Source organism: Yokenella regensburgei (assembly GCF_051486985.1).
In the GTDB taxonomy this organism is placed as follows: Bacteria; Pseudomonadota; Gammaproteobacteria; order Enterobacterales; family Enterobacteriaceae; genus CBFFRJ01.
Genome location: NZ_JAHVDV010000007.1, coordinates 1 through 115343, shown reverse-complemented (window position 1 = coordinate 115343; position 115343 = coordinate 1). Strand labels below are relative to the sequence as shown.

The window sequence follows — 115343 nt, the reverse complement described above, 5'->3', positions numbered from 1 at the left end:
GGTCAAGGAATTCGGCCAGCGATTCGGTGATCATCCAGTCGGTACGGCGCTGCTCTTCGACCGTCGTTGTGCAGACGTCAACTATACGCACATCAACAAAACCGCACTTTTCCAGCCAGTTCTTCAACGCGGCGGCGGAGGGAATGAAATAGACGTTGCGCATTTGCGCATAGCGATCGCCTGGTACCAGAACGGTATTCTCGTCACCCTCGACCACCAGCGTCTCCAGCACCAGCTCGCCGTCCTGCACCAGTTGATCTTTAAGCTGCCAGAGATGCTCCAGCGGAGATCGACGATGGTAGAGCACGCCCATTGAGAAGACGGTATCGAAAGCATTCAGGGCAGGAAGCTGCTCAATGCCCAGCGGCAACAGATGGGCGCGGCGATCGTCACCTAACAGCTTACGCACCGCTTCGAACTGATGCAGGAACAGCGGTGTCGGGTCGATACCCACGGCGAATTTTGCCCCGGCCCCGATCATGCGCCACAGGTGATAACCGCTCCCGCACCCCACATCGAGGATTGTGCGGCCACGCAGATCGGAAAGATGAGGTAAAACGCGATCCCATTTCCAGTCAGAGCGCCACTCAGTGTTGATCTGCAGCCCGTAAAGAGAGAAAGGGCCTTTACGCCACGGCATCAGATTGCGCAGATGAGTTTCAATGCGGGTCAGTTCACCGGCACTTAATGGCGCTTCACTTGATGCAATGACACCATTAAGCAGATCGAGGTGGTGCGGTTTTCGCTCAGGCAGATAGTTTATCGCGCTGGTCCACTGCTTGACTTGCCCGTGCACCGATTCACGCTGCCAGCTGGCAATTTGTGCCGGCAGGGTTTCCAGCCAGTGTGATAGCGGGCTGACGGCAATTTGCTGATAAAAACGCTCAAAGGTAATCATGCGCCATTCCCTGCTTTAACAGCCACCAGTGAACCGAAGTTAAAACACTGGAACCAGACTTCGCTGTGCTCAAACCCGGCGCTGCGCAGGCGTGATTTGTGGGTGGTGACGGAGTCCGTCAGCATCACATTTTCCAGCATGCTGCGTTTCTGGCTGATCTCCAGCTCGCTGTAGCCGTTGGCGCGCTTAAAGTCGTGATGCATGTTAAATAACAACTCACCGACGGTTTCATCTTCAAAGCTGAATTTCTCGGACAGGACCAGCGCACCACCTGGGTTCAGCCCCTGATAAATCTTGTCGAGCAGTGCCTGACGCTCTGCTGGCTCAAGGAATTGCAGGGTGAAGTTCAGCACCACCAGCGAGGCGTTTTCGATGGTCACATCACGGATATCACCCTCAACAACCTGGACGGGTGTTGGCGCTTTATAGGCGTCGATATGACGACGGCAGCGCTCCACCATTGCAGGGGAGTTGTCCACGGCGATAATTTTGCAACCGTCATGATGAATGTTGCGGCGTACCGACAGCGTGGCCGCACCCAGTGAACAACCCAGATCGTAAATCTGCGTCTGCGGCTGCACGAAGCGTTCGGCAAGCATGCCGATCATCGAAATAATGTTGGAGTAACCCGGAACGGAACGCTGGATCATATCGGGGAAGACTTCAGCTACCCGTTCATCGAAAGTCCAGTCGCCCAGGCTGGCGATAGGCGCGGAAAAAAGCGTGTCGCGGTTAGACATAATGTAAATACCTGGGAAAACAAAGTGGCGTATTGTGCGCTAACGCAGGGAGAAAACCAACTCCCACGGCATATACCACAGGTTGGCAAGCGCCATCAGCAGCAGGGCACACCAGGTGGCGCTCATGCCTGAACGCCGCCAGCGAAACAGGCGATGATGAAAACCATAGTAGTGCATCAGTCGCCCGACAATCAGCAGAATGCCGCACACATGAACCATCCAGGTTTCGGCGCCATTCATTTCCATAAACAGCAACAGGATCAACGCAACGGGGATGTACTCCACCGCGTTTCCGTGAATGCGGATTGCACTTTGCAGCTCGCTGAACCCACCGTCGCCATAGCTGACGCGGTATTGCATCCGCAGACGAACAACATCAAAAGAAAACTTAATGAGCAGTAACGCACCCAGCACGGCATACAGCGCGCTAACCATACAAACTCCCTTTAATACCTGATGGCTTTACAATGATAGGTAATCCATTCAGAAAAGAGAAGATTGCGAAGGGATGGACGGAGGAGTGCCAACAGAAGGCACGGCCTGCTGCAAATCGTGCCATAAGGTATCCACAAGCTCAGGAGCCTGGGCAATATCCGGCGTATGCAGAAAGAGATAAGGCGTGGTGGTCTTTTCCCATAAGGGCAGTTTTTCCAGCCAGACCGCAAATAATTCGCGGTTCTGTAGCATGTTATCGCTACCGATAAAGCGCACCATTGGGTTATGTGCGGTGACCAGCGCGTGCACCGGGACTTTCGGTTTTTTCCGTTGCGCCTCTCTCACCGCTTCACTATGCGGTATGGCGCAATGAACCGGGCGGCTGTCGAGGATCACGCGGTTGACGTTACGCTGATGCAGCCCACGGTTGAGAAAGCGTTCATCATCGCCTTTGGCAAAAAACGACGGGTGGCGCACTTCCACGCCATAGGTAAATTCCGCCGGTAAGCTATCCAGAAAAGCCCAAAGCGCAGGCATGTCGCGCGGACCAAACGTAGCCGGAAGCTGTAACCAGTACTGGCCGATGCGATCGGCCAGAGGCGTCATGCGGGTAAAAAATTCCAGCGTCAAATCGCCACACTGGCGCAGCGAGGCGGTATGGGAAATGGTGGCCGGGAATTTAAAGCAAAAACGGAAATTATCTTGTGTCTGTTCCCGCCAGCGCTGAACGATTTCTGCTTTCGGCAGGGCGTAAAGCGTCGTGTTACCCTCCACGCAGTTAAAGTGTCGGGCGTACTCTTCAAGCCCGGTGATACCCATGCGCACCCATTTGGGGTGCGACCACTGTGGAAGGCCAAGATAGATCATAGCGCGGCGAGGATCTCGTCTGTTGTGCGAACGCGGCCAATGCGCGGGAAGATGTTTGTCATGCTCCCCTGGTGTTGTTCAGCGGTTGCGGCGGCACAGGCATCTTCGACAACCACCAGACTGAAGCCCAGTTCCCATGCGTTACGGGCAGTTGACTCGACGCCAATGTTGGTTGAGATACCGCACAGCACGATGGTTTCAATGCCACGGCGGCGCAGTTGCAGCTCAAGATCGGTGCCGTAAAAAGCCCCCCACTGGCGTTTGGTCACTTCAATATCGCTCTCCTGTTTACCCAAAGCCGCGGGGTAGTCCCACCAGTTTTCAGGCAGGGCATGTCCGCCTGCTGCAGCATCCACCGGCTGTTTTAATGCTTCAGCAAAATCCGCCGACCAGCCCACGCGCACCAGCATAACGGGCGCACCTGCGGCACGGAATTTATCCGCCAGTTTAGCGGAGCGGGAGACCACCTGGGCTGCGCTATAGGGTCCGCCGGCGAAAGGCAGAATACCTTCCTGTAAATCGATAACGACCAGCGCGGTTTTTGTGGCATCAAGTTGCAGCATAATTACTCCTGGAATATGAACGGCATCACATTACCTTACCCGGTACGCACTCCTGCACGGTTTACAATTTTTGTTAATTTTTGTGAGAATAGCCGCTAAGCGTGCAGCAAACGCGCGTACAGGCAGTATCGGGCTTATCGTCAGCCATTATTTCCAGTATAATAGCCGCCTTTTTTCATCCAGTTGTGACATTCAGCTAAAGCTGCGATAACGTCGCCTGCAGGGCAGGCAACAAACAGCCTGCGGCTAAGTTAAGGGATATCTCATGCGTACAGAATATTGCGGGCAACTGCGTAAGACCCACGTCGGGCAGCAGGTGACTTTGTGTGGTTGGGTCAACCGTCGTCGTGATCTCGGCAGCCTTATTTTCATCGATATGCGTGACCGCGAAGGCATCGTTCAGGTGTTCTTCGATCCGGATGCAGAAGCCTTTAAGCTGGCCTCTGAACTGCGTAATGAGTTCTGCATCGTCGTCACCGGCACGGTGCGTGCGCGCGACGAGAAAAACGTCAACAGCGACATGGCAACGGGTGAAGTCGAGGTCTTTGCCACAGAACTCACCATTATCAACCGTTCCGAGCCGTTGCCGCTGGACTCCAATCAGGTCAACACCGAAGAAGCGCGTCTGAAATACCGCTATCTCGATCTGCGTCGCCCGGAAATGGCGCAGCGTCTGAAAACCCGAGCGAAAATCACCAGCTTTGTGCGTCGCTTTATGGATGACCACGGCTTCCTGGACATCGAAACGCCGATGCTGACCAAAGCGACGCCGGAAGGCGCTCGTGACTACCTGGTGCCAAGCCGCGTGCATAAAGGTAAGTTTTACGCACTGCCGCAGTCACCTCAGCTGTTCAAACAGCTGTTGATGATGTCCGGTTTTGACCGTTACTACCAGATTGTTAAATGCTTCCGTGACGAAGACCTGCGTGCTGACCGCCAGCCGGAGTTCACCCAGATCGACGTCGAAACCTCTTTCATGACCGCACCGCAGGTACGCGAAGTGATGGAAGATTTGATTCGCAAGCTGTGGCTGGATATTAAAGGCGTGGATCTGGGGCAGTTCCCGATCATGACCTTTGCTGAAGCCGAGCGCCGTTACGGCTCCGATAAGCCGGATCTGCGTAACCCGATGGAGCTGGTGGACGTAGCGGATCTGCTGAAATCCGTTGAGTTTGCTGTCTTTGCAGGCCCGGCCAACGATCCTAAAGGACGCGTGGCGGCTCTGCGTGTGCCCGGTGGCGCGGCCCTGACCCGTAAGCTTATCGATGAGTACGGCAATTTCGTGAAGATTTATGGCGCGAAAGGACTGGCGTACATCAAGGTTAATGAACGCGCTAAAGGGCTGGAAGGCATTAACAGCCCGGTAGCCAAGTTCCTGAATTCAGAGATTGTGGAAGCCATTCTGGAACGCACCGGTGCGCAGGATGGCGACATGATCTTCTTCGGCGCTGACAACAAAAAAGTGGTTGCCGATGCGCTGGGCGCGCTGCGTCTGAAACTGGGTAAAGATCTCAGCCTGACCGATGAAAACAAATGGGCACCGTTGTGGGTTATCGACTTCCCGATGTTTGAAGACGATGGCGAAGGTGGCCTGACGGCGATGCACCACCCCTTCACCTCACCTAAAGACATGACCGCAGCCGAGCTGAAAGCAGCACCGGAAGAAGCGGTGGCTAACGCCTACGATATGGTCATCAACGGTTATGAAGTGGGTGGCGGTTCCGTACGTATTTACAGCGGTGAGATGCAGCAGACCGTGTTCGGCATCCTGGGCATCAACGAGCAGGAACAGCGTGAGAAATTTGGCTTCCTGCTTGATGCGCTGAAATATGGTACCCCGCCGCATGCGGGCCTGGCCTTCGGTCTTGACCGTCTGACCATGCTGCTGACCGGAACCGACAACATTCGTGATGTGATTGCCTTCCCGAAAACCACCGCCGCTGCTTGTCTGATGACAGAAGCACCGAGCTTTGCTAACCCGGCATCTTTAACCGAGCTGGGTATCGAAGTGGTGAAAAAGGAAGAGAAAAACTGATATGGCTTATCTACACGAAATCCTTCGCCCTGCATCGCGGCGGCAACTGAGTGAATTCTCATGAGCATAGATGACTATGTAAATGGGATGAACGAGGGCAGCCAACAACGAGGCAGTGTGAAGGATAAAGTGTACAAGCGCCCTGTTTCTGTGCTGGTTGTTATCTATGCTCAGGACACGAAGCGGGTGCTGATGCTACAGCGACGTGACGATCCTGATTTCTGGCAGTCGGTTACCGGAAGTCTGGAAGAGGGGGAGCTCCCGTCGCAGGCCGCCGTGCGCGAAGTAGAGGAAGAGGTCACGATTAACGTTGCGAAAGAGCAACTGACCTTGATGGACTGTCAACGCACGGTGGAGTTTGAAATTTTTAGTCATTTACGTCATCGATACGCCCCGGGTATTGAGCGCAATACAGAATCCTGGTTCTGTCTTGCGCTTCCCCATGAGCGCGCCATCGTGTTTACAGAACACCTGGCTTACCGCTGGGTTGATGCGCCAGAAGCGGCTGCATTAACCAAATCATGGAGTAACCGGCAGGCAATTGAAGAATTTGTAATTAACGTTAATTAATTTCCAGACCATCCGGTTTCCAGGAAGGCGGCAAGACCGCGAATCGCCAGGAGCTTACAGTGGTAAGTGACAGGTATGAGCGGTCGTAGCCAACGCATCTGGTAGCTGAAAGGCGCAGGATAATTTTGAGGAAATAGTTATGGCAGGTCATAGTAAATGGGCCAACACCAAGCACCGCAAAGCGGCACAGGATGCCAAGCGCGGTAAAATCTTCACTAAAATCATTCGTGAACTGGTCACCGCGGCCCGTCTCGGCGGCGGGGATGCGGGCTCTAACCCACGCCTGCGTGCGGCGATTGATAAGGCGCTGTCCAACAACATGACGCGTGACACCCTGAACCGCGCCATTGCGCGTGGCGTTGGCGGTGATGAAGATGCAAACATGGAAACCATCATTTATGAAGGTTACGGTCCTGGCGGCACAGCGGTGATGGTGGAGTGCCTTTCCGATAACCGTAACCGTACCGTTGCCGAAGTGCGTCACGCTTTCAGCAAAACGGGTGGTAACCTGGGCACTGACGGCTCAGTCGCATATCTGTTCAGTAAAAAAGGCGTTATCTCCTTCGAGAAAGGCGACGAAGACGTCATCATGGAAGCGGCGCTGGAAGCGGGTGCCGAAGACGTGGTGACCTATGATGACGGCGCAATCGACGTTTATACGGCCTGGGAAGAGATGGGTACAGTGCGTGATGCGCTGGAAGCGGCGGGCCTGAAAGCGGACGCGGCTGAAGTGTCAATGATCCCCTCAACCAAAGCGGACATGGATGCAGAAACGGCACCAAAACTGCTGCGTCTGATTGATATGCTTGAAGACTGCGACGATGTTCAGGAAGTTTACCATAACGGTGAGATCTCTGATGAGGTTGCAGCAACGCTGTAATGAGACGCTCTGAACCGTTAAAAGGAGATGCGTGATGTCTATTATTCTCGGTATCGATCCGGGGTCGCGCGTCACCGGTTACGGTGTGATCCGCCAGGTAGGCAGGCAACTGTCCTACCTGGGCTCCGGATGCATCCGTACCAAAGTCGATGATTTACCCTCGCGCCTGAAGCTGATTTACGCAGGGGTGACGGAAATCATCACCCAGTTCCAGCCCGATTATTTTGCTATCGAACAAGTCTTTATGGCCAAAAATGCTGATTCAGCCCTGAAGCTTGGCCAGGCGCGCGGCGTGGCCATCGTTGCCGCCGTCAATCAGGACCTGCCCGTTTTTGAGTATGCCGCTCGCCAGGTCAAGCAGACGGTGGTCGGGAACGGTGGTGCAGAAAAAACGCAGGTTCAGCACATGGTGCGTACCCTACTGAAGCTGCCGGCGAACCCGCAGGCGGATGCTGCCGATGCCCTTGCCATTGCGATTACGCATTGCCATGTCAGTCAGAATGCGATGCAGATGAGCGACTCCCGGCTGAATCTGGCGCGGGGACGGCTGCGCTAAACCCTGTTGTGACGAGGTCAGCGATGTCGCGGGTAATAAAAGCGCTTTTTATTCTTTTCCTCGTTCTGAACGGGTATGTGTTCTGGTCCGAGTATCCCTGGTATCGAACCAGTACGGTTTCCATGGCCAGGGTGTCCGGGCTGCAAGTAACCAGCAGTGCCGAGCGGCAATGGTATGACACCTGCACTTATTTTCGCGGCAGAAAAGATTGCTCGGCGCAATATGCGTACGATGTCAGCTGGCGGGCTGGGGCGAAAACCTGGCACTGGCACGTTGATAAAGCGCGCCTGCCGCCGGATGCGCTACTCTGCATGCACGTCGTGCAAAACCGTCCCGCTATTGCCAAACCCTGCGACGACCTTTTCTTTATTCCAAGCCGGATCCCGGCGCTCATCATGGCATGGGCAATCCTGGCTTTCGTCAGTTTTACCTGGCTGATACATCGCTTTGCGAGGCGCAGGAGGGCGCAGAGGCTGATTTTCCGGGTTTGTACCCCCAAACGTCAGCTCCTGCTGGAGACGGAAGATGGCGATGAAGCGCAGCGATTCATTGGTGACAGGTATCGCGTATGCGCAACATTCCGCACCTGTGAACGCGTCAGGTCTGGGCGCAAAATGTGCAGGGTGGACTGTATTACCTATCATGTGCGCCAGAAAAAGGGCCCCTGATGGGCCAGCACCGCGACGTTATCGCATCAGGGTAGGGTAGAAACGGCGGGTTAATTCACGCTCGCGCCATGATTCGCTGTTTTTCATCTGGATATCTATCCAGCCTTTTTTTATGATACCCCATATTTTCTTCGGCCCTTACGCAGGAGCGTCATGTGATAGGCAGACTCAGAGGCATTATTCTTGAAAAGCAGCCCCCTCTGGTATTGATGGAAGTCGGAGGCGTGGGTTACGAAGTGCATATGCCAATGACCTGCTTCTACGAACTACCTGAAGCCGGTAAAGAGGCGGTGGTCTTCACCCATTTTGTGGTGCGTGAAGACGCGCATCTGCTGTTTGGTTTTAACAATAAGCAGGAGCGCACGCTGTTTCGTGAGTTAATCAAAACCAACGGCGTCGGGCCAAAGCTCGCACTGGCAATTCTCTCCGGTATGAACGCACAGCAGTTTGTTAATGCGGTGGAGCGTGAAGATCCTGCGGCGCTGATAAAATTGCCGGGTATCGGCAAAAAAACCGCTGAGCGTCTGATTGTTGAAATGAAAGACCGCTTTAAAGGTCTGCATGGCGATCTCTTTACGCCGGCAGCTGATCTGGTACTGACTTCGCCATCAGGTCCGACGGCGGATGATGCGGAACAGGAAGCCGTTGCGGCATTGGTGGCGCTGGGCTATAAACCTCAGGAAGCCAGCCGGATGGTAAGCAAAATCGCTAAATCCGATGCCAGCAGTGAATCGCTAATCCGCGAAGCATTACGCGCCGCGTTGTGAGGTAAAGGATGATAGAAGCAGACCGTCTGATTTCCCCTGGCAGTATGACTGCGGAAGAGGTTGCGGACAGAGCTATTCGCCCGAAGATGTTGGCTGAGTATGTCGGTCAGCCACAGGTGCGATCGCAGATGGAAATATTCATTCAGGCGGCGAAACAGCGCGGTGATGCGCTGGATCACCTGTTGATCTTCGGCCCACCGGGTCTGGGGAAAACCACGCTTGCAAACATCGTGGCTAATGAGATGGGCGTCAATCTGCGTACCACGTCCGGACCGGTGCTGGAGAAGGCGGGCGATCTCGCCGCAATGCTGACTAACCTTGAGCCGCATGATGTTCTGTTTATCGATGAAATTCATCGGCTCTCGCCGGTCGTCGAAGAAGTGCTCTACCCCGCAATGGAAGACTACCAGCTCGATATTATGATTGGTGAGGGGCCGGCGGCGCGGTCAATCAAAATCGATTTACCCCCCTTTACGCTGATTGGTGCGACCACACGGGCAGGCTCCTTAACCTCGCCGCTGCGCGATCGTTTCGGAATTGTTCAGCGCCTTGAGTTTTATCAGGTGGCCGATCTGCAGCATATCGTCGGGCGAAGCGCACGTTTTATGGGCCTTGATATGAGCGACGATGGCGCGCTGGAAGTGGCCAGACGCGCACGCGGGACCCCACGTATCGCCAACCGTCTGTTACGCCGCGTGCGGGATTTTGCTGAAGTGAAACATGATGGTGCCATATCGGTGGATGTGGCGGCGCAGGCGCTGGATATGCTGAATGTGGATGCTGAAGGCTTTGATTATATGGACCGTAAACTGCTTCTGGCGGTGATTGATAAGTTCTTCGGCGGACCGGTAGGGCTGGATAACCTCGCCGCCGCCATTGGCGAAGAGCGCGAAACCATTGAAGACGTGCTTGAGCCTTATCTTATCCAGCAGGGTTTTTTGCAGCGCACGCCGCGCGGGCGTATGGCCACGGTACGTGCCTGGAACCACTTCGGTATTACCCCGCCCGCACTCCCCTGAAACGCCCTTCAGGCGGTCAATAGTCATTTTCTATATCCTGCATGGCTGATCGGGAAACCACGACCGCCAGCAGGATAATTAACAAAAGGATGCCTGTTCCGATGAGTAGCATATGCACCTCCCGTCTGGCTGGCCTCTCCTTACCCTTTGAAGTAACTCCCTGATTAAACTTTAGAAGGGCTTAGGTGCGCGCACCGTCAGAGAAGTCCCGAAGTGAGAAAAAGATCACAGGGTGCAAATTTAAAACCACAAGGGGAGGAGGATGAGATATCCTTCGGCGCGCGACAGGCAGGCTCCCCGCGTGGGCGGGGAGGTTCTGCTAAAGGGAGTTGAAATTCAGTTGGCTGCCTTTTTCACCATCGTAAGCACAAACATCAGCGCCGCACACAGCACCACGGAAGGGCCTGCGGGCGTATCGTAAAAGGCCGAGAAGGTTAATCCACCGGTAACAGAAATCATCCCTATGACTACCGCCACACCGGCCATTTGTTCAGGCGTCTTCGCGAAACGACGGGCTGTAGCGGCGGGGATGATTAACAGTGAGGTGATAATCAGTGCGCCGACAAATTTCATTGCCACACCGATGGTCAGGGCCGTCACCAGCATCAGTAATAATTTCACACGCTGAATTTTAACCCCGTCAACAAAGGCCAGTTCCGGACTGATAGTCATGGAAAGCAGACTGCGCCATTGCCAGAGAAGAATAGCGATAACCACCGAGACCCCAAGCGCAATGGCAATGAGATCCTGCGGGGTAACGGCAAGAAGATCTCCAAAAAGATAAGCCATCAGGTCAACACGAATGTTCGACATCAGGCTCACTACCACCATACCAAGCGAGAGTGCGCTGTGAGCCATGATACCAAGCAGCGTATCCACCGCCAGATGCGGTCGCTTTTCCAGCCAGACGAGGCCCGCTGCCAGCAGTAACGTTACCGCGATAACGGCATAAAAAGGGTTCACATCCAGAAGCAGGCCAAAGGCCACTCCCAGCAACGATGCATGTGCGAGGGTATCGCCAAAATAAGACATCCGACGCCAGACGACAAAAGAACCCAGGGGACCCGCAGCGCAGGCAAGCAGAATCCCGGCAAACCAGCCGGGCAACAGTAATTCAATCATTCGCGTCCATTTCCCTGACGTAAAATAATGCGCCCTTGTAAATCATGGCGATGGTTATGTTGGTGACGATAGATACCCAGTTGCTCAGCGCCGCGCGGGCCAAACATAGAGATGAATTCGGGATGCATCGAGACGACCTCTGGCGCACCCGAACAGCAGATATGATGATTCAGGCACAGCACTTCATCGGTCTTTGCCATTACCAGATGCAAATCATGGGAAACCATTAACACAGCGCAATGGAGCTCGCGACGTAGCTTATCGATAAGATCGTAGAGAGCGACCTGGCCATTAACATCCACACCCTGCGTGGGTTCATCTAATACCAACAGCTCCGGTTTATTAAGCAAAGCGCGCGCCAGCAGAACGCGCTGGGTTTCGCCGCCGGAGAGTTTCTGCATTGGCGCATCAATGAGATGTGCTGCCTGAACGCGCTTGAGCGCCGGCAGAAGATCGGCTTTCCGCGTACCCGGACGCAACCGCATAAATCGCCCGACGGTCAGGGGGAGGGTGGCATCCAGATATAATTTTTGCGGCACATAGCCGATTTGTAGTCGAGGGCCGCGCTTGATAGTGCCGGAATCCGGTGCTACCAGTCCCAGCACGACACGTACAAGCGTCGATTTCCCCGCCCCATTTGGACCCAGCAAGGTCAATATTTTACCCGGTTCCAGATTGAGCGAAATATCAGACAGGACGCGTCTTTGACCAAAACTGACCGAGACATTTTCAAGCGTTATCAAATTAGTCATAGCGTTTAAGGGGTTGCACAAGTGATAGAATGTTATAATATCACATACCACCCATTCATTACGATAATTAGTCGCACTATGTTACATAAAAATACGCTTCTTTGCGCAACACTCTCCACCGCTCTGTTAGGGGCAGTTTCAGGCACCGCAAACGCCGCCGTTGTCGCCTCGTTGAAACCGCTTGGCTTCATCGCTTCCGCTATCGCTGATGGGGTTACTACGACCGAAGTTTTACTTCCGGATGGCGCCTCAGAACATGATTATGCTCTGCGCCCATCCGATGTAAAACGCTTAAATAACGCGGAGTTAGTCTTTTGGGTCGGCCCGGACATGGAAGCTTTCATGGACAAATCTGCCCAACAGATACCCGCCGCTAAACAAGTGGTCATGGCGACACTGCCGGAGGTGAAACCTCTGCTCATGAAAGGGAGCGATCACGACGAGCATGATCATGCCGGACACGATCATGGCGATGAAAATAGTGACGAGCATCATCATCATGGTGATTACAACATGCACCTGTGGCTTTCACCGGAGATTGCGCGGATGTCGGCGGTTGCAATCCACGATAAATTAGTGGAACTTATGCCGCAAAGCCGAGCCCGGCTGGATGCCAATCTGAAAGCGTTTGAGGCAAACTTAGCTCAGACCGACAAGCAGGTTGGTAGCGAGCTGGCACCGTTGAAGGGTAAGGGTTATTTCGTTTTTCACGACGCATACGGCTACTTTGAAAAACATTACGGGCTGACCCCGCTGGGTCACTTTACCGTCAACCCTGAAATTCAACCCGGTGCGCAGCGTTTACATCAAATCAGAACACAGTTGGTTGAGCAAAAAGCAACCTGCGTTTTTGCTGAGCCACAGTTCAGGCCAGCCGTCGTTGAAGCGGTTGCCAGAGGGACCTCTGTCCGAATGGGCACCCTGGATCCCCTGGGAACCCCTGTCCAGCTTGGTAAAGAGAGCTATTCAAAGTTCCTGACCCTGCTGTCGAGCCAGTATGCGAGCTGCCTGAAAGGAGATTAACGAGGAAGTGGATACGTGCAACAGATAGCCCGCTCTGTCGCCCTGGCATTTAATAATCTGCCCCGACCCCACCGCGTAATGCTGGGGTCACTTACAGTTCTCACCCTTACGGTCGCCGTCTGGCGTCCGTATGTTTACCACCCTGAACACACCGAACCTGCCCCTATCGTCAAAGCCATTACGCTTGAAAAGAATGAAATCCGATCGCTGCTGCCTGAGGCGAGCGAACCAATAGACCAGTCTATGCCGGATGAAGTTGAAGACATTCCTCAGGACGAGCTTGATGATAAAACCGCGAACGAAGCGGGCGTGCACGAATATGTTGTTTCTACCGGTGATACCCTCAGCAGCATTCTGAATCAGTACGGTATTGAGATGGGTGATATCAGCCAGCTTGCTGCCGCTGATAAAGACCTGCGAAATATGAAAATCGGTCAACAACTCTCCTGGACCCTGACGGCCGAAGGCGATCTTCAGCGACTGACCTGGGAGATGTCCCGCCGCGAAACCCGCACGTATGACCGCGTTGATGGCGGTTTTAAAATGACCAGCGAACTTCAGAAAGGAGACTGGGTTAATTCAGTGCTGAAAGGGACTGTCGGGGGAAGTTTTGTCAGCAGCGCCCGTGATGCGGGCCTGAGCAGTGGCGAAATCAGTTCGGTTATTAAAGCCATGCAGTGGCAAATGGACTTCCGTAAGCTGAAAAAAGGCGATGAATTTTCGGTACTGATGTCCCGCGAAATGCTTCAGGGCAAGCAGGAACAAAGCCAGCTGGTGGGTGTTCGTCTGCGCTCAGATGGCAAAGATTACTACGCGATTCGCGCTGAAGATGGCAAATTCTACGATCGTAACGGCACGGGCCTGGCGAAGGGCTTTTTGCGTTTCCCGACGTCGAAACAATTCCGCGTCTCCTCTAACTTCAATCCACGTCGACTCAACCCCGTAACCGGGCGGGTTGCACCGCATAAAGGCGTTGATTTCGCCATGCCGCAAGGCACGCCGGTGCTCTCTGTCGGTGACGGTGAGGTGGTAGTGGCGAAACGCAGCGGCGCGGCAGGATACTACGTTGCCGTGCGTCATGGCCGCACCTATACCACGCGGTACATGCACCTGCGAAAACTGCTGGTCAAAGAAGGGCAAAAAGTGAAGCGTGGCGATCGCATTGCGCTTTCTGGTAATACCGGACGTTCTACCGGACCACATTTGCACTATGAAGTGTGGATTAACCAGCAGGCCGTCAACCCGTTAACCGCGAAGCTGCCAAGAACGGAGGGTCTGACAGGGTCAGATCGTCGCGATTACCTGGCGCAGGTTAAAGAAGTGCTCCCACAGCTCCGCTTTGATTAAGGGTTGCATCCCGGAGAGCCGGCCGCATGCGCGCCGGCTTTTTCTTTTGTAGGATCCGGCGCGCCTCGCTACACTGTGCCTACTTTTTATTTTGATACCTGTCTGCCTGCGGAATATGCATGGAAACCAAGAAAAATAATTCTGAATACATACCCGAGTTTGAAAAGGGATTTCGCCATCCGCGTTACTGGGGCGCATGGCTGGGCGTGCTGGCCTTTGCAGGTATTGCTATGGTCCCCCCTTCGCTGCGCGATCCGCTGTTGGGTAAGCTTGGACGTCTTGCCGGTAAGCTTGGCAAAAGTGCGCGCCGTCGCGCGCAAATTAACCTGCTGTACTGTTTTCCTGAGCAAAGCGATGCGCAACGTGAGGCGTTGATCGACGACATGTTCGCCACCGCACCTCAGGCGATGGTGTTGATGGCGGAGCTGGCACTGCGCGGACCGGAAAAAGTGCTGCCGCGTGTGAAATGGCAGGGGCAGGCCATTATCGATGAACTGCGGGAAAACAACGAGAATGTCATTTTTCTTGTGCCACACGGCTGGGGCGTCGATATCCCGGCGATGCTAATGGCGTCGCAGGGGCGCAATATAGCCGCGATGTTTCATAATCAGGGAAACCCGGTATTTGACTATGTCTGGAATAGCGTGCGTCGCCGTTTTGGTGGACGTCTGCATGCCAGAAATGACGGCATCAAACCCTTCATTCACTCCATACGTCAGGGGTACTGGGGCTATTATCTGCCCGACCAGGATCATGGGCCGGAGCACAGTGAGTTCGTGGATTTCTTTGCCACTTACAAAGCCACGCTTCCGGCGATTGGTCGCCTGATGAAAGTATGCCGCGCCCGTATTGTGCCGCTGTTCCCCGTTTATGACGCAAAATCACACCGTCTCACTATTCATGTTCGCCCGCCAATGGACGATCTGAATAGCGCGGATGACAACACCATTGCCCGTCGTATGAACGAAGAGGTGGAATTACTGGTAGGGCCGAACCCCGAACAGTACACCTGGATTTTAAAGTTGCTTAAAACGCGAAAACCCGGAGATAAAGAGCCTTATAAACGTAAAGAGCTCTTTCCGAAGAAGTAGAAGAGATAAAAAAGCCCCGCAGCGTGCGGGGCTTTTTTCACTGCCCTTATTCTACGGTCAGAATACGGGTGGTGTTGGTTGTACCTACGGTGCTCATTACGTCACCCTGGGTGACGATGACAAGATCGCCGGAAATCAGATAGCCTTTATCACGCAGCAGATTGACCGCATCGTTAGCGGCGGCAACGCCTTCATTCACGCTGTCGAAGTAGACCGGCGTAACGCCACGGTAAAGCGCCGTGAGGTTCAGCGTACGTTCGTGGCGGGAGAGGGCGAAAATCGGCAGACCGGAGCTGATTCGCGATGTCATCAGCGCCGTGCGGCCTGATTCTGTCATCGAGATAATCGCCGTCACCCCTTTCAGATGGTTAGCAGCGTACATTGCAGACATCGCAATCGCTTCTTCTACGTTGTCGAACTGAATGTCCAGGCGGTGCTTGGAGACGTTGATGCTCGGAATTTTTTCCGCGCCAAGGCATACACGCGCCATGGCGGCAACGGTTTCAGCCGGATACTGGCCAGCTGCGGTTTCTGCAGACAGCATCACGGCATCAGTACCATCCAGCACGGCGTTAGCCACGTCCATAACCTCTGCACGGGTTGGCATCGGGTTAGTGATCATCGATTCCATCATCTGGGTTGCCGTGATGACGGAGCGGTTAAGCTGACGGGCACGACGAATCAATGCTTTTTGAATACCGACCAGTTCCGGGTCGCCGATCTCCACCCCCAGATCGCCACGCGCGACCATCACAACGTCGGAGGCGAGGATCACGTCATCCATCGCATCCTGGCTACAAACGGCTTCCGCACGTTCAACCTTGGCGACGATTTTGGCATCACATCCTGCATCCCGCGCCAGGCGACGCGCATAGTTCAGGTCTTCCCCACAGCGCGGGAAAGAGACCGCGAGGTAATCAACCCCGATCATCGCCGCTGTCACGATGTCTGCTTTATCTTTTTCCGTCAGTGCTTCAGCAGAAAGACCGCCGCCCAGTTTGTTGATGCCTTTATTATTGGAAAGTGGCCCGCCTACGGTCACTTCCGTGAAAACTTTCATGCCCTGAACTTCCAGCACTTTAAGCTGCACCCGGCCATCATCAAGCAGCAGGATATCGCCAGGGACAACATCAGCGGGCAGGCCTTTATAGTCAATGCCGACTTTTTCTTTATCGCCTTCGCCCTTGCCAAGGTTGGCATCCAGCAGGAATTTGTCGCCAATATTGAGGAAGACTTTCCCTTCCTTAAAGGTCGACACACGGATTTTTGGCCCTTGCAGATCGCCAAGGATAGCGACATGGCGTCCCAGTTTTGCCGCAATTTCACGTACTTTGTCTGCACGTAATTTATGATCTTCTGCGGTGCCGTGAGAAAAATTCATTCGCACCACGTTGGCACCCGCAGCGATAACTTTTTCAAGATTATTGTCGCGGTCAGTAGCCGGGCCAAGTGTGGTAACGATTTTGGTTCTGCGAAGCCTTCTGGACATGTAATACTCCGTTGTCTGAACAACCAGGTGTTGCGTGAACATGAATTCGGTTTCGTGCTACGCCAGAGCGGCGAACAATGAATTTAACCGAATAGCTAAAGATGTTACAACTTTGTTATTACTATTAATGTTTATCGCCTGTGATAAAACGCTCCTTATCAAAGCGCGATTCTTTGAGCGCTTCTTTGACACGCTTCAAGTTATCCCTGAATTTTGCGCCCCGTCGCAATGTGAAACCCGTCGCAAGTACATCAATCACCGTCAGTTGCGCCAGGCGCGATACCATCGGCATATAGATATCCGTGTCTTCAGGCACATCCAGAGTGATGGCAAGGGTAGCTTCGCGGGCGAGCGGCGTGTCGGCGGAGGTCAGCGCAATCACCATGGCATCGTTTTCACGTGCCAGTTGCGCCAGCTCAACAAGGTTTTTAGTACGACCCGTATGGGAGATCAGCACAACCACATCATCATCACTGCAATTCATACAGCTCATGCGTTGCAGGACGATGTCGTCGGAGTAGACGACAGGAACGTTAAAGCGAAAAAATTTGTTCATCGCATCATGTGCGACAGCCGCTGAGGAACCGAGGCCAAAGAAAGCGATTTTTTTAGCCTGAGTGAGAAGGTCAACAGCCCGGTTTACCGAAGCCATATCCAGCGACTGGCGAACATGATCCAGGCTTGCCATTGCGGATTCAAATATTTTCCCCGTGTATGCTTCTACGCTGTCATCTTCATCGACATTGCGATTAACATAGGGGGTGCCGTTGGCAAGGCTTTGTGCCAGATGCAATTTAAAGTCGGGAAATCCACGGGTATCAAGACTGCGGCAAAAACGATTGACCGTCGGTTCACTGACACCCGCTTCCTGAGCGAGGGCGGCGATACTGGAGTGAATGGCTTTGTCCGGAAGGGCAAGAATCACTTCCGCCACTTTACGCTCGGATTTGCTAAGGTGTTCCAGTTGGGACTGGATTTTTTCCAGCATGTTCATTTAGCAGCGTGCTCATCAGTAAAACGGTTCCACTGGAGTGTAAAACCGTAAAGCGTTTTAGCAAGAATATACCTCCCCGCGTAGTGGAAAGGTAAGTAACAACGTGAAATGTTGTTGTTTTTTTTCATAACATGATCACAGTCGGATTTTCCCATCACGGCATCTGGCAAACATCCAGCGTTTTCCGGGCGAAAACCCAGATCTCAGCCGGGTGATTAAAGAACGCACGGCATGATAAGCGTTAGCGGTTTCGTGATTTACGTAAAAGCAGTACAGTGCAGTGTAATAAAATTACAACTAAGGCCTGGCATAAGCACCAGGAAAGCCAACTGAGGAGAATGACATGGCGGTAACGCAAACAGCCCAGGCATGTGACCTGGTCATTTTCGGCGCGAAAGGCGATCTCGCACGCCGAAAATTGCTGCCTTCCCTGTACCAGCTTGAAAAAGCAGGGCAGATTCATCCTGATACACGCATCCTGGGTGTGGGACGCGCGGACTGGGATAAAGAAGCCTACACCAAAGTCGTGCGTGAAGCGCTCGAAACCTTCATGAAAGAGAAAATTGATGAAGGTTTATGGGACACGCTGAGCGGGCGCCTGGACTTTTGCAACCTGGATGTAAACGACGTTAAAGCCTTTACCCGCTTGGGTAAAATGCTTAATCAGAAAGAACGTACCACCATTAACTATTTCGCCATGCCGCCCAGCACCTTTGGCGCCATCTGCAAAGGTCTTGGTGAAGCAAAACTGAATGCCAAACCTGCGCGCGTGGTGATGGAAAAACCGTTAGGCACTTCGCTTGCCACCTCACGTGAAATTAACGATCAGGTGGGTGAATATTTTGAAGAGTGCCAGGTCTATCGTATTGACCACTATCTTGGCAAAGAGACCGTCCTGAACCTGCTTGCTCTGCGTTTTGCGAATGCTCTGTTTGTGAATAACTGGGATAACCGCACCATCGATCATGTCGAAATCACTGTCGCCGAAGAGGTGGGCATTGAAGGGCGCTGGGGCTATTTTGACCAGGCCGGCCAGATGCGCGATATGATCCAGAACCACCTCCTGCAGATTCTGTGCATGATTGCCATGTCTCCGCCGTCCGACCTTACCGCCGACGCTATTCGTGATGAAAAAGTGAAAGTGCTGAAATCACTGCGTCGTATCGATCGCACCAACGTGCGTGAAAAAACCGTACGTGGTCAGTACTCAGCGGGCTTTGCGCAGGGCAAAAAAGTGCCGGGCTACCTTGAGGAAGAGGGGGCGAACAAGTCCAGTAACACTGAAACCTTTGTGGCTATTCGCGTCGATATCGATAACTGGCGCTGGGCGGGCGTGCCTTTCTACCTGCGTACCGGTAAGCGTCTGCCCACCAAATGTTCTGAAGTTGTCGTCTACTTTAAAACGCCGGAACTGAATCTTTTCAAAGAGTCATGGCAGGATCTGCCGCAAAACAAACTGACCATTCGCCTGCAACCGGATGAAGGTGTAGATATTCAGGTACTTAATAAAGTGCCGGGCCTTGATCACAAGCATAATCTGCAGATAACCAAGCTGGATCTGAGTTATTCCGAAACCTTTAATGAAACGCATCTTGCGGATGCTTACGAGCGTCTGCTGCTGGAAACCATGCGTGGGATTCAGGCTCTGTTTGTTCGTCGTGATGAGGTGGAAGAGGCCTGGAAATGGGTGGATTCCATTACGGAAGCCTGGGCGATGGATAATGACTCTCCGAAACCGTATCAGGCGGGAACCTGGGGACCCGTTGCGTCCGTCGCGATGATTACCCGTGATGGCCGTTCTTGGAACGAGTTTGAGTAACGGCTGAACAGGTGTGTTACGTTATTTTACCGGTAACATGATCTAACACAGAATTCCGGATAATTTTTCATCTTTCAAGCCCCGCCTGGATTCACCAGCGGGGCTTTTTTTATTACACTGGCTGAAGCGATTTTGCCTTTGGGGCGCGCGGATGCAGTAATCCCGGTGATCTTATCCACCCTGGTAATGCCTGCAACGCGTAGCGCCGGACAGATAAATTTTCAGGAGCTTTTATGAACTCAGTATTGTTACGCGTAACAAATCGTATTGCAGAGCGTTCCCGCGAAAGCCGGTCAGCCTACCTAAAACGCATTGAACAGGCGAAGAGCGAAACAGTGCACCGCTCGTCGCTGGCGTGCGGCAATCTCGCGCATGGCTTCGCGGCCTGCCAGCCCGAAGATAAAGCGGGCCTGAAAAGCATGCTGCGTAACAATATTGCCATCATCACCTCCTATAACGACATGCTCTCCGCACACCAGCCTTATGAGACCTACCCGGACATTATTCGCAAGGCGCTGCATTCAGTGAATGCGATTGGTCAGGTTGCGGGCGGTGTACCTGCAATGTGTGACGGTGTCACGCAGGGGCAGGACGGGATGGAGCTCTCTTTGCTGAGTCGTGAAGTGATTGCCATGTCAGCAGCGGTGGGTCTGTCGCATAACATGTTCGACGGTGCACTCTTCCTTGGCGTGTGCGATAAAATCGTACCGGGTCTGGCAATGGCTGCCCTCTCATTTGGCCACCTACCGGCGGTGTTTGTCCCATCAGGCCCGATGGCCAGCGGGTTGCCCAATAAAGAGAAAGTGCGTATTCGCCAGCTCTATGCGGAAGGGAAGGTCGATCGTATGGCGCTGCTGGAGTCCGAAGCGGCTTCTTACCATGCACCGGGCACCTGTACCTTCTACGGCACCGCCAACACCAACCAGATGGTTATCGAGTTTATGGGGATGCAGCTACCGGGTTCCTCCTTTGTTCACCCGGATGCGCCGCTTCGCGAAGCACTGACCAGCGCTGCCGCGCGTCAGGTGACCCGACTGACCGGTAACGGCAGTGAATGGATGCCGATTGGTAAAATGATTGATGAAAAAGCCGTGGTGAACGGCATTGTCTCACTGCTGGCAACCGGCGGTTCGACAAACCACACCATGCATCTCGTTGCGATGGCCCGCGCGGCAGGCATCATTATCAACTGGGATGACTTCTCAGAGCTCTCTGAGGTCGTGCCATTAATGGCGAAACTCTACCCGAACGGCCCGGCCGACATTAACCATTTCCAGGCGGCGGGCGGCGTACCGGTACTGATGCGTGAGCTGCTCAAAGGCGGCTTGCTGCATGAAGATGTCAATACCGTCGCTGGGTTTGGTCTCTCCCGTTACACCCTGGAGCCGTGGCTTAATAACGGCGAACTGGCCTGGCGCGACGGCGCTATGGCCCCTCTCGATTCACAGGTCATTGCTACGGTCGATGCCCCATTCTCCCGCCACGGCGGTACTAAAGTGCTTAGTGGTAACCTGGGCCGTGCGGTAATGAAAACCTCCGCCGTGCCGGTTGAATATCAGGTTATCGAAGCGCCGGCTGTGGTTTTTGAAAGCCAGCATGACGTGTTACCTGCTTTTGAGGCAGGGCTGCTGGACAAGGATTGCGTGGTGGTTGTGCGCCATCAGGGACCAAAAGCGAACGGCATGCCAGAATTACATAAACTTATGCCGCCACTTGGTGTATTATTGGACCGCTGTTTCAAAATAGCGTTAGTTACCGATGGACGCCTCTCCGGCGCATCAGGTAAAGTGCCTTCCGCCATCCATGTCACGCCTGAGGCGTATGACGGCGGGCTGCTGGCAAAAGTGCGTGATGGCGACATGATTCGCGTAAACGGCCAAACTGGCGAACTTACGTTGCTGGTCGATGAGGCCGAACTGACCGCACGTCAGCCACATATTCCTGACCTGAGCGCAATGCGCGTAGGCACGGGGCGCGAAATGTTCGGCGCGTTACGGGAAAAATTGTCCGGCGCGGAACAGGGCGCAACCTGTATCGATTTTTAAAACGACAAGATTATTCGTTCTGGCGAGAGAAAAACTCTGATGAAAAATTGGAAAACGAGTGCAGAAGCAATCCTGAAAACGGGTCCGGTTGTGCCGGTTATTGTTGTCAACAAACTGGAACACGCCGTCCCGATGGCGAAAGCGCTGGTAGCTGGCGGAGTACGCGTGCTGGAAGTGACGCTGCGTACCGCATGCGCTATGGATGCTATCCGCGCGATTGCTAAAGAAGTGCCGGATGCCATTATTGGTGCCGGGACCGTGCTGAACCCGCAGCAACTTAAAGAAGTGACCGAAGCAGGCGCACAGTTTGCCATAAGCCCGGGCCTGACTGAGCCGCTGCTCAAAGCCGCGACGGAAGGTACCATCCCGTTGATTCCGGGTATCAGCACCGTTTCGGAACTGATGCTGGGCATGGACTACGGTCTGAAAGAGTTCAAATTCTTCCCGGCTGAAGCGAACGGCGGCACCAAAGCGCTGCAGGCTATCGCAGGTCCTTTCTCGCAGGTGCGCTTCTGCCCGACCGGCGGTATCTCGCCGGCTAACTACCGTGACTATCTGGCGCTGAAAAGCGTGCTGTGTATCGGTGGTTCCTGGCTGGTTCCGGCCGATGCGCTTGAAGCTGGCGATTATGACCGTATTACTAAACTGGCTCGCGAAGCGGTAGAAGGCGCGAAATAAGTTTATTTAACCCGGGTTGTGTTCCTGGTTAAAAATAAAAGCCGGTGCATATCATTGCACCGGCTTTTTTACAGGCAACAGAACCTGCTGCGCCCGGAGTAAGGCTGGCGATACCCTGTACGGCGCTGACCGCGTTTCACTGGCTGATTTCAGCGTCTCATGGCGGAATACTATCCCGTAGCGGCACCGGGGTTGGCAGAAAGGTACCGCGGGAGTCGCGGCACCGGGGAATGATCCCAGGGTACGCGTTAACTAAAAACTTTTACCGCTGTAGCCGCCGCCTTCGCACGTTCCACCGCTTCTTCAACGGAATTCGCTGTCGCCAGCGCTACGCCCAGACGCCGCGTCCCGTCAATTTCCGGCTTGCCAAACAGACGCACCTGCAGGCCTGCGCCAACGGCATTCTGCAGGTTATCAAAGGTGACATTCTTACTTTTCAGCTGAGGCAGAATCACCGCAGAGGCTGATGGCCCGTACTGGCGAATCTGACCTACCGGCAAGTCCAGGAAGGCGCGCACGTGAAGTGCGAACTCTGAAACGTCCTGCGAAATCAATGTTACCATCCCGGTATCATGGGGACGTGGAGAGACTTCGCTGAAGACCACCTCATCGCCGCACACGAAGAGTTCTACGCCGAACAGGCCATGCCCGCCAAGCGCCAGCACCACTTTGCGCGCCACTTCCTGAGCGCGCTTGAGCGCCACGTCGCTCATCTGCTGCGGCTGCCAGGATTCGCGGTAATCGCCGTCCTCCTGACGATGACCCACCGGGGCGCAGAAATGAACGCCATCCACGGCGCTGACGGTCAATAAGGTAATTTCAAAATCAAAATTGACGACGCCTTCCACAATGACACGGCCGGCACCAGCACGACCACCTTGCTGCGCATACTCCCAGGCTTTTTCCAGCTGTCCGGCGGTGCGAATGAGGCTCTGACCCTTGCCTGATGAACTCATCACCGGCTTAACAATACAGGGTAAACCTATTTCACTGACGGCTTCACGGAAGGCCTCTTCGCTATCAGCAAAACGGTAGCTCGAGGTTGGCAGTGCCAGCTCTTCAGCAGCAAGACGGCGTATACCCTCACGGTTCATGGTCAGTTTTGCCGCACGGGCGCACGGCACGACATGCTGGCCCTGAGACTCCAGCTCAATCAGCATATCGGTGGCAATCGCTTCAATTTCCGGCACGATATAGTGCGGTTTTTCCTGCGCCACGACGGCCTTCAGCGCGTCGCCGTCAAGCATGTTAATCACGTGACTACGATGCGCAATCTGCATGGCGGGCGCATCGGCATAGCGATCTACGGCAATGACTTCAATCCCAAGCCGCTGGCACTCGATGGCCACTTCCTTCCCGAGCTCTCCTGAACCCAGTAACATCACACGTGTTGCTGCCGGACGCAGCGCAGTACCTAAACAAGTCATCGTCATTTCACCCTCAAAAAAACCTGGCCGCAGTATATACGAAAACGTTTGCGCATGTCTTTTGCGACTTGCATCCAGGGCAGTGGTGCGGTAATATACTGTATATATAAACAGGTAAGGGGCTGTATCATGGCGGTTGAAGTCAAATATGTTGTGATTCGTAACGGTGAGGAAAAAATGTCTTTTGCCAGCAAAAAGGAAGCGGATGCCTACGACAAAATGCTTGATCTTGCTGAGGTACTTGAGACCTGGCTTGGCGAAGCACCTGTTGCATTTGAGGATGTGCAGCGCGATCAAATGGCCATGTGGCTTGCAGAGCAAAAAGATGTTCTGAGCCACATCTTCCGATCGGGTAAGCTCCCCTCGGCTGAAGCAGAGGACACCCCGTCGGCTGCTGTTTCCGCTGAAGCGGATAACGAAAGCCAGGCTGTAGATATCAAACGCGCAGCGAAGCGCTCTGCTGCCTGATTCACCTTGCACTGCCAGTAATTTGTACCATGCTTTGTATGGGCTATATGCACAGGAGAAAAGCATGAAATTAGCAGGAGTGTTAATGGGTACGGTGTTACTGGCAGGGAGTTTCGTGGTTTCAGCGGCAGACGATAAGACGGTCACCATTGATAACCAAAAATCAGTAACCTTTCCAGGTTGTGAGGGAATGAACGCTGAGGGCATTGCTGCCAGCGTCAAGCGTGACTATCTGCAAAACCGCATTGTTCGCTGGGCTGATGATCAGCAAAAACTTGGGCAGGCCGATCCGGTCGCCTGGATTAGCCCAAAAGCCGTGCAGGGTAAAGAAGATAAATGGCGCGTGCCCCTGACCGTGCGCGGTAAGAATACGGATATTCACTATCTCGTCCAGGTAGACTGTAAAGCGGGAAAAGCAGAATATCAGCACCAGTAAGCGTACAGAATTTTCTTTTCTTTTGCAGACTTAGACATTTCCTGACACACCCTCGCTTACGCTGAACCTTTCTGGCATCGCTTAAGCGGGGGACATCATGTCAAACTGGTTAAATCAACTCCAGTCATTGCTCGGCCAAAAAAGTGCGTCGGGCTCACCATCTACCGATCAGGGGCTCGGAAAACTGCTTGTACCCGGCGCACTCGGCGGGCTCGCCGGTTTACTGGTCTCGAGTAAATCATCACGTAAGCTACTCACAAAATATGGCACCAGTGCGCTTCTGGCAGGAGGCGGTGCGGTCGCCGGTACTGTTTTATGGAACAAATACAAAGATAAAGTGAGGGCAGCGCATAAAGATGAACCCCAGTTCGGGCAGACGAGCTCTCCGCTGGATGTCCGAACGGAACGATTGATCCTTGCGCTGGTGTTCGCCGCAAAAAGTGACGGGCACATTGATGATAAAGAACGTGCCGCTATTGAACAGCAGCTGCGCGAAGCCGGCGTGGAACAACAGGGCAGGTTACTGGTGGCGCAGGCTATAGAACAACCGTTGGACCCTCAGCGCCTGGCCCGGGATATCAAAAATGAAGAAGAGGCGTTGGAGGTGTACTTCCTGAGCTGCGCTGCCATTGATATCGACCATTTTATGGAGCGTAGCTATCTCGCCGCATTAGGCGATGCGCTGAAGATCCCTCAGGAGGTTCGCGAGGGCATTGAAGCCGATCTTCAGGAGCAGAAGCGCGCACTGCCACAGTAACCTTGTTGTCACGTTTCGCTTGCATCGGCGGCAGCTTTTGCCAACCTTATAGAGTGTCGAATAAATAAGTAAAATGTTATGCCGCCGAAAGCTAAACAACTTCCTCACACCATGACACTGCATGGTGACACGCGCCTGGACAACTACTACTGGCTACGGGACGATACCCGAACGCAGCCAGAAGTGCTGGACTACCTCCGGGATGAAAATGATTATGGTCGCCGTGTGATGGCGTCCCAGCAGGCGTTGCAGGATAAACTGCTCGCGGAAATCATTGCCCGTATCCCTCCGCGTGAGGTGTCAGCTCCTTATGTGAAAAATGGATATCGTTACAGACACGTCTATGAACCTGGCTGTGAATATGCCATCTACCAGCGTCAGTCTGTCTTGTCTGCTGAGTGGGATGAGTGGCAGGTTCTGCTCGATGGTAATAAACGTGCAGCCCATAGTGATTTTTATACGCTGGGGGGCTTTGCTATTACCCCGGACAACAAAATAATGGCCCTGGCAGAGGATTATCTGTCGAGACGGCAGTATGGCTTACGGTTTCGTAATCTGGAAACGGGGAACTGGTACCCGGAAATGCTCGACAATGTCGCGCCTGAGTTTGTCTGGGTGAATGACTCAGAAACAATCTATTACGTGCGAAAGCATGCTGTAACCCTGCTGCCTTATCAGGTATGGCGGCATACGGTAGGCACCCCTTCCAGCGCCGATGAGCTTATTTACGAAGAAAAAGACGATACGTTTTATGTAGGCTTAGGTAAAACCACCTCACAGCACTACATCATTATTCATCTGTCGAGTGCAACGACCAGTGAGGTATTACTCCTGGATGCGGAGCTGCCCGATGCGCAACCACTCTGTTTTCTTCCACGCCGCAAAGACCATGAGTACAGCCTCGATCATTTCCAGCATACCTTTTATCTGCGTTCTAACCGCGACGGTAAAAATTTCGGCCTCTACCGGACGAAAGTCCGTGACGAAAGGCGCTGGGAAGTGCTTATCCCGGCGCGCGAAAATATTATGCTGGAAGGGTTTACCCTTTTTACCGACTGGTTAGTGGTTGAAGAGCGTCAGCGTGGGCTGACCAGCCTTCGTCAAATCAACCGTAAAACGCGGGAGGTAACGGGAATTGCCTTCGATGATCCCGCGTATGTTACCTGGGTTGCCTATAATCCCGAGCCGGAAACCTCGCGCCTGCGTTACGGTTACTCTTCCATGACGACGCCGGACACGCTGTTCGAACTGGATATGGATACGGGTGAACGTCGTGTCATTAAGCAGTCGGAAGTGGCCGGTTTTGATGCGTCGAATTATCGCAGTGAACATGTGTGGGTACGCGCGCGTGATGGCGTCGAAGTCCCCGTATCGCTTGTCTACAACCACAAGTATTTCCGAAAAGGGGAGAACCCACTCCTGGTTTATGGATATGGATCCTATGGTGCGAGCATGGATGCAGATTTCAGTAGTAGCCGGCTGAGCTTACTGGATCGCGGCTTTGTTTTTGCCATTGCCCATATTCGTGGAGGAGGGGAGTTAGGTCAGCAGTGGTATGAAGACGGCAAATTCCTTAAGAAGAAAAATACCTTCCATGATTACATAGACGTCACCGATTCCCTGCTCGCGCAGGGGTATGGCTCCCCTTTATACTGCTACGGTATGGGCGGGAGCGCGGGTGGACTGCTTCTGGGTGCCGTTATCAATGAACGTCCTTCGCTGTTTCATGGTGTGGTGGCGCAGGTGCCTTTTGTCGACACCCTGACCACGATGCTGGATGAATCTATCCCGCTGACAACAGGTGAATTCGAAGAGTGGGGCAATCCTCAGGATGAAACTTTTTACCATTATATGAAGAGTTACAGTCCTTACGATAACGTTGGCGCGCATCCATACCCCCACCTGCTGGTGACCACGGGTCTGCACGATTCTCAGGTACAGTACTGGGAACCGGCGAAATGGGTGGCAAAATTACGCGAGCTCAAAACCGATGACAATATTCTGCTGCTCTGTACCGATATGGACTCCGGGCATGGCGGAAAATCGGGGAGGTTTAAGTCCTGGGAAGGTGTCGCGATGGAATATGCATTTCTTATCGGGCTGGCGCAGGGAACCCTGAAAGCTTCACGCCAGGATTAATGCTCACCGAGATAGTGTTTTAGCGTGAGACGCAGTTCAGGACTCATCTTATCAAGGTTATTAAACAACCAGCGCAAATAACCGGGGTCGCGTTCAGCGACTTCGGAAACCGCTTTACCGCGATACTTCCCGAAGGTAAAGGTGGTCATCAATGCAGGGCGACCCGTTACCGTCACCATATGTTCTGGCGTCCAGCCCGACGTATTCATAATATCAATCAGTAAAGCCGCCGTAATGTAGCAGTCATATAATGCCCGATGGTGATGCAACCCTGCGGGCGTCTGTACGCTCAGCTTGCGGGATTTATAGAGCGCCATATTGCTGTACTTAATGCCGGGCCATAACCGGCGGGCCAGCTTCATGGTGCATATCCATTCTCCGGGCATCTCGGGAAGTACGCGTCTGTCAAAACTGGCATTATGGGCGACATACCATTCACTACCGTAATAGTGAGGGATCACCTCTTCAATCCACGGCTGATGCGCAACCATCGCTTCCGTGATGCGATGGATAGCCATCGCCTGCTGGCTGATGGGTCTGTCCGGGCGCACCAGATGGCTCTGCGGGTTAATAATTTGCCCGTCCACCACATCCACTGAGGCAATTTCAACAATACCGCCCTGCAAATCACAGGTTTCGGTATCGATAACCCTTAACACGCTACTCGTAGTCATTTCGATTTCGGCTCATAAGGCAGGCGGGAAAGGTTCACAGATGTCAGACGGTGGGCGATGAGTCGTTCGCGAAACCAGGTGCGCAGGTGTTCGGGCTGCTCCCGCTCGACCACTTCAGCAATAACCGGCATATTATAGCGCTCTTTAAACGCCACACCCGCCGCTGCCAGATCGACATTCACTTTGTCCATTTCCTCTTGCGAGAGATGGGCCAGATTCGTATTCATTCTTTTCTCCTGAGTTCACGCCGAAAAAGGTACTAAGCCCGTCGCAGAAAGACAAGAGCACAGATGATCATACTCGACGCACACATTATACAGCGTTATCCTCGACCCTAAATACATAACGTAAAGGAATGACTAATATGGTCTTCACTGCCGCAGGCACCCGTCATGTTCTGCTTCTTGTCAGTATGCTGTTGACTACACCATTGGCCTTTGCTCATGCGCATTTAAAAACGCAGATCCCGGCCGCCAGTTCGCAAGCGACCACGAATGTAAAGGCGCTGACCCTCAACTTTTCTGAAGGGATTGAACCTGCATTCAGTGGCTTAACGCTTACGGATAGCAAGAAGCAGACCATCAGAACCGGCAAAGCCACCCATGATAAAGATAACGACACACAGCTTGTTGTCCCTCTGGAGCAAAGCCTGCAACCAGGGGTGTATAACGTTGACTGGCATGTCGTTTCGGTTGATGGTCACAAAACGCGTGGAACTTACTCCTTTACCGTGAAGTAACCCATGCTCAGTTCAGGTTATGTGGTGTTGCGTTTCATCCATTTCAGCGCTCTGATGCTGAGTTTCGGCGTAGCGTTTTATATCAATCGTCTGGCCCCTGCTGCTTTACAGAGCGTCATGGCCAGGGATTTCAGGACGCTGCAACGCATCTGCCTGGTATTAACCGCGCTGAGTGCGCTTCTGATGTACCCTCTGCAGGCTGGTATCATGGGGGACGGCTGGCAGGATGTCTGGCAGCCAGCAACGTGGTTCGCCTTAGCGGGCACCCGGTTCGGCGGTGTGTGGCTCTGGCAAATAGTCATTGCTGTTTTCACCCTGATCGTTGCAATGATGCGCCCTTGGCTGCAGCGAAACCTCATGCTGCTATGCGCCGCTCAGTTAGTGTTAATGGCAGGCGTCGGGCATGCCGCGATGCTGGATGGCCTGCCAGGCCTGCTGCAGCGCGCTAATCATGCGGTTCATTTACTCTGCGCCTCCATGTGGTTTGGAGGTCTGTTGCCAGTCATTTATTGTATGAGCCTTACGCAACGACGCTGGCAACATGAGTCGGTTTCAGCGCTGATGGGATTCTCCCGGTACGGCCATCTGGCGGTAGCAGGTGTATTGATAACGGGGGTAGTGAACACGATCTTTATTCAGGGCATCTCATGGCCCTGGAGCACTGACTGGGGGCGTATGCTGTTGATCAAAAGTGCGCTGGCCCTGCTAATGGTGGCAATTGCGTTAGTGAACAGGTATGTTCTGGTGCCGCGTCTGAGCCGGAAACCTTCGTCTGCGCAACAAACACTCATTTTTATGACATGGACTGAGGTAGTACTGGGCGCGCTGGTACTGGGCGCGGTAAGTCTGTTTGCTACCTGGGAACCCTTCTGAGACGGGGAAACGATGAAAAAGAATCTATTGATATTATTAATGGCCTTTTCTGCAGCAGCCTCTGCGGCACCATCAGTTATTACGGTGAGCCGTTTTGAGATGGGGAAAGACAACTGGGCATTTAACCGCGAAGAGGTGATGCTTACCTGTCGTCCGGGCAAGGCGTTGTATGTGATTAACCCGAGCACGCTGGTGCAATATCCGCTGAATGATATAGCCGAAGAACAGGTGAAAAGCGGTAAGACGACAGCACAACCAATCGCTGTCATTCAGGTCGATAATCCGGCCCGTGCGGGTGAAAAAATGAGCCTGGCGCCTTTTATTGCCCGAGCAGAGACGCTTTGTTAAAAAAACAATTCAACTTTTTGATTTACAATAAAAAACCGCAAGGCTTAATCAAGAAGTCTTGCGGTTTTAACATTTTTAAGCGTGACGATAACCTAATTTTTCAGCGTGCTTTTGCGGCAAACTGGAAAACCTGACGTCGTCATCTATTCTTAAAGTGCAAGGCGACTTAGCCTGCATTAATGCCAACTTTTAGCGCACGGCTCTCTCCCAAGAGCCATTTCCCTGGACCGAATACAGGAATCGTATTCGGTCTTTTTTTATATGTATGTTTTCTAACGTGTTTTTATCGCTTCCCTCGAAATTCCACGAAAATTACTCGAAAACTACATACTAGGGCTAAACCATAACATACTCCGCACCGCGAGCGTCCAGGTATTTTTTTGTCATAGCAATGTTTTTATATCCGAGTAATCGCTGCGCGAATTCTTCTCCACGCTCCTTTTAATACACTCTGGTGGCCAGACTCCTGATCTCATGATAAGGCGGCGGGTGTGGTCCGAACTGCTTTCCTTTACAGATAACGTGTTTTGCGGGGCAGGGATTATTCTTACATTAATAATGTGATCCTGTTTTTCCCCCATTTTATGTTTGGTTACCCGTTGTCATGGACGCCGTATATTGCTCAGGCAGTAATAATAATTGGAGTTACATATTTCATCTATTCAAAGTGGAGCCTATTTAAAAAGAAAGTTTTAATATTTTTGGCATCTTTATGTCTATTTTCATTCCTTTCGGTAGGTCTTTTGGCAATGAATCCTTCACTGTGGAATGCATTTCATTTTTTCATTGCTCCTCCAGGGTTATAAAACACTATAACCCGGCCTCTCAGGAAAGTGATCACTGATAAAATTTGTCAAGCATTACAGCAGGCATTCAATGAGTGCCTGTGATAATGCAAAAAAATTTTTGATATAACTGCTTTGGTGGGAGAATGGGATTCCACAAACAGGAGGTCTTATGCTTAAGGGTCTTGATGCGTTAAACGAATGGCTTAATCGTCCAACCTGGCATACGGGGCAAACCGATGATCTGGCAACATTTTTTCTGGCCATAAAAGAGATAATCAACCAGAACCCTTATATCTTGCTGCATGAATGTGTAATAGCTGCTTATATCAAAAACTCACAGTCTGGAAAGATGGATGCCAATGAACTTGAGCGGCTGGCAACAGAGTATTCGCAAAAGGCACTATTGATTTCTGAGTATGTAATGCTTACTACTGACTAAGTAATCATTTGGGTTGTACCAAGCCACTGGCATCCGCTGGTGGCTTTTATTGCCATCAAATACAGAAGTGCCTCACTGAGGGGCTTTAATAGTGAGCAGCGATAAAGAAGCCAAAAACTGATTGCCAGGGAGACTCTCTTAACAATCGCGGTGATTGATGGTGCCAGTTCGATGGCAAGGGACAGGGATAACTGAGTCTTCATAGAACCTGCTATTGATTGAGAAGAAGGACGATTCCTTGCTTCTGTAGTGAGCGCTTATTCCCGAATGTTGATTTTGAAGAGACCTGAATACAGTCTGCGGTTAACCCCACAACCGGAGTGACAGACACCGCAACCGGGTACGCGATTGTGGAAACGCAACCGACCAGAATCGAGCAGGGGGATACTCTGCTTATTGGAGGGAGCATTAGATTTCAGTTAGTACGACTGCATGGACAGGCGTTCGTCACGCCTGATGGTGACGTTTACGAGGGCGAGGGTATGGAGGGAACTCAGGTGATCGGTCTGGTCACGTTTTTTGTAGACCGGGCGGATGAGGACGGTTGCCCGGTTATTTGATGATTTATGTTATCGGTTCGATTAAGTTCGCCCCCTGATTCTTCACATTCCCGACCGCACGCGTGACGGCGTGCCAGATAAATTTGTCAGCCGTCACTGCGCCGTCGGCTGCTATCTCTTCCGCTGCCTTTCCGCCAATATCCTGCCGCATCCATGCCCGGGCTGCGTCCGGTGACAATACCAACGGTCTTCTGTCATGAATATCGACCAGCCCTTTATCAGCGGCTGCGGTCACAATCAAAAAACCCTCAGCTTCATCGCCTCGCTCAAACGGCGTACTGCCAATTGCAGCCATAAAAATTGGCTCACCGTCGGCACGATGGATGAAGTAGGGCTGTTTTTTATCACCTTCCTTCTTCCACTCGAACCAGCCATCTGCGAAACAGATCGCCCGGCCGTGCTGCCATAGTGGCTTAAACATTCTGCTGGTAGCCGCAGTTTCGACACGTGCATTTATTAATGCGGGCTTATCCCACCAGCCAGGCGCATATCCCCAGTGGACCGGGTCCAAATGCAGTAGTTCGTCGCGTTCACTCAGCAGCAATACTTTTGTGCCAGGGGCTGCGTTGTAACGATCAATGGGTTCGGGGTCATAGGCAATATCGCGATCGTTATCATCTGCCAGGTAGGCCAGGTATTCTTCACGCGTCTGCGCTTGAGCAAAACGTCCGCACATAGAACCTCCAGTTTATTTCTGCAAGTGTAGCTAGTGCTGCTGATCTGACGATCTAAATCAGATCACGAGATTACTCCGAGGGAGACTCAAAAAATAGCACAAGTGTTTGATCCTGAATGGATGCAATGATAAGCATTGGAGAGTGTTTTCAAGAGGTGTAGCGGTTTAACTTAATGATATTGAAAGAGATTTATAGGAAGCAACCTTGATAGGAATCGTAGCCGGTCTTTTTTATACGTCTGAACTGCAAGGTTTTCTATTTTCAACCCGGCAATGGTGCCAAACCTGCACACTAGACATACCACAATCTGGCCTGAAAACCTCCAGCGTTTTTTATTTTGTCCAACGGGTGGGGCTGGCGAACTGGCGAAGCACAATTTAACAAGAGACGGTGGTCGAAAAGGTGTGCTACTGTCGTATGCAATTTAAACAAAACTGAGGATAACGACATGAGCAAAGATGTTGTGGTAATACTCCCCGGTGGCAAGGTCGAACATCTTTCTGTTGATGATGACCTGAAGAAAGTCAGCTATCGAAACGATCAGCGATCCTTCCTGGATCTCCCGATTGAAACCTACGTGCTTGATGGGGAAGAATTCCTCATTGCAAAGTTTTCTGACCTGGTCAGCGCCCGTGAGACGGAACAGGCAATCAGGCAATTTTACTAATCCTTCCTGCTGCATCCGTTCCGGGTGCGGCTTTTAATGCTGCTTCAGTGTGGTGCCTGTGTGCGGGGCTATCCTCACTTTCAACAAACCGGTTTCACCCACCGACGTCTTTTTGGCAGACAGGCTTTTAACGTTACCCTCGCGCCGCAGACTGAACATAGTGCGCCATGTAAATGAGTTTTTTCAGGGCAAAACTGTGTAAAGAAAAAATGATTGCCGCCGCAAACCGGGCAAATGAATTTTAAATTTGAAATAGCCCCTCCGGGCCGTGGAATGGAATGAATACCCTAACATTAAATAGCGCCGCGTAACGATATATCCTGGAAGGCGAAGGCGGCCCAGAAATAAATGATGGTGGCAAGGCACCGTAACGTGCCTTATCAGTATTGCTTAGAAAAAATTATGCAGTGAGGACTGTATTTCATCGAGTAATTCAAAGCGTCGGCGATATTCTGCTCTTTTTTTACTGGCGATATCCTCCAGTGGCTTACGCGCCATCTGCATGGGTAAACGCCAGCGATATTTATCACTTTTGATACCCTCAATGGAGGCCCAGAATTCATCGTAACTGGCATGGAAATCCCGGCCTTTACTGAAACGGTATCGCCACGCACGAAAGACATGACCGTTATCACTCACGCCATACATTGCTTTAATATCGGTGCTGGCACACATCTGCCATAACGCTTCAAGAAGTAAACGCTTGGGGAATATACCGTGGCAGGCTTTGGTCGCAATTTTAATGGCCTCATGAGAAACATTTTTGCGTGGTCCCTGCAGCCCGCCAATCATTAACGTGCGAATACCTTTTTCAACCGTCACGCTGAACGTCACGCTTGCCAGCAGCGCATCGTTACCGTCATAAAGCCACAGCGTGCTTTCACCTTCACGCTCTGCTTTGTGCGCCCCTGAGGCACATACGTAAAAATGGGCTTCATTGCGCCCCGTAAACTGCAGGATTTGCTGTGGCGCTGTTGCCGTCAGCGCGTCTGCAGCCCGGGCAGAGAGTTGCGAATCAAGCCATGCATAATGGCTCACAATCGCATCGGCGCGGCGCGAAGCATTCAGACCCAGAGTCAGATACTGACGGTGAGATTTACTCGGAAGGGTAACCTGCGCATGAAGCATCTCTTCAAAATTGGGGCGCTGTGCCAGTGCGCTGAGCATCCTGACGGTCGAGGGCCAGAACAGCAGTGAGCGCAATAAAAACTTAAAACGATACTCTCGCTTACGCCAGATAGGCCCAGGAATTAAACGACCGGTAACCAGTTCACTGATAATTTGTCTGCGGGTTGATGGCAGCGTTTTTGTTTGCAGACTGATATTTGACACGATAAGCACCTCTCAATGTTTCAAATACCATTCTAAAGAGTGAAGAATTATAAACTGAAGCGGTGCTGACTTTTATTTCCGGTTCGTTTAGGGGAGATTGAGGTTAATCGCATGTTTTTTAATAAACAGGCACAGTCAAGACCTCTCTCTATACTAAATATCAGGGGGAGAGAAATATGTATCTGCGTATCGACGGTAAAAGATGGCGTTATATCTGGATTGTGGGTGATGTGCACGGATGCCTGAGGCAACTGACTGAGCAATTACGCGAGCAGCACTTCGATCCCTGGCAGGATTTGTTAATTGCTGTGGGCGATCTCATCGACCGTGGTCCGGAGAGCCTCGCATGTCTGGAATTAATAAAAAAACCCTGGTTCAGAACCGTGCGCGGCAACCATGAACAGATGGCGATGGAGGCACTTCAGAAAGGTGATGAAACCTTATGGCTTTTGAATGGTGGCAGTTGGTTTACAACGTTAAGTTCCGGGCATAAACAGCAGGCTGAGGCGCTCCTGCTCGACAGCGCATCGTGGCCGCTTATTATTGAACTGCATAGCCAGAGCGGCACTCATATTATTGCCCATGCTGACTACCCGGCACCACGTTATAAATGGCAACAGACAATCAACGAAGCGGCGGTATTGTGGAACCGGGAGCGGCTAACCCGGCATCTCGCCGGCAAGGGGGAGTTTATCTATGGTGCCGAACACTTCTGGTTCGGCCATACGCCGCTGAAACAGCGGCTTGATGTGGAAAACCAGCACTATATCGACACCGGAGCCGTATTTGGCGGCGCGCTGACGCTGGTGCGCGTGCAGTAGTTAAAAATCACTGTATTCCTGTGCGGGTTGCCAGAAACCATCAATGAAATCTTCAACCGGAAAGCATCCACCATAGCGCAGACGTTGAACGTCCATTGCCACCATGCACTGCTTCTCAGTGTTGAACACATCAACGACGATTTCGTCGCATCCACCATCCAGATAGCAAACAAAAAGAACCAGCGCGAACATTACATCCTCAGACCATGACAACCTGGACTAAGTGTAGGGGATGAACGGTGACAGGGGAAATGAAGCGGGTAAATAACCCGTCTTACGGACGGGTTCCCGATGAATCAGGCAAGGCGCATGATCCAGGTGTCAGATTGTTGATCGTAATGCTCGCGGTACAGTACAAAATGTTCGCCGTCAAGGATCGCCGGAATGCTGGTATCCGCGTCCCAGGCATCAAGTTGCATACAAAGATCCGGGTCGGATGAGCAGGGGATGCGCAAAGTACGTTCACCCTGAGTTTCGCCCTGCAACTCGGCATCATCGATTTCAAATGCGCCAATACGCACGCTGGTCTTCGTCATAATGCTCTCCGTTGATGGAAAAATGTGGTACGACCAGTAAAGCCGTCCACTTTTTAGCCTGGTACAACAAATGACAAGATGCCAGTCGAATCGTGCGTTTTTTCTACGACTCATCCGGGGCGGCAAACAAACGACCATCGCGTACCAGTTCACGCGGATAGCTGTTTTTAAGCCGGGAACCGATTTTTTTCGCCAGCCCCAAAGGCTGATGCTGATAGGTTACGAGCACGTCATCCTGCGCCAAAGCCGCGTGTGGATAGAGATCGCGCCCACGGTACCACTCCTGCGCTTCCGTGAGCGATAGCTCAAAGGCTGAAGGATGAGTGACATCGGCCAGCGCAACAATGGCCTCGTGCTGCCAGCGAAAACCTTTATTATGGGTTTCGGCAAGTTTCAGGCCGATACGTGAAAAACGGACTTTTCCGAGCAGAGCATCGATGGCTTTCGGGAATAACCAAATCTCTTTATCGCGTTGCCAGAGCTGTAATTCGTCCTCCCAGCGAAGGCCAACAGCGGCAGCGGCGGCTATCATCTGGCTGGATTCACGCGGTTTTACGCGAGTAAACGGAAAGTTACCCACTTTGTACTGCGGCGTGGGAAGCGGGGTGACAGCGGCGCGTTTACGTAGCTGGGCAACAAAAAAACCTTCGCAGTCATAGGTTTGAGGAAAGACATGCAGAAAGCCTTCAGCGGTTAATGCTTTCCCGGCTCCGCAAAACAGGTCCCCCAGCGGCACAAACTCGACTGCGTCAGGATACTGCTGCAAAAGCCAGTGGCAGACAGCTTCGTTCTCGTCCCGGTTCAGAGTGCAGGTTGAGTAGACTAAGGTTCCACCAGGGCGTAGCGCGTGAAAAGCACTGTCGATAAGTTCCCGTTGCGTGGCAGCAATCTCAAGATTACTGGCATGAGACCAGTTTTTCAGGGCATCCGGATCTTTGCGCACTACACCTTCGCCGGAGCAGGGAGCATCGAGCAGAATGGCGTCAAAAGCCTCGGGCAACGCCGGGCCAAAGACGCGGCCATCAAAATGGGTCAGGGCAACGTTAGTAATCCCACAGCGGCTGATGTTAGCGTGCAATACCTTCACACGACTGGCAGAGTATTCATTGGCCAGAATCACGCCGCTATTACCCATGCGCGCTGCAATCTGGGTGGTTTTTGATCCTGGTGCTGCGGCAACGTCCATGACCCGCTCCGGCAGTTCGCCATCGGCGAATAGCGCGCTTACCGGCAGCATGGAACTGGCTTCCTGAATGTAGAACAGCCCGCTGAGATGTTCTGCGGTACTGCCTAAGGGCAGGGCGTCCTCATCTTCCCGCTCGATCCAGAAGCCCTCGTCGCACCAGGGAACCGGCGTAAGGTGCCACTGGTAAGGGGCAACAAGCGCCAGAAAGCGCTCAACAGAAATTTTGAGAGTATTGACACGAATACTCCGACGCAACGGGCGCTGGCAGGCAGCGATAAAGTCGTCAAAGGAGAGGCTGGCAGGCATGGCGTCACGCATTTGAGCCAGGAAGTCATCAGGGAGATATACAGCGTTTTGAGCCACGAGGAATACCACAGGAATCGAAGAGGCGCGCAGTGTAACACACTCGCTCCGGCGCAGGCACGCCGGAGCAAAGCGTTAATTAGCGGGGCAGTGCGGTCCCCCACTGCCGCCACTCTTTCGGTTCGCTTTCCTGCAACAGGAAGTGTTTGTCCGGTTGCGCTTTTGGCGCAAGCGGCACGCCAGGCGGAGTAGCAAAGGCCACGCCACCGCGAATGAACTGGTTGAAGGTGCCGGTTTTAACCACGCCGCCTGTCAGACCAAAGTCCAGGGAATAACCTGACGCCAGCCAGAAGACGGAGTTGTTTCTCACCAGATGCTGATACCGCTTGCTGATGCGTAAACCGACCATCACTCTGTCAGACATGGAACCAAGCATTAACCCCGTCACGGTGCCAACCTCAATACCTCTGAAAAGCACCGGCGTGCCGATGTTCAGTGAACCAGCTTCAGGTGCCTCAACCACGATATTCAGGCCATCGAGATAACGTGAGTCAGTGATTGTCGCCTCCTGAATCTCAAACTCTCTGCGCGTCTCGCCATGACCGGGTTCGACATTGATATAGGGTTGCAAAATCGTATCAAGATTTTCGACGCCCGCAGCGGAGATTTGCGGTGTGACCACCGAGAAACGGGTGCCGTTACGGGCAAATTTCTGCACATACTCCGGATACAGCACGGCGGTTGCCTCTATTTCGCTCCGGTCGGTAATGAGCTGCAGATTAGAGATCTGCCCGATATCAATACCCAGATAACGAATCGGCATCCCGGCTGCGAGCTTGCCGGCATCGAAGGCATGCAGGGTTATCTGGCTACCTACCGCACGCGCCGTGGTTTCGGAGGCATAAAGAATACGCTTGTCGCCTTTGCGCGCACTGGCGCCGGCACCGCTAAGGTTATCGAAGCTGATGGCGCCTTTGATGGCGCGCGACAGCGGCGATGCCTGCACGGTCAGACCGCTACCGTTGAGCTGTACTTTCGCTCCCCCTTCAGCCCAGAACACACTGTTGTTGGTCAACAGTGAGCGATACTCGGGTTTGATATGAACTTCAATATCGAAGGCATTTGCGCGAGGGCGAACGGTAATGATTTCGCCGACCTGAAACTTACGATAAAGCACAACAGAACCGGCCTGAACATCAGGCAGCGTATCGGCGGTCAGCGTGAGGGTCGTGGTCGGCAGATCGCTGAGGCTGTTTTCCAGAGCCTTATCGAGATTAGCGAAGAGCGGGTAGTCAGGCTTCATATCGCCTTTGGTGCCAGGCAATATACGAATACCCCCGCTGAGCCACTCATTCGCGCTGGCGGCTAGAAACTCAACGCCGTCCAGGCCTACTTTGACGTCGACCCGGCTGTTTACCACAAACTTACTGTCACCCTTCACCAGGTCGCGATACTGCGGGTCGATGGCGATAGCAAAGGAGACGCCTTTGTTGGTGAGATCGCGATCAAGTACCTGACCTACCTGTACGCCATGCAACACCAGAGGTTGCCCGGCATCGATACCATAACTTTCGGGGGCCTTAAGCGTCAGGGTTACGACGCCTGGTTCCTGTAACAGCGTTTTATCCGAAGGCAACACCACAAAATGATTTCGCGGCTGGCCTTCGCCTGGCACCAGTTCCAGCGTGGTACCCGTCAGGAGTGAACTGACGCTGGCATTGTTTAACGAAAGTTTAGGGCTGCGCATTTCGATTCGCGTATTGTCGCGAAGCAGATTAACAATGCCCGGATCGACCGTCATCTCACCGGTAACGGTGCCGCCCGGGTCGAGGTTGATTTTGGTCAGCTCACCCACTTCCAGCCCCTGGTACATTAGCGCGGTAGAGCCTGCCTTAAGGCCTTTCCCGTCGGGTAAATCCAGCTTAACCAGCACCCCGCGCTGACTATGGGCGAGGTCTTCATAGAGGCCAAATTCATCATCCTGATCGGCATGGGCAGAGCCTTCCGGGGAGTCAAATGCAATAGCGCCATTGACCAGTGCCGCTAGGCTTTCAAGTTTTACTTTCGCTCCGCTCAGGCTCAGATCAGCATCCACACCGGAGACGTTCCAGAAACGGCTCCCTTTTTTGATAAGGTTGGTAAAGCGTCTTTCGATAAGTACATCAATGGTCACGCCCTGTTTATTGGCATTAATCGAGTAATCGTAAACGCGACCGACCGGGATTTTGCGAAAATAAACCAGCGACCCGCTGTTAAGGGAACCGAGATCGGGAGCATGAAGGTGAATCATTAACTCGCCGTTATTGAGCCGATATTTGGGCTGGGTATCCAGCGCAACAAAATGCTCCTGCGGTTCACCTTTGCCTGGCATCATGCCGATGTAGTTGCCGCCGACCAGCGCATCCAGCCCGGAAACGCCAGCCAGTGAGGCTTTTGGCGTGACCAGCCAGAACTGCGTTTCATTACGCAACGCATCTTTCATATTGGATTTAATGCTGGCGCGTACCTCGATCTTTTTCAGATCTTCGCTCAGGCGAATGTCCTCAACTGTACCCACTTCCACACCCTGATAGCGAACGGGCGTGCGGCCAACAACGATCCCGTCTGCCGACATAAAATCGATTGTGATGGTATTGCCGCGATCTTCATAACTGTTCCAGATGAGCCAGCCGGCAATGAGCAGTGCAAGAACCGGCAGAATCCAGAAAGGCGAAATGCGACGTTTGGTTTTAATGCGCGCTTCTGTCGGCGAAGCGGGGGTTTCCTGACTCATGTGCATCCCAAAGTAAGCGGCTGTCCAGCCATTCCACAGCAAGAATAGTCAATATTACCGCTGCGCCGAAGTAAAACGCAGCGGGTCCCATAGTAAATGCAAGCAATTGATCGCGATTAATCAGTGACATCGTTAGCGAGATGACGAACAAATCAAGCATGGACCAGCGACCAATCCATGTGACGATACGTAACATGGTGAGGCGCGCGCGCAACCCCTCCTCAAACTTAAAGTGGATGCTAAGCAGCAGTGTAATCATCACAATAACTTTGGTAAATGGCACCAGAATACTGGCGATAAATACCACGGCAGCGACGGCGATATTGCTTTCGGCAAGCGAGATAATGCCCGACATAATCGTGTCCTGTTGACGGGCACCGTTTATATAAATCACGGATATGGGCAACAGGTTGGCCGGAAAGAGAAAAATCATCGAGGCGATGAGTGCAGCCCAGCTTTTTTGCACACTTTGACGGCGGCGAACGCGTAAAGGAATGTGGCAGCGGGGACAACGGCCTCGCGGGTCGGGAAAGCCGGTAAAATGGCATCCCAGGCAGACCCGTAGTTTCTCATCAGGGCGCCGGGCGGGACGCTGGGGATAGAAACGCTCCCAAAGTTGCTCAACGTTAAGGTGAATAATGGTCATGATGCTGAGAATGACCAGCGCGATGAACGCAATCAGACCGATGCCAGGACGCAGGTAAGCGTAATCCTGCACTTTAATGGAGGCGACACCGATGCCGACGAGGTAGATATCCAGCATGACCCACTCTTTCAGCTTCTCCAGCATGAGTAAAATGGGTCTAAGATTCATGCCGAGAATGTTTCCCAGCCATAGATAGGCAATCGCCGCGACCAGAATGAGCGGGGCGCCTACTGCACAAAACAGCACCATAGCTGCGGTTAAGGGGTCGCCCTGGGCTACAATTTGCCAAATGCCTTGCAGCACGTCTGCGTCAATACGCACGCCAAGCAAATAGAGATGTAGCAGTGGTTCGCTCCATGCAAAGGGCATTAATAGCAGCATGGTGATCGCCATGGCGGCCAGACGAGTCAATGACCAGTCCCGCCCGTCACGGATTTTGGCGTCACAGCGCGGGCAAAAGGCGCTTTGGTGCGATTTCATCACCGGCAATGCAAAAAGCGTATCGCATTGCGGGCATCGCTGATAGTGTGCGCGTGGCAATGGGTCGCCAATGGCATGGACGGCCATCTTTTTAGCAGGCGTTATCTGTCGGTTTTTAAGGGCCATTGCAAGCAAATGATAAATTCAGGAATGCTACTATCTTAACTCATGATTGGAACTTCTTGAGCATCAACGCATTTAATGCTTATTTTAATAGGCTATGCAGTAAGACATCGCAAGACTTAAAGTGACTGGAAAATGAACAAAACAGAATTTTACGCGGATTTAAACCGTGATTTTCAGGCGTTAATGGCAGGAGAAACCAGTTTTCTGGCTACTCTGGCGAACACCAGCGCATTGCTGTTTGAGCGCTTGAGTGGCGTAAATTGGGCAGGATTTTACCTTCTTGAAGGCGATACGCTTGTTCTCGGGCCGTTTCAGGGCAAGCTGGCCTGCGTGCGTATCCCGGTTGGTCGGGGTGTATGTGGTACGGCAGTTGCGCAAAACCAGGTGCAGCGTGTGGAAGATGTGCATCAGTTTGATGGTCATATCGCCTGCGATGCCGCCAGTAATTCCGAAATCGTTTTACCAATTACGGTGAATAATAGAATTATTGGCGTACTGGATATCGACAGCGTTGAATATTCTCGTTTTACTCATGAGGATGAAAGTGGTTTACGTGAGCTGGTTTCACACCTTCAAAACGTTCTCGAAAACACCGATCACAAAAAATTCTTTACGGACGTCGCAGGATAATCAACGGATAACGTAGCAATTACTGATAGCGTCATTATAATGACGCCTGTTCATGCCTGCGCTTGTTGGCAACGTCCGTTGTAATCAGGAAATTTCATGGAAAATCAACCTAAGTTGAATAGCAGTAAAGAAGTTATCGCGTTTCTGGCCGAACGTTTTCCTCACTGTTTCAGTGCAGAAGGCGAAGCGCGTCCCCTGAAAATTGGTATTTTTCAGGACCTTGTTGAACGTGTTGAAGGTGAGATGAGCCTCAGCAAAACTCAGCTTCGTTCAGCCTTACGCCTTTATACATCAAGCTGGCGCTATCTCTACGGTATCAAAGCTGGCGCGATCCGTGTTGATCTCGACGGTAATGACTGTGGTGCGCTGGATGAGCAACATGTCGAACATGCGCGTAAGCAGCTTGAAGAAGCGAAGGCTCGTGTTCAGGCACAGCGCGCAGAACAACAAGCGAAAAAACGTGAAGCTGCTGCTGCCGCCGGAGAGACAGAAGAAGCGCCGCGCCGTGAGCGTAAACCGCGTCCAGCGCCCCGTCGTAAAGAGGGTGGTGAGCAAAAAGCGCGCGCTGATAAACCTGCAGCAAAACCCCAACGCGCACCTAAAGAAGAGCGTCACACTCCAGTTTCAGACTTATCTGTACTGAGCGTAGGCCAGAGCCTGAAGGTAAAAGCGGGTAATAATGCGATGGACGCTACCGTAACGGAAATCACCAAAGATGGCGTTCGCGTACAGCTTACTTCGGGTATGTCGATGATTGTACGCGCAGAACATTTGATGTTCTGAAACGGAGGCCTGGCCTGGCATGAACACTTTGTTTAAGCGCACCGCGTTGGCTGGCCTGTTGTTAATAACAGGCCAGGTATTCGCAGCAGAAGATATTACGCGTGCCGATCAGATTCCCGTATTAAAGGAAGAGACGCAGCACGCCACGGTCAGCGAACGGGTAACGTCACGTTTTACGCGTTCGCATTACCGCCAGTTCGATTTGGATCAGGCTTTTTCGGCCAAAATATTCGCCCGCTATTTGAATCTTCTCGATTACAGTCACAATGTGCTGTTAGCCAGCGATGTTGAACAGTTTGCGCAGAAAAAAACGCTGCTTGGTGACGAGTTGCGTAGCGGAAAACTGGATGTCTTTTACGATCTTTATAATCTTGCTCAAAAACGCCGTTTTGAACGTTACCAGTACGCGCTAAAAGTGCTGGAGCGGCCAATGGATTTCTCGGGTAATGATGTTTTTAACCTTGACCGCAGTAAAGCGCCCTGGCCAAAAGATGAGGCTGAGCTGAATGCGTTATGGGACAGCAAGGTTAAATACGATCAGTTAAGCCTTAAGTTAACAGGCAAGAACGATCAGGAAATACGTGAAACCCTGACTCGTCGCTATAAATTTGCGATTCGTCGTCTGGCACAAACCAACAGTGAAGATGTGTTTTCGCTGGCAATGACTTCATTTGCCCGTGAAATCGATCCGCATACTAACTACTTATCGCCGCGTAATACCGAACAGTTCAACACCGAGATGAGTCTGTCTCTGGAGGGGATTGGGGCGGTGCTGCAAATGGATGATGACTATACCGTCATCAATTCCATGGTTGCTGGTGGACCAGCCGCGAAGAGCAAAGCGATAAGCGTTGGCGACCGTATCGTGGGTGTGGGTCAGACAGGGCAAAACATGGTTGATGTGATCGGCTGGCGTCTTGATGACGTCGTTGCTCTCATCAAAGGGCCTAAAGGCAGCAAAGTACGTCTGGAGATCCTGCCTGCAGGAAAAGGGACCAAAACGCGCACCATTACCCTGACACGTGAACGTATTCGTCTGGAAGACCGCGCGGTTAAAATGTCCGTGAAAACCGTCGGTAAAGAGAAAGTTGGCGTACTCGATATTCCTGGCTTCTATGTCGGGCTGACTGACGACGTGAAAGTTCAGTTGCAGAAACTGGAAAAACAGAACGTAAGCAGCGTTGTGATTGACCTGCGTACCAACGGTGGTGGTGCGCTGACAGAGGCGGTTTCACTGTCGGGTCTGTTCATCCCTTCCGGTCCGGTCGTTCAGGTGCGTGATAACAACGGCAAAGTGCGCGAAGACAGCGACACTGATGGCGTGGTGTATTACAAAGGGCCGCTGGTCGTGCTGGTTGATCGCTTCAGTGCTTCTGCTTCAGAAATCTTCGCCGCTGCAATGCAGGATTATGGTCGGGCGCTGGTGGTAGGCGAGCCTACCTTCGGCAAAGGTACAGTACAGCAGTATCGTTCTCTGAATCGTATTTACGATCAGATGCTTCGACCTGAATGGCCAGCGCTGGGCTCCGTGCAGTACACGATTCAGAAGTTCTATCGCGTCAACGGCGGCAGTACGCAGCGTAAGGGTGTTACACCGGATATCATCATGCCGACGGGAACGCAGGAGACCGAAACGGGTGAGAAATTCGAAGACAACGCTCTGCCGTGGGACAGCATTAATGCAGCCAGCTTTACCCGCTCGGGTGATATGAAGCCGTTTGGACCCGCATTGCTGAAAAAACATGATGAACGTATCGCTAAAGATCCTGAGTTCCAGTACATCCTGAAGGACATTGCACGCTTCGATGCGCTGAAAGATAAACGTAATCAGGTCTCTTTGAACCTTGCACAGCGTGAGAAAGAGAATGCCGAAGACGATGCTATTCGTCTGGCGCGTCTTAACGATCGCTTCAAGCGCGAAGGTAAGCCGTCGCTGAAAAAACTGGACGACCTGCCGAAAGATTACAAAGAGCCAGATCCTTATCTTGATGAGACGGTTCACATCGCGATTGATCTCGCCGCGATGGAAAAAGATAACCCGGCAGCTCAGCCGGCCCCCGCGAAATAACTCCTTCCCAGGCACAAGAAATTGTGCCTGTTTTTTTAACAACAACAGCATCGCGTAAGCATGATGCTACAAAATGTAAAGTTGTGTCTTTCTGGTCACTTACGGCATTCTGATGCTTGAAAATAGCGTTATTACCCATACGATGTGGGTAATCGCATAGTGCGTTTTGTTAAACAGAGGTTAAAAGAAAATTATGATGCGAATCGCGCTCTTCCTGTTAACTAACCTGGCCGTGATGTTGGTGTTCGGCCTGGTGCTCAGTTTGACGGGTATTCGGTCGAGCAGCGTGCAGGGACTGCTGATAATGGCACTGCTGTTTGGTTTTGGCGGTTCGTTCATTTCGCTACTGATGTCGAAATGGATGGCGCTCAAATCGGTTGGCGGTGAAGTTATCGAACAACCACGCAATGATATGGAGCGCTGGCTGATGGATACCGTCGCTAACCAGTCCCGTCAGGCGGGCATTGCTATGCCACAGGTGGCTATCTACCATGCGCCTGATATCAATGCTTTCGCTACCGGCGCGCGGCGCGATGCATCCTTAGTCGCCGTAAGCACCGGGCTGCTGCAGAACATGAGTCGTGACGAGGCGGAAGCGGTTATCGCTCATGAGATCAGCCATATAGCCAATGGTGACATGGTCACCATGACGCTGATTCAGGGCGTGGTTAACACCTTTGTCATTTTCATCTCCCGCATCCTGGCGCAGATTGCAGCAGGCTTCATGGGGGGGAACCGCGATGAAGGTGAAGAGAGCAACGGTAATCCACTCATCTATTTTGTAGTCGCGACCGTGCTTGAGCTGGTATTCGGTATTCTGGCCAGCATTATTACCATGTGGTTCTCGCGTCACCGCGAATTCCATGCGGATGCCGGTTCTGCGAAACTTGTGGGTCGTGAGAAAATGATTGCTGCGCTGCAGCGATTAAAAACCAGTTACGAACCTCAGGAAGCGAGCACCATGATGGCCTTCTGCATCAATGGTAAATCTAAATCCCTGAGTGAGCTCTTTATGACTCACCCGCCACTGGATAAACGTATCGAAGCACTGCGTAGCGGTGAGTATCTGAAATAAGCGATGAGCAGGCTAAAAAAGCGCGTCTTTGACGCGCTTTTTTTTATACCCCACAACAGGCAGCAACACGTTTTTTAAGCGCCACTCATTCAAAGGCAGTGTGTTAAGCACTAATTCATCCTCTTACTGTCGGGTGAAAGGGCAAACCACGATTCCGGTTTTATATCGCAGATTTGTTACGAAGTCGGTAATCGTGCATTGCGACCGACTGGTGAGAAATTTATAATAAAAACCTATTCTAATTTTTATAAAACACTGGCGATGAGGTGAGTAATGGCAATCGCAGATTTGGATAAGCAGCCGGATTCTGTTTCTTCTGTATTAAAGGTATTTGGCATTCTGCAGGCGCTGGGCGAGGAACGCGAAATCGGCATCACCGAGCTGTCGCAGCGCGTTATGATGTCTAAAAGCACCGTTTATCGCTTTTTGCAGACGATGAAATCACTGGGATATGTCGCCCAGGAAGGTGAGTCTGAAAAGTATTCATTAACGCTTAAACTCTTCGAACTGGGCGCGCGGGCGCTGCAAAATGTGGATTTAATTCGCAGTGCGGACATCCAGATGCGTGAGCTTTCTCGTCTGACTAAAGAAACCATCCACCTGGGTGCGCTGGATGAAGACAGCATTGTCTACATCCATAAAATTGACTCTATGTATAACCTGCGCATGTACTCCAGAATTGGACGTCGTAACCCGCTTTACAGTACCGCGATTGGTAAAGTGCTTTTAGCCTGGCGTGAGCGTGATGAAGTGCGGCAAATCCTTGAAGGCGTGGAGTATAAACGTAGCACAGAGCGCACCATCACCAGCACTGAAGCGCTGCTGAGTATGCTTGATGTGGTTCGGGAGCAGGGCTATGGTGAAGATAACGAAGAACAGGAAGAGGGGTTGCGTTGCATCGGCGTCCCTGTTTTTGACCGTTTTGGCGTTGTCATTGCCGGTCTGAGTATTTCGTTCCCGACCCTGCGATTTTCCGAAGAGCGCCTGCATGAGTATGTTGAAATGCTTCATCAGGCAGCCCGCAAAATTTCAGAACAGATGGGTTACACGGCTTATCCCTTTTAATAGACAGGCGCCGCATATTTGCGGCGCTTTCTTAACCGTTATCGACGACTATTTCACTTTTTCGAAGAATCGGGCACTGAGTCAAACCGATGATCCCGCTGGATGAGTGCACATATTGCGCTGTACTCACGCCTCTCGCCGTCAGGTACTTGCACTGTAAACCCAGCCCCGCAGCATTTTCACTGCTGCCGATAAGCACACCGTAGCCGCTCAGTAAAATACCGACCCATACCAGCGCGAGTAAAATAATTGTACGAATAAGTGTTCGCATCGCTCTTCCTTGCTTGAAAATATTCTCTGGAAGGCTACCGTAATCACGGTGAGCCGCAAGTTGAGCATTCCTAAAAATCAACCTTACAGAGTTAGTCGCGGTTTAAGGTTGTCATGCTAACGTTATGACATTCGGGTAAGTATCGGAGAGTGGAGTGAGAAAATTTAGATGGCTGTTGCTGGTTGCCGTGCTGGCAATCTGCCTGCTGCTCTGGACTCAAACGCTAAATGTGATGTGCGATGAAGGTGTTCAGTTTTACAGCGGTATTTGCGTCATAAATAAATTTATCCCCTGGTAACTGCTTTTTTTCGTGAAGCGATACCCTTCTTTACCGCCAGTGGTAGAATACTGCGTTTTGGTTGAGGTGGTGAAATGAACGAAGTGATAAATTCTGGAGCGCTTAATTTTTCGGCGTTGATGGTTTCAGTAGTGGTATTGCTGGTCGGCCTGGTATTGTGGTTCTTCATTAACCGTGCCAGCTCGCGCACCAATGAGCACATTGAGCTGCTGGAAGCGATGCTCGATCAGCAAAAACGTCAGACTGCACTGTTACGTCGCTTATGTGAAGCGAATGAACCAGAGAAAGAGCAGCCCGTTGAGCAGCCTGGCAGCGCTAAAAGTAAAGACGATGAGTTCATTCGTCTGGTTGCCGAGCGCTGATTAGCCGAACAGTTGCTGATAAGGGGAGTGACATGGCACATAAAAATCCCTGGTTTAATGCTTCACTCCCTCATCATACTTCCGACGGCTTCAAGAACATGCGTCCCGGCGGCCATAAACCGGGTGACGTTAAGCGCTGGCGAAGGGAGCGTAAAGCCGCAGGACTTCCGCTGCCCCCCGCCGGTGGTTATGAGCAGTTTACTGCACGCTGGTGGCAGAAGGCGGAACTCGATCCCTTAGCAACAGAGGATAAAATCTGGTGGTTGGGTCACTCCACGATCCTTTTGCAGATACAAAACCGGTTTATTCTGACAGATCCTGTCTTATCGCAGCGCGCCTCACCGCTTTCCTTTGCTGGCCCCTTACGGCGTACGCCGCCAGCGTTGTCCGTCGACGAACTTCACTCCCTTGACGCTATTGTCATTTCACACAACCATTACGATCATCTGGATGATAAAACGATTCGGCAGCTGGTTGCGCGCTTTCCTGAGGTAACGATATTTGCCCCGCTTGGCCTGGGTAAATGGCTACAGCGTCGTGGGGCGAGGCAGGTGGTTGAACGTGACTGGTGGGAAGCGGAAACCTTTCATGGAATGACGTTTACAGCTGTACCTGCCCGGCACTGGAGTATGAGAACATTTTGGGATCGTAATGCATCGTTGTGGTGCGGCTGGGTTATTGAGCATTGCGGTCAGCGTTTTTGGTTTCCTGGCGACACCGGATACTCGTCCGATTTGCTACAAATCCCGCAGCGACTGGGGGACATTACTCTTGCTGCTTTGCCCATTGGGGCCTACGCGCCGCGCTGGTTTATGGCTTCTAATCATATGGATCCGCAGCAAGCTGTACATTTGTGGCGTCAACTTGGGCAACCCCGCGCATTTCCCATTCACTGGGGAGTATTTGAACTCGCGGATGAATCTTTAGATGAACCTGTAAACGAATTGCAAAACGCATTAAACGAAACGGTGACAGGGTTCTCAAATTTCAACATTCTCAAAATTGGTCAATATTTGACTTTGCAAGGTTAAAGCAGCACTTATTGATACTATTTTTTTATTTCTAATAATTAAAAGGTTGTTAATACCGTCGAAACGTTTTTATTGCCTTTTTATGAGGCGTTGTCATCAAGCATTCATTATTTTGGTGCAGTGGCTGAATTATTTGCACAAGAATTACTCGATAGTTAACAGTTGCATTTGGTTTACTACTGTTCAAGAAGTTCGCACACTTAACTCATCAGTATTAATGATAAAGCCACGCTTAAATCATACGAATGATATACGCTATATTTGAATAAATTTAAGTGCTTACATAGACTAACCTGACATGTTGCGCTATGGTTAGTTCGTGTGTTTTTTGCATACAGTGTGATGGAATCTGCTGAATCATTTAGCGTATAAGGTATTGCTTAAATGTGCATTACTTGGGCGAATACCCGTTAATTTGTGCGACGGATCCAGACATGTTTAAAAATGGCTTGCCATAATTAACGTTGTATGTGATAACACGTTTAGGGTCAAACGAGGTACAGTTCTGTTTATGTGTGGCATTTTCAGTAAAGAAGTCCTGAGTAAACACGTTTTCGTTGAATACCGCTTCTCTGCCGAACCTTATATTAGTGCCTCAAGCAGTAATGTCTCAGTTTTATCTCAGTGAATGCCTGCGGGCAAAGTATATACATTAAGGAATATTGCAAATGGCAAAGATTAAAGGTCAAGTGAAGTGGTTCAACGAGTCTAAAGGCTTCGGTTTCATTACTCCTGCTGATGGCAGCAAAGACGTGTTCGTACACTTCTCTGCAATTCAGGGTAATGGCTTCAAAACCCTGGCTGAAGGTCAGAACGTTGAGTTTGAAATTCAGGATGGCCAGAAAGGCCCGGCTGCTGTAAACGTAACAGCCATCTGATTTCAAAACCACTGATCCTGAAACGCCAGCGGCGTATCAATGTCAGCGGAAAGCCTCGCACTTGTGCGGGGCTTTTTAATTTCTGCTCCGCATTCCCCGCGGGCAGGAATGGCGGTACACTTTGGCCCTTTTTCGAGTTCCGGAGTTGTTATGCCCTTCAGTTGCCCACTCTGCCACGCGCCTTTGCATCGTTCAGTAAACAGTTTTTCCTGCGTAAACCGCCATCAGTTTGATATTGCAAAAGAAGGGTATGTAAATTTACTGCCTGTACAGCATAAGCGTTCCCGCGATCCGGGCGACAGCGCAGAAATGATGCAGGCCAGGCGTGCTTTTCTTGATGCCGGCCATTATCAGCCACTCCGTGACGCCATCGCAGCAAAGCTTGATAAATTTCTGCCGGAGTGCGCGGAAGCTTTACTCGATATCGGCTGCGGGGAAGGGTACTACACCCGTGCTTTTGCGAGTGTGGCGGCCAGCAGAGGGGCGAAAATGGTTGGGCTTGACGTCTCAAAGGCTGCTATTCGCGCGGCGGCAAAACGTTATCCCGAAGCAATGTTCTGTGTGGCTTCCAGCCATCGTCTTCCCTTTAAGGAAAGCAGCATTGATGCGGTAGTAAGGATTTATGCGCCCTGTAAAGCAGAAGAGTTAAAACGGGTTGTCAAACCAGAAGGTATTATCATCACTGCCTCGCCGGGACCCCGACATTTGTTAGCATTGAAGGGCCTGATTTATCAGGAAGTACAGTTACATGCTCCGGATGCGGGCGAGATTGAAGGTTTTGAGGTTATTGAACAGCAGTCAATTGCCTACGAGATGAGCCTCACCGGAAAAGAAGCCGTGGCATTACTGCAAATGACGCCTTTTGCCTGGCGTGCCAGACCAGAGGTGTGGGAGGCACTGGCTGGTAAAGCGCAGTTTACCTGCGAAACGGATTTTACCGTGCACTGCCTCAGACGTGTTGATTAAGGGGCGAAATGCCCCCACAGGATCTGTACACCAATTCCAATCAGTACAATCCCGCCCAGGATCTCGGCACGTTTACCCAACAGCGGGCCAATAAAGCGACCAATCATGATACCCAGTGTGGACATAAGCAGAGTGGCGCAACCGATGGCCAGGGCGGTAGTTATAATATTGACCTGAAGGAAAGCAAGCCCAACGCCAACAGCCATAGCGTCCAGGCTTGTGGCGATAGCAGTGGCAACCAGTAACCAAAAACCATGCCGACAGGGAGCGTGCAGGGGATCTTCACTTCCGGCACGGCAGCCTTCCAGCACCATTCTGCCGCCCAGAAAGACTAATAAGATAAACGCAATCCAGTGATTCCATTCAAGCACGAACTGACTGGCCAGCATGCCCATTCCCCAGCCAATGAGCGGGGTCAGCGTTTCGATAACCCCAAAAATGAGACCGGTACGCAGAGCTTCTGAAAACTTAGGCTTATGTAGCGTGGCACCCTTTCCTATGGAAGCAGCAAAAGCATCCATAGACATGCCAAAAGCGAGGAAAAGAGTAGCGGATAGATTCATGCGAGCGTCCTGACCGGGAATTCCATAAAACACACCACTGCCCCCAGTAAACAGCAGTGAATGTGTCTATGGTCTCGCCTGACTGAGAAGGATCAGTCCGTACGTGCCACGTTTTGCAACGAGTATGTTGACACGTACATTTCCGGGATAACAGAAATCGGCTACTCCCCAATGACGGGCGCAACCTTAACATATTTATTGAATATAAAACAACAACTGAAAGTTAATTCCGTGCTCCAGTTGATAACGATTTTCATTTGGTTTGAGTGGTGATTGTAATCTATATAGAGTGAAGAGGTTTTGGCACCTTTAATATAGCAATGGCTATATTGATGCCTAATAAATATACGGATATCTTTGATGAGGTTATTTTTATGTTATTGATGTTTCACAAGAACATGATAAACCTTCTCAAGGTCATCAATATTTTTCACCCGAATCAGCAAACGGCGCTGCTCTAATTGCATCACCAGCACCCCATCTTCCGATAAATTCATCTCTTTAATTCGGTCATATTTGATCCAGACAGAAGAATAATAAAAGCCGTGAGCTTTGAAGTGGATTTTGGGCACCTTGATCCAGAAGAGATAAATGGCCAGTAACGCCAGCGCACACAATAACCATGTGGTTAAGGTCGTACCGCCATTGACCGCATTGTTGTAGATAAGAATCACCAGCAAACCTACGAAAATGCTTGCATCCACACGACTGCGGCGTAGAAGAGGGAGGGTCAACAGGCTTTCACCATGACGTGCTGGCAGGATCAGTTCATCATAAATGGCGTAAGCCAGAAGGGCTGCAATAAACAGTACCAGAATGCTGTCCGTAAGCGTCATTGTTGCTCCTGAAAGTAAAAAACCGGGGCCAGGCCCCGGTTATAGCACAGTGGTTTACAGGCCTAACAGGCCCACGGCATAACCAGCGATACCAATGACGAAGAAGCCGACAATAATCCACAGCGGGTTAACTTTTTTACGCAACAGCCACATGCAGGCGAAAGTTAAAAGCAGTGGCACCAGACCTGGCATCAGTTGGTCAAGAATCGTCTGGACCGTCGTCACGTTCTGTTTGCCCGTCTGGTCGGTGATGCGCGACACGACAAGGGGAATATTGACGTGCGTCCATTTGTTAACCAGCGCCCCCATGACAAACAGCCCGAGAATAGAGGCCCCTTCCGTCAGTTTTTGCAGGAAGCCGCCACCCATGTCTTTAACGATATCGATCCCTTTGCGATAACCATAAGCCACGCCGTAATAACGGGTGGCAAGACGCACCAGATTAAACAGCACGAAGAAGAGCAGTGGACCAAGCAGGCTCCCGCTCATGGCGATACCGGCACCGAGGGCAGCAAAGACCGGACGTACGGTGCCCCAGAATATCGGGTCACCCACCCCTGCCAGTGGCCCCATCAGACCGACTTTAATACCGTTGATGGCGCCGTCGTCGATTTCGGCACCGTTGGCACGTTGTTCTTCCATCGCCAGCGTTACCCCAAGTACGGGCGCGGCAACATAGGGATGGGTATTGAAGAACTCCAGGTGGCGTTTAATCGCCTGACGACGCGCTTCATTGTTTTCCGGATAGAGGCGTTTTACCGCCGGTACCATGGAGAAGCAAAAACCTAACGCCTGCATACGTTCAAAGTTCCATGACCCCTGGAAGAGATTAGAACGGATGAACACGCTACGAATATCGCCCTGGGTCAGCTTTTTCTCAGGGGTAGTTTTAGTCATATCAACCATGTCGTTCACCTGTTAGTCCAGTTCATTATCAAGATCGTTGGAACCTGCAGCCTGCGCAGGGGCGGCTGAGCGATTATATTTCGGGCTAAGCTGAATATAGAGAACAGCCATCACTGCACCGATAACGCCCAACGCCACCAGGTTGAAGTTGGTGAACGCCGCGGTAACAAAACCCAGGTAGAAAAAGGGCATCAGGTAGCCTGCGCGCATCATGTTAATGACCATCGCGTAACCGACCACCACGATCATGCCACCGGCGATATTCAGACCGCTGGTGACCACTTCAGGGATGGCATTAAGCATGCCCTGAACTTCACTGGTACCTACAGAGATAGCAACGATAACCGCCGGAATGGCGATACGCATTGCCTGCAGGAAGAGTGAAGAGACATGGATCCAGGACAAGGCCGTAAGGTTGCCATTTTCGGCGGCTTTATCTGCGGCGTGCTGGAAGGCAACGGTAATAGTACGCACGATGATAGTCAGAACCTGACCAGCAGCGGCAAGTGGGATTGCCAGCGCGATGCCAGCGCCAATGCTCTGATGGCCTGCAATAACCAGCACGGTCGAGATAATGGAGGCCAGCGCGGCATCCGGTGCAACTGCAGCACCGATGTTCATCCAGCCCAGCGCAATCATTTCCAGCGTACCGCCGATGATAATGCCTGTTTTCATATCTCCCAGGACAATACCCACCAGCGTACAGGCCACTAACGGACGGTGAAACTGGAACTCGTCAAGCACCGATTCCATACCGGCAATACACGCCACGACAAACACCAGCACAATCTGAAGAGTGGTAATCTCCATTGTACTTCTCCTATGCTAAAACAAACGTATATGTGAAATCGCGTCAAAGAAAGCGCGTGATTACTTCGCCACTTTGCTGATCAAATCCATCATTTTCAGTTTCGGATCGTTAGAAACCTTGCGAACTTCCAGCTCAATGTTGCGTTCATTAAGCTTTTTGAACGCCTCAATGTCTTTTTCATCCACCGACACCGCATTATTCACCTGAGTTTTTCCCTGACGATACGCCATGCCTCCGATGTTAACGGACGTAATCTTCACCCCTTCCTCAACAATACGCAGCACATCTGTCGGATTAGTGAAGAGCAACATCACGCGCTCACCGGCATATTTCGGGTTGTTATAGACACGGATCATTTTGGCTACATCCACAACGTGCGCTGTTACGCCCGGAGGGGCTACCTGGGTCAGCAACGTTTTGCGTACATTATCGGCGGCGACCTCATCACTGATGACGATGATGCGCGTCACGTTGGTTTCTTTTGTCCAGCGCGTCGCGACCTGTCCGTGGATCAAACGGTCATCAATGCGTGCAAGACCAATGGTCATATAGTCATTTGGGCCCATAGGGCGGGCAGGAGCCGGTGCTTTAGGGGGAGCGGCAGGCACCGCTTTGGCGACCGGAGCCGCTTTCAGCGCTTTCACGCCTTCACGTCCGGTTTCAACCGCCACCGCGACCAGTTCGTCAAAATCGGGGTTGTCATCACGCGCCATTAAGGTTTCGACCAGCATGGGGATATTTACCCCGGCAACCACCTCATAATGTTCTTTGTCGACGACAATGCGGCTGGCGGCATTAAATGGGCTGCCGCCCCAGGTATCAACCAGAAACAGCACGCCCTGGTGGGTATCGAGTTTTGCCAGTTGAGCATTGTACTTTTCAATTAAGGTTTCGGCATTTTCCCCAGGAACGAAATCAATCCAACCCACATTCTCCTGCTCGCCTAATAACATTTCAGCGGTTTTGAGTAACTGTTCCGCAGCCCAACCATGTGTGCCTATCACAATAGCAATGGTCACTTGCTACCTCCTTCGTTTTTGTCGTTAACACACCTGTAAAAGGTCTGTTGAGAACCTCGCCATTCAGTGAATCGATTAATATAAGCGAGGAAAAACTAAGACTTCCGGGATTTATTTTAGACAGCGAAAAAATAATTTATGTGATGAAGATCCGTAATTTAGCTTAAGAACCGAAGAAGCCTCGCGGCGTGAAAAAGTCGTTAAATGCAAATTCAGGTAAATCTTTGCCAAAGACAAACTCTCTTTGATATGTTTACCTTCCGTTTAATATTTCAGGAGTAAAGGGCTGCAGCCCACCGTATGGACCGTCACCGACGTCAGTTAACCCTCTGGCAACCCATTGCCAACCATTTCTGTACTTCGACCCCCTTTAATGTCATCACGCCTGTGCGTTCACGCGCGCTGTCTGGCCTTATGTTGAGCAGGAGATACCCATGGAATTCTTAATGGACCCCTCAATCTGGGCGGGCCTGTTGACGCTTGTCGTCCTGGAAATTGTTCTTGGTATTGATAACCTGGTCTTTATCGCCATCCTGGCCGATAAGCTTCCCCCTAAACAACGTGACAAAGCGCGACTCATTGGTCTCTCGCTTGCCTTAGTCATGCGTCTGGGGCTGCTGTCGTTGATCTCCTGGATGGTGACGCTCACGCAGCCGTTATTCAGCGTCTGGGATTTCACCTTTTCCGGTCGCGATCTCATTATGCTGTTTGGTGGTATTTTCCTGCTGTTCAAAGCCACCACTGAACTGCATGAAAGGCTGGAAAACCGTCAACTTGAGGGCGGTCAGGGGAAAGGTTATGCCAGTTTCTGGGTAGTGGTCGTTCAGATTGTCATCCTTGATGCGGTGTTCTCTCTTGATGCGGTCATTACCGCCGTCGGTATGGTGAATCATCTGCCGGTCATGATGGCCGCTGTGGTGATTGCTATGGCCGTCATGCTGCTTGCCTCAAAGCCGTTAACCCGCTTCGTGAACCAGCATCCAACGGTAGTTGTGCTCTGCCTGAGCTTCCTGTTGATGATTGGTCTGAGTCTGGTCGCGGAAGGCTTTGGATTCCATATACCAAAAGGTTATCTCTACGCCGCGATAGGCTTCTCTATCGTTATCGAGCTCTTTAACCAGATTGCCCGTCGCAACTTTATTCGCCACCAGTCAGCGGTGCCGCTGCGCGCACGTACCGCTGATGCCATCCTCCGTTTGATGGGGGGCAAGCGCCGCGCGAATCAGCCCCAGGACGCTGAAAGCCCGGCGGCTGTGCCGGTGCCGGAAGGGGCCTTTGCGGAAGAAGAACGTTACATGATCAATGGTGTGCTTACCCTGGCCTCACGCTCACTGCGCAGCATCATGACGCCACGCGGTGAGATAAGCTGGGTGGATGCAAACCTCGGTGTGGACGAGATTCGTCAGCAACTGCTCTCTTCACCGCATAGTCTTTTCCCGGTATGCCGTGGAGAGCTGGATGAGGTAATTGGTATTGTACGTGCCAAAGAGATGCTGGTGGCGCTGGAAGAAGGGGGGGACGTAGGCGCCATTGCGGCCATGTCGCCAGCTATCGTCGTCCCTGAAACCCTGGACCCTATTAAGCTTCTGGCGGTGTTACGTCGCGCACGTGGCAGTTTTGTTATTGTCACCAACGAGTTTGGCGTCGTGCAGGGGCTGGTTACGCCGCTGGATGTGCTGGAAGCTATCGCTGGTGAATTCCCCGATGCAGACGAAACGCCGGAAATCGTCGCTGACGGTGACGGCTGGCTGGTGAAAGGGGCGACGGATCTGCATGCGCTGCAGCATACCCTGCAACTCGATACGCTGGTCAATGAAGAGGAAGACATTGCTACCGTTGCGGGCCTGGTCATTGCGATTAATGGTCAGATCCCACGTACTGGCGACGTACTGGAACTGAAGCCGCTGCAGATAACCGTAGTGGAAGCCAACGATTATCGCGTGGATCTGGTTCGTGTTGTTAAAGAGCAACCGCTGTACGACGAAGAAGAGTAATTCAAAGCGACATAAACGGCGTCATCAGTTTAGTGTGGCGGGCGGGAGGGGGCGACCATCCCGCCAGCCAGCGCGGAAACTCTTTTACCGGCATCGGCTTCGCGTATAAAAAACCCTGCAGGACATGAACTCCCCGCTGGCGCAGATGCGAGGCCTGGCGGAGGTTCTCAACCCCCTCCGCCACCAGTTCAATGTTAAGACGCTGCCCCAACGAAATGATGATATCGGTGACCGTGGCGTTCACCGCATCGGTGCCGATTGCCGTGGTAAAAGACTTGTCGATTTTAAGCACATCCGGGCGTAACCGCTCCAGCCATGAGAGTGAGCTGTTGCCGGTGCCGAAATCATCAATAGCGATTTTTAACCCTTTACGGTGCAGCTCGCGCACCATGCGGTAATCCACATCCTGCAGCGCATCACGTTCGGTGATCTCAATGGTGAGCTGCTGGGTCGGACGGGCGCTGAACCAGTACGTATTTAAATCTTTTAGTAATTCACCATTACGCAAATGGCTCGGTGCCACATTGATGCCAATCTGAAAATGAGTGTCGGCCGGGAACAACCCGATCTGACGCTGCGTTTCAGCCATGACATAGCGGGTAAGGGGAGCGATGAGATGGTGTTCTTCCGCGATGGGGATAAACACTTCCGGTGAAATCCATCCCTGACGGGGGTTATTCCAGCGCAACAGGATCTCCACGCCGACACACCTGTTGGTCCCGGCATCCAGCAGAGGCTGACAAAACAGCTCGAACTCCCGCGCAGCCATGCCAAGATTGATCTCCCATGAAAAACTCATCCGACTCGCGGTGGCAAGCCAGGCAATGTATCCCATCAGCAGACTTAGCATCAGCGCAAGAGGAACCTGAGAGGAGAGATAACGCCATGCCAGCCGCGCCGCACCGGGGCTGACAACAGCAACACTGAACGGGAACCGGTCCGACGCTTTCTGATAACGCTCCTCCCCCTTCAGGGCGGGAAGGGCCCCGACCACCCCCTGCCCATAGACCAGATGCCGCTGTCCGACGCTCAGGCTTGCCCCGCTGATAAGCGGGGAATCAGGCTCAAGAGTAAAGGCTGTGAGCAGATCAATATTAATGACTTCAATAATGCCACTCTGCCCCTCTGGTGTTGTCGGATACCAAAAGATCATCACTGGCGAATTCTTCAGCAACGATTGATCGGTTGAGAGCAGCAGCAAGGGAGTAGGGGAAGGCAGCGCGGGCTGTAGTTGGTTAATTGGCACATCGCGATAACCGAATATGCTTGAGCAATAAAGGATACCGTCTTTAATCAGGGCGACAGAGCGCACGGTCTGCAGGCTGGCAGCTTGTTTACGCAACAAAAAATGGGCACTTGCGCAGGGCTGTCCTACCAGAGGAATAAGATCGCTGCGTCTGAGTTCAAGAGGCAGGAGCAACTTGTCCAGGGTCTGCACGGCATGGGCCGTAAAGGTTGCAATTTTGCGCTCATTTAAATTGCGCTCCAAAATAAATCGCACCGCCAGGGTTGCCAGAAAAACAGCAATAGCGACCAGGGCGCAGACAATGATGCGTTTGCGCCGGTATCCTGAAATGATTTGCTGTGCTGTTTGCATGCCGTGACCGCCTGTGTAGCCACTGGCCTGGAACGATCGCCAGAACAAACAAAGTGTAGTGGGAATTCAGGAAAGAGAAGAGGCGGTGCAGGAAATTAGCCCTTCCGTTGCAGAAGGGCTATGACGACGTATTAGTCGCACTGAACCTTGATGGCAAGGCCGCCGCGCGAGGTTTCGCGGTATTTGGCGTTCATGTCTTTGCCTGTTTCGTACATCGTTTCGATAACTTTATCGAGCGATACGCGCGGAGCGCTGGTACGACGCATCGCCATACGGGACGCATTGATGGCTTTTACCGAGGCTATCGCATTACGTTCAATACAGGGCACCTGTACCTGGCCTGCCACCGGGTCACACGTCAGGCCCAGGTTATGCTCCATACCGATTTCCGCAGCCACGCAGACCTGCTCAGGGCTTGCGCCCAGCAGTTCAGCAAGCCCGGCGGCGGCCATTGAACAGGCAACGCCGACTTCACCCTGACAGCCCACTTCAGCGCCGGAGATAGAGGCATTCATCTTATACAACGCGCCAATGGCACCGGCAGCAAGGAAGTAACGAATATAGATATCCGGGCTTACCGGCTCGATAAAGTGATCGTAATAAGCCAGGACCGCCGGGACTATCCCACATGCGCCGTTAGTCGGCGCGGTAACCACACGCCCGCCAGCAGCGTTCTCTTCGTTCACCGCCAGGGCAAACATATTGACCCAGTCCACAACATTCATGGGGTCATTAGATAATTTATCGCTGGCAACCAACAGTCGACGCAACGCTGAAGCACGACGGGGTACGCGTAACGGCCCCGGCAGCACGCCTTCGGTATTCATACCGCGATCGATACAGGCACGCATTGTAGCCCACACGTGGCCAAAATAGCTTTCAATCTCTTGTTTACTGTGCAGCGCCAGTTCGTTCTGCATGACCATGCCGGACAGAGAAAGGCCGGTCTGCTGGCAGTAAACGAGCATCTCGCTGGCCGACCTGAACGGGTAGGGAACGGTCACGCTGGCAACGGTCTCTTTACCAAAATGCTCCTCATCGACGATAAAACCACCGCCAATGGAGTAGTAGGTTTTACTGTAAATCTCTTTCTCACCGCTCCAGGCATGAATGCTCATGGCATTTTCATGCAGCGGCAGGTTATCGCTGTGAAAACGCATGCCGTCATTGGGTGGAAAATCCACCTCCTGACGACCAGAGGCCAGCAGCAGGCGGCCCCGGTTTTCAACATCGCGAATAAACGCGGGAATGTTGTCGATATCCACGGTAGCAGGTTCATTTCCTGCAAGGCCCATAATAATGGCGATGTCGGTGTGGTGGCCTTTACCCGTTAATGACAGTGAACCGTAGACGTCCACCGCAACGCGGGTTACGCGCTCCAGCAATCCCTTTTCGACCAGGTCATCGACGAACTGTTTCCCGGCCTTCATCGGGCCAACAGTGTGGGAAGAAGAAGGACCAATTCCCACTTTAAACATGTCGAATATACTAATCACATTAACACTCCTGACAGGGTTACCGGGGTTCCGGTAACGATGTAATAACTGCGCATAGTGTAAGAGGGAAGTAATTTCGCGGTTCAACTATTCACATGAATTAAACTAATGGCTGACAGCGATTTTTCTTATGCCGGGCCGCTGAACGCTGTCAGCGATTGATTACAATGACTAAAGTATAGTCAAGGTCTGTCGCCAATCTGCAACGAAAGCTCACGAATAATGCCCGCGGTCATACCCCAGACAAAGTAATGCTGATACCAGGAGAGCCATACCCGATGGGCATTGCCGTGGCGGTGAACATCGAGAGGGTGGTAGCGCCCCAGACGCAACGCTTCTGCCAGTGGCATTTCAAAGACGGAGGCCACCTCATCCTCGCTGGCGTGATAAGGCAAATCGGGCGGGATGATGCCCACAACCGGGGTGACACGAAAACCGGTCACGCTGTCGACGGCAGGCAACACACCTATTACTTCAACAGCGTCGGGGGGGATTGCCACCTCTTCCTGCGCCTCCCGTAACGCCGCAGCAATCAGTGAAGCGTCGGTATCGTCCACTGCACCGCCAGGAAAAGCAACCTGACCGGCATGTTTACGTAGCCGCGCGGAGCGCTGCGTAAGCAAAAGACCAGGCTGTTCGCGACGAACGACGGGCACCAGAACGGCCGCCTGTCGCGTATTGGCAATAACAGGGTTCATCTGCGGACGTAAAAGCTGAAAACGGGATAAGAAATCCTCCAGCGTCAGAGCAGGCTGCGTCATCTTCTCATTTCTCCAGTTGCTGCAATATGCGGTTAACCTTATCAAAAGTCTCCTGATATTCCGCCTCCTCATTACTGTCGGCCACAATGCCGCCCCCCGCTGAACAGTAGAGCTGACCCTGCCATGCCGTTAAGGTTCGGATGGTTATGCTGGTATCCATCGTGCCGCAGAAACTGAGGTAGCCAATGCTGCCGCACCACGCGTTACGCCGTTGTGGCTCCAGCGCGTCAATGATTTCCATGGCCCGAATTTTTGGCGCACCGGTAATCGAGCCGCCCGGAAAGGCCGCACGCAGGAGATCGCTGGCATGCTTTTCTGGCGGCAGCGTCGCGGTAATGGTGCTGACAAGGTGGTGTACCGCCGGGAAAGGCTCGACCACAAAAAGTTCCGGGACGCGAACGCTACCCGGCACGGCCACACGACCAATATCGTTCCGCATTAAATCTACAATCATCAGGTTTTCAGCGCGGTCTTTTGGCGACCCTGCCAGTTTTTGCGCCTGCTGGATATCTGCCTGCGGATCGTTCAGACGAGGCAGTGTGCCCTTAATCGGCCGGGTCTGGATGCGGTCACCGGATATCTGAATAAACCGTTCAGGTGAAAGGCTTAAAATCGCGCCATCATCAAGACGGATAAAGGCGCTGAACGGCGCGCGATTTGAGTGATTAAGGCGCACAAATGCCTGCCACTCATCTCCTTCATAGCGCGCCTGAAAGCGTTGAGCAAGATTGACCTGATAGCAGTCGCCGCTTCGTATCCATGCCTGAATCTGGCGGAATTTCTCTGCGTAGGTTTGGCTATCCATATTTGACTGCCAGGGGGAGGTTAAGCGAAAAGGTTGCGACGCGACGGCAGACTGCTGCATAAGCCAGGCGTAGCGTGCCTCAACATCCTGATAGCTCAGCAGCGTGACCTGCTGCAGGTGGTGGTCAACAATGATTGCCCAGTCGTATATGCCTACTGCCATATCAGGCAGCGTGATGTCGCGTTCCGCCTGAGCGGGTAAGGTCTCAAAGCGACGCCCCAGATCGTAACCAAACAGCCCCAATGCGCCGCCCTGAAAAGGCAGTCCCTCGCAAAGGTCGGGCTTAAAGGGTGCTGCCTCCAGACTGCGGCAAAGCAGGGTCAGCGGATCCTCGGTGGATGTATGACTCCCGTTGCTATCGTGAATATGTGTGGTTTGCCCTGAGGTCACAAGCGTTGAGAGCGGGTCTGCCACCAGAATATCGTAACGGTTATAGGTATGCTCCGCGTGCCCTGAATGCAGCAGCATGGCCCAGGGTAAATGCTGGAAGGAAGAAAAATAGTATTCGGCAGCATCAGACTGCCAGGGTAGTGCCATAATGGCAGGTGTTGTTGAGTTCATTGTTCCTGGCTCTTAACGCCAGCGCTGGCGCATAGCCACGGCGCATGAAATAATTAGCGCCAATAATTTAGCAGGAGTTACCCATGTTTGCAGGTTTACCTTCCCTTAGTCATGAACAGCAGCAAAAAGCCGTTGAGCGCATCCATGAGCTGATGTCGCAGGGCATGAGCAGCGGGCAGGCTATCACTCAGGTAGCTAATGAATTACGCGCCAGCCACAAAGGGGAACGCATCGTGGCGCGTTTTGAGGACGAAGACGAAGACGAGTAACCGCCGGAACATGGAGGCAGAAAATGGAAAATAACATGCCGGAGAAGATACCTGATGCAATTCTGGCATTTATCACCGCGGCAGTGACGCCAGGCGACATACTGCTTCCCTTTCACTACCCTCAGCCAGCGCAATGGCATGCATGGCATAGCGGTTACCGCTGGCACGGCATTACCGGGGAAAATCTTGTCGCGAAGACTCCCGGTATGTGGCAGCCTGGCTGGTATCTGATTGCGCTTAACGGGCTGGACGATCCTTTTTTTATCAATCTTGACGAGGCCGCGCAGGGCTATCCGGTCTATTACGCGGCGCACGGTGCGGGTAGCTGGCAGGCAGAACGCATCGCCCCCAACCTGGACGCCTTTCACACCCTGCTTGCGCAACTGCATCATGCTGACGAGGCGACCGCACTGGCGTTACTGGACGCTCATACTGAACCTGAGAGCCGCTTCTGGGGCGAACTTCGGGAAACGTGGCTGTCAGAGGAGAATGAAGAAGATAGCGATACTCGCGTCGATCCCCTGGACTGGCAGGCGGGACGCCTTCTTATCACCGGGACGGGGCCGCAGAAGCTTAAGGTGGTTCACGTCCTCAGAAAAGCGCTTAATCTGCCGCTTGCCGGTGCGTTAGGGTTCGTCGCCAGCCTGCCCGTATGTGTGGGCGAGGACTATCGACTGCGCTTGCGCCCCCTGGAGCGGGCGCTACAGGACACCGGCGCGACCCTCATCTTTGAGCCCATCGGCCCGGCGCTTGAAACGCTGCGACTGAATATCGCGCTCGGCATCGGGGCGCTGATTGCCTGCGTGAAGGCCGGGCAAGGGACCACGCTTGACTACAGCCTCTACTCCATGCGGGAGGGGGCGTTACAGGAGGGGGATGTGCTCTTTGTGGCGGGCGGCGATGACGATGAGGACGCAATGCCTACGGGACGCTACCCTCACTTCGCCTGCATGGGCGAGCATTTTCAGTCTGTCGTGGAACTGGCGATTGCGCAAAAACCCCATGCCAGCGATGCTGAAATCATTCGGGCGCTTAATCATTATCTTGAGCGGGACGACTTCCTGGATATGGAGTAAATTCCGGCGCCGGGTGTGCGCCGGAAGGTGTCTGTCAGACGGCGGCAATAATCTTTATTTCGACTTTATATTTCGGGTTCATCAATCCCGCCTGAACGGTACAGCGTACCGGCGCATGTCCGGCCACGACCCAGGCATCCCAGGCCTTGTTCATTGCGGCAAAATCACTCTTCTCAACCAGAAAAATGGTGACATCCAGAATACGGGTCTTGTCACTGCCCTGTTTAGCCAGCACCGCGTCAATTTGCGCCAGCGTATTGGCCGTCTGCTCGAAAGCGTCGGCATCAAGATTTTCGGGTACGCCAGTGTAGTAAAGCGTTTGATGATGGATTACGGCGTCAGACATTCGGGCATCAGCGTCAATGCGGGTAATGGTCATACTTTTTTCCTCGTGCTTTTTCTTATGAAGGCAGAAGACTGCCACAGACTGGCGTAAAACCCAATGCCCTGACATAATCGCTGGCGATTTATCCAGTGTGGGGGCAGTGTGACGGACGATTTTGCAACAGACGGTCAGTTGGCCAAAGCGATAGCAGGCTTTAAGCCGCGAGAGCCGCAGCGCCAGATGGCCCGGGCGGTTAGTGAGGCTATCGCACGAACGCAACCGCTGGTGGTTGAAGCGGGAACCGGTACCGGGAAAACCTATGCTTACCTGGCCCCTGCGCTGCGTGCAGGTAAAAAGGTGATCATCTCCACCGGCTCCAAAGCCCTGCAGGATCAGCTTTACAGCCGCGACCTGCCAACGGTTGCAAAAGCGCTGGCTTACGCCGGAAGAACGGCATTGTTAAAAGGGCGTTCGAACTATCTCTGCATAGAGCGGCTGGAACAGCAGGTTCTCGCTGGCGGCGACTTGCCCGTGCAGACCTTAAGCGATGTCATTATGCTGCGCTCCTGGTCGAATAATACCGTGGACGGTGATATCAGCACCTGCGCAAGCGTGGCGGAAGATTCAGCCGCCTGGCCACTGGTCACCAGCACCAACGATAACTGCCTGGGTAGCGATTGCCCGATGTATAAAGAGTGCTTTGTGGTCAAAGCACGTAAAAAAGCCATGGATGCGGATGTGGTGGTGGTGAATCATCATCTTTTTCTCGCCGACATGGTGGTCAAAGAGAGTGGTTTCGGCGAACTCATTCCCGAAGCCGATGTGATGATTTTCGATGAAGCGCATCAGCTCCCGGACATTGCCAGCCAGTATTTTGGTCAGTCGCTTTCCAGCCGACAACTGCTCGATCTGGCTAAAGATTTCACCATCGCCTACCGCACGGAGCTTAAAGACACGCAACAGCTGCAGAAATGCGCCGACAGGCTCGCGCAAAGTACCCAGGATTTTCGCCTGCAGCTCGGCGAACCGGGTTATCGCGGTAATCTGCGTGAATTACTGGCAGACGCCCATATCCAGCGCGCCTTGCTGCTGCTCGATGATGCGCTGGAGCTTTGCTACGACGTCGCGAAATTATCCCTGGGCCGTTCTGCTCTCCTCGATGCCGCCTTTGAGCGCGCCACCCTCTACCGGGCCCGACTTAAGCGCTTAAAGGACTATAACCAGACCGGGTACAGCTACTGGTATGAATGCACCTCCCGCCATTTCACCCTCGCGCTGACCCCGCTGTCGGTATCCGATAAATTCCAGGAGGTGATGGCACAAAAGAAAGGCAGCTGGATTTTCACCTCCGCCACGCTCTCGGTAAATGATGATCTTCACCACTTCACCGCGCGTTTAGGCATCAATGACGCGGACTCCTTACTGCTGCCTAGCCCCTTTGATTATGCCAGTCAGGCGCTGCTGTGCGTGCCGCGCAATCTGCCGCAAACCAATCAGCCGGGGGCGGCCCGCCACCTGGCTGCCATGCTGAGGCCGATTATCGAAGCGAATAATGGCCGCTGCTTTATGCTCTGTACCTCCCACGCCATGATGCGTGATCTGGCCGAACAGTTTCGCGCCACCATGACCCTCCCGGTACTGTTACAGGGAGAAACCAGCAAGGGGCAACTCCTCCAGCAGTTCGTCAGCGCCGGGAACGCCTTGCTTGTGGCGACCAGCAGCTTCTGGGAGGGCGTGGATGTGCGCGGCGATGCCCTGTCACTGGTTATCATCGACAAACTGCCCTTTACCTCCCCGGATGACCCTTTGCTCAAGGCCCGTATGGAGGATTGCCGTCTGCGTGGAGGTGATCCCTTCGATGAAGTCCAGCTTCCGGATGCGGTTATCACCCTCAAACAGGGAGTAGGGCGCTTGATTCGTGATGTGGACGATCGCGGTGTGCTGGTGATTTGCGACAACCGTCTGGTCATGCGTCCCTATGGCGCCGTGTTTCTCTCCAGCCTCCCCCCGGCGCCACGTACCCGTGATATTCAGCGCGCCGTGGCATTTCTGGCGGCGGGCGAAGCGGAGTAATTTGCCGGAGACTGTGTTAAGATACGCGCCATTTTGTATTACCGGGACGTCTATTACCCATGCGTATTCTGGCTATTGATACCGCCACTGAAGCGTGCTCCGTTGCCCTGCACGACAACGGAGCAACCTTTGCTCACTTCGAACTTTGCCCTCGCGAACATACACAACGCATCCTGCCGCTGGTCAATGATGTGCTCACGCAAAGCGGGGTGACCTTAACTTCTCTCAATGCACTGGCATTCGGCCGTGGTCCGGGCAGTTTTACCGGCGTTCGTATTGGTATCGGCATCGCCCAGGGGCTGGCACTTGGCGCGGAACTGCCCATGATTGGCGTCTCGACCCTGGCCACGATGGCAGAGGGAGCATGGCGCAAAACCGGCGCTACGCGCGTGCTCGCCGCGATTGATGCCCGCATGGGAGAGGTCTACTGGGCCGAGTATCAGCGTGACGAAAACGGCATCTGGCAGGGCGAAGAGACCGAAGCTGTGCTCAAGCCTGAGGCGGTTGTGTCGCGTCTGGCCGCACTGGAGGGAAGCTGGGCGACGGTCGGGACCGGCTGGAAAGCCTGGCCGGAAATGGGTGCTGTCACTCACCTTACGCTTACCGACGGCCATATCGAACTGCCGACGGCAGAAGATATGCTGCCTATTGCCCAACACCTGCTGGCGCAGGGGCGCACCGTTGCCGTTGAACACTCAGAACCTGTTTATTTGCGAAACGAAGTGGCATGGAAGAAACTTCCCGGCCGTGAATGAATCTCAGTAGTACGAGCTACGTTTCAGGAGTCGCATCATGGCGAATCAAAAAAGGGTTTTGCGCTGGCTGTCCGCAGGTATTGTGGCGCTGGTGCTCAGTGGCTGTGTCTCTGTGCCTGACGCGATCAAAGGAAACAGTCCGACGCCGCAGGAGGATCTGGTCCGTGTGATGAACGCGCCCCAGCTTTATATCGGCCAGGAGTCACGTTTTGGCGGCAAGGTTGTGAAGGTGATTAATCAGAAAGGCAAAACCCGACTGGAGATCGCCGCCGTGCCGCTGGACAGCGGGGCGCGTCCGCGCCTTGGTACGACCTCGTTCGGCCGTATTTATGCTGACGTAAACGGCTTTATCGATCCGGTTGATTTCCAGAATCACCTGGTGACGATAGTAGGGCCGATTACCGGCGTCTACGACGGCCAGGTGGGGGGCGCGCCCTACACGTTTCTGGTGGTAAATGCGCAGGGGTATAAACGCTGGCATATAGCTAAACAGGTGGTGTTGCCTCCGGCGCCGATGGATCCCTGGATGATGGGGCCGCATCCGTGGCGATATGGCTACGGTGGCTGGGGCTGGTATAACCCTGGCCCGGCATACGAGCAAAGCATTGTAACAGAGTAGTTTTCTGTTCTGCCTGGCAAACAAAACAGCGGCTGGTCCGCTGTTTCTTTATTTGAATGTCGATAAGAAAAATAATTAGTGACGCGCTTCGCAACCTTCAGTTTGCACAATTAATAAACTGGTACGCTGAGTTAATATTATGTTAACGACTTGTTTATTTAACGGGGTTGAGATGACGTCAAATATCCATTTTAGAGGTGATGCATTGAAGAAGGTTTGGCTAAACCGTTATCCCGCCGATGTTCCGGCAGAAATCAACCCCGACCGTTATCAATCTCTGGTTGAACTTTTTGAACATGCCACGGCGCGCTATGCGGATCAGCCTGCGTTTGTGAATATGGGGGAGGTCATGACCTTCCGCAAACTGGAAGAGCGTAGCCGGGCCTTCGCCGCCTATCTGCAGCAAAGCCTGGGGCTTAAAAAGGGCGATCGTGTGGCATTGATGATGCCAAACCTTCTGCAATACCCGGTCGCGCTGTTCGGTATTCTGCGGGCTGGTATGGTGGTGGTGAATGTTAACCCGCTCTATACGCCGCGTGAACTGGAGCATCAGCTCAACGACAGTGGCGCTGCCGCGATTGTCATTGTCTCCAACTTTGCTCATACCCTGGAAAAAGTGGTTGATAAGACTCAGGTCCGTCATGTGATTCTGACCCGTATGGGCGATCAGCTTTCTCCTGCCAAAGGCACCCTCGTCAACTTCGTGGTTAAGTACGTTAAACGCCTGGTGCCGAAATACCATCTGCCGGACGCCATCTCCTTTCGTCGTGCTCTGCAAACCGGTTACCGACAGCAGTATATCAAGCCTGATGTGGTCACAGACGACCTGGCCTTTCTGCAATATACCGGCGGTACAACGGGCGTTGCCAAAGGGGCGATGCTGACTCACCGGAACATGCTGGCAAACCTTGAGCAGGTCAATGCGACCTACGGCCCGTTACTGCACCGTGGTACTGAACTGGTGGTAACCGCGCTTCCGCTCTACCATATTTTCGCCCTGACCATGAACTGCCTGCTGTTTATCGAGCTCGGCGGGCAGAACCTTCTCATTACCAACCCGCGCGATATACCGGGCCTCGTCAAAGAACTGGCGAAATACCCCTTTACCGCCATGACCGGGGTTAACACGCTCTTTAATGCGCTGCTGAATAATGAAGAGTTCCGCAAACTGGATTTCTCCACCCTCCATCTTTCTGCCGGCGGCGGAATGCCGGTGCAACAGGCGGTTGCCGAACGTTGGGTAAAACTGACGGGACAGTATTTGCTGGAAGGATATGGATTGACTGAATGTTCCCCGCTGGTGAGCGTGAATCCGCATGATATCGACTACCACAGCGGCAGCATTGGTCTGCCGGTGCCCTCCACCGAAGTAAAACTGGTCGATGACGAGGGCAACGAAGTCATTCACGGCCAGCCAGGAGAGCTTTGCGTAAAAGGGCCTCAGGTGATGCTCGGCTACTGGCAGCGCCCGGATGCCACGGACGAAATCATCAAAGACGGCTGGTTATATACCGGTGATATTGCGGTGATGGATGACGAAGGGTTTATGCGCATCGTCGATCGCAAAAAAGATATGATTCTGGTGTCAGGTTTCAACGTCTATCCGAATGAAATAGAAGACGTCGTAATGCAACATGCCGGAGTGCAGGAGGTGGCTGCCGTTGGGGTGCCTTCCGAAAACAGCGGCGAGATGGTTAAGCTTTTTGTAGTGAAAAAAGAGGCCTCGCTGACCGAAGAGGCGCTGATTGCCTTCTGTCGCCGTCAGCTCACTGGCTATAAGGTGCCGAAAAAAGTGGAGTTTCGCACTGAACTGCCAAAATCCAACGTGGGCAAAATTTTACGACGAGAATTACGTGACGAAGCCCGCGCCAAAGTGGACAATAAAGCCTGAGCTATGCGTTAGTCGCCTGAACGCCGGTTAATCCGGCGTTTTTTATGGGCGCAAACTTAAGAGAAAATGATTTGAATTACCAGATGATCACCACGAACCAGGCGCTGGCGGCGCTATGTGAAACTGCGGGTGCAAAAGATGCTGTCGCCCTCGACACCGAGTTTGTCCGCACCCGTACTTACTACCCGCAGCTTGGATTAATTCAGCTGTTCGACGGTGAACAACTCGCGTTGATCGACCCGCAGGCCATTACCGACTGGGCACCGTTTCGCACACTGCTTGGCGACACCCGCGTAACCAAATTCCTTCATGCCGGCAGTGAGGATCTTGAAGTTTTCCTGAATGCCTTTGGCATGTTGCCGCAACCGATGATTGATACTCAAATCCTCGCGGCATTCTGTGGCCGGGCGCTCTCCTGGGGCTTTGCCTCGATGGTAGAGGAGTTCACCGGGCTTGCCATCGATAAAAGTGAATCCCGCACCGACTGGCTCGCGCGTCCCCTGACCGACCGTCAGTGTGATTACGCCGCCGCCGATGTCTGGTATCTGTTGCCGATTGCACACAAGCTTATGGCGGAAACGGCGCAGGCAGGCTGGCAGGAGGCCGCGCTTGACGAGTGCCGTCTGATGATGCAACGCCGCCAGGAGATCCTTGCGCCGGAAGACGCCTGGCGTGATATCAGTAACGCGTGGCAGCTGCGTACGCGACAGCTGGGGTGCCTGAAATTGCTGGCGGACTGGCGTCTGCGTAAGGCGCGGGAACGCGATCTTGCGGTGAACTTTGTAGTGCGCGAAGAGAATCTCTGGGCAGTCGCACGCTACATGCCAGGCAGCATGGGTGAGCTGGATAGCATAGGGCTGTCAGGCAGTGAAATCCGTTTTCATGGTAAAACCCTGTTAGCACTGGTAGCGCAGGCGCAGGCCCTGCCGGATGCCGACTTGCCTGAACCGCTATTAAATCTTGTTGATATGCCCGGCTACCGTAAAGCGTTTAAAGACATTAAAGCGCTGGTGCAAAAAGTCAGCGAAACCTCAGGTCTCAGTGCGGAATTACTGGCGTCACGTCGGCAGATTAATCAGTTACTGAACTGGCACTGGCAGTTAAAAACGACCACCACGCTGCCGGAATTAATCAGTGGCTGGCGTGCAGAATTGATGGCCGATCAACTTAAAAAAGTATTAGCAGATTATCCCCGGTAATCCCTGTAAATAAATACAGGCTTTTTACATGCGGCAATAAAAAAAGGCAGAGGATATCTGCCTTTTTATTTACCTCTGACAACTGTCGTTGCCAAAAAGTTATTTTGTCTCTTCCGGTTCCGGAAGGGTGACGTTTAGTTCCAGAATGGAAATATCATCACCTTTTTGCTCGAGCTGAACGGTGACCATTTCAGGATCAATTTGCACGTATTTGCAAATCACTTCCAGAATATCGCGTTTCAACTGCGGCAAATAATGTGGTTCTGCATCGCTCCGGCGACGTTCAGCAACAATAATTTGCAGTCGCTCTTTCGCGATGTTGGCGGTGTTCTTTTTTCGTGAGAGAAAAAAGTCGAGTAATGCCATAACTTATCCTCCGAACAGGCGTTTGAGGAAACCTTTCTTCTCTTCTTCGATGAAGCGAAAAGGGCGTTCTTCTCCCAACAGGCGATCAACGGTATCGGCGTAGGCTTTACCGGCATCGGCAGTGGCGTCCAGAATAACCGGCTCGCCCTGGTTGGATGCACGAAGCACAGACTGATCTTCCGGGATCACGCCAACCAGTTTAATGCGCAGAATTTCCAGCACATCTTCCATGCTGAGCATATCACCTCTGTTAACGCGCCCTGGGTTGTAACGGGTTAACAACAGATGCTCTTTAATGGGATCCTGACCATTTTCCGCTCGACGGGATTTCGAAGCAAGAATACCAAGGATACGGTCAGAGTCTCGCACGGAAGAGACCTCCGGGTTGGTCGTGATGATGGCTTCATCGGCGAAGTACAGCGCCATCAGCGCCCCGGTTTCAATGCCTGCCGGTGAGTCGCAAATGATGAACGCAAAATCCATTTTGTTGAGTTCATCCAGCACTTTTTCCACGCCTTCGCGGGTCAGTGCGTCTTTATCACGGGTCTGAGAGGCGGGGAGAATATAGAGATTCTCGGTGCGCTTATCTTTAATCAGCGCCTGATTCAGGGTCGCATCACCCTGAATGACGTTAACAAAATCATAAACCACACGGCGTTCGCAGCCCATAATCAAGTCGAGGTTACGCAGGCCAATATCGAAATCGATAACAACGGTCTTGTTTCCCTTCTGGGCCAAACCAGTAGCGATGGCCGCGCTGGAGGTTGTCTTACCAACGCCCCCTTTACCCGAAGTAACAACAATAATGCGTGCCATAGGAGTTCCTTGTTAAAAAGGGCTTAATCTAACGGTTGAATAGTCAAAGCGTTACCCACCAAGAGTAAGCGTGCCGCTTTGCCATAATAATCGGCCGGGATTTGATCGCTCAGCCAGTACTCCCCTGCGATGGAGACCAGTTCCGCCGCAAGGTGACTACAAAATATTTGTGAATCCTGTGCGCCGCTTGCCCCTGCCAACGCACGTCCACGCATCATGCCATATACGTGGATATTACCATCAGCAATAAGCTCTGCACCCGCGCTGACATGACTGGTGACAATCAGGTCACTGTCAGGCGCATAGATTCGCTGCCCGGAACGAACGGGGGTATCTATCAGGCGCGTTTTGGTTACCGTCGAGGCAAGCGGGGCCGCAGCGACCGGCTCGGGGGCCGGGCGCGGTGCTTTTTCTTTCCCTTCGGTTAGAAGAGGAAGACCCGCGCGTTCAATCTCCGCTTTCAGTTCGCTGTCCTGACAACCACTGATACCAACAACGCGCAAGCCAGTCGCCATTATTGCTTGTTGCAAAGGCGGCCAGTTGACCGGATTACTGAGAGCGGAAACATTAATAACAATGGGGGCATGATTTAAAAATGCGGGAGCCTGAGCGATTTTGTCTTCTAACGCCTGGCGAATAACCTCGGGCTTTGCATCATGCAAATGAACCACTGATAAGGTGAAACTACTGCCTTTTAGCTCGATGGGCGCGTTTGACATCCTGACCTTACTCATTTTGCTATTATCACTGCCAACCGAGTGATATTCCGAAGACTATCAAGCATGTTATAGTCACTATTATATTCAGGCAAGTAACCACCCATTAATTCAGAGTAATTATGTATGTTTTGTGTGATCTACCGAAGTCCCCTGCGTGATGAGACATATCTGTATGTCGAAAAAAAAGACGATTTTAGCCGCGTGCCGGAAGAATTAATGAAAAGTTTCGGCCGTCCGCAGCTGGCGATGATCCTGCCGCTGGACGGGCGCAAAAAACTGGCGAATGCTTCACTGGAAAAAGTAAAAAACGCGCTGACTGAACAGGGTTTTTATTTACAGTTACCTCCGCCGCCAGAAGATTTGTTAAAACAGCATATTTCCTTAAACGACTAAAACCTGTCGATATCAATGTGGTGGATCGATTCCGCCACATCTCCCCCCTCTTTTTACCTTTTTCCCGGCCCGTTTCGATATTTGACAAACTTCCAGGCTGCGCGGATAGTCATTTTTCTCTCATGTTCAGTATGTTACTCAGGGGAAAACTATGTATCAGCATCATAACTGGCAGGGCGCGTTGCTGGATTATCCGGTAAGTAAAGTCGTCTGTGTGGGGAGCAACTACGCCAGGCATATTAAAGAGATGGGCAGCGCTATGCCGGAGGAGCCGGTGCTTTTCATTAAACCTGAAACCGCGCTTTGCGATCTTCGCCAGCCTCTCGTTTTACCAGAGGGGCTTGGCGCTGTGCATCATGAAGTGGAGCTGGCGGTGCTGATTGGCGCGACATTGCGCCAGGCTACGGAAGACCATGTTCAGAAAGGGATTGCCGGTTATGGCGTGGCGCTGGATCTTACTCTGCGTGAGTTGCAGGGTAAAATGAAAAAAGCAGGGCAGCCCTGGGAGAAAGCAAAAGGCTTTGATAACGCCTGCCCGATTTCGGGTTTCATTCCGGCGGCGGAATTTAACGGTGATCCGCAAAACATACCGCTTGGACTGAAAATCAACGGGGAAGTGCGCCAGCAGGGCACGACCGCTGACATGATTCACAAAATAGTGCCGCTTATTGCCTACATCAGCCGTTTCTTCACCCTGAAAGCGGGCGATGTGGTGCTGACAGGCACACCGGACGGCGTCGGCCCGCTTCACAGCGGCGATGAACTGGATATCAGTTTTAACGGACTTTCCCTTACCACCCGTGTCCTCTGACTCTCTTTGCCGCCGCAAAAGGGCGGCAAAACTTGCATCCCTCTGCCAGACTGGTTATAAGGTGCACCCTGGTTTTAAATGGCGAACTGACTGATGAACGACACACCCTTCTGGCAAAGCAAAACGCTTGAGCAAATGACAGACGCAGAGTGGGAATCACTGTGTGACGGCTGTGGCCAGTGCTGCCTGCATAAGCTTATGGATGAGGATACGGATGAGATCTATTTCACCAACGTGGCCTGCCAACAGCTGAATATCAAAACCTGTCAGTGTAAAAATTATGAACGGCGTTTTGAGTACGAGCCGGACTGCATCAAACTGACCCGGGACAATCTTCCTACGTTTGAATGGCTGCCGCCGACTTGCGCGTACCGGCTGCTGGCTGAAGGGCAAAGCTTACCACTCTGGCATCCGCTGCGGACCGGTTCGAAGGAGATGATGCACAAACAGCGCATCACCGTCCGTCATATTGCGGTCAAAGAGTCGGAAGTGCGCGACTGGCAGGACCATATTTTAAACAAGCCTGACTGGGCGCAGTGAAGCCGTCACCCCTTTTTCGCCTGGAACAGTTCATCGCTCCCGTTATCTTCTGCAACCCAAAAGTTGATGTTGAAACGGGCATCCTCACTTAATTCGATACGATGCCAGTATTGCGGCGGGCTGGTGGCAAACTGGCCTGCATTAATTACCGTTTTTACTTCATGTTCGGTCGCCTGCTCATTGGCGAACCCGAAATAGGTGACCGTACCTTCCATCACCACCAGTTGCCCGAATACGCCTGCCGCGGTGTTGTGGTGTGAGAGTAGCGCAGCTGGCACATTCTCTTTAGTAAAAAAGGGTGTAGAGCGTTTTACTTTCCAGTTGGCAGGAATCAGTAAATGCGACATAAAAACCTCCTCTTTAAAGTTGCATTTAAAATAAAACTTATGAGAACGATTCGCAATTGGCAGACAAAAAAAAGCGCCCTGAGGCGCTTTTCTTATCGACCAAAAAGGTCGCGTTTTTTCGGTTTTAAGGGCTGGGCAATCAGCACCAGCACGGCAACGATAAAGTAGGCGACAAAGATACCCAGTAGCCACTGCGGCATCTCCAGCGAAAGAAATTCCCACTGTTTTTGAGCGCAGTCGCCAGAGGCGACAAATACCTGAGGCAGCCATTTATCGAGCGGCAACCACGTCGGAAAACGGGCGGCGAAATCGCAGGTCATAAAGGGGGAGGGGTGTAACTGAATCATGGTATGTTCATAGGCCAACTGGATACCGCGCCAGGCGCTATAGAGCCATAGGGCAATCGCAACATAGCGTAACGGGGATTTCGGCGCAATCGCACCTACCAGACCCGCCCCCATGACGCCAAAGAGCGCCGAACGCTCATAAATACAAAGAACGCAGGGTTTCAACAGCATGACGTGCTGGAACCATAACGCCACAAGTTCAAGTGCCAGCGCAGTAAACGCCATCAACAGCCAGGCGCCGCGCCCGCGAGAGCACTGGTTTAAGTATCGCAACATAATCATTTCCCTGGGACACGCGTAGACAACGCAGTGTAAACGAATTCCCTTCGCAAACCACTATCACATAAGAAAATAATACGTAATTGGATGTTTAGCAGGCAGGGTGTTAAACGGTTTCGTAAACAATGTAATCAAAGCGCTAATAGCACCTTCGGCTACATGGCAATCTGACGCGCGTGCACGGTTTTCTTCAGAACAGCAGGCCAGGCGGATGAATCTTGTAAATTGGGTAGCCGATCCCCTTTTTCTTAAGCCCCTAAGCTATCTGCCCCAGAGCGGGTCTGGTATGATGAGTGATATTTGCTTAGTTGTAATGGAAATCTCACTATGGTCATAAAGGCGCAGAGCCCGGCGGGTTTCGCGGAAGAGTATATCATCGAAAGTATCTGGAACAGCCGCTTCCCTCCCGGGTCGATTCTTCCAGCAGAACGCGAACTTTCCGAACTGATTGGCGTCACCAGGACCACTTTGCGTGAAGTGTTACAGCGTTTAGCTCGCGATGGCTGGCTGACGATTCAGCATGGTAAGCCGACAAAAGTGAATAACTTTTGGGAAACCTCCGGGCTGAATATTCTGGAAACACTGGCGCGACTGGATCATGAGAGTGTTCCGCAGCTTATCGACAATCTCCTCTCCGTTCGCACTAATATCGCCACCATCTTTATCCGCACGGCCTTTCGCCAGCACCCGGACCAGGCGCTGGAAGTGCTGGCCAGAGCGCGCGAAGTAGAAGATCACGGCGATGCTTTTGCCGAGCTTGATTACAATATTTTCCGTGGTCTTGCGTTTGCGTCAGGTAACCCTATTTATGGCCTGATCCTGAACGGCATGAAAGGCCTTTACACGCGTATTGGCCGTCACTATTTTGCGAGCCCGGAAGCCCGTAGCCTGGCGCTCGGCTTTTATCATCGACTGGGGGAGTTGTGCGAGCAGAAGCTGCATGACCAGGTTTATGAAACCGTGCGTAAATACGGGCATGATAGCGGTGAAATCTGGCAGCGCATGCATAAAAACCTCCCGGGCGATCTGGTTATGCACGGGCGATAAAACAGCAAAACCCCTCATTCGAGGGGTTTTTTACAATACGCTACAGGACGTTGCTACGCGCCGGACAGCGTTCCAGCAGCTCCACGCTACCATCTTCATTTTGCTGTTCCAGCGTAACGTCAAACCCCCACAGACGATGTACATGCTTAAGCACTTCACGACGCCCCTTATCGAGAGGCGCACGGTTATGCGGGATATAGCGCAATGTCAGCGAGCGGTCGCCACGCAAATCCACATTCCACACCTGAATGTTAGGTTCGAGATTACTCAGATTATATTGTGACGACATCTTATTGCGGATTTCCCGGTAGCCTTCTTCATTATGAATAGCGGAAATTTCCAGATAGTTGTTGCGATCGTCGTCAAGCACCGTAAACAGGCGGAAATCCCGCATCACCTTCGGCGACAGGAACTGGCTGATAAAGCTCTCATCTTTGAAATCACGCATGGCGAAATGCAATGTTTCAAGCCAGTCGGAACCTGCAACATCCGGGAACCAGTATTTATCTTCATCCGTGGGTGACTGGCAGATGCGTTTGATATCCTGGAACATGGCAAAACCCAGGGCATAAGGGTTAATGCCACTATACCAGGGGCTGTTATAAGGGGGCTGGAAAACGACGTTGGTATGGCTGTGTAAGAATTCCAGCATAAAGCGATCGGTGACTTTACCTTCATCATACAGATGGTTCAGGATGGTGTAGTGCCAGAACGTTGCCCAGCCTTCGTTCATAACCTGCGTCTGTTTTTGCGGGTAGAAATACTGACTGACCTTGCGCACAATGCGCAATATCTCACGTTGCCAGGGCTCCAGCAGCGGCGCGTTTTTCTCCATAAAATAGAGCAGATTTTCCTGCGGTTCGGAGGGGTAACGGCGCGCTTCAACCACTGCTTTTTCTTCTTCACGTTTCGGCAGGGTGCGCCAGAGCGTGTTCACCTGACTTTGCAGATACTCTTCACGGCTTTTCTGGCGGGCTTTCTCTTCCTGTAGCGAAATTTTTTGCGGCCGTTTATAGCGATCGACCCCGTAGTTCATCAGGGCATGGCAGGAGTCGAGGAGTTTTTCCACCTCCTCTACGCCATAACGCTCTTCACAGTCGGTGATGTAATTTCTGGCAAAGATAAGGTAGTCAACAATGGAGCTGGCGTCAGTCCAGCTTCTGAACAGGTAATTGTTTTTAAAGAAGGAGTTATGACCATAGCAGGCATGTGCCATTACCAGCGCCTGCATGGTAATGGTGTTCTCCTCCATCAGGTAGGCGATACAGGGATTGGAGTTGATGACTATCTCGTAAGCCAGGCCTTGCTGGCCATGCTTATAAAGGCGTTCCGTTTCGATAAACTTTTTACCGAATGACCAGTGCGGATAGTTAATAGGCATCCCGACACTGGAATAGGCATCCATCATCTGTTCAGAGGTGATGACTTCGATTTGATGCGGGTAAGTGTCAAGGCGGTAGAGTTTCGCCACCCGATCGATCTCGGCGAGATAAACATCCAGCAGATCGAAAGTCCAGTCAGGTCCATCACTGAGACGTACAGAATCCTTATTCATGGAATCAATCGTAGCCATTAGCGCGCCCTCATTGTTAACAACCCTCTCTGTATGGAAGGTCTCATTTCAATGATAGAACACACAATAAAAACTGTGGGTTAGCGGCATTTTTTTCTTCACGATTTCTTCCGGGGAATGACGCGATTTCGGCCATCTGTTTAGCATTTTATGCTAAGGCGAAAGAGTGCGCAGCAGGAGATGCCAACTTTATGAATACCTTTATTTACCGAAAGGTGTGAGAAGTATCACCATAAAAAAGGCATATGTTGAATAACATTTTCATCTGGGTTATCAATTTGTAATCAGATGATTGTGCTTTACTCATGGGAGCAGGCTATGCGAGTTGTGGTACTGGGAGGAGGCGTAGTGGGGGTCACCAGCGCGTGGTATTTACGCCAGGCAGGTCATGAGGTGACAGTAATCGACAGAGAACCCGGGCCCGCGCTGCAAACCAGTGCGGCCAACGCCGGCCAGATTTCCCCCGGCTATGCGGCACCCTGGGCTGCACCCGGTGTGCCTTTAAAAGCCATCAAATGGATGTTTCAGCGCCATGCACCTCTGGCCATAAGCCTTGATGGCACCCCTTTCCAGCTCAAATGGATGTGGCAGATGCTGCGCAACTGCGACACCCGCCACTATATGGAAAACAAAGGCCGGATGGTCCGACTGGCGGAGTACAGCCGCGACTGCCTGAAGCGATTGCGCGACGAAACCGCCGTTCAGTATGAGGGGCGGCAGGGCGGCACGTTACAGCTCTTTCGCACTGCCGAGCAGTATGACAACGCCAGCCGAGATATTACCGTGCTCAAAGATGCGGGTGTTCCCTACCAGTTGCTGGAAGCGTCCCGCCTGGCGGAGGTCGAACCGGCGCTGGCCTCCGTGGCGCATAAACTCAGCGGCGGGCTGCGTCTGCCCAATGATGAGACCGGTGACTGCCAGCTCTTCACCCGCAACCTTGCCGACATGGCCGCACAGCAGGGGGTTATCTTCCGCTTCTCAACGCCGGTGGATCGGCTGCTGTATGAAAGCGGGCAAATTTATGGAGTCAAGTGTGGTGACGAGATAGTTAAAGCGGATGCTTATGTGATGGCCTTCGGCTCGTACTCCACCTCCATGTTGAAAGGTATCGTCGATATTCCCGTCTATCCCCTTAAGGGTTATTCCCTGACCATACCTATTGCGGATGAGGCGGGCGCGCCCGTTTCTACTATTCTCGATGAGACGTACAAAATTGCTATTACCCGCTTCGATAAACGTATTCGGGTAGGGGGCATGGCCGAAATCGTTGGGTTTAATACCCTGTTACGCGAGCCCCGGCGTGCCACGCTTGAAATGGTGGTCAAGGATCTTTTCCCGCACGGCGGGCATATCGAACAGGCCTCCTTCTGGACGGGGCTGCGCCCGATGACGCCAGACGGCACACCCATTGTCGGGCGTTCACCCTTCAAAAACCTGTGGCTCAATACCGGTCACGGTACGCTCGGCTGGACGATGGCCTGTGGCTCTGGTCAGTTGCTTAGCGATTTGATTTCAGGGCAGACCCCGGCTATCCCCTGGGAAGATTTAAGCGTAGCGAGATATCAACCAGGGTTTATGCCAGGCCGTCATCAGCAACTGCATGGCGCGCATAACTAACGCAAGGAGAGAGAATGTCACGTCCTGTTCAGGCCACGATCGATTTGCGCGCGCTGCGCCACAATCTCCAGGTCGTTCGCCGTGCCGCACCCGCCTCGCGTGTCTGGTCGGTGGTAAAAGCTAATGCTTATGGTCACGGTATTGACCGGGTCTGGCGTGCGCTTGAGGGCACGGACGGGTTTGCGCTTCTCAACCTTGAGGAGGCCATCCTGCTGCGCGAGCGCGGGTGGAAAGGCCCCATTCTGATGCTGGAAGGCTTCTTTCATGCCGATGAGTTGCCCCTGTTTGACAAGTACCGTCTGACAACCAGCGTCCACAGCAACTGGCAGTTGAAAGTTCTGCAGGACGCGCAGCTCCATGCGCCGCTGGATGTCTACCTCAAAATGAACAGCGGCATGAACCGGCTCGGTTTCCAGCCTGAGCGGGTGCAAAGCATCTGGCGTCAGCTTCGTGAAATGAAAAACGTCGGTGAGATGACCCTGATGGCCCATTTCGCCAGCGCCGAATTGCCGGAAGGCATCACTGAGGCGAGCGAGCGGATAGCGCGCGCCACCGATGGGCTGGCGTGCACCTGCTCGTTTTCCAACTCGGCCGCCACGCTCTGGCACCCGGAGGTGCATGCTGACTGGGTGCGTCCGGGCATTGTGCTTTACGGCGCGTCGCCATCGGGGCAGTGGCAGGATGTGGCTGACAGCGGTATCCGCCCGGTAATGTCCCTCACCAGCCAGATTATCGCCGTGCAAACCCTTCAGGCGGGGGATGGCGTCGGCTACGGCAGTCGTTACCGGGCGAGCAGGGAGCAACGCATCGGGGTGGTGGCATGCGGCTATGCGGATGGTTACCCACGACTTGCGCCAAATGGAACGCCGGTAATGGTTGACGGCATTCGCTCTGTGACCCTGGGGGCCATTTCGATGGACATGCTTACGGTGGATCTTACCCCTTGCCCGCAGGCAGGCATTGGCACGCCGGTCGAATTGTGGGGGAGGGAGGTGAAGATAGACGAAGTGGCGTCTGCCGCTGGCACGGTGGGCTATGAGCTTATGTGCGCGCTTGCCCCACGCGTGCCAGTAGTGACGGTGTAACTCAGGCCGGGGCGGTTACTCCGCCTCCTCTTCTGCCACGCGAACCCCTACCTTGAGAACCGCGTTTTCCGCTTTTTCCGCAACCGTCCAGACCATACCCGCGAACTCGACCTGATCGCCAACCACGGGAGCGGCACCCAACAGTTGCTGCACAATTTCTCCGAGCGTTTGCTGCTTGTCACGGTACTCCAGCCCGTCTTCCAGACCATAAATCAGGGCAACGTCGGCAAATTTCGCGCTGGCTTCCAGAATAAAATCGCCGAAAAAGCGCTGGTCAAGGGCGACAGGAGGCGTCTGGCTGAACAGTTTGCCAAGAGCCGGCAGATCCTTTTCCCGACCGATTACGCAGAGCACATCCCCTTCACGCAGCCGGGTGCTGCCGGTCGGGTGGAGCAGGGTATTATCGCGAAACAGCGCTGCAATGCGCGTTTCAGCAGGCATATGCAGATCACGCAGGGCGGCACCCACACACCATTTGTCAGCACTCAGTTGATAGACAAATTGTTCCCACGGGTTCTCAGGGTGGATATCCAGGCCAAGCCGCGAAACCGGCATGCCAACAGGTGGCACCACGACCCTGGCTTTTCTGGCAGCCCACGAGAGCGATGTCCCCTGGAATAAGAGCGAGATAAGCACCACGAAGAAGGCCAGGTTGAAAAACAGACGGGCATTATCCAGCCCTGCCATCATCGGGAAAACCGCCAGAATGATGGGCACCGCGCCGCGTAACCCCACCCAGCTTATGAATACCCGTTCGCGTAGCGTGAAACCGCGAAACGGCAGCAGTCCGGCAAAGACAGACAGCGGACGGGCCACAAAGATCATCCATGCGGAAAGGATCAGCGCAGGCACGGCAATAGGCAACAGATCGGACGGCGTCACCAGCAGCCCAAGCACCAGGAACATACCGATTTGTGCAAGCCAGGCCAGGCCGTCAAAGTTCTGCTGAACCGCATAGCGGTTGCGGATCGGGCGGTTACCCAGCACAAAACCACAGAGGTAGACTGCGAGAATACCGCTACCGTGAATGGCAGTGGTCACCGCAAACACCAGAATGCCGCCACTCAGGGCCAGTAAAGGATAGAGTCCGGCCGGGAGGTCGATCCGGTTTATCATTTGCAGTAAAAAATAGCCGCCGCCAAGCCCCAGTAAAATACCCAGGCCAAAATCCTGCACAATATGTACCGCGAACATCCAGCTCAGGCCCAGATTGTGCTGCTGAATCATCTCAATCAGGGTGATGGTTAAAAATACCGCCATCGGATCGTTACTGCCGGATTCTATCTCCAGCGTTGAGCCCACACGTTCGTTGAGCCCTTTACCGCCCAGCAGCGAAAAGACGGCTGCGGCATCCGTTGACCCGACGATTGCCCCGATGAGCAGCCCTTCAATCAGATCCAGATGAAACAACCACGCGGCCATCATGCCGGTTAAACCCGACGTGATAAGTACCCCCACAGTCGCCAGCGACAGCGCTGGTCCCAGCGCCACGCGAAAGGAGCTGGCCTGGGTTCGCATCCCGCCGTCGAGGAGGATCACCGCCAGCGCCAGGTTACTGATCATATAGGCAATCGGATAGTTGTCGAACGGGATACCACCAATACCATCAATACCAGCCAGCATACCAATGGCAAGAAAGATAACCAGGATAGGAATACCGAGACGGGACGAAAAAGAACTTAATAAAATACTGCAGGTTACAAGGACAGAACCCAAAATAAACAGACTAATTACTGCCTCAGCGTCCAATGTCGTGCTTCTCCTCTCGACGTCGCTCCACCAAAAGACCCGCGCACCGGCAGCCTGCAAGGGCACGGGGTTGAAAACCTCTTTATATTAACGGCAGAAAAAATGAATTAATAAGCCGAATGAATAATATTTTTATGCAGACAGCACAGGATGACCGGTGATTGTCAGCGTTGATGTCGCCTCATGGTGCAATACCGCGTGGGCGCCCAAAGGCAGGGTGACGGTCTGCTGCTCGTGTCCGAATGCCAGCCCGGTAATCACCGGAATAGTCAGTCGGCTTCTCAGGTAGTCCACCATCGTCAGTAAAGTGTAGTCTGCATCGTACTCATTCGGTCTGACGCCACTGAAACTACCCAGAATCAGTGCCTTCTGACGTGCCAGTACACCGGCATGCAGTAACTGCATGACCATGCGTTCGACACGGAAGGGATGCTCATTAATGTCTTCCACAACAAGAATGCCGTCATCAATGGCCGGAAACCAGGGGGTGCCCAGTAGCGAGGTCAGCATCGCCAGATTGCCTCCCCACAGCGTCCCGTCGGTTTTACAACGCGGCCCGTCTCCCTCCCATTCCACCACCAGCGTCGGGTTGCTTAACGCGCGCCAGAAATGATCCAGTGTGAAATCGTCGAGGGTGGGGGCGCCGAAATTGGCGGCCAGCATCGGGCCACTGAAGGTAATGACCTTTCCAAGAGCCAGTAGTCCTGACTGAAAAACGGTAAAATCGCTATGACCACAAATCAGCAGCGGCTGCTGTTGCTGGCGCGCAATCAGCGCCGGCCAGTCCACCTTGTCCAGCAGGCGACTGGCGCCATAGCCACCGCGCACGGGCAGCACGATAAGATTGTCCCCCTCTAAGCCCGCAAGCGTATTCAGATCCTCAAGGCGTTCCGGGTCGCTGCCGGCGAAACGGGTATCCCGACGGGCGATCACCTGACGGTTATCCACCTGGTGACCCATTGCCTCCAGACGTTGAACTCCCAGCGCCGCAGCGGCCTGATTAATGCAATAGCCGGACGGCGCGATTAAATGAAACCTGGACATGGCAATTCCTTGCTGACATCTGATCGGAAATCGTTATCATGCCGCTTACCCTGTTCGTTGTCATCCATAGCGATGTATTCACTCAAGAAGGATAACGTGTGAAATTTAGATGGTTTGCTTTTTTAGTGGTTTTGCTGGCGGGCTGTAGTTCAAAGCACGATTACCGTAATCCGGACTGGGATCCGAAGGTGCCGGTTAAACGGGCCATGCAGTGGCTACCCATCAGTGAAAAAGCAGGGGCCGCCTGGGGCGTCAGTCCACGCTTAATCACCGCGATGATTGCTGTCGAATCGGGGGGGAATCCAACGCTTGTGAGTAAATCAAATGCGGTAGGGCTGATGCAGTTAAAAGCTTCCACCGCCGGGCGTGAAGTCTATCAGCGCATGGGATGGAAAGGGGAACCCACCACCAGTGAGTTAAAAAACCCGGAGCGCAATATTTCTATGGGGGCTGCCTACCTGAGCATTCTGGAGCACGGGCCGCTTGCGGGTATCCGCGATCCGCAGGTGATGCAATACGCGCTGGTGGTCTCCTATGTCAACGGTGCAGGTGCGCTGTTACGCACCTTCTCGTCCGACAGGAAGAAAGCGATTCGTGAAATCAACGACCTGAGCGCGGACGACTTCTTCGACCATATCGTGGAGAACCACCCGGCGCCTCAGGCGCCGCGCTATATCTGGAAAGTACAAAAAGCGATGGATGCGATGTAATTATCGCACCCGGCTGGCGCGTTCGCGCGCCTCGCGCTCCAGTGAGAAAATGATGCGCTGGAGTTCGCGCTCCACGCCAGGGCTTACGTTCAGAAAACGAAAGCTCAGGCGTGGCGTCGTAATCGTCTCGTTCTTGCCGTCCACTACTTTACGCTCACCAATGGAAATCAGCTGGGCGTCAAAATAGAACTGCCCCCAGGACGCCATATCTAACTCTACCTGTGAAAAACGCATGCCAGCCTGTAATCCTTCCGGCAGTGCGCTATCCAGCAGCGCCCCCATACCGCCAAGGGAGAGGTCGAAAAGGCGAAAACGCAGTTCAGACTTGTTTGGCATGACGGCTTTGCAGAAATAGGCCGGATGCAGCGGGGCATTAATGCGGAAATATTCGCGACGCTGAATAAAAAAGAGGGTTTCGGGAAGTGGAGAGATGAAGGCTGGCAGGGACTGCCAGTTGCCGCTTTCGAGTCTGGACAGGGTAAATTCCACTTTTGCCCCCTGCGTTTCGGCAGTGATGGTCACCTTTCCGGCACGCTGTACGGCGGTATTCTCAAACTCCTGGCTCCCAAAGTCCATCACCAGCATTTCCGGCGTAACCTCGAGAATTTTGCTGATGAACTGACCACTCGCCCAGGTAATTCTGACCGGAACATCATTTTTCTGCAGGTCGCGAATCACGCCAAGCACCGCTAAGGGGCTATTTTTCAGGAACTGCTCACTGTACTTACTCACGCCTAAAGGCTCCTTGGTAACTGACAGACCGTATGAATTGTCTATCGGCAATTGCCGAAATTACTTCAGACAAAAGCGAAATTATTTTCACAAAAGTTTCGATTAAGTCCGTGAGAACAAATCAGTTTTCACACTATCACCTATACTTTACGCAGCGCGTCGCCATGGTGGACGGCGCAGCGGTATGACGTTTGAGCAGGAGAAAGCAACATGAGCATCATCGCGTGGATTATTTTTGGACTCATCGCAGGGATTATAGCTAAATTCATTATGCCAGGACGGGATGGTGGTGGCTTTATTCTGACCTGTATTCTTGGGATTGTCGGCGCAGTCGTCGGCGGCTGGCTTGCCACCATGTTTGGTATGGGTGGGGACATCACCGGCTTTGATATCCGTAGCTTCGCCGTTGCCGTCGTCGGTGCGATAGTGGTGCTGGCGGTATTCCGGATGATCCGCAGGGATTAACCTGTTTTCCCCTTTAAACCCGTCTATGAATAAACCCGGCAGAGCATACTCCGCCGGGTTTTGTTTTTACTGCGCGACCTGTTTTGCCGCAGGCGCAGGTGGCGTATCGACCACCGGTTGGGTGGCTGGCAGGCTGTCGCAGGGGTTTTCCTTAGGACAGACTAAATCCAGCATCATAAGGGTGACGCCGTTTGACCAGCCAAAGCCATCCTGGAGGGGATATTCGCCGCCGCCACCGCCGGTGCCGGTGGTGCTGACATCATATTTCTCCACCAGCTTCTTCTCCCGGTCATAGGTGTGCTGAACGTTGGAGAGGAAGCGCCAGGTGACATCCATTGCCAGTTTCTTATGGTTGTAATTCTGAAGCCCGGCGGTAGCAACCCATTGCAGCGGGGCCCAGCCGTTTGGCGCATCCCACTGCTGCCCGCTGTTAACAGTAGTAGTGGCTAATCCGCCCTGCTTCAGCAGGCGCGACTGCGTGGCGCTGGCGACCTTATCAGCGCGGTCTTTGGCGGCCGCGTTGACATAGAGCGGGAAGAGAGCCGCAGCGGTCAACTGATTACGCACTTTTTTGGTTTTCAAATCGTAATCGGCATACCAGCCCTCTTTATCATTCCAGAGATTGGCTTCCATACCCTTCTGGCGGGCGCTGGCAAGCGCTTCAAACTTGCTGGCTTTTGCGCTGTCACCGGCGGCCTGGCTGGCACGGGCTATCATTTTCTCCATCTTGAACATCAGCGCATTAAGGTCGACCGGCACAATGCTGGTGGTACGAATTGTCCCCAGTTGATTGGGATCATCCATCCAGCGGGAGCTGAAGTCCCAGCCAGAAGCAGCCGCTGAGCGCAGATCGCGGTAAATCTCTGTCGCCGGACGATTCGGGTTGTTTTTTGCCGTCGTCACATCATCAAGCCAGGACTCCGGGCGGGGGGTGTCTTTATCATCCCAGTAACGGTTCAGCACTGAACCGTCATCCAGTTTCACCACACGCTTGTTTGCTTGTCCGTTCTGCAGCGTATCAGCGCCGTCCATCCAGTACTGGTACTCTTTTTCCATCTGTGGCAGCCAGGTTTTAAGCACATCGTCCCCACCGTGGCTTGCCAGCAACTCGACCATAAAGGCAAAGAATGGCGGTTGTGAACGGCTCAGATAGTAGCTGCGGTTACCATTGGGAATATGACCCCAGCTGTCGATCTCATAACCGAAGTTGGCCACCATGTCTTCAATTTTGTCCCAGTGGCCGCTTTCAGCCAGCCCCAGCATGGTGAAGTAACTGTCCCAGTAATAAACCTCGCGGAACCGGCCACCCGGCACGACATAAGGTTTAGGCAGGGGGAGTAATGAATCCCACTTGCTGGCATGGTCGGTTGTGCGCGTCAGAACCGTCCACAACCCATCAATATGTTCACGCAGGTTTTCTCCCTCCGGGGGGACGTACTTTTCGCCTGCTTTTGGCAAATCAAAATTGACGTCCACAAAATGGCGCAGGTCAAAGCTGGTCTGGTTCTTCTGCATCCGGTAATCCGCAAGGATCATCAGCGGGTCACTTTTCGGTACAGCGTCGGCAAAGGTTTTCTGATCGGGGAACAACTTGGCACTTTGCACATCACTGAAAAGTGGCCCAAGGAGCACATCCGGCGACGGCTTCGCGTTTTGTGGATCAGCCGCAAAGGCCGAGGGGAGAAATGAGAGCAACGCACCACCCAACGCGATGTGCATTGCAAGATACAGGGTGCGCTGACGGCGCAGATCAGGTCTTGTCATTAACGATTCTCCTTTGCGGGTAAAATGCGGGGCCGCTGTAGCCAACCTAGTGAAAACCTTAGTCGAATATGAGCAGCGTAGCGTGCCGGATGTGGCATTTTGCGTGCTTACAGACAATTTAACCTTGCCCTGCTTACCTGACACGTTGGAGAGCCCCTTTTCCTGGCCCCTGCTGGCCGACAAAGCATGCGCGCGACATCGCACCTACCTTCATCTTTTTTTCTTATGTCGAAGGCGGCAAATATTAAAGCTGAATAATGTCAGCGTAAGAATTTACTCATTAATGAAATAAAAATGATCGATATGATCAATTTCTTTTATTAATAACCGGACGGAATAATTGATACAGGTCAAATTTGCTGAATTGATTCCGTTAATGGTTATTGATGAGCCGTAAGCAGGGCTACATGTTGTCGTGCGGCAAACATAGATTTAAGCGGTGATTAAATAAGGTTTTAACGCGGTGACTTTATTTTCATATGAAAGGGCGGGAATATTCGTAATGAATAACGGGTATATTTAATGGGTTAGATTTTTCCTCTGCTGAATAATCACCTTTGTAATAATACCCCTTATACTATTACGGTTTTGATGCTACTAATATTTAGGGGTATTATCAAAAATATGCCCTTTTAAGATTAATCTTATCTCTATTGGTGTGAAAGATGCTATCCCCATAGGGGTCAAATAAAAATGTTTAAATTCAACCAAGTGGGTGATTTAGTTAAGTGAAAGTAACGCTTGTTTAAGGCAATTCATAAGGGATTGACCTTAAATGAAATTATTTCTTGAGATTTATCTTAATTTACAGAAAAATTGAATATTCATTTTTCAAGTGGTCGGAGATCATATTGAATTGAATTGCTCAATCTGTAAGATTACGCCTCGCCGGATATTAGTGACGTCATGAATAGTGCCTGGTTTGCGCCTGGGTTCGTGCGGTAGCTATGCCCAAAATAAATTAATCCGGGATACAGCAGGAAAATGAACGGGGTGATTTTGAAAGATTCAAATCATTCTTTCCGAAAGGTTCCAGATCGCCACAGTAATATATTTGCAATGGAAAATTACCGTTATGAAAATGCGAAATGTATTAGCGCTGCTTTTTGTCTTTACACTTTCTGCCTGTAAAGCGCCGCCGCCGCCCGCCCCAACGGATGACACCATCGTAACCAGCGAGGTCAACGGCGTCACCCTGACGCACCGGTATGCCATTCAGCCGCCGAAAACGTTCCAGCCGATTAATGAAAATTATCGGGCATTGTACCCCGCATCCTTGATGAGCCAGCCAGACTACGGCGGCAAACTGGTACGCCAGCTGGAAAATGGCAAAACCTATGTTGTACTGGGGCAGGTTGAACACTTCTGGATGGCGCTGGCAGAAGAGGGGCAGGAGGAGCTGATTGGATATGTGCCTATGCGTGCCGTGGTGAAAAGTGAACTGTATGAAGAGACGGTGCGTAAACAGACCCCGCGCCTGAAGCCCCGGCAAAAGCAGACCTGCGTTAACGTCGATGGCAGCAGCAAAGCCTGTAAAAATAAATCTTCAGGCACCTGGATAATCGACTAATTCGTCCTGACAGGTGATGCAAAAATGAACATTACCGGGCAAACACGCCAGATTTTTCTGGCGTTTCTCCTTGCGCTGACCGCCCTGGTCAGCGGTTGTGAATCGACTCCACATAGCGTACCTGGCAATTACACCCTCCGCTTTCAGGCGAACCCGCAGGTAAATGCGTCTGCGCCGCTGAAGGTCAGGGTCCTGCTGTTGAAATCTGACGCCAGCTTCATGTCGGCGGATTTCTGGTCGCTACAAAACAATGCTGACAGTGCCCTCGGGGCAAATGTGCTTAATAGCGATGAATTTTTCCTGATGCCCGGACAGCTCTCTAAGGTGCTGAAAGGCCAGACGCCGCCTGAGGCGCGTTATGTGGGCATCATGGCGGAATATCAGTCGCTTGACGGCAAAAAATGGCGGATCTCGGTCCCCATCCCGGTGCAGGGCGAAACGCCATTTTATGCCTTCTGGACAACGTCAGCGGATTCACTGGAAGCCGACATTGTCCTTGACGCAACCGGTGTTCGTGCCGTTTCACGATAGCGCCAGTCTCAACAGGAAATCAGAATGAACAAGGCAGAAAAGGTCGTATGGACCGAAGGTATGTTTCTGCGCCCTCATCACTTCCAGCGTGCGGAAAGTCATCTAGAACATCACATCCGGGAGTGGGGATCGCTACAGCGTCCCTTTCTTTGGGGATTTCTCGATGTTGAACTCGATGAGGCGATGCTTCGTCAGGGCTGTATCGCACTGAGCTATGCCAGCGGACTGTTACCGGATGGCACGTTTTTTTCGTTCCGCGATGCCCGTAGTGCACCAACGCCACTGTTAATTCCAGACAACCTCAGCAATGCACGTGTGGTACTGGCGTTGCCGGCCCGACGCGGTGGCCGCGACGAAGTTATTTTCAGCGAGGAGAAAGACTCGCTGGCGCGCTATGTCACTTTTGAAACCGAAGTGGATGATGACAATGCGTTATCGGTGGGCCCGGCGGCTCTGCAGTTCGGCCGTCTGCGACTGAAACTGATGCTGGAAAAAGATCTCAGTGCTGAATGGACAGCGATGGGCGTCGTGCAGGTGCTGGAAAAACGCAGCGACAACCATATCCGGCACGACAGCAGCTACATTCCGCCCATGCTTAATGCCACCAATAACCCATTGCTCTACGCGATGATGAACGACCTGCAAAGCCTCCTGACCCAGCGTAGCCAGCAACTTGCCCAACGCCTACGTCAGCCGGGCCGCTTTAACACCTCTGAAATGGTGGAGTTTACGCTTCTGGCGCTGGTCAACCACCATATCGGACTCATTTCTCACCTGAAAACCCTGCCGCTGCTGCACCCCGAAGACCTCTGGCGTGAGTGGCTGGCCTTTGCCACTGAGCTCGCCACCTGGACCTCAGCGCGCGCGCCTCAGGAGATCTTACCGATTTATGATCATGACAATCTCGCCGTCTGTTTTGATGAACTGGTCTTGATGCTGCGACAGGGATTGTCGCTGGTGATGGAAGAACATGCTATCCAGATTCCGCTAACGGAGCGTACCCACGGCCTGAACGTGGCAACGTTACCAAGCACCAGCATGGCGCGAGAGTTTGGCTTCGTGCTGGCGGTAAAAGCCAATGTACCAGGCGAGGTGCTACAGGTTCATTTCCCGGCGCAGATGAAAGTCGCCCCGGTGACCAAAATCCGCGATCTGGTACAGCTGCAACTGCCAGGTATGGTACTGCGTGCGATGTCCGTCGCGCCGCCCCAGATCCCCTGGCACGCCGGGTACAACTATTTCGAGCTGGAAAAGGGCGGAGAGTTGTGGAGCGAAATGGAAAAGTCCGGTGCGTTTGCTCTGCACCTGGCCGGTGAATTCCCGGGGCTGGACATGGAGTTTTGGGCCATCCGGCAACAACGTGATCAATAGCGAGCGCAGACATGCAGGAACAGACGTTCAATGGCAGTGACGCCACCGCAGCCGCGAGTGGTAATAACCCGCTGGTGGTTGCTGCAAACCCGTTGCTGAACGCAATCCCCCAGATTCGCCACTCGGTGTCACATGAGGATCAGGCCGGGTTACGACAGCAGTTGATTGATGAAATTCGCCGTTTCGAAGTGCGCTGCCAACAGTCCGGCCTGGCCTATGAGGTGATTGTGGGTGCCCGCTACTGTTTATGCACAGCGCTGGATGAAGCGGCGGCGCTGACCCCCTGGGGAAGCCGTGGTGTCTGGTCCGGAAGTGGTCTTCTGGTCACCTTTCATAACGAAACCTGGGGCGGCGAAAAATTCTTTCAGCTACTGGCTCGACTGTCACAAAACCCGCGCGAACATGTGGTTCTGCTGGAGTTAATTAATTACTGCCTGTTACTCGGCTTCGAAGGACGTTACCGGGTCATGGATAACGGGCGTACCCAACTGGACACCATCAAACAGCGCCTCTGGCAGATGATCCGGGGCGTGCGCGGGAGTTACCCGCCACCGCTCTCACCGCATCCTGAAGACCGGCCTGTTCTGCGCAAACTCTGGCGTCCGGTTATCCCTCTCTGGGCCTGCGTGGCGCTGGCGGGTTTTATCGCCTGCTTATTCTTCATTGGCCTTAACTGGCGTCTGGGCGATGGCACCAATCCGGTACTGGCGAAGATTTATCAGACTACGCTACCGGAAGCCGCCATCGCACAACCGGCACCCGCCTTGCCACCGGTGCTTAACCTGCGTGCCTTCCTCAAACCGGAAATCGATGCAGGACTGGTTGCGGTGCGGGATGGTGCGGACAGAAGCGTAGTGACGTTAAAAGGCGATGGTCTGTTTGCCTCCGGCTCCACGGTGGCGCGTGACTCTTACGAGCCGGTGATAGCCCGTGTGGCGCAGGCGATGAATAACGTCAGCGGAAAAATTCTGGTCGTTGGTTACAGCGACAACGTGCCTATTCGCAGCGCACGCTTTGCCTCCAATTATGAACTGTCCCTTGAGCGTGCCCGCTCGGTGCAGTCGCTTCTGGAAAAACAGCTAAGCCAGCCGGGGCGGGTTAAAGCCGAAGGGCGAGGGGAGATGAACCCCATCGCGCCGAATAACTCGGCAGAAAATCGCGCCCGCAACCGCCGGGTGGAGGTGACGCTACTGGTCTCCCCGGAAAATACGGCCGCTGAACTGAACGGACTGCCACAAGGAAACTAAGGATGATGAGTCTGCTTTCTATTCTGACTAACCGCATATTGTGGGGTTTTCTTGGCATGACGGCGCTGGCAGCCGTGGTCTGGATGATTGGCCCGCTGTTATCGGTAGTTGACTCCCGCCCGCTGGAGTCTGAGCAAAACCGCATTATTACTATCGCAGTAATGTACTTCATCTGGATGCAAAGCCACATTGTGCCGCGTCTGTACAACGCCTGGCTCAATCGCAAACTGATGGACAACCTGAAAAGTGATAATGCGGCCGCAACGCCAGGCGACAGCAAGCGTCTGAGCAATGAAGACCAGATCCTGACCGACAGGTTTGAGGAAGCTTCGCAAATCCTCAAAAAAGCGCATTTTAATCAGCCAGGACAGCGTGGTACTGCGTGGACACAGCGCTTTAGCACCCAGTACCTCTATCAACTGCCGTGGTATGTGATGATTGGTGCTCCGGGTGCCGGGAAAACCACTGCGCTGGTAAATTCCGGGCTGCAATTTCCGCTGGCGGATAAGTTCGGCAAGACGGCACTACGTGGGATTGGCGGCACGCGTAACTGCGACTGGTGGTTTACCAACGAAGCCGTACTGCTGGATACCGCCGGGCGCTACAGTACGCAGCAAAGTGAACAGGCTCAGGACGCCAGCGAGTGGCTGAAATTTCTCGGCCTGCTGCAAAAATACCGTCGCCGACAGCCCATCAATGGCGTCATCGTCACCGTCAGCGTGGCAGATTTGCTGACGCAGTCGCCGGAAGCCTCCCGCGAACAGGCGCAAAATCTGCGCCAGCGCCTGAGCGAGCTTCATGAGCAGTTGGGTATTCGTTTTCCGGTCTATGTACTGGTGACCAAAGCCGATCTCCTTAAAGGGTTTCGTGCCTATTTCGCCGGGTTTGACAAGGCCCAGCGCGATCAGATTTGGGGCTTCACGTTTCCGTGGGAAGAGGGGAAACAGGCCGGGTTCGATCTTCACGGACGGTTCAGTCAGGAATATTCACTGCTGCAACAGCGTCTGGATGCCGCACTGCCGGACATTCTGTTAAAAGAGAGCGATGCCGAAGCGCGGGCGGAGTGTTATCTCTTCCCGCAGGAGTTCGCGGCCCTGCGTCCTTTACTGGCTGACTACCTGCAAACCCTGTTTGCCCGCTCAAACTTTGAAACCGAATTTTCTCCCCGCGGTATTTATCTTGCCAGCGGTACGCAGGAAGGGTTGCCGTTTGACAGGGTGATGGGGGAACTTGCCCGTTCACTGTCGCTGCCCAGAGGGGAAGGTGCTGAGAGCTGGGATACGGTTAGCAAAGAAGAGCCGGTGCCTGGCAATAAAGGTCAGAGTTTCTTTATCAAAAACCTGCTGCAGAACGTCATTTTCCAGGAGGCGGGGATTGCCGGGCAAAACCGCTGGTGGGAGATGCGCAACAGGGCGGTGATGTGGGCAGGCTATGCGGCATTGCTGGCCCTGCTTGTCGTAATCGGCGGGCTGTGGCTTACCAGCTATAACAACAACCAGGACTATCTTGCGGAAGTGGATGCCAAAGTGCCGGGTATCAGTGAGCAGGTAAAAGCCCTGCGAGCCCGGACGCAGGGCGATCTTTTTGCGCTGCTCCCCCTGCTCGACAGCCTGAGCGAACTGCCGCAAAGCGAAGCCTTTGATGTAAACGATCCTCCGTTAACCCGTCGCATGGGGCTCTACCGTGGTCACGACGTGGCGGATGCCTCGCAAACGCTGTACCAGAAAGCGCTCGATCAGCTACTGCTGCCGGATGTCGCAACCCGTATCACCCAGTGGTTACGCAGCGATAACGGACAGGACGCAGAGTACAGCTACGAAGCGCTGAAGGCTTATCAGATGTTGTATCAGCCGAAACATTACGACGGTAAATTCCTTCATGCATGGGTCATGCTCAACCTGGAGCGTAACCTGCCGGCGACGATGACAAAGGCTCAGCTTCGCCGTATGGCGTGGCACCTGACGCAGCTGCTGGAGCCACAAATTCAATCCTCGCCCTATGCCAAAGATGAGGCGTTGATTGCCAGGGAGCAGGCACTGATTAACCAGCAACCCCTGGCAACCCGCGTCTATGGTCGCCTTAAACGCCTGCTCGCGGCCGATGAAAATCTCAAACCGGTCTCGCTGGCAAGTCTGGGCGGGCCGCAAAGTGAACTGGTTTTCTCACGAAAAAGCGGGACTTCGCTCAACGAGGGCGTGCCGGGGCTCTTCACCCCGGACGGTTACTGGAAGCATGTTGATCCGCAAATTGGTCCGGTCACTAAAGCGCTGCATGATGATGACATGTGGGTATTGGGCAGCTCACAGGCGCAGATCTCGCAGGAAACCGATATGGCGGTGCGCCAGCTCTACGCCCGCGACTTTATTACGCAGTGGGACCATTTCTTAAGCGACATTCAGCTTAATAACAGCGCCAACCTGACGCAGCGAATCAACACCGCGCGCCTGCTCTCCGGCAACGCCTCACCGTTACGCCAGTTGGTAGTTAATCTGAGTAAAGTGTTAACCCTGACGCGTGATTTACCGCAGGAAGGCGAGAAAAAAGCCACCGAAACCAGCTCTACCAGTCGTACCCTGGATGTCCTTTTCGGGCATCGCGATTCTGCTGACAATGTGCCGGTGGCGGCGACAAATGCATCACCGGAGCAGCGGGTCACCGACTATTACGCCCCGGTTATTGCGCTGGCTGAGCCGCTGGAAAAGGGGGGCAAGGCACTGGTGATTGATGATTTTCTCAAACAGGTGGATGAGCTTTATCGATACCTGACCGCGGTACAGGATGCCGCTAACAGCGGAATGCCACCGCCAGGCGGCGAGGCGATAAGCCGTCTGCAGGCCAGCGCAGGCCGTCTGCCCGGCGGATTGCAGTCGATGTTCAGCAACATGGCCGTTGGTGCAAGCAGTGATACCCAGCGTAGGGAGCTCGATAACGTACGAAAGCGCATTAGCGTCGAAGTGGGCAGTTTTTGCCGTCAGGCGATCGCCGGACGTTACCCGCTGGTACGCAATGCAAGCGCCGAAGTCACCCCCGACGATCTGGCCCGCATGTTTGCTCCTGGCAGCGGCCTGATGGACAGCTTCTTTCGTGACAACCTGACCAATAAAGTGGATACCACCCAGTCACCCTGGCGCTTTACGCCGGGCATCGATGGGAAAACCCTGCCGGGCAGTGAGGGGTTACTGGCCCCGTTCCAGCAGGCACAGTCCATTCGGGATGCGTTTTTTGCCAACGGCAGCACGACCCCCTCTTTTCGTACCACCGTGCGCACCGTACAAATGGACAACGCCATCCTCAACTTAACGCTTGACGTTGACGGACAGATCCTCCGTTACAGCCACGGTCCGCAGGCGGTACAGGTGATCAACTGGCCAGGCCCTGGTGGCACCAATCAGGTGCGTATGCAACTGGGACTGACCAATGGCACCACCTCGACGCTGGTCAGTAACGGTGCCTGGGCGCTGAACCGTTTTGTCGATAAGGCGCGGGTAAGTGCCGGCAGCAGCGGTCTTGCGCGCCAGGCCACTTTTAACGTCGACGGGCATCAGGTCACGCTGGAGTTTATTCCCGGCAGCATTCGTAACCCGTTTCAGCTTCCCCGTTTCGCGTGTCCCTAACAGCAAGGAAAGCCGAATGACAACATCTTCATTATTAAGCTGGTACGGAAAACTACCCAGTGCCGGCGATTTTCTCCAGCGACGTTTCCCGGACGCCCTGCAACGTCAGTGGTCGCACTGGTTTCAGCTGGGCCTGCTGAACTGGCAGAAAGAGGCTGACAGTACCCCGGAGCGCAAGTTCGGAAGTGCGCCAGTCTGGAACTTCGTGGTACCGCCAATGTTAGGCGGCCAGCAGGTGCAGATGGGCTGCTTACTGCCGGGACGCGACAGCGTCGGGCGACAGTATCCGGTCTGCGCCTTGCTGGCAATAAACCCTCAGGAGTGGTCACCCCGCCAGCTGAGTCTCTCTGGCGACTGGTATCAGCAACTGGGGCGCACCCTTCTGCATGGCGTTAAAAACAGCTATTCACCTGAACAACTGGATCAGGCGTTACTGTCGATAGCCACGCCGCAGACGGGGGAAGTGGAAAACCGTTCCGACATTCTGGATGTCCTCGGTTACGACGGCGACGCAGAATCCACCCTCGGCTGGCAGCAGGCTGCCGACTGTTTTGACCCGCAGCGACAGACCAGCTTCTGGTGGACCAACCGCTGTGACGGGTATCCGCTCTATACCCACGTGCACAGCGGAAACTTCACCGGACAGCTGTTCACGTTGCTGTTTGACCCGGCAGGCGGGGCGCGACCGGGCCGACACGGACTTTATCCGCCGATGTTTGAATAAGGGAGCAGACCATGACCATTGAAACTTTACTTGCTCCAGTTAACCCAGAGCAGCCCTGCGGCGAGAACCTGGAGTATGACGCCGAGTTCCAGGCACTGGAGCAGGCAAGCCAGGGAAAAGCCGAGCAACAATTTGGCGACACGATTATTCCGGCCGAACCTGCGGACTGGAACCGGGTGGAAAAACTGGCGACGGCGCTCCTTTCCCGCACTAAAGATCTGCGGGTAATGGTCGCCTTAACCCATGCCTGGACCCGTCGTCAGGGGCTGGAAGGGTATGCCAACGGCTTGTCGCTGATTGAACAGGCGCTGGAGATCTACTGGGAAGCACTGTGGCCCGCCCTCACCGAAAACGGTGAGTATGATCCTTTTTACCGCATCAACGCGCTGGCAAGCATCGGTGACAAATCGGCCCTGACGACCACGCTGCGCCAGTGTGTGCTGCTGCGCAGCAACGGCGATGAGATAAGCGTGCGCGATGCGCAGGCGTTACTGGATGGCAGCAAAACGGAGTGTGCTGGTTTTCCCGGCGGCCGCGCCCGGCTGGTGGATGAACTGGCCCGCACCGGCGAGGGTGACAACAGTATTATGCGGCGCATCCACCTGAGCCTTATTGCCCTTCGCGATGGACTGGTAGACAAACTGAGTGAGAGCGGCGCGCCGGAAATGGATCAGTTGATAAGAACGACAGCCCTCATCACCAGCGTCTCCACCGCACCTCTGGATGAGGCACCTGTCACGCCAGCGGATGCTGCTCCTGAAGCCGCACTGGTCACCCCGCAGCCCGCGCGCAGCGACTGGCGAAGCACGGAGATAACCAGCCGGGCCGATGCACAACTGATGCTCGAAAAAGTAAAACTCTACTTTACCCGGCACGAACCCAGCCACCCGGCGCCGCTCATGATCGATCGCGTACAGCGGCTCATTGAACAGGATTTTATGGCGATCATTCGCGACCTCGCCCCGGATGGCGTCCAGCAACTGGAAAACATTTTTGGGCGTCACTCATAACCTTTGACAACAGGGTGAAATCATCCCGATAGCGTCACCGCGCACCTTCGACGGAGAACATCATGGCAAGAAGTAACAGTGGGCAAAAATTTATCGCGCGTAACCGCGCGCCACGCGTACAAATTGAGTATGACGTGGAAGTATACGGCGCGGAGCGCAAAATCCAGCTTCCCTTTGTGATGGGAGTAATGGCTGACCTCGTGGGGAAACCGCTCGAAAACCTTCCCTCTATTGAAGAGCGCAAATTCCATGAGATAAATATTGATAACTTCGACGAGCGAATGAAAGCCCTCAAACCCCGCGTGGCGTTTCAGGTCGATAATACGCTCACCGGCGAAGGGAAGATGAGCGTCGACCTGACGTTCGACAGCATGGAAGATTTCCTGCCGGATGCGATCGCCCGCAAGGTTGAACCCTTGAACGCACTGCTGGAGGCGCGCACGCAACTCTCCAATTTGCTGACTTACATGGACGGCAAAAACGGTGCTGAGGAGCTGATTGCCAACATCCTCAAAGATCCGACGCTGCTCAAATCGTTAAGCCAGTTGCCAGACAACCACGACAGCGCGCAAGGGAAAGAGGAGTAAATCATGAGCAATCCAGGACAACAGCATGAACTTCAGCGCGAAGAAACCTTCAGCCAGGACGAATTCAGCGCGCTGCTGAACAAAGAGTTCCGCCCGAAAACCGAACAGGCCCGCTCGGCAGTGGAAACGGCGGTGCAGACGCTGGCGCAGCAGGCGCTGGCAAACACCGTGACGTTCTCCTCCGACACCTATCGCACCATTCAGAACCTGATTGCCGGCATTGATGAAAAACTCTCCCGGCAGGTAAACGAGATCCTCCACCATGAGGAATTTCAGAAACTGGAAAGCGCCTGGCGCGGCCTGAGCTATCTGGTTAACAACACTGAAACCGATGAGATGCTGAAAATTCGCTTTATGAGCATCGCGAAACCGGAACTCGGGCGGATGCTGAAGCGCTATAAAGGCGTGGGTTGGGACCAGAGCCCCATCTTCAAAAAGATCTACGAAGAGGAGTATGGTCAGTTCGGGGGCGAACCCTTTGGTTGCCTGGTGGGTGACTACTACTTCGACCATAGCCCGCAGGATGTGGAGATGTTAGGAGAGATGGCGCGTATCGGTGCGGCCGCACACTGTCCTTTTATTACCGGCACGGCGCCGAGCGTGATGCAGATGGAATCCTGGCAGGAGCTCGCCAATCCGCGCGACCTGACCAAAATATTCCAGAACACCGAATATGCCGCCTGGCGCTCTCTGCGGGAATCTGAAGACGCGCGCTATCTGGGGCTGGTCATGCCGCGTTTCCTGTCGCGCCTGCCGTACGGCATTCGCACCAACCCGGTGGACAGCTTCGACTTTGAAGAAGAGACTGACGGCGCTAACCACAGCAACTACTCCTGGGCCAACGCCGCTTACGCGATGGCAACCAATATCAACCGCTCCTTTAAAGAGTTTGGCTGGTGCACCTCAATTCGTGGCGTGGAGTCAGGCGGCGCGGTGGAAAACTTGCCGTGCCATACCTTCCCGAGTGATGACGGTGGGGTAGACATGAAATGCCCGACAGAAATCGCTATCAGCGATCGTCGGGAGGCTGAACTGGCCAAAAATGGCTTTATGCCGTTGATCCATCGTAAAAACTCCGACTTTGCTGCCTTTATCGGCGCACAGTCGCTGCAAAAACCGACCGAGTACCACGATGCTGACGCCACCGCTAACGCCCGGCTGGCATCACGCCTGCCGTATCTCTTTGCCTGCTGCCGTTTCGCGCACTACCTTAAGTGCATCGTGCGCGACAAAATTGGTTCATTCCGTGAGCGCGATGAGATGGAGCGCTGGCTCAACGACTGGGTGATGAACTATGTAGACGGCGATCCGGCAAACTCTTCTCAGGAGACCAAAGCGCGTAAACCGCTGGCGGCCGCCGAAGTACAGGTTCAGGAAATTGAAGATAACCCCGGTTATTACACGGCGAAATTCTTCCTGCGCCCGCACTATCAGCTGGAAGGGCTGACCGTCTCACTGCGCCTGGTGTCAAAACTGCCGTCGCTGAAAACGAAAGAGGCGTAACCGCATCAGGCTGCCGCGGGGTTTCCCGGCAGCCTGGTAAAAGTCATCACTGTTCATGTTGCCTGGCATCAGGCTGATAGCGGTTGTAATGGTAAGCCGCATGATGCCGGCCCTGTTAAGGAGATTTCCCTGAAAATGAGGACAACACGGTCGTCCCTGCTTTTCGTTCTTGCTCTGACCACCATGCTGACCCCGGCGCTGGATGCCTCGGCAGAATCTATTTCGAACAGTACTTTCCCAAAAGATCCTTCGCTGATCTGGCCTGCCAACGTCAACCTGACGGGTGAAAAATTTTTAACGGCATGGCGTTCAGGTGAAGAAAACCCGGAACGTCTGAAAGCTGATTTATATCTGCTGGGGGTGCTGGATGCGACGGAAGGGAAAATCTGGTGTGATTACAAGACGCTTAAAATCTTTACGGTACATGAAGTCGTGCATCGTTATTTTAAGAAGTTACCTCCGGAGCGCTTAAAAGAGCGAGCCTCGACGCTCATTCTTGAAGCGATGATCCAGAATCACGCCTGTCAAAAGGGACCGCAGTCATGAAACCATTGTATGCCCAGCTTAAAAAGAACCATTACTCATCCAATCCCTACCGTCAGGGGTTTGTCGATAGCGAAAATGTGTATCCTGAAATTGGTTACACCCTGGAAGAAATGTTGAAAATGAGCCCTGCATATGAAAATACATGTGCAGTACGGATGAGCCTGGCTCTTTTAAAATGCAACATCACCTTCCAGGGGCGTCTGCCGATTAAAACAGGCCCCTACAAAGGCAAGAAAATTGAAACGGGAGCGAAACTGCTGGCCGATCAGCTTTACCGCCCGGATGTGTTTGGTAAGGCCGAACTCTATTCGGATTTGCAGGAGGCCGCACGCAAACTACAAAATCGCAAAGGGGTGATCTATTTTCATCAAATTGTAGATTATGGTGGCGGGCACATCGATATGCTGGAGCCGGATAAAGATAATATGTTTCAGTGCAACAGCAACTGTTATTTTGACTGCAAAGAAGTCTGGTTTTGGGAGCTGAATTAATTATCCCGGCTGCTGGCGCGTGCAGAGTGAATAAGCGAAGCGCCAGCGCAACTTCAGCACCGATGTCTGAGCCTGCGGTATATCAAAACAAACGCCAACAGCGTGCAGACTAAAAAAAGAAATTTTCCGAGCAAGGCACCTGAAGAACAGGCCATCAACGGTTCGTACTCCAGTACCAGCCAGAGAGAACGGCTGAGATCGATAAATGAATATACGCCAGCGGCGATGGATAGCATCAGCAGCATAAGCAAAACCCTTTTGCTCACGATCGTTACCTTATCTCACATTTATCAACGGTCATGGCCGAAGAATAAAACAACATGCGCGCTAACGCGATGAGTTTTGACGCAAGGTTTCCTGTTACCTGCCTTATGCAGGCGACAAAGAATACTGAATAGTTTAACTATTCAGAACCGAGGCAGAGGTAAAATATGGATGGTTTTATTTGGCCCCATGCTTTCCTTTTTGCCATATAAGTGCTTTTTCGAAAGCAATATTGTTCAACCACGAAGAGTAGATATTATGGCTATTGATATGTTCCTGAAGGTCGACGGTGTGACGGGTGAATCAAAAGATTCTAATCACACTGGATGGACAGATATTACTTCTTTTTCCTGGGGTGCGTCCCAACCGGGAAATATGAGCGTTGGCGGCGGCGGTGGTGCCGGTAAAGTTAACTTCAACGATCTTCATATTAATGCGCTCATTGATAAGGCCACGACGGCTATTCTCAAACACTGCGCCAGCGGTAAACACTTAAGCAAAGTGGAATTGTCCGTCTGCAAAGCGGGTGGGCAGCAGGTGGAATATGCACGTATTACACTGGAAGAAGTTCTGGTGACGTCTGTGCAATATACCGGTGCCGATAATGGTGATACCGTCGGCGTAACCTATGCCTTCCAGGCAGCGAAAGTGAAACAACAATACTGGGAGCAATCTTCCGCAGGTGGTAAAGGTGCGGAAACCAGCTCAGGCTGGAACATTAAAGAGAACAAAGAAGCGTAATACGTATTAATGTATGACGTGCTAACAGGCCAGGGGAATGCCTGGCCTTAAATACTTTATAAAAAGCTATTCTGTTTAAGTGTGTTGGCGCATGAGCCCGCCGCTTAACCAGCCGCGGCGTTATTGCCTCAAAAGAGAGATGTGATGAGGCGTAATTGCGCGCAGATATACCTTGCTGCTGGCCCCGTTTATCACGGGTATGGCACCCTGATTACAAAGTGAACATAAGAGATGAACGTGCCGAAAGTCGTTACCCTCGCCCTTATCCTGAACGCGGGCTTTTTCACGGCCAGTAGTCTGGCAGTTACTGAAAAATCACCGCTCGGCGTCTGGCAGGTTTCTGACGTAGCGATTAACGATCTCTCCGGGCGAACGCTGACCTATGAGAGTGATGACGATCGGCTGGTCGGGCGCTTTTTAACACTCACTCCCGATGCGATCGCAACAGACTTACCCAGTGGTGCGCATTGCCAGTCGCCATCGTATACACAAAAAAATGAAAAACTCGATACCTGGATTACCAGGGTATTTGGGACCGGTGACGATGCGAATGCTAAAAATTATGGGCTTGGCATCGCCGGCGCTGAACAGGCGGTCGTCACCACCCTCGACTGTAAAACGGGGCAGTTCACCAATGGTGATGGCAACACGCCGGTCGATATTGTCTTCGCGGGCAATAAGGTGCTACTGAACTGGACAGATGGCACGATTCTGAGCCTGAAAGCGGTAGAACAGCATGGCAAACCCGTCGCATCCTTCAGTTGCGATAACGCCGCGACAGCGAGCGAAAAAGCCATTTGTGACAATCCTTCCCTGGCCTCACTTGATGTCAGCGTATCACGCGCATGGAAGAGATATCGCAAGGAAGCCGCCCGACTCAACAAGAGCGACCTGCAGGCTTCCCTGATTAGCGGGCAAAAAGCATGGCTGGCGCAACGAAATGGCTGCGCCGACGATAAAACCTGCCTGCAGAAATCCATGCAGGATCGGCTTGAGGTGCTGTCTCACAGCCTGGATGCGTTCTGAATCCTTGCGCGTCGGCCACGGAAAAGCTTGCGCGCCGAAACCTGTACCTGAACCGGTTCCAGAATGACCGGTCCAGCAAAACTTGACTCTCCAGACAGGCAAACGCCACCGTTTAAGGCAAATTTCGCCGTTTGAGCGCGAATAACTCCAGCAGGAAAACGCTATGCGATTCACAATAGTCACCAATAAACCCGGCCATCAACCCGTGCAAAGCCGCTGCGATTTTTACCCGCCGGGGGGCACCATTGGCCGGGGAACCGACAACAATCTGGTCTTGCCCGATAACGATCGGGCCATTTCCCGCTTACAGGCTATTGTCCATATTTCGGGGAACGGAGAGTGCCGTATCACCAACCGTGGCAACGTAACACGCGTGGTGCTGAATGATATTCCGCTGGAGCGCGGGCGCCAGGTGGAGTTACAGGATGGTGATATTCTTGGCATTGACGAATACCGAATTGAAGTCAGTGATCTTATCCTTGATACGCAGCCGGTAAGCCGTATGGCTGCCAACGTACAGGCTGGACTGACGCCGGAGCCCTTGCCCGAAGAAACCAGCAAAACAGAGGCGACGCCTGCCGCCGTGCCCACCGAAATCTGGGACAGCCTGATGCAGGAGTTTTCCATCTCGGACAGCATCTCCCGCGGGCGGGCCAAACCGCAGGACACCCCGGCGGCAAACCCTTTTGCCGCTCCGGATGCCCCGGAACGTAACCCGGAAGATCCGCTCGCTCTGCTGGGTAAAGCGGATCCAGTCATCGCGCCGCGCACGGTAAACACGGACACTCTCTTTACCGACGACACACCGTTTAAAGGTGACAGCATTTTTGCTGATGCCACCCCCTCGACTCTGGTACCGCCCACAGGGCAGCCCGCGGCTGACAACCACGCCACGCAGGATGAACTCGATCCCCTGGCGCTGTTCGGCGGTGCAGGCGGTGGGGCAGCAACCACCCGCGACGATGATCCCCTTGGCCTGCTCAGCGGTGCCGTGCCGCTGGCGCATACTGACGACATCCTGCCAGCTGGGTCGCCGCAACCGGAATCGCAACCCAGAGCGGAAGAACCTGAGGTGATGCAGACGGCGCAGAGCGCAGAGGTGCCCCCGTTCAGCGAGCCACTGCCTGACTATGTGCCGATCACGCTCCCCACACCGCAAACGGTACAGCGGGCGGCGGTACAGACGCCGAAAGGGCGCTTACGCATCGACCCGGTGCGCAGTGAGTCTGCCCCTGCGTCAGGAAACGACAGTGGTGATGTTCTGAAGGGCGAACTGCTCGATGCCCTGCTCGAAGGGATGGGGCTTGGCGACATGCAGCCAACGCCACAGTTTGACAAAGAAAATATGCGCCAGCTCGGGCAGATGCTCAGTATGTTCTCTCAGGGCACGGTGGCGCTGCTCTCGTCACGTTCCATTCTGAAGCGTGGCGTCAAGGCCGACATGACGATGGTGTTAGACGACGCCAATAACCCTTTCAAACTCCTGCCGTCCGGTAAAACCGTGTTGATGCAGATGTACGGCACCCGTATGCCGGGCTTTATGCCGCCGAAAAAATCCGTTCGTGACGCTCTCATTGACCTTCAGGCACACCAGTTAGGCATGATTTCCGGCATCCGCGCCATTATCGCGGCCATGTTGCAGTCCTTTAATCCTGAGTTGCTGGAAGAAGAGGCAAAACGGGACGGTTCCCTGGCACGTCTTGGCATGCTTTCCAACCGTAAGGCGGCATTGTGGGACTACTTTGTACGCCGTTATGCCGAGACGGCCGGTGAGATTGATGACGACTTCCATACTCTGTTTGGCGAAGCCTTCCTGCACGCCTACGACATGGAGGTAAACCAGTACAAAGACTCACAGAGCGGATCGGAAGAATAATGAATATCAGCACAGCCTCCCTCTCCCGACAGGGCGGACGATCCAGCAACCAGGATCAGACCGGCGAAACCATTGGCGATCGCGCGGCCTGCTTTGTGGTCTGCGATGGTATCGCTGGCCTGCCCGGTGGCGATGTGGCGGCCGCCCTGGCCCGCAACGCCATTATTACTGGCTTCGACGGTGAAAAGCACCTCAATGCGCAGTCCATCCGCCACTATGTAAATGGTGCTAATCAGGCTATCCGCACCGAGCAGAAAGCAGGAGATGAAAACGCCCGGATGGGCACCACCCTGGTCAGTCTCTTCATTGACCGGGATTTTCATCTGGCCTACTGGGCGCATGCCGGTGACAGCCGTTTATATCTCTTTCGCCGTGGGTGGCTCTACCACGTCACCACCGATCACAGTCTGGTTCAGCAAATGAAAGACGCAGGTCATCAGACGGAGGGGATAAACAGCAACTTACTCTATTTCGCGCTGGGTCTGGGTGACGATCAGCGCGAAGCCAGCTACAGCGATGTGGTGCCTATTGAGGATGGTGACGTATTTTTACTCTGCACCGATGGCTTCTGGCATGGGGTAAGTGAAGAGCTGATGAAGCAGTCACTGCATATGGTCAATACCCCTGGTGACTGGCTGACGCTAATGAATCAGATCCTGCTGCGAAACAACGTGGAGAGCGATGGCCAGCAGGATAACTACAGCGCGGTGGCCGTATGGGTTGGCGCACCGCAGGATACGACGCTCCTGCACTCACTGGCGCAAGCGGCGCAATTTCTCCCTCTTCGTGACTGATACAGACTGACAAGGATTTTTATGAAACGTTGGCTTCCGGGTTTGGCACTGCTGACCGTGGGTTTTTGTGCCCAGGCGGAAAATTATCGCATTGTGCAATCCCCCTCGCAAAAACTGGATATCTGGATCGACAACATTGTGGATAACTCGCCTCAAAGCTGGTGTGCGAAGACCTTACCGCTGCGTATCGTCGCCAACGGCGACAAGAAAGTCACTGTGCTTGACACCTTTATGCCGCGTCTCGGCGCACTGCTGGAGAACCAGTGTGGCGCGCTTACCCAGGTCAACTGGAAAATGACGGATGCAAAAAACGTCACGCTGGCAGAGGGGACGGCAAAAAAATCCAAAGACTGGGTGCCTGAAGTCGCCACCCCTGCCACAAGCGACACCCCCGTGACGCCAGACGCTACCGTACCAACGACCGCGCCCGCTTATACCCTCCCGGAAGGTCGACCGGAGGAGATGTCCGTGGCGGCAAATCGCACGCCCTGGCAGGAGTTCACCATGCATGACGGCTGTCATTTACGCACTTACTGGCAGGGCGACAGCAGCACCTCCGCACTCTTCATTCCGGCTAAAGAGGATGGAAAGTGTGAAAAGGGCGGCTGGCTCAACGGCCGCAGCGAAGTGGTTCAACTGAGCAAAGAGGGTGAAAAAAGAGTATCCATGACCTTTGTGCACGGTTTTCCGGTAAGCGGCCTTAACCAAAGCGCGGATGCCGATCGACTGCTGATCACGACGGTTAATAATGAGCGCATGGTGGTCAGCGAAGGGCGTTCCGGTCAGAGCTGGATGCTGCTGCCTTATGATGCCAGCCTGAATGCCTGGCAGGCAAACGGCACCATCGCCGTGGAGGTGCCCCGGGAACTGCTCAGCGATGAGGGGCGTCTGCGCGCCCGTCTTGACGAAGTCCGTGAAAACTGGACCCCGTGGTTTGCACCGGGAACGCGCCTTAACATCGTGCTGATTGATGCGTTGCGCCCGCAGTTACGCGACCCGGCGGTAGGCAAATACACGCCGACGCATTAATCCCTGTCCGACATCTTCCCCTCATCCTGACGCATCGGCGCAGGACGAGGGGACAAAGGGGCACATTCTGGCGCCTTGCCCGCTGTCTCAGGCAGAGGGTAACCACGACTCACCATGCCTAATCCAACCCACTGGAGCGTTTATGAATACGCTTGAAGCACTACTCGCAGGGGATTCCCTGAAGGTAAGCCTGGAGAATCTGGAAAACCAAATTCGTACGCGACCTGCCGACGCAGACCTGCGCGCGGCGTTTGTCCAGCTGCTGTGTCTGGAAGGGAACTGGTCACGCGCGCTGGCGCAGTTGAAAAGCTGGCTGGCACTTACCCCGCAGGCGCAGCCCACCATTACCCTGCTTGAGCAGGCGATTAACGGCGAAAAAGTGCGTGCAGACGTTTTAGCAGGCCGGGCGCGTCCCATGATGCCAGCCCACCAGTGGCCGTGGCTGGAGACGATGGTCGCCTCTCTGGCAGACGCAGGGGCTGAGGCCAGCGCGCGGCGAATGATGGCGCTTGAACACGCCGATGCGGTTGCCGGCGAGTTAACGCTGCACAACGGCGAGACCCGGCGTTTTGACTGGCTCATGGATGGCGACTGTCGCTTTGGACCGGTGTGTGAAACCATCGTTAATGGCCGCTACTGCTGGCTACCCTTCAGCGCCATTGAACAGATGACCTTTCAGCCGCCTGCAAGCGTAACCGATCTGGTATGGCGTCATACGCTGATTCGTTTACAGGATGGCAGCGAACAGGTCTGCCAGATCCCGGTTCGCTACCCGTTCGACGCCGGGGCTGAGGACCGTTTCCGTTTGTCACGCACCACCGAGTGGCTGGCGGTGTCCGCTGATGAGACGCACTACCTGGGACAGGGGCAAAAAGTCTGGCTGAACGATACCGCTGAGTTTCCGCTGCTTGACCTGGCGGTCGTCTCTTTTGATGAGGCAACCGACCATGAGTAACCCGGCACAGGATGACAGTAACCTGCTGCATAACGGCTGGCGGGCAAGACGGGACAAAGAGAACGTCAGCAGCCGGGACAAAATGCAGCCTTCGCTGCTGGACAGACTCACCGACGACGCGCCGGAAAAGCGTCAGGAACCGCGTAACAGCACGCTGATTGCGCACGCCGCGCTGCGTCGCCACGTACTTCGCGATCTGCAATGGCTGTTCAACACCATCAATAACGAAGCGCAAAACGATCTCAGTGGCCTGCACCACGTTCGCCGTTCGGTGGTGAATTTTGGTGTCGCACCGCTGGCTGGTAAACGGATGTCTGATATTGAATGGCAGGATATCCAGCAGAAACTCACGCAGGCCATCCTCCATTTCGAACCGCGGATCCTGCCTCAGGGGTTGTCGGTACGTTGCATCTCCGATACCCAGTCTCTGGATCTGCATAACGTGTTGTCGATAGAAATTAAAGGTCGCCTGTGGTGCGTTCCCTATCCGCTGACCTTTCTTTTCCGTACCGATGTGGATCTGGAAAACGGCCATTTCGAATTAAGGGATGAAGGGTAAGTATGGAAAGCAAACTGCTCGAATACTATAACCGCGAACTGGCGTGGCTGCGGGAGATGGGCCAGGAGTTCGCCGGGCGTTATCCAAAGGTGGCGGGGCGTCTGGGCATGAACGGCATGGATGTGGCCGACCCTTACGTTGAGCGTCTGATGGAAGGGTTTGCCTTTCTGACTTCCCGTGTGCAGCTCAAAATGGACGCCGAGTTTCCGCGCTTCTCCGAACGTTTGATGGAGATGATTGCCCCCAATTATCTGGCTCCCACTCCCTCTATGGCGATTGCTGAATTTCAGCCTGATGCCATGAAGGGCGATTTAAGCAAAGGGTTTGTGGTTCCGAGGGGGACCATGATGGACAGCCAGGCGCTGAAAAAAAACGGTGTCACCTGCAGTTACACCACCGCCCATGATGTCACTCTGTTGCCGCTCTCCATTACGCTCACTGAGCTTGGTGGCGTTCCGGCGGATCTGCCACTGGCCCGCTGCGGACTTTCGCAAAGCGGCGCGGCCAGTGCGCTGCGTATTCGCCTCTCCTGTGAGGGGGCCACAAAACTGGCTCATCTCGACTTCGATCGGGTGTCATTTTTTTTAAGCGGGCCGGACATGCAGGCGCTACAACTGCTGGAACTGCTGATGGCGCATCAGGTTGGGGCGGTTGCGCTCATCCCCGGTAGCGACAACGCGCCGATATCCCTTGGCACCGGGGCGCTGCGTCACGAAGGTTTTGACTCCGATCAGGCGTTGCTACCTGAAGATTTACGCAACTTTGATGGCTACCGTTTGCTGCAGGAGTATTTCGCCTTTCCGTCACGGTTTCTGTTTTTCAGTATTCAGGGTCTGCGCCCGCTGCTGGCAGACTGCAAAGAGGCGAAGTCGTTTGACATCATAATCCTGCTGGATAAAGCCGATGCGCAACTGGAGCGGGTGGTCGATAAAAGCCATCTGGCGTTGCACTGCACGCCGGTTATCAATCTGTTCAGTAAAACGGCGGAGCGGCAAAAGCTGCAGGAGAACCAGTATGAGTACCATCTGGTGGTGGACAACATCCGCCCGCTGGATTACGAAATTTATGCAGTAAACAAAATCTACGCCAGCCGCGACGGGCAGCGTGATGACCAGATTTTTCGCCCGTTCTGGCGCAGCGTGAATCAGGATGATGGTAACTACGGAGCCTACTTTTCATTGCGTCGGGAGCAGCGCGCGCTCTCTGAGCATGCCCAGCGTTACGGCACCCGCACCGGATATATGGGATCAGAAGTGTTTGCCTCGCTGGTTGATGAACAGCACGCTCCCTGGGATGAAAGTCTGCGCTATATCACCGCCGACGTCCTTTGTACCAGCCGCGATCTGCCTTTGTTGTTACAACAGGAGCTGGGGCAGTTTGTGCTTCCCGATTCGCTGCCCGTAAAAACGCCGCGCCTGCGCAAAGGCCCGACGCCTCCGCGTCCCGCCCTGGCCGAAGGGCTGAGTACCTGGCAACTGATAAGCCAGCTGCAGATGAACTATTTAAGCCTGATGGACGGTGAGGATGGACAGGGGGCTGCAGCGTTACGCCAGTTGCTTGGACTCTATACCCGGCTGGCAGAAGCCCCGGTGGCGCGACAGATTGAAGGGGTACGCGAATGCCTCCTGCAGCCGGTACACCGGCGGGTGCCTGAACCGGGTCCGATCGTTTTTGCCCGCGGGGTTGGCATCAGCCTGACGGTTGATGAACAGGCCTTTTCCGGCTTCAGCCCCTGGTTATTTGGTAGCGTTCTGGAGCGCGTGTTTTCGCGCCTTGTGGCGATGAACAGTTTCACCGAGTTTACCCTGAACAGTCTGCAACGGGGTGAAATTGGCTACTGGCCCCCACGGATGGGCAAGAGGGCATTACTATGACCGATGTCGTCACACCTCATGCTGCTATCCGGCGTGCGAGAGCCTTACCTGACGGTTTCTGGCAAAACGTCATGGTGGCGCCCTGGCGTTACGATCTCTTCAGTTTGCTACGGCGCATCGACGCGCAGGCAGGAGAACGTTATCCCCTCGGACGCGCACCGCTACCGCGCTTTGAGCCGTTACGTATCGGGCAAAAGCCTTCGCTGGGTTTTGCCCCTTCAACCCTGGCCGGGGTGAGCAGACGGGACGCCTCGACGCTTTATGATGTATCTATTCTGAGTTTTGGTCTCTTCGGGCCGAATGGCCCACTGCCGGTACATTTAACGGAGTATGCACGTGAGCGTATCGATCATCATCAGGATGAGAGCTTAACGGCATTCACCGATCTTTTTCATCACCGCCTGACCTTACTGTTCTACCGTGCCTGGGCCGATGCGCAGCCTACGGTCTCACTGGATCGTGCCGACAATCGCCGCTTTGAACAGTATGTTGCCTCCTTAATCGGCATGGGCCAGCCCGGGCAACTGCACAAAGGCAGTCTCAGCCCCCACGCGCGTTTTGCGCTGGCAGGCCACCTGACCCGTAACGGACGCGATCCTGAAGGGCTGGAAAAAATTCTCCGTCACTATTTTGGTGTACCGGTCAGGGTCGTTGAAAACGTGCCGCAATGGATGCCGCTGAGCCCACGTGAGCGGGCGCGATTGCAGGGGGGGCGTCATGCCCCTCGGCTGGGCGAATCGGCCTTTCTCGGCGAAGCCGTTCGCGACGTTACGCACTGTTTTCGTATCGATATCGGCCCCCTGAACCAGGCCTCCTACCGCCAGTTTTTGCCCGGCAATGATGCGGAAAAGCGCGTGCGTGACTGGGTCCGCCAGTATCTTGGCATTGAATATAAATGGTCACTGCGCGTGTGGTTACAACATGAGGATGTCACCGGGGCGGCGCTGGGCGGCAGCGAACGTCTTGGCTACAGCGCCTGGCTTGGTACGCAGCCGCAGGCCGTTCCACGCGGCGATTTGGTTTTCAGCCCGGAGCACTGAGCTCCGTCCAACGCAATTTCATTCATTCACGGAATCGATCATGTCAGAAATTAGCCGTGCCGTGCTTTTCGGCAAACTGGATACGCTGTTATTTACTTCGCTGGAAAGTGCTACGTCGTTTTGCAAACTGCGCGGTAATCCTTATGTGGAACTGGTCCACTGGCTGCATGCGCTGATGCAGCAGGAGAGGGGCGACCTGCAACAGGTCATTCACCATTTCAATCTCAGTGAAGAGGAGCTCAGTCGCGATATCATTCGGGCCCTGGACGCCCTGCCGCGCGGAGCCACATCGGTTTCCGATCTCTCGGAGCATATTGATACCGCCGTGGAGCGCGCCTGGGTCTACGGTTCACTGAAATTTGGCGTGACCCGCATTCGTGGCGGGCATCTGCTGATTGGCCTGTTGAAAACCTGGAGCCTGGCAACGGTGCTCAAAGGCATCTCTCCGCAGTTTGAGCGTATTCGTGTCGATACGTTACTGGACGATTTCGACCAGATTTTTGCGCAGAGCAAAGAGGCGACGCAAACCTTCACTGCGCCGGAGAACAGCGCGGCGGTACCCGCGCAGAAGGGGAGCCTGGCGCAGTACGGTCAGGATCTCACGGCCAGGGCGCGTGAAGGTAAAATTGATCCGGTCGTCGGACGTGACGAAGAGATCCGCCAGATGATCGACATCTTAATGCGACGCCGGCAGAACAACCCTCTGCTGACAGGGGAAGCCGGGGTCGGTAAAACCGCAGTCGTAGAGGGGCTGGCGCTGCGTATTGCCGCCGGTGACGTGCCTGAGCCGCTGCGCGACGTGGAACTCTGGCTGCTCGATATCGGCATGTTGCAGGCCGGGGCAAGCATGAAAGGCGAATTCGAAGCGCGCCTTCAGGGGCTCATTAATGAGGTCCAGTCCAGCCCGACGCCAGTAATGCTGTTTATTGACGAGATCCACACGCTGATTGGCGCTGGTGGTCAGCAGGGTACAGGGGACGCCGCTAACCTGCTCAAACCTGCGCTGGCCCGTGGGCAGCTACGCACCATTGGCGCGACTACCTGGGCTGAGTATAAAAAATACATTGAGAAAGATCCGGCGCTGACCCGGCGTTTCCAGACCGTGCAGGTGGCGGAGCCGGACGAAGAAAAAGCGGTACTGATGTTACGCAGCACTGTCTCCGCACTGGAAACACACCACCGCGTGCTGCTGCTTGATGAGGCCGTTGTCGCTGCCGTTAAGCTTTCACATCGTTACATTCCCGCACGTCAGTTGCCGGATAAAGCCGTCGCCCTGCTGGATACCGCCTGTGCACGGGTCGCCGTCAGCCAGAGCTCGCCGCCGCCGATGCTGGAAGATTGCCTGAACCGCATTGCGGCGCTGGAGGTGGAAATCGATATTGCCAGCCGCGAGCAGCGTATGGCAGCAGGCGACGGAGCACGCGTCGTGCAGTTGCAAGCCGCACGCACGGCGCTGGAAGCCGAACGGGACAGACTGACGCAGAGCTGGCAGCAGGAGCAGGCGCTGGTGGATGACATTATCCGCATGCGCGCGCAGTTACGCGATGAAAGCGACCCGTCGCCTGACGCGCTGCGGGAAACGCTGGCGCAGAGCCTGCGGGCACTGCGGGAGATGCAGAGCGACACGCCGCTGCTCTTTGCCTCCGTCGATGCCAATATTGTGGCCGCCGTGGTCGCCGACTGGACCGGTATTCCGCTGGGGCGGATGGTGAAAAATGAGATAGACGCGGTGCTCAGGCTGGCGGATACGCTGGGAGAGCGGGTTATTGGTCAGCAGCACGGGCTGGAGCTGATTGCCCGCCGTGTACGCACCTCGCGTGCGCGTCTGGACGATCCGAACAAGCCCGTCGGCGTGTTTATGCTTTGTGGTCCATCGGGGGTGGGTAAAACCGAAACCGCACTGGCGCTGGCAGAGTCGCTCTACGGCGGTGAGCAAAACATCATTACCATCAACATGAGTGAATTCCAGGAAGCGCACACGGTATCGACCCTGAAAGGCGCGCCTCCGGGATATGTTGGTTACGGTGAAGGCGGCGTACTCACCGAAGCCGTGCGTCGTCGTCCTTATAGCGTGGTCCTGCTGGATGAGATCGAAAAAGCGCACCCGGACGTGCATGAGATCTTCTTCCAGGTATTTGATAAAGGCTGGATGGAGGATGGCGAAGGACGGCACATCGATTTTCGCAATACCATCATCATCCTGACCTCTAACGTGGGTACGGAGTACATCACGAACCTGTGTGCTGACCCTGAGCTCCTGCCGGACCCTGAGACGCTGCGTGACGGGCTGCGCCAGCCGTTGCTTCAGGTTTTCCCCCCGGCGCTGCTGGGTCGTCTGCTGGTGGTGCCTTACTATCCGCTCAGCGACACCATGCTCGCACAGATTGTGCGCCTGCAGCTGAAACGTATTCAACGACGCCTGGCCGATAATCACGGGATTGTCTGCGAGGTGGACGACAGCGTGGTGACGCAGATAGTCCAGCGCTGTACCGATGTCGAATCGGGTGGCCGTATGGTGGATGCCATTCTGACCAATACGCTCCTGCCACAAATGAGCCAGATTTTACTGGATGCCAGCGCGCGTGATGAGCGTTTCCGGCAGCTACGTATTACCTTTGAACAGGGCGAATTCCAGTGTGAATTTGCGGCCTGATGCAACAACCAGGAGAGTTTGACTAATGACGGAAAATGATAACAACCGGACGGTACCGAACGCGTTGCCACCCGGCTACCGCTTCAATGAGTTCGAAATCAAAGAGGTGATTGGCGGGGGCGGGTTCGGCATTGTCTATCGTGCCTGGGATCATCAGCTTGAGCGCACTATAGCTATCAAAGAGTTCATGCCCTCTTCTTTAGCGGTACGAAACGATGATATGACGCTGGTCTTACGCAGCGACCGCTTCAGTAAAGCCTTTTCTGCCGGGTTAAACAGTTTCATTCAGGAAGCGCGACTGCTGGCCCGCTTTAACCATCCCAACCTGCTGCACGTGCTCCGTTTCTGGGTTCAGAACGACACTGCCTACATGGGCACCGTATTTTACAGCGGTACAACATTGTCGCGCCTGCGGGAGAAATCCCCCCACGTTGTCGACGAGGCGTGGATTCGCCGTATGCTGCCCATGCTGCTGGGGGCAATCAAAACTATTCACGACGAAGGCTATCTGCACCGGGATATTTCCCTGGATAATATTCAGATCCAGGATAACGGCCTGCCCGTACTCCTTGATTTTGGCTCCGCACGCCGCAGCATAGGCTCGGTTTCCGATGAAACTGAGACCATGTTGCGCCCCGGGTTTGCTCCCATCGAACAGTACACCGACGATAACGAGAGCGAGCAGGGGCCGTGGACAGACATCTATGCGCTGGGCGCGGTACTTCACACGCTGATTGTCGGCTCCCCGCCGCCGGTCAGCGTGGTGCGCAGTATTCAGGATGGCTACCAGCCGTTAATAAGCCGCCATCTGCCGGGGTATTCGGCGCCATTACTGATCGCGGTAGATAAAGCCCTGTCGTTGAAGATGGAAGACAGGCCGCAAACCATCGATGAGTTCGCCGCCCTGATCGAGATGCCCGTCGCCGGGATGAATGACGTGGTAAGCGTTAAAAAGCCCGGCACCATGCTGGTGCCCGTTGAAGAGGTGGAAGAAAAACCGGGCATGCTGGACTGGCGACGTTACAAGGTGCCAGGGCTGATAGCCGCAGGGGTGCTGGTTGGGTTAATTGCCGGTGGGATCCTCTTCCATCAGGACTCCGCGCCGGAGAGTACGACCGCGCAGGCCGACCACAGCCCGTCAGAGGAGGCACCGGTTGCAGGTACCGCCACGACGCCTGAACCCGCACAACCGCCGGTCAGTGCTACCGCGCAGAACACACCGCCCGCAACAGCGCCAGGCCAGCCAGAACCCGTCGTGCAGCCGTCGGCTGCCGTCGCGCCGCAAGCACCTGTAGCCCAGGTCTACGTGCGGATGAACGAAGGGGAAACCCTCTCGCTTAATGGTGAAGCACAGTCGGTCAGCCCCGCGACCAGCGGTTTTGCGACCGTAAAATTGCCGCCCGGACGCTATGAGCTTGTGCTTCAGGGTAACGGCCAGTCCCGTAGCCAGACACTGACGATAGCCAGCGCCGGAACCTGGCTTGTGAACCCGCAGCGGTGACTTACTCTCAACGGCATTGCGCAATGATGCTAAGAATAAATGATGAATGTACTCAGACAAAGCCATGATGGCAGTGGCGGATTTACCTTTGTCGTCTCACGCACGCGTGCGGAGCCTGACGATAAAGTGCATGACATTGCTGCCCGTACCCTACGTGAACTGAATGAAACGCTGACGGACTTCTATCTTGAATCAACGCAAATGCTGACGGTGGATAGCTATCCTGCTTTTGAACTCTTTTACCAGTTCAGAAATGACAATCACATCATCTTCCAGCGCCAGACCCTTATCCTTATCGACTCGCCAAATGGCGAAAAGAAACTGGTGAGCTATGTGGCGACCTGCATGGATGAGTTCAGCCTTCACCACCAGCAGCAGTATCAGGACACCATTCAGGGGATTAAATTTCATCGCGGAAAGTAGCCCCTTACCCCTTCACCCCGACGCGTCGGGAGGAGGGGGTAGGCGCACCGTCCGCTGGTCATTGTGAACGATATAACTTTTCGGATGCACTGATATGTTTAATCGTATAACCGTACAACTCCCGGTTGAGGGGCTGCTTTTCTGGAAACTCTCCGGGCGGGAAGCCCTGTCAGAGCCGTTTGCGCTGGAGCTGACGCTGCTTGGCACTGATGCGCGCCTGGAGCGCAGTCAGTTGCTCGGTCAGTCTGCGACCGTCTCCATCCCGACCCGGACGGCGGGGGCCCCGCGCTATCTTAACGGGAAAATCACCCGTGTGGCGGTGAGTGCCGTGGAGCTTTCCGGCACCCGCTATGCGGTGTACCAGCTTACCGTTGAACCGGACCTGTGGCCGATGAAGCGTGACCGCAATCTGCGCATTTTCCAGGGTCAGACGGCGGTGCAGATAGTGAAAACGCTGCTGGGTGAATATCAGGT

113 protein-coding genes, 1 pseudogene and 1 riboswitch (1 of these 115 running past the window's edge) are annotated in these 115343 nt (G+C 53.5%); of the genes and pseudogenes, 74 read left to right on the top strand and 40 right to left on the bottom strand.

Going from position 1 to position 115343, the window contains the following annotated elements:
* The 5 genes in view from cmoB to KXR87_RS07480 are tightly spaced (at most 48 nt apart) and all read right to left on the bottom strand, a layout consistent with a single transcriptional unit that may run on beyond the window.
* On the bottom strand, positions 1-898 hold the 5' portion of the coding sequence (cmoB, locus tag KXR87_RS07500; RefSeq protein ID WP_437431639.1) for a tRNA 5-methoxyuridine(34)/uridine 5-oxyacetic acid(34) synthase CmoB. Its footprint begins 74 nt before the window's first position; 898 of the gene's 972 nt are visible here — the first part of the coding sequence; the start codon lies at positions 896-898; its stop codon lies off the left edge, out of view.
* On the bottom strand, positions 895-1638 hold the full coding sequence (gene cmoA, locus KXR87_RS07495) for a carboxy-S-adenosyl-L-methionine synthase CmoA (RefSeq protein WP_437431638.1): 744 nt from the start codon (positions 1636-1638) through the stop codon (positions 895-897). The genes cmoB and cmoA overlap by 4 nt, the downstream gene beginning before the upstream one ends.
* Before the next feature lie 39 nt (positions 1639-1677).
* Positions 1678-2073, bottom strand: coding sequence for an MAPEG family protein (locus tag KXR87_RS07490; protein WP_437431637.1), 396 nt, complete (start codon positions 2071-2073; stop codon positions 1678-1680).
* A gap of 48 nt (positions 2074-2121) precedes the next feature.
* Positions 2122-2940 (bottom strand): DUF72 domain-containing protein, encoded by an 819-nt coding sequence (locus KXR87_RS07485; protein WP_437431636.1) that lies wholly within the window; start codon positions 2938-2940, stop codon positions 2122-2124.
* The gene (locus KXR87_RS07480) at positions 2937-3503 is read right to left on the bottom strand and encodes a hydrolase (protein ID WP_437431635.1); all 567 of its coding nucleotides are present in this window, start codon (positions 3501-3503) and stop codon (positions 2937-2939) included. Before KXR87_RS07480 ends, KXR87_RS07485 begins: the two co-directional genes overlap by 4 nt.
* Before the next feature lie 265 nt (positions 3504-3768).
* Here KXR87_RS07480 and aspS point away from each other — a divergent pair, with 265 nt between their 5' ends.
* From aspS to ruvB, 7 genes are all read left to right on the top strand, one after another.
* The gene (gene aspS / locus KXR87_RS07475) at positions 3769-5538 is read left to right on the top strand and encodes an aspartate--tRNA ligase (RefSeq protein ID WP_437431634.1); all 1770 of its coding nucleotides are present in this window, start codon (positions 3769-3771) and stop codon (positions 5536-5538) included.
* A gap of 117 nt (positions 5539-5655) precedes the next feature.
* Positions 5656-6108 carry a dihydroneopterin triphosphate diphosphatase gene (nudB, locus tag KXR87_RS07470; RefSeq protein WP_437431633.1) on the top strand — a complete coding sequence of 151 codons (453 nt, stop codon included), beginning with the start codon at positions 5656-5658 and terminating at the stop codon, positions 6106-6108.
* 139 nt (positions 6109-6247) lie between these two features.
* Positions 6248-6988, top strand: coding sequence for a YebC/PmpR family DNA-binding transcriptional regulator (locus tag KXR87_RS07465; RefSeq protein ID WP_437431632.1), 741 nt, complete (start codon positions 6248-6250; stop codon positions 6986-6988).
* Between the two features lie 34 nt (positions 6989-7022).
* Entirely contained in the window at positions 7023-7544 is a 522-nt protein-coding gene (gene ruvC, locus KXR87_RS07460) for a crossover junction endodeoxyribonuclease RuvC (protein ID WP_437431631.1), read from the top strand.
* 23 nt (positions 7545-7567) lie between these two features.
* A complete protein-coding gene (locus tag KXR87_RS07455) occupies positions 7568-8212 on the top strand; it encodes a hypothetical protein (protein ID WP_437431630.1) in 645 nt (214 codons plus the stop codon).
* A gap of 155 nt (positions 8213-8367) precedes the next feature.
* Entirely contained in the window at positions 8368-8979 is a 612-nt protein-coding gene (ruvA, locus tag KXR87_RS07450) for a Holliday junction branch migration protein RuvA (RefSeq protein ID WP_437431629.1), read from the top strand.
* 8 nt (positions 8980-8987) lie between these two features.
* Positions 8988-9998, top strand: coding sequence for a Holliday junction branch migration DNA helicase RuvB (gene ruvB, locus KXR87_RS07445; protein WP_437431628.1), 1011 nt, complete (start codon positions 8988-8990; stop codon positions 9996-9998).
* A 336-nt stretch (positions 9999-10334) separates the two neighbouring features.
* Here ruvB and znuB read toward each other — a convergent pair whose 3' ends face one another.
* Together znuB and znuC are read right to left on the bottom strand one after the other, a co-directional pair.
* On the bottom strand, positions 10335-11120 hold the full coding sequence (gene znuB, locus KXR87_RS07440) for a zinc ABC transporter permease subunit ZnuB (RefSeq protein WP_437431627.1): 786 nt from the start codon (positions 11118-11120) through the stop codon (positions 10335-10337).
* Positions 11117-11872 (bottom strand): zinc ABC transporter ATP-binding protein ZnuC, encoded by a 756-nt coding sequence (gene znuC, locus KXR87_RS07435; RefSeq protein WP_437431626.1) that lies wholly within the window; start codon positions 11870-11872, stop codon positions 11117-11119. The genes znuB and znuC overlap by 4 nt, the downstream gene beginning before the upstream one ends.
* Before the next feature lie 78 nt (positions 11873-11950).
* Here znuC and znuA point away from each other — a divergent pair, with 78 nt between their 5' ends.
* The 3 genes from znuA to lpxM all read left to right on the top strand — a co-directional run bounded on the left by znuA (position 11951) and on the right by lpxM (position 15333).
* On the top strand, positions 11951-12895 hold the full coding sequence (gene znuA / locus KXR87_RS07430; RefSeq protein ID WP_437431625.1) for a zinc ABC transporter substrate-binding protein ZnuA: 945 nt from the start codon (positions 11951-11953) through the stop codon (positions 12893-12895).
* Positions 12896-12910: 15 nt separating this feature from the next.
* On the top strand, positions 12911-14242 hold the full coding sequence (mepM, locus tag KXR87_RS07425; RefSeq protein WP_437431624.1) for a murein DD-endopeptidase MepM: 1332 nt from the start codon (positions 12911-12913) through the stop codon (positions 14240-14242).
* Between the two features lie 119 nt (positions 14243-14361).
* Positions 14362-15333, top strand: a complete 972-nt coding sequence (gene lpxM / locus KXR87_RS07420; RefSeq protein WP_437431623.1) for a lauroyl-Kdo(2)-lipid IV(A) myristoyltransferase — start codon at positions 14362-14364, stop codon at positions 15331-15333.
* A gap of 46 nt (positions 15334-15379) precedes the next feature.
* Here lpxM and pyk read toward each other — a convergent pair whose 3' ends face one another.
* Together pyk and KXR87_RS07410 are read right to left on the bottom strand one after the other, a co-directional pair.
* Positions 15380-16822 (bottom strand): pyruvate kinase, encoded by a 1443-nt coding sequence (gene pyk / locus KXR87_RS07415; protein WP_437431622.1) that lies wholly within the window; start codon positions 16820-16822, stop codon positions 15380-15382.
* Positions 16823-16946: 124 nt separating this feature from the next.
* Positions 16947-17816 carry a MurR/RpiR family transcriptional regulator gene (locus KXR87_RS07410; RefSeq protein ID WP_437431621.1) on the bottom strand — a complete coding sequence of 290 codons (870 nt, stop codon included), beginning with the start codon at positions 17814-17816 and terminating at the stop codon, positions 16947-16949.
* 343 nt (positions 17817-18159) lie between these two features.
* Between KXR87_RS07410 and zwf the strand changes: the two genes are divergently transcribed.
* From zwf to kdgA, 3 genes are all read left to right on the top strand, one after another.
* On the top strand, positions 18160-19635 hold the full coding sequence (zwf, locus tag KXR87_RS07405) for a glucose-6-phosphate dehydrogenase (protein ID WP_437431620.1): 1476 nt from the start codon (positions 18160-18162) through the stop codon (positions 19633-19635).
* Between the two features lie 233 nt (positions 19636-19868).
* Entirely contained in the window at positions 19869-21680 is a 1812-nt protein-coding gene (gene edd, locus KXR87_RS07400; RefSeq protein WP_437431619.1) for a phosphogluconate dehydratase, read from the top strand.
* Positions 21681-21719: 39 nt separating this feature from the next.
* Positions 21720-22358, top strand: a complete 639-nt coding sequence (gene kdgA, locus KXR87_RS07395; protein ID WP_437431618.1) for a bifunctional 4-hydroxy-2-oxoglutarate aldolase/2-dehydro-3-deoxy-phosphogluconate aldolase — start codon at positions 21720-21722, stop codon at positions 22356-22358.
* 248 nt (positions 22359-22606) lie between these two features.
* Here the strand turns inward: kdgA and purT are convergent, their stop codons facing one another.
* Positions 22607-23785, bottom strand: a complete 1179-nt coding sequence (gene purT, locus KXR87_RS07390) for a formate-dependent phosphoribosylglycinamide formyltransferase (RefSeq protein WP_437431664.1) — start codon at positions 23783-23785, stop codon at positions 22607-22609.
* Between the two features lie 129 nt (positions 23786-23914).
* On the opposite strand from purT, the gene KXR87_RS07385 reads away from it, so the two are divergent.
* The 4 genes from KXR87_RS07385 to ptrB all read left to right on the top strand — a co-directional run bounded on the left by KXR87_RS07385 (position 23915) and on the right by ptrB (position 27585).
* The gene (locus KXR87_RS07385; protein WP_437431617.1) at positions 23915-24253 is read left to right on the top strand and encodes a YebG family protein; all 339 of its coding nucleotides are present in this window, start codon (positions 23915-23917) and stop codon (positions 24251-24253) included.
* A gap of 64 nt (positions 24254-24317) precedes the next feature.
* The gene (gene yebF, locus KXR87_RS07380; protein WP_437431616.1) at positions 24318-24689 is read left to right on the top strand and encodes a protein YebF; all 372 of its coding nucleotides are present in this window, start codon (positions 24318-24320) and stop codon (positions 24687-24689) included.
* Positions 24690-24786: 97 nt separating this feature from the next.
* A complete protein-coding gene (locus tag KXR87_RS07375) occupies positions 24787-25446 on the top strand; it encodes a tellurite resistance TerB family protein (RefSeq protein WP_437431615.1) in 660 nt (219 codons plus the stop codon).
* A 78-nt stretch (positions 25447-25524) separates the two neighbouring features.
* On the top strand, positions 25525-27585 hold the full coding sequence (gene ptrB, locus KXR87_RS07370) for an oligopeptidase B (protein WP_437431614.1): 2061 nt from the start codon (positions 25525-25527) through the stop codon (positions 27583-27585).
* Here ptrB and exoX read toward each other — a convergent pair.
* On the bottom strand, positions 27582-28244 hold the full coding sequence (gene exoX, locus KXR87_RS07365; RefSeq protein ID WP_437431663.1) for an exodeoxyribonuclease X: 663 nt from the start codon (positions 28242-28244) through the stop codon (positions 27582-27584). The genes ptrB and exoX overlap by 4 nt on opposite strands.
* 11 nt (positions 28245-28255) lie before the next feature.
* Positions 28256-28486 (bottom strand): DNA polymerase III subunit theta, encoded by a 231-nt coding sequence (locus KXR87_RS07360; RefSeq protein WP_437431613.1) that lies wholly within the window; start codon positions 28484-28486, stop codon positions 28256-28258.
* Positions 28487-28623: 137 nt separating this feature from the next.
* Between KXR87_RS07360 and yobA the strand changes: the two genes are divergently transcribed.
* From yobA to KXR87_RS07340, 4 genes are all read left to right on the top strand, one after another.
* Positions 28624-28998 (top strand): CopC domain-containing protein YobA, encoded by a 375-nt coding sequence (gene yobA, locus KXR87_RS07355; protein WP_437431612.1) that lies wholly within the window; start codon positions 28624-28626, stop codon positions 28996-28998.
* Positions 28999-29001: 3 nt separating this feature from the next.
* Positions 29002-29871, top strand: coding sequence for a copper homeostasis membrane protein CopD (gene copD, locus KXR87_RS07350; protein ID WP_437431611.1), 870 nt, complete (start codon positions 29002-29004; stop codon positions 29869-29871).
* Between the two features lie 12 nt (positions 29872-29883).
* Positions 29884-30219 carry a YebY family protein gene (locus KXR87_RS07345; RefSeq protein WP_437431610.1) on the top strand — a complete coding sequence of 112 codons (336 nt, stop codon included), beginning with the start codon at positions 29884-29886 and terminating at the stop codon, positions 30217-30219.
* Positions 30220-31176: 957 nt separating this feature from the next.
* On the top strand, positions 31177-31446 hold the full coding sequence (locus KXR87_RS07340) for a hypothetical protein (RefSeq protein ID WP_437431609.1): 270 nt from the start codon (positions 31177-31179) through the stop codon (positions 31444-31446).
* Positions 31447-32010: 564 nt separating this feature from the next.
* On the opposite strand, the gene KXR87_RS07335 is transcribed toward KXR87_RS07340, so the two are convergent.
* Complete coding sequence (locus KXR87_RS07335; protein ID WP_437431608.1) at positions 32011-32682, bottom strand: SOS response-associated peptidase; 672 nt, start codon at positions 32680-32682, stop codon at positions 32011-32013.
* 449 nt (positions 32683-33131) lie between these two features.
* Here KXR87_RS07335 and KXR87_RS07330 point away from each other — a divergent pair, with 449 nt between their 5' ends.
* Complete coding sequence (locus tag KXR87_RS07330; protein ID WP_437431607.1) at positions 33132-33350, top strand: hypothetical protein; 219 nt, start codon at positions 33132-33134, stop codon at positions 33348-33350.
* A 390-nt stretch (positions 33351-33740) separates the two neighbouring features.
* On the opposite strand, the gene KXR87_RS07325 is transcribed toward KXR87_RS07330, so the two are convergent.
* A complete protein-coding gene (locus KXR87_RS07325; protein WP_437431606.1) occupies positions 33741-34682 on the bottom strand; it encodes a VirK/YbjX family protein in 942 nt (313 codons plus the stop codon).
* A 176-nt stretch (positions 34683-34858) separates the two neighbouring features.
* Here KXR87_RS07325 and pphA point away from each other — a divergent pair, with 176 nt between their 5' ends.
* Positions 34859-35503 (top strand): protein-serine/threonine phosphatase, encoded by a 645-nt coding sequence (gene pphA, locus KXR87_RS07320; RefSeq protein ID WP_437431605.1) that lies wholly within the window; start codon positions 34859-34861, stop codon positions 35501-35503.
* Here pphA and KXR87_RS07315 read toward each other — a convergent pair whose 3' ends face one another.
* The 5 genes from KXR87_RS07315 to yebS all read right to left on the bottom strand — a co-directional run bounded on the left by KXR87_RS07315 (position 35504) and on the right by yebS (position 41553).
* A complete protein-coding gene (locus tag KXR87_RS07315) occupies positions 35504-35695 on the bottom strand; it encodes a YebW family protein (protein ID WP_437431604.1) in 192 nt (63 codons plus the stop codon).
* A 104-nt stretch (positions 35696-35799) separates the two neighbouring features.
* Positions 35800-36039: a YebV family protein gene (locus tag KXR87_RS07310; RefSeq protein WP_437431603.1), complete on the bottom strand. Its 240-nt coding sequence runs from the start codon at positions 36037-36039 to the stop codon at positions 35800-35802.
* 103 nt (positions 36040-36142) lie between these two features.
* A complete protein-coding gene (gene rsmF, locus KXR87_RS07305; RefSeq protein WP_437431602.1) occupies positions 36143-37588 on the bottom strand; it encodes a 16S rRNA (cytosine(1407)-C(5))-methyltransferase RsmF in 1446 nt (481 codons plus the stop codon).
* A 79-nt stretch (positions 37589-37667) separates the two neighbouring features.
* Positions 37668-40301, bottom strand: coding sequence for an MlaD family protein (locus KXR87_RS07300; protein WP_437431601.1), 2634 nt, complete (start codon positions 40299-40301; stop codon positions 37668-37670).
* Complete coding sequence (yebS, locus tag KXR87_RS07295) at positions 40258-41553, bottom strand: membrane integrity lipid transport subunit YebS (RefSeq protein WP_437431600.1); 1296 nt, start codon at positions 41551-41553, stop codon at positions 40258-40260. Before yebS ends, KXR87_RS07300 begins: the two co-directional genes overlap by 44 nt.
* A gap of 132 nt (positions 41554-41685) precedes the next feature.
* On the opposite strand from yebS, the gene KXR87_RS07290 reads away from it, so the two are divergent.
* The 5 genes from KXR87_RS07290 (at position 41686) to kdgR (ending at position 47174) form a co-directional block, all read left to right on the top strand.
* Positions 41686-42183, top strand: coding sequence for a GAF domain-containing protein (locus KXR87_RS07290; protein ID WP_437431599.1), 498 nt, complete (start codon positions 41686-41688; stop codon positions 42181-42183).
* A gap of 96 nt (positions 42184-42279) precedes the next feature.
* Positions 42280-42966, top strand: coding sequence for an RNA chaperone ProQ (gene proQ / locus KXR87_RS07285; protein WP_437431598.1), 687 nt, complete (start codon positions 42280-42282; stop codon positions 42964-42966).
* Positions 42967-42985: 19 nt separating this feature from the next.
* On the top strand, positions 42986-45034 hold the full coding sequence (gene prc, locus KXR87_RS07280; protein WP_437431597.1) for a carboxy terminal-processing peptidase: 2049 nt from the start codon (positions 42986-42988) through the stop codon (positions 45032-45034).
* Positions 45035-45227: 193 nt separating this feature from the next.
* Entirely contained in the window at positions 45228-46109 is an 882-nt protein-coding gene (gene htpX, locus KXR87_RS07275; RefSeq protein ID WP_437431596.1) for a protease HtpX, read from the top strand.
* A 273-nt stretch (positions 46110-46382) separates the two neighbouring features.
* Complete coding sequence (kdgR, locus tag KXR87_RS07270; protein ID WP_437431595.1) at positions 46383-47174, top strand: DNA-binding transcriptional regulator KdgR; 792 nt, start codon at positions 46383-46385, stop codon at positions 47172-47174.
* Between the two features lie 31 nt (positions 47175-47205).
* On the opposite strand, the gene KXR87_RS07265 is transcribed toward kdgR, so the two are convergent.
* Positions 47206-47445, bottom strand: coding sequence for a YobH family protein (locus tag KXR87_RS07265; RefSeq protein ID WP_437431594.1), 240 nt, complete (start codon positions 47443-47445; stop codon positions 47206-47208).
* A 154-nt stretch (positions 47446-47599) separates the two neighbouring features.
* Here KXR87_RS07265 and mgrB point away from each other — a divergent pair, with 154 nt between their 5' ends.
* The 6 genes and pseudogenes from mgrB to rlmA all read left to right on the top strand — a co-directional run bounded on the left by mgrB (position 47600) and on the right by rlmA (position 50980).
* Positions 47600-47743: a PhoP/PhoQ regulator MgrB gene (mgrB, locus tag KXR87_RS07260; RefSeq protein WP_437431593.1), complete on the top strand. Its 144-nt coding sequence runs from the start codon at positions 47600-47602 to the stop codon at positions 47741-47743.
* 74 nt (positions 47744-47817) lie between these two features.
* Entirely contained in the window at positions 47818-48105 is a 288-nt protein-coding gene (locus KXR87_RS07255) for a YebO family protein (protein WP_437431592.1), read from the top strand.
* Between the two features lie 32 nt (positions 48106-48137).
* Positions 48138-49136 (top strand): MBL fold metallo-hydrolase, encoded by a 999-nt coding sequence (locus KXR87_RS07250; RefSeq protein ID WP_437431591.1) that lies wholly within the window; start codon positions 48138-48140, stop codon positions 49134-49136.
* Positions 49137-49647: 511 nt separating this feature from the next.
* Positions 49648-49792, top strand: a pseudogene (locus KXR87_RS07245) (DUF2627 domain-containing protein).
* Between the two features lie 12 nt (positions 49793-49804).
* Entirely contained in the window at positions 49805-50014 is a 210-nt protein-coding gene (gene cspE / locus KXR87_RS07240) for a transcription antiterminator/RNA stability regulator CspE (RefSeq protein WP_001062678.1), read from the top strand.
* A 150-nt stretch (positions 50015-50164) separates the two neighbouring features.
* The gene (gene rlmA, locus KXR87_RS07235) at positions 50165-50980 is read left to right on the top strand and encodes a 23S rRNA (guanine(745)-N(1))-methyltransferase (protein ID WP_437431590.1); all 816 of its coding nucleotides are present in this window, start codon (positions 50165-50167) and stop codon (positions 50978-50980) included.
* Here the strand turns inward: rlmA and mntP are convergent.
* The 5 genes from mntP to manX form a co-directional block, all read right to left on the bottom strand.
* Positions 50977-51543, bottom strand: coding sequence for a manganese efflux pump MntP (gene mntP, locus KXR87_RS07230; RefSeq protein WP_437431589.1), 567 nt, complete (start codon positions 51541-51543; stop codon positions 50977-50979). The two genes, rlmA and mntP, sit on opposite strands and share 4 nt — an antisense overlap.
* A gap of 6 nt (positions 51544-51549) precedes the next feature.
* Positions 51550-51725, bottom strand: a riboswitch (yybP-ykoY riboswitch).
* Between the two features lie 195 nt (positions 51726-51920).
* A complete protein-coding gene (locus KXR87_RS07225; RefSeq protein WP_437431588.1) occupies positions 51921-52379 on the bottom strand; it encodes a DUF986 family protein in 459 nt (152 codons plus the stop codon).
* 54 nt (positions 52380-52433) lie between these two features.
* The gene (locus KXR87_RS07220; protein ID WP_437431587.1) at positions 52434-53285 is read right to left on the bottom strand and encodes a PTS mannose transporter subunit IID; all 852 of its coding nucleotides are present in this window, start codon (positions 53283-53285) and stop codon (positions 52434-52436) included.
* 12 nt (positions 53286-53297) lie between these two features.
* On the bottom strand, positions 53298-54095 hold the full coding sequence (manY, locus tag KXR87_RS07215; RefSeq protein ID WP_437431586.1) for a PTS mannose transporter subunit IIC: 798 nt from the start codon (positions 54093-54095) through the stop codon (positions 53298-53300).
* 60 nt (positions 54096-54155) lie between these two features.
* Positions 54156-55115: a PTS mannose transporter subunit IIAB gene (manX, locus tag KXR87_RS07210; RefSeq protein ID WP_437431585.1), complete on the bottom strand. Its 960-nt coding sequence runs from the start codon at positions 55113-55115 to the stop codon at positions 54156-54158.
* A 434-nt stretch (positions 55116-55549) separates the two neighbouring features.
* On the opposite strand from manX, the gene yoaE reads away from it, so the two are divergent.
* Positions 55550-57109, top strand: coding sequence for a CNNM family cation transport protein YoaE (gene yoaE / locus KXR87_RS07205; protein ID WP_437431584.1), 1560 nt, complete (start codon positions 55550-55552; stop codon positions 57107-57109).
* A 1-nt stretch (position 57110) separates the two neighbouring features.
* Here yoaE and KXR87_RS07200 read toward each other — a convergent pair whose 3' ends face one another.
* The 4 genes from KXR87_RS07200 to pabB form a co-directional block, all read right to left on the bottom strand.
* A complete protein-coding gene (locus KXR87_RS07200) occupies positions 57111-58706 on the bottom strand; it encodes an EAL domain-containing protein (protein ID WP_437431583.1) in 1596 nt (531 codons plus the stop codon).
* Between the two features lie 131 nt (positions 58707-58837).
* On the bottom strand, positions 58838-60202 hold the full coding sequence (gene sdaA / locus KXR87_RS07195) for an L-serine ammonia-lyase (protein WP_437431582.1): 1365 nt from the start codon (positions 60200-60202) through the stop codon (positions 58838-58840).
* A 182-nt stretch (positions 60203-60384) separates the two neighbouring features.
* Positions 60385-60963, bottom strand: a complete 579-nt coding sequence (locus KXR87_RS07190; protein ID WP_437431581.1) for a CoA pyrophosphatase — start codon at positions 60961-60963, stop codon at positions 60385-60387.
* A 4-nt stretch (positions 60964-60967) separates the two neighbouring features.
* Complete coding sequence (gene pabB, locus KXR87_RS07185) at positions 60968-62329, bottom strand: aminodeoxychorismate synthase component 1 (RefSeq protein ID WP_437431580.1); 1362 nt, start codon at positions 62327-62329, stop codon at positions 60968-60970.
* An 83-nt stretch (positions 62330-62412) separates the two neighbouring features.
* On the opposite strand from pabB, the gene KXR87_RS07180 reads away from it, so the two are divergent.
* Together KXR87_RS07180 and KXR87_RS07175 are read left to right on the top strand one after the other, a co-directional pair.
* Entirely contained in the window at positions 62413-62598 is a 186-nt protein-coding gene (locus KXR87_RS07180) for a YoaH family protein (RefSeq protein WP_437431579.1), read from the top strand.
* Between the two features lie 23 nt (positions 62599-62621).
* The gene (locus KXR87_RS07175; RefSeq protein ID WP_437431578.1) at positions 62622-63674 is read left to right on the top strand and encodes a hypothetical protein; all 1053 of its coding nucleotides are present in this window, start codon (positions 62622-62624) and stop codon (positions 63672-63674) included.
* 34 nt (positions 63675-63708) lie between these two features.
* Here the strand turns inward: KXR87_RS07175 and KXR87_RS07170 are convergent, their stop codons facing one another.
* Positions 63709-64053 (bottom strand): RidA family protein, encoded by a 345-nt coding sequence (locus KXR87_RS07170; RefSeq protein ID WP_437431577.1) that lies wholly within the window; start codon positions 64051-64053, stop codon positions 63709-63711.
* 108 nt (positions 64054-64161) lie between these two features.
* On the opposite strand from KXR87_RS07170, the gene KXR87_RS07165 reads away from it, so the two are divergent.
* From KXR87_RS07165 to rnd, 5 genes are all read left to right on the top strand, one after another.
* Positions 64162-66072: an ATP-dependent DNA helicase gene (locus KXR87_RS07165; RefSeq protein WP_437431576.1), complete on the top strand. Its 1911-nt coding sequence runs from the start codon at positions 64162-64164 to the stop codon at positions 66070-66072.
* 59 nt (positions 66073-66131) lie between these two features.
* The gene (gene tsaB, locus KXR87_RS07160; RefSeq protein WP_437431575.1) at positions 66132-66827 is read left to right on the top strand and encodes a tRNA (adenosine(37)-N6)-threonylcarbamoyltransferase complex dimerization subunit type 1 TsaB; all 696 of its coding nucleotides are present in this window, start codon (positions 66132-66134) and stop codon (positions 66825-66827) included.
* A gap of 37 nt (positions 66828-66864) precedes the next feature.
* A complete protein-coding gene (locus tag KXR87_RS07155) occupies positions 66865-67446 on the top strand; it encodes a Slp family lipoprotein (RefSeq protein WP_437431574.1) in 582 nt (193 codons plus the stop codon).
* Positions 67447-67651: 205 nt separating this feature from the next.
* A complete protein-coding gene (gene fadD, locus KXR87_RS07150; RefSeq protein ID WP_437431573.1) occupies positions 67652-69337 on the top strand; it encodes a long-chain-fatty-acid--CoA ligase FadD in 1686 nt (561 codons plus the stop codon).
* A 71-nt stretch (positions 69338-69408) separates the two neighbouring features.
* Entirely contained in the window at positions 69409-70536 is a 1128-nt protein-coding gene (gene rnd / locus KXR87_RS07145) for a ribonuclease D (protein WP_437431662.1), read from the top strand.
* Between the two features lie 99 nt (positions 70537-70635).
* Here rnd and minE read toward each other — a convergent pair whose 3' ends face one another.
* From minE to minC, 3 genes are read right to left on the bottom strand one after another with little or no spacing between them, the layout of a single operon-like run.
* The gene (gene minE / locus KXR87_RS07140; RefSeq protein WP_437431572.1) at positions 70636-70902 is read right to left on the bottom strand and encodes a cell division topological specificity factor MinE; all 267 of its coding nucleotides are present in this window, start codon (positions 70900-70902) and stop codon (positions 70636-70638) included.
* Positions 70903-70905: 3 nt separating this feature from the next.
* Positions 70906-71718, bottom strand: coding sequence for a septum site-determining protein MinD (minD, locus tag KXR87_RS07135; protein ID WP_437431571.1), 813 nt, complete (start codon positions 71716-71718; stop codon positions 70906-70908).
* Positions 71719-71741: 23 nt separating this feature from the next.
* Positions 71742-72437: a septum site-determining protein MinC gene (gene minC / locus KXR87_RS07130; protein ID WP_437431570.1), complete on the bottom strand. Its 696-nt coding sequence runs from the start codon at positions 72435-72437 to the stop codon at positions 71742-71744.
* 123 nt (positions 72438-72560) lie between these two features.
* Between minC and KXR87_RS07125 the strand changes: the two genes are divergently transcribed.
* The 3 genes from KXR87_RS07125 to KXR87_RS07115 all read left to right on the top strand — a co-directional run bounded on the left by KXR87_RS07125 (position 72561) and on the right by KXR87_RS07115 (position 74181).
* Positions 72561-72830: a YcgL domain-containing protein gene (locus KXR87_RS07125; RefSeq protein WP_437431569.1), complete on the top strand. Its 270-nt coding sequence runs from the start codon at positions 72561-72563 to the stop codon at positions 72828-72830.
* A 151-nt stretch (positions 72831-72981) separates the two neighbouring features.
* Positions 72982-73641 (top strand): fumarylacetoacetate hydrolase family protein, encoded by a 660-nt coding sequence (locus KXR87_RS07120; RefSeq protein WP_437431568.1) that lies wholly within the window; start codon positions 72982-72984, stop codon positions 73639-73641.
* Between the two features lie 93 nt (positions 73642-73734).
* Positions 73735-74181 carry a YcgN family cysteine cluster protein gene (locus KXR87_RS07115; RefSeq protein WP_437431567.1) on the top strand — a complete coding sequence of 149 codons (447 nt, stop codon included), beginning with the start codon at positions 73735-73737 and terminating at the stop codon, positions 74179-74181.
* A 5-nt stretch (positions 74182-74186) separates the two neighbouring features.
* Here KXR87_RS07115 and KXR87_RS07110 read toward each other — a convergent pair whose 3' ends face one another.
* Both KXR87_RS07110 and dsbB read right to left on the bottom strand, forming a co-directional pair.
* Complete coding sequence (locus tag KXR87_RS07110) at positions 74187-74528, bottom strand: DUF1971 domain-containing protein (RefSeq protein WP_437431566.1); 342 nt, start codon at positions 74526-74528, stop codon at positions 74187-74189.
* Positions 74529-74620: 92 nt separating this feature from the next.
* Entirely contained in the window at positions 74621-75151 is a 531-nt protein-coding gene (gene dsbB / locus KXR87_RS07105; protein WP_437431565.1) for a disulfide bond formation protein DsbB, read from the bottom strand.
* Between the two features lie 330 nt (positions 75152-75481).
* On the opposite strand from dsbB, the gene fadR reads away from it, so the two are divergent.
* Positions 75482-76201, top strand: a complete 720-nt coding sequence (gene fadR / locus KXR87_RS07100; RefSeq protein WP_437431564.1) for a fatty acid metabolism transcriptional regulator FadR — start codon at positions 75482-75484, stop codon at positions 76199-76201.
* Positions 76202-76241: 40 nt separating this feature from the next.
* On the opposite strand, the gene KXR87_RS07095 is transcribed toward fadR, so the two are convergent.
* Positions 76242-77774: a SpoVR family protein gene (locus KXR87_RS07095; RefSeq protein ID WP_437431563.1), complete on the bottom strand. Its 1533-nt coding sequence runs from the start codon at positions 77772-77774 to the stop codon at positions 76242-76244.
* Between the two features lie 318 nt (positions 77775-78092).
* Here KXR87_RS07095 and KXR87_RS07090 point away from each other — a divergent pair, with 318 nt between their 5' ends.
* Positions 78093-79391: a D-amino acid dehydrogenase gene (locus KXR87_RS07090; RefSeq protein WP_437431562.1), complete on the top strand. Its 1299-nt coding sequence runs from the start codon at positions 78093-78095 to the stop codon at positions 79389-79391.
* Positions 79392-79405: 14 nt separating this feature from the next.
* Complete coding sequence (dadX, locus tag KXR87_RS07085) at positions 79406-80476, top strand: catabolic alanine racemase DadX (RefSeq protein ID WP_437431561.1); 1071 nt, start codon at positions 79406-79408, stop codon at positions 80474-80476.
* Positions 80477-80491: 15 nt separating this feature from the next.
* On the opposite strand, the gene KXR87_RS07080 is transcribed toward dadX, so the two are convergent.
* Both KXR87_RS07080 and ldcA read right to left on the bottom strand, forming a co-directional pair.
* The gene (locus tag KXR87_RS07080; RefSeq protein ID WP_437431560.1) at positions 80492-82225 is read right to left on the bottom strand and encodes a potassium/proton antiporter; all 1734 of its coding nucleotides are present in this window, start codon (positions 82223-82225) and stop codon (positions 80492-80494) included.
* 132 nt (positions 82226-82357) lie between these two features.
* Positions 82358-83269: a muramoyltetrapeptide carboxypeptidase gene (ldcA, locus tag KXR87_RS07075; protein ID WP_437431559.1), complete on the bottom strand. Its 912-nt coding sequence runs from the start codon at positions 83267-83269 to the stop codon at positions 82358-82360.
* A gap of 98 nt (positions 83270-83367) precedes the next feature.
* Here ldcA and emtA point away from each other — a divergent pair, with 98 nt between their 5' ends.
* Complete coding sequence (emtA, locus tag KXR87_RS07070; protein ID WP_437431558.1) at positions 83368-83979, top strand: membrane-bound lytic murein transglycosylase EmtA; 612 nt, start codon at positions 83368-83370, stop codon at positions 83977-83979.
* Here emtA and ycgR read toward each other — a convergent pair whose 3' ends face one another.
* Complete coding sequence (ycgR, locus tag KXR87_RS07065) at positions 83980-84711, bottom strand: flagellar brake protein YcgR (RefSeq protein ID WP_437431557.1); 732 nt, start codon at positions 84709-84711, stop codon at positions 83980-83982.
* Positions 84712-84921: 210 nt separating this feature from the next.
* Here ycgR and KXR87_RS07060 point away from each other — a divergent pair, with 210 nt between their 5' ends.
* The gene (locus KXR87_RS07060) at positions 84922-85176 is read left to right on the top strand and encodes a GlsB/YeaQ/YmgE family stress response membrane protein (RefSeq protein WP_437431556.1); all 255 of its coding nucleotides are present in this window, start codon (positions 84922-84924) and stop codon (positions 85174-85176) included.
* 66 nt (positions 85177-85242) lie between these two features.
* Here KXR87_RS07060 and KXR87_RS07055 read toward each other — a convergent pair whose 3' ends face one another.
* The gene (locus KXR87_RS07055; RefSeq protein WP_437431555.1) at positions 85243-86940 is read right to left on the bottom strand and encodes an alpha,alpha-trehalase; all 1698 of its coding nucleotides are present in this window, start codon (positions 86938-86940) and stop codon (positions 85243-85245) included.
* Between the two features lie 1075 nt (positions 86941-88015).
* Here KXR87_RS07055 and KXR87_RS07050 point away from each other — a divergent pair.
* From KXR87_RS07050 to KXR87_RS06935, 24 genes are all read left to right on the top strand, one after another.
* Positions 88016-88510, top strand: a complete 495-nt coding sequence (locus KXR87_RS07050; protein ID WP_437431554.1) for an SH3 domain-containing protein — start codon at positions 88016-88018, stop codon at positions 88508-88510.
* A 24-nt stretch (positions 88511-88534) separates the two neighbouring features.
* Positions 88535-89041 (top strand): type VI secretion system lipoprotein TssJ, encoded by a 507-nt coding sequence (tssJ, locus tag KXR87_RS07045; RefSeq protein WP_437431553.1) that lies wholly within the window; start codon positions 88535-88537, stop codon positions 89039-89041.
* Between the two features lie 24 nt (positions 89042-89065).
* Complete coding sequence (gene tssK / locus KXR87_RS07040; protein WP_437431552.1) at positions 89066-90412, top strand: type VI secretion system baseplate subunit TssK; 1347 nt, start codon at positions 89066-89068, stop codon at positions 90410-90412.
* Between the two features lie 11 nt (positions 90413-90423).
* On the top strand, positions 90424-91659 hold the full coding sequence (locus KXR87_RS07035; protein ID WP_437431551.1) for a DotU family type VI secretion system protein: 1236 nt from the start codon (positions 90424-90426) through the stop codon (positions 91657-91659).
* Positions 91660-91661: 2 nt separating this feature from the next.
* Entirely contained in the window at positions 91662-95273 is a 3612-nt protein-coding gene (gene tssM, locus KXR87_RS07030; RefSeq protein WP_437431550.1) for a type VI secretion system membrane subunit TssM, read from the top strand.
* A 16-nt stretch (positions 95274-95289) separates the two neighbouring features.
* Positions 95290-95997 carry a type VI secretion system-associated protein TagF gene (gene tagF, locus KXR87_RS07025; protein ID WP_437431549.1) on the top strand — a complete coding sequence of 236 codons (708 nt, stop codon included), beginning with the start codon at positions 95290-95292 and terminating at the stop codon, positions 95995-95997.
* 11 nt (positions 95998-96008) lie between these two features.
* Positions 96009-97007, top strand: coding sequence for a type VI secretion system protein TssA (tssA, locus tag KXR87_RS07020; RefSeq protein WP_437431548.1), 999 nt, complete (start codon positions 96009-96011; stop codon positions 97005-97007).
* A 62-nt stretch (positions 97008-97069) separates the two neighbouring features.
* The gene (gene tssB, locus KXR87_RS07015; protein ID WP_437431547.1) at positions 97070-97594 is read left to right on the top strand and encodes a type VI secretion system contractile sheath small subunit; all 525 of its coding nucleotides are present in this window, start codon (positions 97070-97072) and stop codon (positions 97592-97594) included.
* A 3-nt stretch (positions 97595-97597) separates the two neighbouring features.
* Positions 97598-99097 carry a type VI secretion system contractile sheath large subunit gene (gene tssC / locus KXR87_RS07010; protein WP_437431546.1) on the top strand — a complete coding sequence of 500 codons (1500 nt, stop codon included), beginning with the start codon at positions 97598-97600 and terminating at the stop codon, positions 99095-99097.
* Between the two features lie 135 nt (positions 99098-99232).
* Entirely contained in the window at positions 99233-99643 is a 411-nt protein-coding gene (locus KXR87_RS07005; RefSeq protein WP_437431545.1) for a Rap1a/Tai family immunity protein, read from the top strand.
* Positions 99640-100134, top strand: a complete 495-nt coding sequence (locus KXR87_RS07000; RefSeq protein WP_437431544.1) for a T6SS effector amidase Tae4 family protein — start codon at positions 99640-99642, stop codon at positions 100132-100134. The genes KXR87_RS07005 and KXR87_RS07000 overlap by 4 nt, the downstream gene beginning before the upstream one ends.
* A 522-nt stretch (positions 100135-100656) precedes the next feature.
* A complete protein-coding gene (locus KXR87_RS06995) occupies positions 100657-101139 on the top strand; it encodes an Hcp family type VI secretion system effector (RefSeq protein WP_437431543.1) in 483 nt (160 codons plus the stop codon).
* A gap of 231 nt (positions 101140-101370) precedes the next feature.
* A complete protein-coding gene (locus KXR87_RS06990; RefSeq protein ID WP_437431542.1) occupies positions 101371-102165 on the top strand; it encodes a lysozyme inhibitor LprI family protein in 795 nt (264 codons plus the stop codon).
* Positions 102166-102328: 163 nt separating this feature from the next.
* Positions 102329-104041, top strand: coding sequence for a type VI secretion system-associated FHA domain protein TagH (gene tagH / locus KXR87_RS06985; RefSeq protein ID WP_437431541.1), 1713 nt, complete (start codon positions 102329-102331; stop codon positions 104039-104041).
* On the top strand, positions 104041-104835 hold the full coding sequence (locus KXR87_RS06980; protein ID WP_437431540.1) for a PP2C family protein-serine/threonine phosphatase: 795 nt from the start codon (positions 104041-104043) through the stop codon (positions 104833-104835). Before tagH ends, KXR87_RS06980 begins: the two co-directional genes overlap by 1 nt.
* A 21-nt stretch (positions 104836-104856) precedes the next feature.
* Positions 104857-105864: a hypothetical protein gene (locus tag KXR87_RS06975; RefSeq protein WP_437431539.1), complete on the top strand. Its 1008-nt coding sequence runs from the start codon at positions 104857-104859 to the stop codon at positions 105862-105864.
* Between the two features lie 142 nt (positions 105865-106006).
* The gene (locus tag KXR87_RS06970; RefSeq protein ID WP_437431538.1) at positions 106007-106819 is read left to right on the top strand and encodes a type VI secretion system accessory protein TagJ; all 813 of its coding nucleotides are present in this window, start codon (positions 106007-106009) and stop codon (positions 106817-106819) included.
* Positions 106812-107378, top strand: a complete 567-nt coding sequence (tssE, locus tag KXR87_RS06965) for a type VI secretion system baseplate subunit TssE (RefSeq protein WP_437431537.1) — start codon at positions 106812-106814, stop codon at positions 107376-107378. The genes KXR87_RS06970 and tssE overlap by 8 nt, the downstream gene beginning before the upstream one ends.
* 2 nt (positions 107379-107380) lie before the next feature.
* A complete protein-coding gene (gene tssF / locus KXR87_RS06960) occupies positions 107381-109252 on the top strand; it encodes a type VI secretion system baseplate subunit TssF (protein ID WP_437431536.1) in 1872 nt (623 codons plus the stop codon).
* Positions 109249-110292 carry a type VI secretion system baseplate subunit TssG gene (gene tssG, locus KXR87_RS06955; protein ID WP_437431535.1) on the top strand — a complete coding sequence of 348 codons (1044 nt, stop codon included), beginning with the start codon at positions 109249-109251 and terminating at the stop codon, positions 110290-110292. The genes tssF and tssG overlap by 4 nt, the downstream gene beginning before the upstream one ends.
* A gap of 40 nt (positions 110293-110332) precedes the next feature.
* Entirely contained in the window at positions 110333-112945 is a 2613-nt protein-coding gene (gene tssH / locus KXR87_RS06950; protein ID WP_437431534.1) for a type VI secretion system ATPase TssH, read from the top strand.
* A 25-nt stretch (positions 112946-112970) separates the two neighbouring features.
* On the top strand, positions 112971-114446 hold the full coding sequence (locus KXR87_RS06945; protein ID WP_437431533.1) for a serine/threonine protein kinase: 1476 nt from the start codon (positions 112971-112973) through the stop codon (positions 114444-114446).
* A 39-nt stretch (positions 114447-114485) separates the two neighbouring features.
* Positions 114486-114869, top strand: coding sequence for a DcrB-related protein (locus KXR87_RS06940; RefSeq protein WP_437431532.1), 384 nt, complete (start codon positions 114486-114488; stop codon positions 114867-114869).
* A 94-nt stretch (positions 114870-114963) separates the two neighbouring features.
* The coding region (locus tag KXR87_RS06935) for a contractile injection system protein, VgrG/Pvc8 family (protein ID WP_437431531.1) at positions 114964-115343 on the top strand (380 nt) is incomplete at its 3' end.

Coding starts and splice junctions, on each gene's coding strand:
- KXR87_RS07480 (WP_437431635.1), bottom strand. CDS start 3,503: ATGCTGCAACTTGATGCCACAAAAACCGCGCTGGTCGTTATCGATTTA.
- kdgA (WP_437431618.1), top strand. CDS start 21,720: ATGAAAAATTGGAAAACGAGTGCAGAAGCAATCCTGAAAACGGGTCCG.
- proQ (WP_437431598.1), top strand. CDS start 42,280: ATGGAAAATCAACCTAAGTTGAATAGCAGTAAAGAAGTTATCGCGTTT.
- KXR87_RS07360 (WP_437431613.1), bottom strand. CDS start 28,486: ATGAATACGAATCTGGCCCATCTCTCGCAAGAGGAAATGGACAAAGTG.
- KXR87_RS06945 (WP_437431533.1), top strand. CDS start 112,971: ATGACGGAAAATGATAACAACCGGACGGTACCGAACGCGTTGCCACCC.
- tssF (WP_437431536.1), top strand. CDS start 107,381: ATGGAAAGCAAACTGCTCGAATACTATAACCGCGAACTGGCGTGGCTG.
- ruvC (WP_437431631.1), top strand. CDS start 7,023: ATGTCTATTATTCTCGGTATCGATCCGGGGTCGCGCGTCACCGGTTAC.
- KXR87_RS07315 (WP_437431604.1), bottom strand. CDS start 35,695: ATGTTCGCGCTGGTTCTTTTTGTTTGCTATCTGGATGGTGGATGCGAC.
- rlmA (WP_437431590.1), top strand. CDS start 50,165: ATGCCCTTCAGTTGCCCACTCTGCCACGCGCCTTTGCATCGTTCAGTA.
- tagH (WP_437431541.1), top strand. CDS start 102,329: ATGCGATTCACAATAGTCACCAATAAACCCGGCCATCAACCCGTGCAA.
- KXR87_RS07330 (WP_437431607.1), top strand. CDS start 33,132: ATGAGCAAAGATGTTGTGGTAATACTCCCCGGTGGCAAGGTCGAACAT.
- KXR87_RS07375 (WP_437431615.1), top strand. CDS start 24,787: ATGTCAAACTGGTTAAATCAACTCCAGTCATTGCTCGGCCAAAAAAGT.
- pyk (WP_437431622.1), bottom strand. CDS start 16,822: ATGTCCAGAAGGCTTCGCAGAACCAAAATCGTTACCACACTTGGCCCG.
- KXR87_RS07000 (WP_437431544.1), top strand. CDS start 99,640: ATGAAACCATTGTATGCCCAGCTTAAAAAGAACCATTACTCATCCAAT.
- pabB (WP_437431580.1), bottom strand. CDS start 62,329: ATGAACTCAACAACACCTGCCATTATGGCACTACCCTGGCAGTCTGAT.
- KXR87_RS07050 (WP_437431554.1), top strand. CDS start 88,016: ATGAAAATGCGAAATGTATTAGCGCTGCTTTTTGTCTTTACACTTTCT.
- KXR87_RS07220 (WP_437431587.1), bottom strand. CDS start 53,285: ATGGTTGATATGACTAAAACTACCCCTGAGAAAAAGCTGACCCAGGGC.
- kdgR (WP_437431595.1), top strand. CDS start 46,383: ATGGCAATCGCAGATTTGGATAAGCAGCCGGATTCTGTTTCTTCTGTA.
- tssC (WP_437431546.1), top strand. CDS start 97,598: ATGAGCAATCCAGGACAACAGCATGAACTTCAGCGCGAAGAAACCTTC.
- KXR87_RS07115 (WP_437431567.1), top strand. CDS start 73,735: ATGAACGACACACCCTTCTGGCAAAGCAAAACGCTTGAGCAAATGACA.
- KXR87_RS07175 (WP_437431578.1), top strand. CDS start 62,622: ATGGAAAATAACATGCCGGAGAAGATACCTGATGCAATTCTGGCATTT.
- KXR87_RS07310 (WP_437431603.1), bottom strand. CDS start 36,039: ATGACGAAGACCAGCGTGCGTATTGGCGCATTTGAAATCGATGATGCC.
- cmoA (WP_437431638.1), bottom strand. CDS start 1,638: ATGTCTAACCGCGACACGCTTTTTTCCGCGCCTATCGCCAGCCTGGGC.
- yebS (WP_437431600.1), bottom strand. CDS start 41,553: ATGGCCCTTAAAAACCGACAGATAACGCCTGCTAAAAAGATGGCCGTC.
- KXR87_RS07340 (WP_437431609.1), top strand. CDS start 31,177: ATGCTTAAGGGTCTTGATGCGTTAAACGAATGGCTTAATCGTCCAACC.
- tagF (WP_437431549.1), top strand. CDS start 95,290: ATGACAACATCTTCATTATTAAGCTGGTACGGAAAACTACCCAGTGCC.
- KXR87_RS07300 (WP_437431601.1), bottom strand. CDS start 40,301: ATGAGTCAGGAAACCCCCGCTTCGCCGACAGAAGCGCGCATTAAAACC.
- KXR87_RS07250 (WP_437431591.1), top strand. CDS start 48,138: ATGGCACATAAAAATCCCTGGTTTAATGCTTCACTCCCTCATCATACT.
- manY (WP_437431586.1), bottom strand. CDS start 54,095: ATGGAGATTACCACTCTTCAGATTGTGCTGGTGTTTGTCGTGGCGTGT.
- pphA (WP_437431605.1), top strand. CDS start 34,859: ATGTATCTGCGTATCGACGGTAAAAGATGGCGTTATATCTGGATTGTG.
- yebF (WP_437431616.1), top strand. CDS start 24,318: ATGAAATTAGCAGGAGTGTTAATGGGTACGGTGTTACTGGCAGGGAGT.
- KXR87_RS07385 (WP_437431617.1), top strand. CDS start 23,915: ATGGCGGTTGAAGTCAAATATGTTGTGATTCGTAACGGTGAGGAAAAA.
- KXR87_RS07455 (WP_437431630.1), top strand. CDS start 7,568: ATGTCGCGGGTAATAAAAGCGCTTTTTATTCTTTTCCTCGTTCTGAAC.
- lpxM (WP_437431623.1), top strand. CDS start 14,362: ATGGAAACCAAGAAAAATAATTCTGAATACATACCCGAGTTTGAAAAG.
- KXR87_RS07490 (WP_437431637.1), bottom strand. CDS start 2,073: ATGGTTAGCGCGCTGTATGCCGTGCTGGGTGCGTTACTGCTCATTAAG.
- tssM (WP_437431550.1), top strand. CDS start 91,662: ATGATGAGTCTGCTTTCTATTCTGACTAACCGCATATTGTGGGGTTTT.
- tssJ (WP_437431553.1), top strand. CDS start 88,535: ATGAACATTACCGGGCAAACACGCCAGATTTTTCTGGCGTTTCTCCTT.
- ruvB (WP_437431628.1), top strand. CDS start 8,988: ATGATAGAAGCAGACCGTCTGATTTCCCCTGGCAGTATGACTGCGGAA.
- KXR87_RS07035 (WP_437431551.1), top strand. CDS start 90,424: ATGCAGGAACAGACGTTCAATGGCAGTGACGCCACCGCAGCCGCGAGT.
- minC (WP_437431570.1), bottom strand. CDS start 72,437: ATGTCAAACGCGCCCATCGAGCTAAAAGGCAGTAGTTTCACCTTATCA.
- KXR87_RS06990 (WP_437431542.1), top strand. CDS start 101,371: ATGAACGTGCCGAAAGTCGTTACCCTCGCCCTTATCCTGAACGCGGGC.
- tssA (WP_437431548.1), top strand. CDS start 96,009: ATGACCATTGAAACTTTACTTGCTCCAGTTAACCCAGAGCAGCCCTGC.
- purT (WP_437431664.1), bottom strand. CDS start 23,785: ATGACTTGTTTAGGTACTGCGCTGCGTCCGGCAGCAACACGTGTGATG.
- KXR87_RS06940 (WP_437431532.1), top strand. CDS start 114,486: ATGATGAATGTACTCAGACAAAGCCATGATGGCAGTGGCGGATTTACC.
- KXR87_RS07095 (WP_437431563.1), bottom strand. CDS start 77,774: ATGGCTACGATTGATTCCATGAATAAGGATTCTGTACGTCTCAGTGAT.
- KXR87_RS07125 (WP_437431569.1), top strand. CDS start 72,561: ATGTTTTGTGTGATCTACCGAAGTCCCCTGCGTGATGAGACATATCTG.
- KXR87_RS07155 (WP_437431574.1), top strand. CDS start 66,865: ATGGCGAATCAAAAAAGGGTTTTGCGCTGGCTGTCCGCAGGTATTGTG.
- tssG (WP_437431535.1), top strand. CDS start 109,249: ATGACCGATGTCGTCACACCTCATGCTGCTATCCGGCGTGCGAGAGCC.
- KXR87_RS07345 (WP_437431610.1), top strand. CDS start 29,884: ATGAAAAAGAATCTATTGATATTATTAATGGCCTTTTCTGCAGCAGCC.
- tssH (WP_437431534.1), top strand. CDS start 110,333: ATGTCAGAAATTAGCCGTGCCGTGCTTTTCGGCAAACTGGATACGCTG.
- KXR87_RS07005 (WP_437431545.1), top strand. CDS start 99,233: ATGAGGACAACACGGTCGTCCCTGCTTTTCGTTCTTGCTCTGACCACC.
- yoaE (WP_437431584.1), top strand. CDS start 55,550: ATGGAATTCTTAATGGACCCCTCAATCTGGGCGGGCCTGTTGACGCTT.
- tssE (WP_437431537.1), top strand. CDS start 106,812: ATGAGTAACCCGGCACAGGATGACAGTAACCTGCTGCATAACGGCTGG.
- KXR87_RS06980 (WP_437431540.1), top strand. CDS start 104,041: ATGAATATCAGCACAGCCTCCCTCTCCCGACAGGGCGGACGATCCAGC.
- KXR87_RS07060 (WP_437431556.1), top strand. CDS start 84,922: ATGAGCATCATCGCGTGGATTATTTTTGGACTCATCGCAGGGATTATA.
- copD (WP_437431611.1), top strand. CDS start 29,002: ATGCTCAGTTCAGGTTATGTGGTGTTGCGTTTCATCCATTTCAGCGCT.
- KXR87_RS06975 (WP_437431539.1), top strand. CDS start 104,857: ATGAAACGTTGGCTTCCGGGTTTGGCACTGCTGACCGTGGGTTTTTGT.
- tssK (WP_437431552.1), top strand. CDS start 89,066: ATGAACAAGGCAGAAAAGGTCGTATGGACCGAAGGTATGTTTCTGCGC.
- zwf (WP_437431620.1), top strand. CDS start 18,160: ATGGCGGTAACGCAAACAGCCCAGGCATGTGACCTGGTCATTTTCGGC.
- KXR87_RS07180 (WP_437431579.1), top strand. CDS start 62,413: ATGTTTGCAGGTTTACCTTCCCTTAGTCATGAACAGCAGCAAAAAGCC.
- KXR87_RS06970 (WP_437431538.1), top strand. CDS start 106,007: ATGAATACGCTTGAAGCACTACTCGCAGGGGATTCCCTGAAGGTAAGC.
- tssB (WP_437431547.1), top strand. CDS start 97,070: ATGGCAAGAAGTAACAGTGGGCAAAAATTTATCGCGCGTAACCGCGCG.
- mntP (WP_437431589.1), bottom strand. CDS start 51,543: ATGAATCTATCCGCTACTCTTTTCCTCGCTTTTGGCATGTCTATGGAT.
- KXR87_RS07090 (WP_437431562.1), top strand. CDS start 78,093: ATGCGAGTTGTGGTACTGGGAGGAGGCGTAGTGGGGGTCACCAGCGCG.
- tsaB (WP_437431575.1), top strand. CDS start 66,132: ATGCGTATTCTGGCTATTGATACCGCCACTGAAGCGTGCTCCGTTGCC.
- KXR87_RS07120 (WP_437431568.1), top strand. CDS start 72,982: ATGTATCAGCATCATAACTGGCAGGGCGCGTTGCTGGATTATCCGGTA.
- yobA (WP_437431612.1), top strand. CDS start 28,624: ATGGTCTTCACTGCCGCAGGCACCCGTCATGTTCTGCTTCTTGTCAGT.
- KXR87_RS06995 (WP_437431543.1), top strand. CDS start 100,657: ATGGCTATTGATATGTTCCTGAAGGTCGACGGTGTGACGGGTGAATCA.
- KXR87_RS07225 (WP_437431588.1), bottom strand. CDS start 52,379: ATGACGCTTACGGACAGCATTCTGGTACTGTTTATTGCAGCCCTTCTG.
- ldcA (WP_437431559.1), bottom strand. CDS start 83,269: ATGTCCAGGTTTCATTTAATCGCGCCGTCCGGCTATTGCATTAATCAG.
- ptrB (WP_437431614.1), top strand. CDS start 25,525: ATGCCGCCGAAAGCTAAACAACTTCCTCACACCATGACACTGCATGGT.
- znuB (WP_437431627.1), bottom strand. CDS start 11,120: ATGATTGAATTACTGTTGCCCGGCTGGTTTGCCGGGATTCTGCTTGCC.
- znuA (WP_437431625.1), top strand. CDS start 11,951: ATGTTACATAAAAATACGCTTCTTTGCGCAACACTCTCCACCGCTCTG.
- KXR87_RS07190 (WP_437431581.1), bottom strand. CDS start 60,963: ATGACGCAGCCTGCTCTGACGCTGGAGGATTTCTTATCCCGTTTTCAG.
- KXR87_RS07335 (WP_437431608.1), bottom strand. CDS start 32,682: ATGTGCGGACGTTTTGCTCAAGCGCAGACGCGTGAAGAATACCTGGCC.
- fadR (WP_437431564.1), top strand. CDS start 75,482: ATGGTCATAAAGGCGCAGAGCCCGGCGGGTTTCGCGGAAGAGTATATC.
- edd (WP_437431619.1), top strand. CDS start 19,869: ATGAACTCAGTATTGTTACGCGTAACAAATCGTATTGCAGAGCGTTCC.
- KXR87_RS07485 (WP_437431636.1), bottom strand. CDS start 2,940: ATGATCTATCTTGGCCTTCCACAGTGGTCGCACCCCAAATGGGTGCGC.
- cspE (WP_001062678.1), top strand. CDS start 49,805: ATGGCAAAGATTAAAGGTCAAGTGAAGTGGTTCAACGAGTCTAAAGGC.
- minD (WP_437431571.1), bottom strand. CDS start 71,718: ATGGCACGCATTATTGTTGTTACTTCGGGTAAAGGGGGCGTTGGTAAG.
- prc (WP_437431597.1), top strand. CDS start 42,986: ATGAACACTTTGTTTAAGCGCACCGCGTTGGCTGGCCTGTTGTTAATA.
- dsbB (WP_437431565.1), bottom strand. CDS start 75,151: ATGTTGCGATACTTAAACCAGTGCTCTCGCGGGCGCGGCGCCTGGCTG.
- KXR87_RS07290 (WP_437431599.1), top strand. CDS start 41,686: ATGAACAAAACAGAATTTTACGCGGATTTAAACCGTGATTTTCAGGCG.
- KXR87_RS07200 (WP_437431583.1), bottom strand. CDS start 58,706: ATGCAAACAGCACAGCAAATCATTTCAGGATACCGGCGCAAACGCATC.
- KXR87_RS07465 (WP_437431632.1), top strand. CDS start 6,248: ATGGCAGGTCATAGTAAATGGGCCAACACCAAGCACCGCAAAGCGGCA.
- KXR87_RS07110 (WP_437431566.1), bottom strand. CDS start 74,528: ATGTCGCATTTACTGATTCCTGCCAACTGGAAAGTAAAACGCTCTACA.
- KXR87_RS07170 (WP_437431577.1), bottom strand. CDS start 64,053: ATGACCATTACCCGCATTGACGCTGATGCCCGAATGTCTGACGCCGTA.
- znuC (WP_437431626.1), bottom strand. CDS start 11,872: ATGACTAATTTGATAACGCTTGAAAATGTCTCGGTCAGTTTTGGTCAA.
- htpX (WP_437431596.1), top strand. CDS start 45,228: ATGATGCGAATCGCGCTCTTCCTGTTAACTAACCTGGCCGTGATGTTG.
- KXR87_RS07265 (WP_437431594.1), bottom strand. CDS start 47,445: ATGCGAACACTTATTCGTACAATTATTTTACTCGCGCTGGTATGGGTC.
- dadX (WP_437431561.1), top strand. CDS start 79,406: ATGTCACGTCCTGTTCAGGCCACGATCGATTTGCGCGCGCTGCGCCAC.
- minE (WP_437431572.1), bottom strand. CDS start 70,902: ATGGCATTACTCGACTTTTTTCTCTCACGAAAAAAGAACACCGCCAAC.
- KXR87_RS07410 (WP_437431621.1), bottom strand. CDS start 17,816: ATGAACATGCTGGAAAAAATCCAGTCCCAACTGGAACACCTTAGCAAA.
- KXR87_RS07055 (WP_437431555.1), bottom strand. CDS start 86,940: ATGACAAGACCTGATCTGCGCCGTCAGCGCACCCTGTATCTTGCAATG.
- KXR87_RS07255 (WP_437431592.1), top strand. CDS start 47,818: ATGAACGAAGTGATAAATTCTGGAGCGCTTAATTTTTCGGCGTTGATG.
- aspS (WP_437431634.1), top strand. CDS start 3,769: ATGCGTACAGAATATTGCGGGCAACTGCGTAAGACCCACGTCGGGCAG.